The sequence below is a fragment of the Pseudomonas sp. NFACC45 genome (genome assembly GCF_900113505.1).
Lineage (GTDB): Bacteria > Pseudomonadota > Gammaproteobacteria > Pseudomonadales > Pseudomonadaceae > Aquipseudomonas > Aquipseudomonas tehranensis.
The window spans coordinates 1-115343 of record NZ_FOPO01000011.1 but is presented as its reverse complement, the minus strand read 5'-3'; the positions used below and the strand labels follow the sequence as shown (position 1 = coordinate 115343).

The window sequence follows — 115343 nt, the reverse complement described above, 5'->3', positions numbered from 1 at the left end:
TGAGGCCGCCCACAGCCGAGGTCGAAGTATCGCTGCCGGCCCGTACGCCGATCACCGCGCCACCGTCAGCGCCGAGCACGTCGTTGTCCAGCACATTGCCGCTGACCGTGCCGCCCTCCACTACCGAAGCCAAATCGGCGTGGGCGGTGGGTACGTCGTCAACGATGTTGATGACGATGGTGCTGGTGACGGTATTGCCCAGGGAATCGGTGGCTTGATAGGTAAAGCTTTCACTCAGGATATTCGGACCATCGTTGGCCGAAGGTGCTGTGGTGGCTGGCGAAGTCAGGGTGTAGGTGTACGAACCATCGGGGTTGAGCAGCAGTTGGCCGTAGGCCCCCGTGGCGTTGCCCACCAAGGCGAAGGTGACGGCGCCGATCGCACCTGTGACCGAACCGACCAGACTTCCGCTGGCGGTTTCAGTGCTAGCGTTCGGCGCACTGCCGGTGACGGTGCCAGGGGCCAGGTCCTGGCCGTCCTGATTCAGGTCGAGGGCTTTCTCGTAGACGCTGATTTCCTCGTCCGGAGTGGCGACAAGGCAGCTTTCGTAGACGTCGATGGTGATGGTCGTCGTGCTTTCATCGCCATCGGCATCGCGCACGGTATAGGTGAACACATCGGTGGCGCCCGGCGCGCTGACAGTGTTCGGGTTGCTGTGGTAAACGGCGTTGCCGTTGGCGTCCAGGGTCAGGTAGCCGTAGGTGCCGTGGATCTGGGTATTGAGGCCGCCAACCGCCGAGGTTGAGGTGTCGCTGCCAGCACGCACACCGATCACCGCGCCGCTTGCGGCGGGTCCGTCGGCACCGCCCACATCGTTGTTCAGGACGTTACCGCTGACCGTTCCGCCTTCATCCACCGAGGCGGAGTCAGCATGGGCGGTGGGCAAATCATCAACGATGTTCACGTCCAGGTTGCCGTTGGCCGTGGTGCCGTTGTCATCGGTGACCACCACGGCAAATTGCTCGCTCAGGCTGTTGGCGCCGTTGGCGTTTGCGTGGGCTTCGTTGTCCAGCAGGGTGTAGCTGTAACTCACCACCCCCGTGGCGGCATTGAAGCCGGTGATGGTCAGCGTGTTGCCCAAGGCCGTGGTGATCGATTGTGGGAAACCGGCGGCAACACCGCCCGTGACGACATTGATGCCGCCGACGCTCAGGGTCTGCACACCGTCCAGTGCGGTGATGGTGAAGGTGCCGCTTTGGGTCAGCGCCGGAGCATCCGGGCTGGTGCCGTCGCTGAGGTTTTTTTCCTGCAGATTCAGCTCGCCGCCTTCGGTGTCCAGGCCTTCGATGATCACCGGATCGTCGTTGTTGTGAACCTGCAATACCAGGTTGGCGGTGCTGGTATCGCCGTCGGCGTCGGTCAGGGTGTAGGTGAAGGTTTCAGTGCCACTTCCGCCGCCGTTCAGGCCTTTGAAATCGGCGTCGGAGGTGTTCAGCGTGTAGGTGTAGGAGCCGTCAGCGTTGAGAACCAGCGTGCCGTAAGTGCCGGTAAAAGTACCGGGCGTGATCGGGCCGGACGCCACCCGATCCGCGCCTTCGGTGTCGTTGGTCAGCACGCTGCCGGTCAGGGTCAGGTTGGTTTCCGAGGCAGTGCCGGCGTTGCTGTCGTCCACAGCTTGAGGCACATCATCAACGATGTTCACGTCCAGATTGCCGTTGGCGGTGGTGCCGTTGTCATCGGTGACCACCACGGCAAATTGCTCGCTCAGGCTGTTGGCGCCGCTGGCGTTTGCGTGGGCTTCGTTGTCCAGCAAGGTGTAGCTGTAACTCACCACACCCGTGGCGGCGTTAAAGCCGGTGATGGTCAGCGTGTTGCCCAAGGCGGTGGTAATCGATTGCGGGAAACCGGCGGCAACGCCACCGCTGACGACGTTGATACCGCCGACGCTCAGGGTCTGCACACCGTCCAGTGCGGTGATGGTGAAGGTGCCGCTTTGGGTCAGCGCTGAAGCATCCGGGCTGGTGCCGTCGCTGAGGTTTTTTTCCTGCAGATTCAGCTCGCCGCCTTCGGTGTCCAGGCCTTCGATGATCACCGGATCGTCGTTGTTGTGAACCTGCAACACCAGGTTGGCGGTGCTGGTGTCGCCGTCGGCGTCGGTCAGGGTGTAGGTGAAAGTTTCAGTGCCGCTTCCGCCGCCGTGCAACGCTACGAATTGCGGGTCACTGGTGTTGAGAGTGTAGGTGTACGTGCCGTTGGGGTTCAGCACCAGGGTGCCGTAAGTGCCGGTGAACGTGCCGCCAATGATCGGCCCGCTGTCAGGGCCGATGGGGATGCGGTCGGCGCCTTGGTGATCGTTGGGCAAGACGTTGCCGGTGAGCGTGACAAGACTTTCCGATGCGGTACTGGCGTGGCTGTCGTCAATCGCCTGAGGGACATCGTCGGTAATGTTGACGTCCAAGGTCCCCGTAGCTGTGTCGCCATCGCTGTCGACGGCCACGACGGGGAACTGCTCGCTGATGGTATTGGCGCCACCACCGGCGGGATGGGTTTCATTGTCCGTCAGGGTATAGCTGTAGCTGACCACACCGGTCGCGGGGTTGTAACCGGTGATGGTCAACGTGTTGCCCAGCGCCGAGGTGATGGATTGGGGAAAACCTGCCGGTACGCCGCCGGTGATTACGTTGATGCCACCGATGCTCAGGCTGCTCAATCCATCGGGCGCGGAAATGGTAAAGCTGCCGCTTTGCACCAGCGCGCCAGGATTGCTGGCGGAACCGTCAGACAGGTTCGCCTCATTGGCGGTCAATTCACCGCCATCCACGGTCAAGCCATCAAGGGTAACCGGGTTGTCCGGGGTTTCAGGGTCTACCGGTGGCACGATTGCATCGTCGCCGCCGTCATCCGCATCACCGGCCAGACGCAGTTCTGGAAACTCGGGTATCCCGTTGAACCCGGCGGTGGGAAAACCGATCAGCGGGTCAACCTCCCCGCCGACCTCTTCCAGCAACACAAAACTGTGGCCGCCGCCGACGCCGCCCGGATTACCGCCCTCGGCACCTGCTGCCGTGGCTTCGCCGGTCTGGGTCGGGTCGGCGCCGGCGGCGATGGCTTGTTGCAGTTTTTGTACATCGGTCAGTTGCGCATCGCTGGGAGTGGTCGCCTCAGGCGCGTCGCCAGCAGAGGCCTGGTTGGCGAGCAATTGCGGGCTCAGCGTCAGGTCACTTCCACGGCCCAGGGTCAACTCCTTGCCGTTTTGCAACTGCACAGCCACCGCCCCTTCGGCCCCGGTGATCAGGTGCTCGCCGGCATAGAGCCGATCACCTTCAACCAGAGGTCGCCGCAGACCGCCGACGGCTTCTGCGAAAACCTGTCCTACCACCTTGCTGACGGTACCGATGAGCGCTGCCATGTGCATTCCTCCGTTGCCAACCGCAGTCGGCACCTGTCTGGGTGAAGAGTTGGCGCTCCGGTTGGCAGCCAGGAAATCTGGAAAATCTGCCAGCTTTGGTGGACGCAAAAGGCGCTAGCTATTCGCCACAATGACAAAAAACCGTCACTGAAAACCGCCTTGCAAATCGTCCTTTTCAGCACCTCTTCACATCGTTTCAAATTGATGATGGAACTTTATTGACGCCCAAAATCCGTCAGGACCCGCAGATTCAAAGGCTTTCGCTTTGAACAATGTGCCGCTTTTTTCCAAGCACATAAGTTTTTTTTGGCATAAGCGTTATGAGAAATTCTTCTTAGGTTTTGCGCAGGATGTTCTTAGCTGTGTTGTTACAAGCTTGAAACGGTTTTGATCTTAAATACGTCAATATATTGGCGACAGCGAAGTACAACAGACCTCAGGAGATGCACCCCATGCGCGTTCTTTCCCCCCTCTGCAGCGCGGTTTTGCTGGCCATGGCCTGCTCTTCTTCTGCGCAGGCCATGTCGTTGACCGAAGCGATCCAGAGCACCATTGCGACTCACCCGGAATTGGCACAACGGGTCGATAGCCGTCTGTCGGCCAACGAAGACGTCAAGGTCGCCAGAGGGGGGTTCTTCCCATCGGTGGACTTGAATGCCGGCTACGGGCGCGGCTACAGCGACAACACCAATACCCGAGCGCTGGGCAATCACCACACCAACATCCTGACTTACACCCAGTCGGAACTGCGCCTGCGGCAGATGCTGTTTGACGGGTTCAACACCGCCAATGAAGTGGAGCGCACCAAAGGCGTAGTCAACTCCCGGGCCTACTACGCCCAAGGCACCGCCCAGGACCTGGCGCTGCGTACCATCGAGGTTTACCTGGAAGTGCTCAAGCGTCGCGAGCTGGTGACCCTGGCCAAAAACAACCTGCAGGCTCACCTACGGGTCAACGACCAGATCGGCCTGCGCACCGAGCGTGGCGTGGGCAGTACCGCCGACTCCGATCAGTCCAATGCTCGCCGGGCCCTGGCGGAAAACAACTACGACACCGCCCAGGTCGACCTGGCCGACGCCGAGGCCAACTTCTACAGCGTGGTCGGGCGCATGCCCGATGAGCTGGAGACCCCGCCCTCGACCAAAGGCGAAATGCCCGCTGACCTGCGCGAAGCCCAGCAGAGCATGGTGGATAACAACCCCTACCTGAAATCGGCCCAGGCCGACGTGCAGTCCGCCGAAAGCCAGTATGAAGTGGCCAAGTCGCCGTTCTACCCGCGTTTCGACGCCGAGGCGGCGGTGGGCGCCAATAACAACCTCGGTGGCGAAGAAGGTCACGACAACAACTGGCGGGTCGGTGTGGTGATGAACTACAACCTGTTCCGCGGCGGCAGCGACAAGGCGCGGTTGGCGTCCAATGCTCACCAGATCAACCAGGCCATGGACATCCGCAACAACGCCCTGCGTCAACTCAACGAAGACACGCGCCTAGCCTGGAACGCGATGCTCAACGCCCGCAAGCAGACCCCTACCGCCCGGGAATACGCCGAAACCACCTCCCGTGTACGCGCCGCCTATCAGGATCAGTTCGGTCTCGGCCAGCGGACCCTGCTCGATGTGCTCGACAGCGAAAACGAGCTGTACAACGCCAACCGTCGCTACACCGAGGTGCGGTACACCGAGGAATACTCGATGTATCGGGTATTGGCGAACATGGGCCAATTGTTGAGCAAACAGCGGGTGGTGCTGCCGGCCGACGCAGTCGCCCAGACCGAAGTCAAAAATGAAGCGCGGCTGCCCGAACTGAAGTAGGCCCCTTCCAAAAAAATGGGAGCGATCAATGTGACCACGATGGAACCGGTAATCCCCGCCGATCCGCGGCTGAATTTCGATGATCCGTTGCTGGACGGTCTGTTGATCCTCTGCAAACTCCATGGCGCGACAGTCAGCCGCGCCAGCCTTGGCGCCGGGCTTCCAATGGCGCACCAACGTCTGAGCCTGGACCTGCTGCCACGGGCAGCGGCCCGGGCCAGTTTGCAGGCGCGCCTGCTACGCCGCGACCTGGCCGATATTTCGCCACTCAACCTGCCGGTGATGCTGATTCTGGCCGGTGGCCGCTGCGCCGTGTTGCGACGCTGGGGCGAGGACGGCCAGGCGCTGATCCTGCCCAGCGAAGCCGACGGTGGCGAGCAGTGGGTCAGCCGCGACGAACTGAGCGCCGTCTACAGCGGCCAGGCGTTGTTCGCCCGGCCGCGCCATGAACTCGAAGACCTGCGCGCGCCCTTGGTTCCACGGGTCGAAGCGTGGTTTCGCGACACCTTGAAACTGTCGCGCTGGCTGTACAGCGACGCAATCCTGGCGAGTTTCCTGATCAATCTGCTGGGGCTGATGGTGCCGCTGTTCGTCATGCAGACCTACGACCGTGTGGTGCCGAACCAGGCCACGTCGACTTTGTGGGTGCTGGCAGTCGGGCTGTTGATCGGCACCGGTTTCGAACTGGTGTTGCGCGTGGTGCGCGCCCATCTGCTGGACACCGCCGGCAAGAAGACCGACGTGATCCTCTCCGCCACCCTGTTCGAACGCATCACCGGCATGGCGATGAAGGCCAAACCGGTGACCATCGGCGGCTTCGCCCAGAGCATCCATGATTTCCAGGGCCTGCGCGAATTCCTCACCGCCGTCACCCTCACCAGCCTGATCGATTTGCCCTTCGCTGTATTGATGCTGGTGGTGATCGGCTTGCTGGGCGGCTGGCTGGTGGTGATTCCGGTGGTGGCTTTTCCGCTCACCATTATTTTCGCGATGATCATCCAGGCGCGTCTGCGCGACACCGTACAAAAAAGCCTCGCGTTGGGCGCCCAGCGTCAGGCATTGCTGATTGAAACCCTCGGCGGCCTGGAAACCCTCAAGGCCTGCAGTGCCGAAAGCGAGCGCCAGCACCAATGGGAAAGCACCCACGGTGCCCTCACCCGCCTGGACAGCCACGCGCGCAGCCTCTCGGCGCTGGCCACCAACGGCACGCTGTTCCTGCAACAACTGGCCGGCATGGCGACCATCGTCGCCGGGGTCTACAGCATCATCGCCGGCAACCTCAGCGTCGGCGCGCTGGTGGCGACCTACATGCTCGGCAGCCGGGTGCTGGCGCCGCTGGGGCAAATCGCCGGGCTGATCACCCGTTACCAGCAAGCCCAGCTCACCATGCGCAGCACCGATGCGCTGATGGCGCTGCCCCAGGAGCGCGATGCCAAACAACGGCCGCTGGATCGCACCCAACTGCAAGGCGCACTGGACGTCAGCGGCGTGACCTTCCATTACAACGACCAAAACGCCCCGGCGCTGGCGAAGGTGAGTTTCAGCCTCAAGCCCGGCGAACGGGTTGGGATCATCGGTCGCAGTGGCTCGGGCAAAAGCACCCTGGCGCGCCTGGTGATGGGCTTTTATGAGCCCCAGGAAGGCCAGTTGCTGCTCGATGGGCTGGACCTTCGGCAACTGGACGTGGCGGACCTGCGCCAGCAGATCGGCTATGTCGCCCATGACCTGCCGCTGCTGGCCGGCAGCCTGCGGGACAACCTCACCCTTGGTGCCCGCTACATCAGCGATGCTCGCATGCTGGAAGTGGCGGAACTGACCGGCGTCACCGAACTGGCCCGCCAGCATCCCCAGGGCTTCGACCGTCCGGTAGGCGAGCGCGGGCAGTTGCTCTCCGGTGGGCAGCGCCAGGCCGTGCTACTGGCCCGCGCCCTATTGCTCGACCCGCCGATCCTGCTGCTGGACGAACCCACCAGCGCCATGGACAACAGCAGCGAAGACGTGTTGCGGCAAAAGCTTCATACCCATGTGCAGGGCAAGACAGTGCTGCTGGTGACCCACCGCACGTCGATGCTCAGCCTGGTGGATCGGTTGGTGGTGCTGGACAACGGCCGGATTGTGGCCGATGGGCCGAAGGAAGCGGTGATTGAGGCACTGCGTAAGGGGCGGGTGGGGTCTGCTGCGGTTTAACAGCCCACACAACACCTGTGGCGAGGGGATTTATCCCCGCTGGGCTGCGAAGCAGCCCTAACCCTGACACCTCGGTGTATCAGACAGATTGAGTTGACTGTCTTGGGGCCGCTTCGCAGCCCAGCGGGGATAAATCCCCTCGCCACAAAAGCAGCACCTAGCTCTATTTCACTTAACCGACGGGTATCGCACCATGTCTGCTCAAACACCGGATTCCACCGCACGAAGCTACTTCGGCAGTTTCAGCAAAAGCGCTGAAAGCGAGTTCATGCCGGAAACCGCCGGTGCCGCGCTGCAGGATTCACCCCGGCGCTCGCGTGTCACCGTGTGGCTGGCGGCCGGGTTGATCATCACCGCACTGGTGTGGGCCAAACTGGCAGTCTTGCAGGAAGTCACCACCGGCGAAGGCAAGGCCATTCCTTCGAGCAAGATTCAGGTGATCCAGAACCTGGAGGGCGGCATCGTCACTGAGATCTTCGTGCGCGAAGGGCAGATGGTGAACAAGGGCGACACCCTGCTGCGCCTGGACGACACGCGGTTTCTATCGAACAAGGGCGAAAGCGAGGCCGACCGTTATGCGCTGACCGCCCAGGTCGAACGCTTGTCGGCCGAAGCCGAAGGCCGGCCTTTCCAACTGTCCGCTGAAGTCATCAGCAAAGCCCCGCAGGTGGCCGAGGACGAACGCTCGCTGTATGAACAACGGCAGCGGCGCCTGGCCAGCGAACAGCGGACACTGACCGAACAACTGCGCCAGAAAACCCAGGAGCTGGCGGAGTTTCGCTCCAAGCAGGGCCAGTTCAGTTCCAGCCTGGCCTTGCTGCAAGAGGAAATGAACATGTCGGCGCCGCTGGTGCGCACCGGGGCCGTGTCGCCGGTGGAAATCCTGCGGCTCAAACGCAGCGCGGTGGAAATCCGTGGCTCGCTCAACGCCACGACCCTGGCGATTCCTCGGGCCGAATCGGCGATCAACGAGATCAAGAGCAAGATCGACGAATCGGAACAATCCTTCCGCTCCGAAGCGGCCAAGGAACTCAATGAGAAACGCACGGAGTTGTCAAAAATCACCGCTTCGAGCATTGCCATCGACGACCGCGTGACCCGCACCACCGTGGTCTCGCCGGTACATGGGGTGATCAAGCAACTCAAGGTCAACACCATCGGCGGCGTGGTCCAGCCGGGCAGCGACATGGCAGAAATCGTGCCGCTGGAAGACAACCTGCTGATCGAAGCCAAGGTCCGTCCCCAGGACGTGGCCTTTCTGCATCCGGGCCAGAAAGCCATGGTCAAGTTCAGCGCCTACGACTACACGATCTACGGCGGGATGAGCGCCAGGCTCGAACTGATCGGCGCCGACACCATCACCGATGACAAGGGCAACAGCTTCTACCTGATCCAGGTGCGCACCGATAAAAACCACTTGGGCGGCGATGCCAAACCGTTGTTGATCATTCCAGGGATGGTGGCGACGGTGGACATCATTACCGGGGAGAAAAGTGTGCTGGATTACTTGCTCAAGCCGGTGTTGAAAGCGCGGACTGAGGCGATGCGCGAGCGCTGATTCTGGTTGGGATCTTGTGTGACTGTTCTACCGCTATCGCGAGCAGGCTCGCTCCCACATTGGACTTAGGTGATCATAAATTTTGTGTGCGCTGGAGATCACCTGTGGGAGCGAGCCTGCTCGCGAAGGGGCCAGCACAGGTAACCATTATTTCCCAACATGATTGCGCCGAAAAACCTCCTCCCCCATCGCCGCAATCTGCCCCTCGATCAACGCCTCGAACGGCCTCAGCAACGGCTCAAAGCTTGTCGGTGCCTCAAGGGTTTGCAGCGCCTGGACAATCGCCTCCACCGTCGACAACGCCCCTGGCCCTGGCGCCTTGCGCAAGCGGTAACGGGATACGCCGCCCGCAGCCAGCGTCACCCTCGGCAGCGCCGCCAACAGAGGGTTGAGGTGCAGCAACTTGCGCGCCTTGCGCCAAGTGCCATCCGGGACGACCAACAGCAGCGGATCGTCAGACGGCGCATAAGCGTGCATGGGCTGCGCCTCTTCGCCGGGAAACAACAGCCGCGCCTGATAACCCGGTTGATTGAGCAACCCAGGCAAATCCTCGAACACCTCGCCCACGATCAACTCGGCATTATTGAGCCCCAACGCCGCCAGTCGCGCGGTGTTCAGGGCATGGTTCACCTCGCTGGGATGCTGCAACAACAGCACCCGAGTGCGGCTTTCGAGGCTGGGGATCAGTGGGCACAAGCAATGGCTTTGCGGCCTGTGGCAGCGCGGACAATGAATTCTGGACATGACGGCACCTCAGGCCTGGTTGAGCTGCGCTTTGAGCAGGTCGCGAAAAGTCTGGATCAGCGGCTCTCGGCTGCGGCCACGGCGTACGATCATCGAAAACGGTGCCTGATAACCAAAAGTGGCCGGCAGCAGCACGCGCAAATCGCCCTTGTCCACCCAGGCCTGAGCGTAGTGTTCGGGCAGATAGCCGACGTAGGCGCCGGACAATACCAGGATCAACTGCGCCTCCATGCTCTCCACCGTCGCCGCGCTGTGCTTGAAGCCGTGGCGGGCCAGCTCGGCCTGGCTCCAGTAACCGCGTCCGACCATGCGCTGCTGCGTGATGACTTGCTCAGGGATACGCCGCTCGTTGAACAGCGGGTGACGGTTGCTGCAATACAACCAGTGCTGCTCACGGTACAGCGGCATGTAGACCAACCCGCTCATGCGCGTGGAAAACGCGCCGATGGCCAGGTCCAGGCGGTTGTCCTGCACGCCCAGTTGCAGTTCGTACGGGCTCATGACCGACAGGTGCAGGTGGACTGCCGGATGCTCCTGGCTGTAGGCGCCGATGGCTTCAGCGAACGGCAGGGCTTTGTCGCTGACGGTGGAATCGATCACCCCCAGGTTCAGCGTGCCGCGCAACTCGCCCTTCAGCGCGGCGGCGTATTGCTCGAACCCTTCAAGCTCGCCCAACAGACGCAGGGTTTCCTGGTGGAACAACTCGCCCTTGCTGGTCAGGCTGAACCCGCCCCGCCCACGATGACACAACACCAGGCCCAGGGCTGATTCGAGCTGGCTCATGTAGGTGCTGATGGCCGACGTGGAGAGGTTGAGCTCGTGCTGGGCATTGGCGAACCCCTGGTGCCGCACGACGCTGACGAAAATGCGCAGCAGTTTCAGGTCGGGTAGAGCGTTGGCCATTGGGTCTCCCGTTGAATGTGGAACCCTGTAGGAGCTGCCGAAGGCTGCGATCTTGTCCCGGACAATTGAGTCTCGAGCAAAAGACCCCAAGATCAAAAGATCGCAGCCTTCGGCAGCTCCTACCGAGTGTGTAAACCAAGAGTCTATCGCTGCCTTGGTCATTAGTTTAGAAAAATCTGAACTAAGTATTTGCCCTCAGCGATTCTTCACGGCAACGGCTTTTCGCAAAATCGGCCCCTGATAAATAAAACAACGATGAGGCCCTACCCGTGGACAAGATTCTTCACCAACCACTGGGCGGCAACGAAATGCCGCGCTTCGGCGGCATCGCCACCATGATGCGACTCCCCCATTTGCAAACCGCTGCCGGCCTGGACGCTGCTTTCGTCGGCGTGCCGCTGGACATCGGCACCTCCCTACGCGCCGGCACCCGTTTCGGGCCCCGCGAGATCCGCGCTGAATCGGTGATGATCCGTCCCTACAACATGGCCACCGGTGCCGCGCCGTTCGACTCGTTGTCGGTGGCCGATATCGGTGATGTGCCGATCAACACCTTCAATCTGCTGGACGCCGTGCGGATCATCGAAGAGTCGTACCACAAGATTCTGGAACACAACGTCATTCCTCTGACCCTGGGCGGCGATCACACCATCACCCTGCCAATCCTGCGGGCCATCCACAAGAAACACGGCAAGGTCGGCCTGGTGCACATCGATGCCCATGCCGATGTGAACGATCACATGTTCGGTGAGAAAATCGCCCACGGCACCACCTTCCGTCGCGCCGTGGAAGAAGGCTTGCTCGATTGCGACCGCGTGGTGCAAATCGGCCTGCGGGCCCAGGGCTACACCGCCGATGACTTCAACTGGAGCCGCAACCAGGGTTTCCGCGTCGTCCAGGCCGAAGAGTGCTGGCACAAATCCCTCGCACCGTTGATGGCTGAAGTGCGCGAGAAAGTTGGCGGCGGCCCGGTGTACCTGAGTTTCGACATTGATGGCATCGACCCGGCCTGGGCGCCCGGGACCGGCACCCCGGAAATCGGTGGCCTGACCACCATCCAGGCCATCGAAATCGTGCGTGGTTGCCAGGGCCTGGACCTGGTCGGTTGCGATCTGGTAGAAGTCTCGCCGCCTTACGACACCACCGGCAACACCTCGCTGCTGGGCGCCAACCTGCTGTACGAGATGCTCTGCGTACTGCCCGGCGTGGTTCATCGCTGAGGCGCGGTCATGAACGATCAGGATCAAGTGCTCAAGGCCGTTGCCGACCTGGTGTCGGCCTTCGCCCGCAATGACCGTGACGCCTACTTCGGCGCCTTCACACCCGACGCGAGTTTCGTGTTCTACACCCTCGAACAGCCTCTGCTGTCGCGCGATGCCTACCAGGCGTTGTGGGATCGCTGGCGGTCCGAGGATGGCTTCGAGGTGCTGTCGTGTACCTCGAGCAACGCCTTCGTCAGCCTGCAAGGGGACGTGGCGATTTTTATCCATGACGTGGCCACCGAGTTGCGCATGCAAGGGGAGCGACACTTTAGCCAGGAGCGCGAAACCATCCTGTTGCGCAAACAGGACGGACGCACACAAGAACAACAGGGCCTATGGCTGGCCTGCCATGAACATTTGTCCGCGATGCCGGAAGGGCTGCCACCCCCTTAGCCAAACAGGCGACGCCTCACACTCGATGAGCGCGCCTTTATGATCGGAGCAGATCATGCATAACAATAACGACAACAGCCTTACGCAAATCGAAACCAACGGGGTCGAACAGATCCCGGACCATGAACGAACCGCTGGCCCGACGGATCTGTTTCGACTGATCTTCGGCGGCGCCAACACCTTTGCCACCGCCGTGCTCGGCAGTTTCCCGGTGCTGTTCGGCCTCTCGTTCCAGGCCGGGGTCTGGGCGATTGTGCTGGGGGTGGTAGTCGGCTCGATCATCCTCGCCCCCATGGGGCTGTTCGGCCCGCTCAACGGCACCAACAACGCGGTGTCCTCCGGGGCGCATTTCGGCGTACACGGGCGGATCGTTGGCTCGTTCCTGTCGCTGCTGACGGCCATCGCGTTCTTCTCCCTGTCGGTGTGGAGTTCGGGAGATGCGTTGATCGGTGGCGCCAAGCGCTTGATCGGTTTACCGGAAACCGACCTGAGCCTGGGCCTGGCCTACGGCCTGTTCGCCCTGCTGGTATTGACGGTGTGCATCTACGGCTTTCGCTTCATGTTGTGGGTCAACCGCATCGCCGTATGGGCCGCCAGCCTGCTGTTTCTGCTGGGCATCGTGGCCTTCGCGCCGTCCTTCGACAGCCAGTTCGCCGGCACCGTCGGCCTCGGCCAGCCAGGCTTCTGGGCGGCGTTCATCGGCGCGGCACTGGTCGCCATGAGCAACCCGATTTCCTTCGGCGCGTTCCTCGGTGACTGGTCGCGCTACATTCCGCGCAGCACGCCCAAGCGGCGCATCATGCTGGCGGTGATCGCCGCGCAACTGGCGACGCTGATCCCGTTCCTGTTCGGCCTTGCCACGGCCACCATCGTGGCGATCAAGGCGCCGGACTACATCGCGGCCAACAACTACGTGGGCGGCCTGCTGGCGGTCTCGCCGGGCTGGTTCTTCCTGCCGGTGTGCCTGATCGCGGTAATCGGCGGCATGTCCACTGGCACCACGTCGCTGTATGGCACCGGGCTGGACATGTCCAGCGTGTTCCCTCGAGTTCTGTCGCGGGTCAAGGCAACGCTGTTGATCGGCGTGCTGTCGATTGCCTTCATCTTCATCGGGCGCTTCGCCGCCAACCTGGTGCAAAGCGTATCGACCTTCGCCGTGCTGATCATCACCTGCACCACGCCATGGATGGTGATCATGATCATCGGCCTGCTGGTGCGCCGCGGCTTCTACTGCCCGGATGACCTGCAAGTGTTCACCCGTGGCGAAACCGGCGGGCGCTACTGGTTCAGCCACGGCTGGAACTGGCGCGGCCTGGGGGCCTGGATTCCCAGCGCGCTGGTGGGGCTGTGCTTCGTCAACCTGCCCGGGCAGTTCGTCGGACCGCTGGGCGAGCTGGCCGGCGGCATCGACATCGGCCTGCCGGTGACCCTGGGCCTGGCCTCGGTGATTTACCTGGTGCTGCTTGGGTTGTTTCCGGAGCCGGCGGCGGTGTACGGGCCGGACGATCCGCGTAGCAAGGGTTCTTCGGTGCCAATCGATAAACCCTCCCTTAGACAGACCGCCTGATCTGAGCAAACGAGATACCCGTGGCCAGAGGTTGCTCCCACTGACTGTAGGAGCTGTCGAGTGCAACGAGGCTGCGATCTTTCCCCTGACACTTGAATCCCAAGCGAAAGATCAAAAGATCGCAGGCTTCGCCAGCTCCTACAGGGAGCAAGCTCCCTCGCCACAAAAGCGCGTTCACACAGAGGTTGCGGTGCCAGGGACAGTACTTGCCGACCTCACTATAAAAAAGACAATCGGAGACACGCCATCATGGCTTTGGATTTAATCGTCGTTCTCATCTATGCCACCGGCATGATTGCCCTGGGTTGGTACGGCATGCGCCGCGCCAAGACCCGTGACGACTACCTGGTCGCCGGGCGCAACCTCGGCCCGGGCTTTTACCTCGGCACCATGGCCGCCACCGTTCTGGGCGGCGCCTCCACCATCGGTACCGTGCGGCTGGGCTACGTCCATGGGATTTCCGGGTTCTGGCTGTGCGGCGCCATCGGTCTGGGCATCGTCGGCCTGAGCCTGTTCCTCGCCAAACCGTTGCTCAAACTCAAGATCTACACCGTGACCCAAGTGCTGGAGCGCCGCTACAACCCGGCCGCGCGCCACGCCAGTGCGCTGATCATGCTGGTTTATGCGTTGATGATCGGCGCGACCTCGACCATCGCCATCGGCACGGTGATGCAGGTGTTGTTCGGCCTGCCCTTCTGGGTTTCGATCCTGGTGGGCGGCGGCGTGGTGGTGCTGTACTCCACCATCGGCGGCATGTGGTCGCTGACCCTCACCGACATCGTGCAGTTCTTGATCATGACCGTCGGCCTGGTGTTCCTGCTGATGCCGATGTCCATCAGCGATGCGGGCGGCTGGGACGCGATGGTGGCGGCCTTGCCGGCCAGCTACTTCGATTTCACCGCGATTGGCTGGGACACCATCCTCACCTACTTCCTGATCTACTTCTTCGGCATCTTCATTGGCCAGGACATCTGGCAACGGGTATTCACTGCCCGCAGCGAAGGTGTGGCGAAGGTAGCCGGCACCGCCGCCGGCCTGTACTGCGTGCTGTACGGCCTGGCCGGGGCATTGATCGGCATGGCCGCCAAGGTATTGCTGCCGGACCTGGAAAACGTCAACAACGCCTTTGCCAGCGTCGTTCAGACCAGCCTGCCCAACGGCATTCGCGGGCTGGTGATCGCCGCGGCCCTGGCAGCCTTGATGTCCACCGCCGCGGCCGGCCTGCTGGCTGCCTCCACCACCGTGGTCCAGGACCTGCTGCCGCGTCTGCGCCAGGGTCGTGAAAGCGGCAATGGCGACGTTCATGAAAACCGCATCGCGACCCTGCTGCTGGGTGTGGTGGTGTTGGGCATCGCTTTGGTGGTGAGCGATGTGATCAGTGCCCTGACCCTGGCCTACAACCTGTTGGTGGGCGGCATGCTGATTCCGCTGATCGGTGCCATCTACTGGAAACGCGCAACCACAGCCGGCGCGATCACCAGCATGTCACTGGGCTTTCTCACTGCGCTGTTCTTCATGATCAAGGACGGCCTGGATGCCAACACGCCGATCTACTACAGCCTGAGCGTGGCGCTGGTGAGTTTTGTGCTGGTGAGTCTGTTGTCGCCACGGTCGAAGGTGATGGCCAAGGCGGTCTGAAAGCAGTTTTTCTTCGAGGGTGTGGCGTCGGTGGCCACACCTTTTTTTTGCCCTTTTGTATCGCTCAGTTCCGGACGATGAAAACCCTGTGGGAGCGAGCCTGCTCGCGATAGCGGTGTATCAGTCAATATCAATGGTGGCTGATCCGCCGCTATCGCGAGCAGGCTCGCTCCCACAGAGATTTTCCTTCAAAACAAAAAAGATCGCAGTCTCAGGCTGTTTCAACTGAAACAGTCTGAGACTGCGATCTCTCCAATATTCGCGGTGTCTTTACCGCCGACGCGGCTGGCGGCGCTGCTCGTCATCGGTGCGGATAGGGATCGGTTGCATGGGCGGCTCGATCAGGCCGAGCGCGACACCCAAGTCGTGAAGCCAGTTCTGGATTTTCTCTTTCATCGTGGTGCCCCCTTCAGGGTGGTACGAGCGGCAAAATTCTGTGGCCCCTTCGCACTGATAATAGTCCGAAGTCCTACGCAATGCTCGTCACACATTGCAATGATCTGTTACTGAATTGATCCAAATCCACCTCCCGGAGTTCAAGCTGATCGCGTCGTTATCATGGGCGCCCGCGGCCAGGCCTGTTGCTGCAGTTCAATCCAGGCGGTGAGATTGGCCCCCACCATGCCTTTGCGCCACATCAGCCAGGTCGTGGCACTGGCAAACGGCTCGGCCAACGGATGCATCCTCACACGCTCGCGGCCCGGCAGGCTGGCGAGCATCGACTCGGACATCAGCGCCACCCCGGAACCGGCGATCACACAGGCCAGCATCCCCTGATAAGACTCAATTTCCATCGCCCGGCCCATGGTCGCGTGGTCATGGGCAAACCAGGCCTCTAATCGCATCCGGTACGAGCAACCACGCCGGAACGTGAACACCGCGCGGCCCTGCACATCCAGCGCACTGTGTACCGGCGGGTGATCGGCTTCAGTAATCAGCACCAGCCGCTCGTCGCACAACGGCACCCCGTCCAACCCCGCCAACTCCAGCGGGCCGTCGACCAGCGCCGCGTCTAGACGCCCGGTGAGCAAGCCTTCGAGCAGTTCACCGCTGGGCGCCGATTGCACCTGCAAGTTCACCGCCGGGTACGTGCGGTGATAACCGGCCAGCAGGTCCGGTAAATGAATCGCCGCCGTGCTGTACATCGTACCCAACACAAAATCCCCGGCCGGTTGCCCACCCTGCACGGCAGCATGGGCTTCGTCGTGCAGGGCAAAAAGCTTGATCGCATAGTCCAGCAGGACTTTTCCCGCCGGCGATAGCTGCAAACGCTGACGCTCGCGCAGGAAAAGATCCACGCCCAGTTGCTCCTCAAGCTGCTTGAGCCGAGTCGAGAGGTTCGACGGCACCCGGTGCAGCCGCTCGGCAGCGCGGGTAATGGAGCCTTCCTCGGCCACGGCCTGGAAAATCCGCAATTGGCTGAACTCCACGACACTCTCCAAAAATGAACAAGTTACTCACTATTATTCATTTTTAATGAAAGTCAATCAGTCCTAGCCTGACGGTCATTCGCCTCAACGCCGGAGACCCGACATGTCACCTCTGATTCGCCTGCTCGGCAGCTTTATCGCCCTGATGATGGCCATGGGCATTGGCCGCTTCGCCCTAACGCCGCAGTTACCTCATCTAATCGGCGAAGGTCAGATCGACTTGACCGCCGCCGGTCTGATTGCCGCCGCCAACTACCTGGGGTATTTCCTCGGCGCGCTGGACGCCATGTTCGCCCACCGCCCGGAACAGGTGCGGCGGCGTTTGATCGGGGGCCTGTGGTTGTGCGTATTGCTGACCCTGGCCTCGTTCTGGGCCTGGGGCTTCTGGCCCCACTTGGCGCTGCGCTTCGGCACCGGTGTGGCCAGTGCCTGGGTCATGGTGATGATCACCGCCCTGAGCCAACCGCTGGCCGCAGCGGCGGGACGCCCACGCCTCGGCGCCCTGGTGTTTGCCGGGCCGGGGTTGGGGATTTTCCTCACAGGTTTGCTCGCCCTGGGCTCGAACCTGCTGGGCCAGACGTCCGCCATTTTGTGGCTGGTGTATGCCGGCGTAGCATTGGCAATGTTGCTGGTCATCCTGCCGATCTTGCCAAAACCCACCGCCGCCGCGACCGTAGCTGTCCCGGTCACACTGTCGCCCAACCGCAGCATCGTCCGGCTCGGTGTGGTGTACGCCCTGTACGGCTTGGGTTACATCATTCCCGCCACCTTCCTGTCGCAGATGGCTTCGGCGCAGTTTCATGGGCAATGGCAGGCCGATCTGTTCTGGCCCTGCTTCGGCCTGGCCGCCGCCCTCGGCGTGGTGCTGGTGAGCTTGCGGCGGCCCAACCCGGCCATCACTGGCCGCTGGCTGATCGGTACGTTATGGCTGCAAGCCGCTGGCGTATTTGCCTGCCTGCTCGGCAGCGGGCCGGGGCTCGCGTTGGGGGTCATCCTGTGTGGCACGCCATTTCTGGCCTGCATGCAACTGGCCGTGCTGCGCTCCCGCGAACTGGCCCCCCACAGCCTTCAACGCAACGCCGCACTGCTCACAGCATTCTTTGCCGTCGGCCAGCTCAGCGGGCCGTTGCTGGCGGCGCTGAGCAGCCACTTCAGCGGTGGTTTGCATCCGGCGCTGATCGTTGCCGGCAGCGGTTTCGTGCTGGCGGGCGGACTCTTGCTGCGGCCCGCCGGTCGGGACGCAGCGAACCCTTGCGCTCGGACCGCCCTGCGTTGATCAGGCTTGACCGGCCGGGCTCAACGATGGCTGCGGCGCCAACTCACGCCGCGCCAGGGCGAAGTACAACACCCCGCCCAGGAAGCAACCGGTGAACCAGGCAAAATTGGCCATCGCTTGCAGCATCGGCGTGAACGTAATCGCCACGCCCATCAACGTCGCCGGCACCAGCGCCTTGACCGCCGTCCAGTTGATGCCGCCACTGTAGTAATAACGCCCGCTTGGGCCGTCGTTGAACAACGCATCCACATCGATCTGCTGTTTTTTGATCAGGTAGTAATCCACCAGCAGAATCCCGAACAGCGGACCGATGAACGCTGCCAGCACGTCCAGGGTGTAGTGAATCACTTCGGGGTTGTTGAACAAATTCCACGGTGTGATGAAAATCGACGCCAGCGCCGCAATCATGCCGCCGGCACGCCAGCTGATCTTGCTGGGCGCAACGTTGGCGAAGTCGAACGCCGGGGATACAAAATTGGCGACAATATTGATGCCGATGGTGGCCGTCACAAAGGCAAAAGCCCCCAGTAACACCGCCACGTCGTTATCAATACGCGCCACGGTGGCGATCGGGTCGTGGAGCATTTCACCGAACACTGGCAAGGTCCCGGAGACAATCACCACGGTCACCAGGGAGAACGCCAGGAAATTCACCGGCAGCCCCCAGAAGTTGCCACGGCGCACGTCAGACATGCTCCGGCAGTAACGACTGAAATCGCCAAAATTCAGGGTCGGACCGGAGAAGTACGACACCACCAACGCGGTCGCTACGATCACCTGACCAAACGCTTGCCAGCCGGACAACGACTTCTCCGCCAAGGTGAAATTGATGTTGCTCCAGCCGGCTTTCCATACGATCCAGCCGGCCAACAGAAACATCACGGCGTACACCACCGGTCCGGCCCAGTCGATAAAACGGCGAATCGACTCCATACCGGCCCAGAACACCAGCGCCTGAACGAACCACAAGCTGAGGAAACCGAACCAGCCCAAGTAGGACAAACCAGCAAATTGCGGCGTGGCGTAGGCTTCCATCGAAGGAAAAAACCGCAACACCACGATAATCAGCGCACTGGAGGCCAAGTACGTCTGAATTCCATACCAGGCCACCGCGATCAAGCCGCGGATCACCGCAGGAATATTCGCACCGAATACCCCAAACGCCAGGCGACAGATCACCGGATACGGCACCGCCGCTTGCTGGCTCGGCTTGGCGACCAGGTTGGCGATCAACTGCACGATGCAGATGCCGCAGAGCAACGCAATCAACACCTGCCAACTCGCCAGCCCCAACGCGAAGAGGCTGGCCGCGAACACATAACCGCCGACGCTGTGCACATCACTCATCCAAAACGCGAAAATGTTGTACCAGTTCCATTTCTGCGGCAGCGGGCCCAGGTCTTCGTTATAGAGACGAGGGCTGTAGCCGTTGGGCAATTGCTCAGACATTGCGGGGCTCCTTTTGAGTACCGCCGTGCCCCCGCATCGCCCTGCTCACCATACTGCGCACGGGAGCCGGCATGGTTTGTATACGGGTTGCTACGCAGAATGCGTGCCATAGGTTGGAAATGCGAGACAAACTGCGGTGTGTGGCGGGGATGAACGCCGCGCAGGAACAGGCATGCGCCCACGAACAGGGCGCGGGTGCATGCTAAAGGTGCAGGATTTTGTATACAGACGAAAGGCAGACACAGCTCCTGTGGTGAGGGGTAGACCTGTAGGAGCTGTCGAGTGCAACGAGGCTGCGATCTTTCCCCAGACACTTGAGTTTCAAGCGAAAGATCAAAAGATCGCAGCCTTCGGCAACTCCTACAGGTCTACCCTCGCCACAGGAAATCCTTTTGCCACAGATTCCGTAGTTTGCTGAAGATCAGCTCAACTCAATCCGATCAGCATGAATAACAATCTGCCCATTCTTGTACAGCGCGCCAATGGCTTTCTTGAAGTTGCCCTTGCTCACGCCGAACAGGCTGCTGATCAGCACCGGGTCGCTCTTGTCGCTGACCGCCAGCGTGCCGTTATTTTCGCGCAACTTGGCGAGGATCTTGGCGTTCAGGCTCGTCGCGGCTTCCTGCCCCACCGGTTGCAAACTCAGGCTGATCTTGCCGTCCGGGCGGATTTCCTTGATGAAGCCTTTTTCCTGCTTGCCGGCGCGCATGAACTTGAAGATTTCGTTTTTGTGAATCAAGCCCCAGTGCTTGTTATTGATGATGGCCTTGAAGCCCATGTCGGTGGCTTCGGCGACCAGCAAATCGACTTCCTGCCCCGGCGTGTAGTTGGCCGGGGTCTTGTCCAGATAACGGTCCAGGCGCGCCGTGGCGGTGATGCGGCGGGTGTGCTTGTCGAGGTAGACGTGCACCACGCAATATTCGCCGGCGGTCATCTGACGTTTTTCTTCGGAGTACGGCAGCAGCAAATCCTTGGGCAGGCCCCAGTCCAGGAACACGCCGATGCTGTTGACTTCAACCACTTTCAGGCTGGCAAATTCACCGACCTGAACCTTGGGTTTTTCCGTGGTAGCGATCAGTTTGTCGTCGCTGTCCAGATAAATAAAAACATTGAGCCAGTCTTCATCTTCACTGGGAATATCCTTGGGGATATAACGGTTAGGCAGCAGAATTTCGCCGTCTGCCCCGCCATCCAGATATAAACCGAAGTGAGTGTGTTTAACCACTTGCAAACTGTTGTAGCGCCCGACTAAAGCCATTTCCAATACCCTCATTGCGTGGGCGGCATTCTACCCGGTTTTGCGGCGTGTTTCGTGGCCTCTGCCGCGCGCGGCCGGGAAGGCCTTGCGCAGCCATTGATTTTTCTGGGTTTTCGTCGCGCAGGCGGCCATTCGTCAGGAGGACGCCGCCCCGCGAGACCGCTTCGGCCATCCGCCTTGACGTTATTTATCCCCGAAGGTTGTTATTTAAAACAGCGACTTAGGGCAATAATGGCGGCATAAACAGGGCATTATTCCAACGCCGCGCGAGATAATTGAGGGGGATATTTGCCAAGCAATTGTCAAGTATTTCCTGTACGATGCCTGGCCCAATTAATTATTTACAGGTTAATGGCCGTCATGCGCGTAAAAGCCTCCAACAGCAAATCAAAGCCAGCTCCAGCCGTTGAAACCAGCGAGTCGATCAACGACCAAATCGCTGCGTTCCTTAAGTCCGGCGGGGAAATCCAGCAAATTGCCAAAGGGGTCAGCGGCCAGACATTCGGCCCGTCCAAGCAGATCAGCCTGGGCAAGAAGTAATCATCGCGTCACCTGGTCCCAAAGCGCTTTGAGCTTCGAAGCGCTTGGACTGGAACCTCCCCGCTAGCCCTCATCCCTGCAAAAATCGACGAACGGCCCTCGCTGCCGAGCATTCGCCGGTATGCTTGCACCTCTCTAGCTCAAGTGTTTCAGCTTGATGTCCGTTACTGCTCCTCGCTATCCATGGAGTGAAGCATGCGCATCCCCATTGTTGCCCTGACGCTCAGCCTGCTGGCGTGCCCCTTCGCCCATGGGCAGGTGTTCCAGCGCGAACTCGGCGACTTCGACCTCAAACTCGGCACCACGCCCAGCCGCAGTATGGCCGAGGGGCTGGTCACACCTTCGAGCACCGGCTCGTTTCATGGCGGCCTGGACCTTAGCCACGACAGCGGCTGGTACGTGGGCCAATGGTCGCCAAGCGTTGGCCTGAGCCCTTCGAGCAAACTTGAGGTCGATTCCTACATGGGTTTCAAACAGCCCTTCGACCAGACCCTGGGTTACGAAATCGGCCTGATCCACTACAGCTACCCCACCCTCGACACGCTCGACAGCCAGGAGTTCTTCGGCGGCCTGACCATGCTGGGCAGCCGTTTCGGCGCAGCCTTCAGCAACGACCCGGACAAACAGAACAGCACCTTGTTTGCCGACTTGGGCGGCAACGTGCCGTTTGGCATTGGCGTCAGCGCCAAGTACACCACCCACCAGTACAACTCACCCGTCTCGGTGGAGGACGGTTATGTAGGCAGTTTCAGCGATTGGTCGTTGAAAATTTCCCGCCCTTGGAAGGGTATTGACCTGGACCTGATCTACAGCGACTCAAGCTTGAGCGGCAGCCGTTGCTCAGCCTACTCCGGCCACAACAGCGAATGCGACGGCCTGCTGACCCTCAAGATGGCACACCCTTTTTACTAACCCTTTTTACTAAGCGTTACTTATTCGATCGGCTGAACTGCCGCGCACCTGCCATGCTCAAACAAGACAGTTACGCCTTTGCAACCCATGCCTTCGCAAGGACTCGCTCATGTCGCGCTGGTTCACCCGCATCGCCCTGTTCATGGCCCTGCTGCTCACCGTCACCGCCTGCAGCCGCGTGGGCCTGGCCTACCGCAATCTCGACCTGATCATCCCCTGGACGCTCAACGACTATCTGGACATCAATGGCGAGCAAAAGGACTGGTTCAACGACCGTCTCAATGAACACTTGAACTGGCATTGCACCACACAACTGCCCGGCTACCTTGACTGGCTGGACCGCTTGAAGAACATGGTGCAGACCAATCAGGTGACCGACCAGGCCCTGCAGCAGCGTGCCCGGGAAGCCAAGGCCGCCATCGCCGAAACCGCTCGGGAAATCACGCCATCGGCCATCGAGCTTTTGCAGGGGTTGAACGACGATCAGGTCGCGGACATGGACGCCGCGTTCGTCAAAGACCAGCGCAAACGCCAGCAGCAATACCTCAAGCCGACCTTGCAGCAGCAAATCCAGGAACGCAGCGAACGCATGGAGAAACGCCTGAATGACTGGCTCGGCCCGCTCAGCGAAACTCAGCGCCAACGCGTGCAGGACTGGTCTCGCGCCTTGGGCGATCAGAACCAGCAATGGATCGCCAACCGCGCGCACTGGCAAAACCAATTCAGCGAAGCCGTGGCCCAGCGCCACCGCCCCGATTTCCCCCAGCGCATCGAGCAACTGCTGGTCGACCGCGAAAGCCTATGGACCCCCGCCTACCGCCAAGCCTTCGACAAAACCGAAGCCCAGGCCCGCAGCCTGCTGGTGGACATAATGGCCGACAGCACTGCGACGCAGCGCGAACATTTGCTGAGAAAGATCGACCGGGTGAAAAAGGATTTCAGTGATTTAAAGTGCCTGAAGGCGGCACGCACCTAAAACCACCTAAAAGCCAATGTGGAGGGAAAACAGATGTGGGAGCGGGCTTGCTCGCGAAAGCGATATGCCAGTTAACAGTTATGTCGACTGATACGCCGCTTTCGCGAGCAAGCCCGCTCCCACAGATCTGTGTTCGGCTCTAGGCAATCTGCGCCTTCGAAGCCACCTCATCAAAAGTAAACTCATCCAGCGCATCATCCTGCTCATCCAGCACCTGGCGCGGATGATCATTGCCCGGGATGCTGCTGTCGATCAGGCTCAGCAACCGCGAGCCACGAGGCGTCAGCACAAAGTTTTCGCCATTACCGCCCTCTTCCTCCGGCCGAGGCTCAATATAGCCACGCTCCAGCAGCAACTTTTCGTACTCCCCGGCGACCGCTTTCAGATGATCGAGGTTCTCGATCTCCTCGCCTGCAGCCGCTTTCTCAGCCGCATACCGCTCCGCATAAGGCCGAGGGGTAAAGCTGTGGCCGGCACCGTTCTGCACTTCGTGCAACAACAGCTCGATCAAGTCCCAGTTATAAGTCGTCATCTTGGTCCATCCTCCAAAGAGTGAGATGCCTACTTAAAGTGTGACCCAGGCGCTGCGCCGCCGTTCAGCCGGGCTTACCGGTGGGCTATTTCACAAGCCGACCAACGGCCTGTCGAATTCACCCAGGGCCAAACGACCACTGACAGAAGTGCCGAATCAGCGGCTCTGCCACGCAGGAGAATTCACCATGAACGTAGAAAATCATGCCGTCGTCTCGCGGGAAGAATGGCTCGCCGCCCGTCGTCAGCACCTGATCCACGAAAAAGCCTTCACCCGCGAACGCGACAAACTCAGCGCCGAACGCCGCGCCCTGCCCTGGGTAAAAATCGAAAAACCCTACCGCTTCCAAGGCCCCCACGGCGAACTGAGCCTGGCCGACCTGTTCGGCGGCCGCAGCCAACTGATCATCTACCACTTCATGTTCGGCCCCGGTTGGACAGAAGGCTGTGATGGCTGCTCGTTCCTGTCCGACCACATCGACGGCGCCAACCAACACCTGGCCCACCACGACGTCGCCGTGGTCGCCGTCTCCCGCGCCCCGTTCGCCGAATTCCAGCCGTTCAAACGCCGCATGGGTTGGACCTTCGACTGGGTCTCGTCAAACGGCTGCGACTTCAACTACGACTTCGGCGTCAGCTTCAAAGCCGAAGACACCGCCAGCGGAAAAGCCACCTACAACTACGAAAAAACCGACACCACCGAAGGCGAACTCCCAGGCCTGAGCGTCTTCTATCGCAACGAAGCCGGCGACATCTTCCACACCTACTCCACCTACGCCCGCGGCCTGGACATTCTGGTCGGCACCTACAATTACCTCGACCTCACGCCCAAGGGCCGCAATGAAGACGAAATCATGGATTGGGTGCGGCATCATGATAAATACGAGGAAGCGAAGCCTCATAGTTGCTGCCACGACTGATGCGCCAACCCGCCCAGTCGAGCGAGATCTCCGTGGCGAGGGAGCTTGCTCCCGCTCGACTGCGTGGCAGTCGCCTTCTATACCTGCCAACGTAAATAGCGAAGTAATGAAAGATGGGCAACTGAGGACCACCTGTTTTCCAGGCGAGAACCGGACCAGATCACGATTGAAAAAGACAGGCCGATCTCGATTGGTCTGTCTCAAATCCCCACGTCCGGAGACGTTCGAGGTTGATTCAGGCGAAAGCGAGCTTTCTTACCTGCAACAAATCAACATGCTGACGAGCCACCCACAGATCATAAGCATCCTGCATCGCCAGCCAACTCTCCGGCGAACGGCCAAGCGCTACAGACAGCCGCAGCGCCATTTCAGGCGAAACACGGCTAGTGCCCTTTAAGACACGGCTCAGTGTCGAGGGAGCTACACCGAGCTTTTCCGCCAGCTCACGACCACTGATACCGTTCGGCTCCAGATAAATCTCGGCAATGAACTCCCCGGGATGGGGAGGGTTGTGCATGTTCATCAGTGATAATCCTCGTAGTCCAGGACGTAAGCGTTTCCGTCGCGAAACTCGAACGTCAGCCGCCAGTTGCCGTTCACCATGACTGACCAGCGTCCACGCATTTCGCCTTTTAGCGGGTGAAGGCGGAAACCGGGGATATCCATGTCATCAATCGTCATGGCTGTATTCAAGGCCGCTAGCTGCATTCGTAGCCGCTTGGCGTGAGCGGGTTGCACGCCTGCCGTACTACCCGTTTCGAAGAGCTTGCGTAGCCCTTTGTGTTGAAAAGACTTGATCATGGGAAAGCCTAGCATGTTGCGCAACACGCAACAAAAATATGATATCCCTCAAGACGCTCAAGACATGTATTTAACGACTAGCCACATTGAGGGGGGATCGAAGAGGGAAACTATGGCCTCCGGCTTAGTGGCTTTTCGGGGGGAGATGATGTGGATCACATTGCCGCCCCGTTCGGTGGACACGACCATGCCAATCAACGCTTTGATCGAGACGATGGTTCGACGCGGGTGTCTGTTTACCGAAGACTACTGTCGAAGCCGTCCTTCTAAAATCAGACGCATCCCGTAAAAAAGTACGAAAGATCCTGCACAGAGGTGGAAAACTCCTGCGAAACGGACAGATAGGATTACAACAGGTCGTAGTAAAGGAAACGGGGATTTGTTCCGTTATCGCGATGAGGTATGAAGAGACCAAGCCCACATGGCTGCTGATACGGCTAAAACACAATACTCAGGCCGAGCACCGCCCCGTGGCGAGGGAGCTTGCTCCCGCCCGACTGCGCAGCAGTCGCCTGCGTTGCCTGACCCAAAGCCGACAACCGCTAGGCCAAAGGTCCTACATGAAGCACGGAAAGCGGTGTCTTGTAGCTCAAGAGCAGATCGCCCTATAGTCCCTCGTCGCCCAAAAAGGCGGCCGGGTTTGGCGACCCGATCTACAGAGAGACTCATCACTTTCGAGGCTCTGATTATGACCAGATACATGCCCATCACTGGAATCGACTGCACCCCGGCCACCCTGCTCATCGACACCGAAGCCCCCCTCGACGTCCTTTTCGAAACTGCTGATTACCGCATCCGAACCGTGACCCAGTTATTGGAAAACATCGCGTTTCGTTCGGATATCAGCTCCGATACTCTGGTGCTTTCTGACTTTTGCAAAATGCTGACGATAGCGCTGCGCGACGGGTGTGATGTTATGGATGTGATTGGGAGGCGGTTACGGGCGCAGGCTGCGGAATAAAGGAAACTGGGCGACTTGGCGGTCGCCCGTTTCAGACAGTCAGTGTGTGTTCGCAACTATCACCGTAGACCAAGGCCAGCCTTTTTTCATCTTTTCCGTAGTCGTATCAGCTAGTTAGCTGTTAAGTAAGTGCCATTCAAATCTGTCCCCTTTTTCCTCCCCTTTTTCCCTTTTTTGGTCACCCCCCTACCGCCCCATAAAATGCTCCTGCCCCTGTCTCTTTACGGCCTACTCACACTTATTCAGTCGCTCGCGAACAACATTTAGCGCCGGTAGATAGGCAATTGTATTTTCGCTCATCTCTTCAATACAATCAGACCATCTGTAGACCCTGAAGCGGCCATAAAAAACTGACACCAGACGTAGTAACAGCATGTCGTCTACAGACGTACCGCCCTCGTCCAACCCAAAGATGATAAGTGTTTCGCGTGCGGCCTCTATAGACAAAGGACAGCCTTCATTCAGCAAGTACTCCTCCAGCGCTTGCCCTTTAAATACTTCAATTCTTATCCAGGGCTCACTTTCCTGCTTGATACTCCATCGACTATCTATTTCCCACTTGTTGACTTTCAAGTCTAGAAAACTGCACTCATTGATAAATTCATGATCTTGGACATAGGAGACAGGCACATCCCCCCAAGCCTGACTGATCAAGAATGCTCTGTCAGGCAAGATAGATCCCGCATCCAAAACCACAGCGTATCTATTTTTCACTACATATTTCCTGTCTCTTGTAAACGTTTCAGGCCTTTCTCAGCGTTTTTGACCAATTGATCTCTTGCTGACTGGGGCAGTCGTTTGAATGCTGTATTAATCTGGGGGGCCAATGGTTTAGATAGATCCGGTCTGAAGTCTACGATCGAGTCTTTCCCTCCGCCCGACTGTATTTGAAGCTTACCATTAGGTTCAATATCAACCCGTAATAGTCGCTTACGCCCACCTATAACGGCCTCTACTGGCTGACCAATCGTTTCACTCGCTTTAATTATACCTTTTGTACCACCATTACCCGCACTGCCTACCGAGCTTTTACCCAGAATAGCCATACCCAGGGTAATCTTCAGCTCGGTCAACAACGTCGCTCGCTCATTCAGCGACAACTGCCGTCCAGCCTGTTGATCAAGCCAACTGGTTTCCTTAACCCATTGATCGACCCCCGCCAACTCGCTCGGCGTCAACCAGCCTTCCTTGAGGTTCTTCGCAAAGGCCATTTGCTTATCTGAGGTAAACAGCGCTCCCCAGCCATCAACCCCCTGCGATGGAACGGCAACAGCCCCAGGGTTCCCTGTAAGCAACCCAGCCATATCGTAAGAGACGTTACGCCGCAGGAAGTCCAGTAGATCCTTGGCGACGGGAGCCTCCAGCGAAACCGCGCTTTTCTGGATGCCTTCTACGCAAGCTCTACTTTCGCAGGCATTGATGGCCATGGAACGCTGAGCAGATAGTTCTTCATAGCGCCCGACAATTTCGCGGATGTTCGCGGCGCTACAACCTCCTGTCGTCCGACAACCCTGAAGCTCTTTGAGCAGGCGCTCTGCTGATGGGTGGTCGAGGTTGTTGTACTGCGTTGCGTTTGCCGTCACTGCCGCAGCGGCAGATGCATCGCCCCCTGTAAAGGCCGCCGTCAATACGCCTATGAGTTGGGAGGCCGCGAGCAGTTTTGTTACGCCTTGCTGATATTCCAGGCTGTTTCTATCTACGCCGACCGGTAATAATTTGTCGGCAAGAGCGTCCACCAACGCCTCATTCGCCCCAGCAGCAATAGCGCCTGTGCGGAAATCCCCGCCCATGGCCTCCGCCATCAATCCACCCAGCGCCGCATGCATCACAACTTTTGAAAGTTTGCCGTCGTCAAAGACAGTGATATCACCAATTTTATTGGCCGAAACCGCCCCACCAATACTGATGGCCGAACCCAACGCAGAAGCCACCAGGTTGTCCTTCAGACTCCCCCCCATGATTGCTGTCTTAGCGGCAGCGTCAGCGGCCACTTTGATCGCCACGCTCTGTGCGCTGGCGAGATCAAACTTCAGATCCGTAGCACTAAACCCGAACTGCGATGCGATCCCCGCTGATGCACCTGCCAGCACATAGCCTTTCAGGCTCTCGGATGAAAAGACATCCTTGAAGACTGCACCCACGTTACCTTGATTATTAATCGCACTGACCGCTGCGCCGCTGGCCATTGAAGTCAGCACAGCGGAGGCCATTATGTTCCCCAGCCCGGCCCCAACAGTGGAACCAACGGCAGCTCCCCCCGTAAGCGCTGCACCGGATGCGATCCCGCTTGCCGCCATCGCCGTGCCTGAGCCCGCCGTCGCACTCGCTGCTGTTCCCACCGCTGCGCTTGCCGTGCCGGCCGTCAGAACAGTGACGATAATAATCACCGCCAGCATCGCCGCCGGCCCCATGCCCGAGCTGCTGTATTTGAACGACTCGTGGGTTTCCTTGATCAACTGCCAATCCACATCGCCACGCGCCTCGGCTTCCTTGAGCCAGGCCAACTGCGGATCGGCCTTGACCATGGCGTCGATGGTCTGGCTGACGGTGTTCTGGTTGATCTTCTTGATGTCGATATTCAAGCCATTGACGGCGTTGATGACCAGGTCGCCCTGGGCGATCAGTTGGCTTTGGCGCAAGGTTTCGTCGGTGTTACCGCGCCCCTTGGCGGAGTTCCAGGTCATACTGTTGCGGCTTTTCTGATGGCTCTCCTGATGGAGGTCCTTAACGCCTTCAAAGGTGATGGCGCCGCCACTGGTCAAGTTGATGTCCTGAGCACTTTCAAGCTTGGCCACCTGATAGCGTTGGTCACCACCGCTGAGCACGGTCAGATCACCACCGGTGCTGATTTGCGTACCGATATTGGTGACGTGGGTGACTTCATCGCGTTGGGTTTTCTTGCTACCCCAACTGCCTTTTTTCTTCATGTCGTACAGCGAATAGCTGCTGTTCTGCGCCGCAAGCAGTTCGACTTTTCCTGCCGCCACCAGATACGCTTCGTCCCGCGCCGTTATCCGGCTGGACACCAACGCCATGTCACCGCCGGCACTAAGCGATACGTCGCCCCCCGCCTCGACGGTGGCAGCCACTTGAGTGACCTTGTCTTGCTGACGGGTTGTCTTGCGGATTCTGGAATAGCTGTGACTTTCATCGGCAGCGGAAGACAGCAGCAGGTTTCCGGCCGCGGTCATCGACACGTCGCGCTTGGCCGCGATGTCACTGGCGACCACGGCTATGTCGCGTCCGCTCTTGAGCGTCAGGTCCCGCCCAGCTTCGATGCTGGCGCTGTGCTGGGTGATCGTTTCGTTACGGAAGCGAGACTGGCTGCCAGAGTCGCGCTCTTGCACGGCAAGAGCACTGATGTCGCGAGTAGCATCAATGTACGTATCGCCGCCACTTTTCATCACCCCACCGGCATTGACGGCATCACGGCCGGCCGAGATCGTCAGATCGTTGGCGGCTTCGATCCGGGCGGCGCTGTCGACATAATCGCGGTGTAGCGTGGTGCTGGAGTACCGTGAGTCCAGCGTCGTCGCGGTACGCTCGTTAATCACGTCGCCACTGACCGCCACGAGGTTCACATCACGCCCGGCGATAATCCCGCCGGCTTTGTTCACCAAGTTGTTGCCGGCCAGCAGGTCCAGCCGATTCCCCGCTTCCACCAACCCGCTATTAACCAGGTCATTGCCCGCAGTGGCGGAGAGATTGTTACTGGCCCGCAACGTCCCGGAGTTGGTCAGGTCCTTGCCCGCGATCAGCGTTACATCAGTGCCTTGAATCAACGCGCCGTTGGCGGCCAACCGGTTGTTGGCGTTGGCCATGTACAGCACCGGCACCAACACTTTCTCGCCATTCACTTCATGCTCTTCGAGCCAAACGATGTCATGGGTCAGGGCGGCGACCTGCTGTGCGGTGAGGGTTACGCCCACCGCCAGGTTCAGTTGATCCTTGCTGGCGATGGCGTTGTTCATGAGGTACTTGAACATCGCTTCGTCGGAGGTCTGGCCATCGATGAAACGCTGGCCGGTGCGAGCGACGACGGCCTGCTGGACAAGGCGCTGTTCGTAAAGGCCATCACCCAGGCGTTTGGCGGCAGTATCTGGATCGTAACCCAGGTTTTTCAGCAGATAATCCGAACTCATGAACTGGTTGAGGTTGGTAAGTACCGGATTGGTTTCGATCAGGTATTTGTGGGCGTTGGAGGGTGTTTTGGTGTCCGGCAGACCGGTGACACGGTTAACAGGTTGCTTGAGCGACGTCGCCTTGATGTCGATGCTCAGGCCGGCTCCGGTTGCGGCAGAAAGAACCGAGGCGTCAAAAGCACTGGCGTTTTCCATGGCCTGCAACGGCACACGCTTTACCGGAAGGACAGCCCGCTGGCTGTCTGAAACGGCGGCAGGGCCGTTGACCGATAGGGTGCGCGGGCCATCGGCAACAACCGTCGTACGTTGTAACGCATCGACGTTTGCACTGCTCAGACTCCAGCCCTGCGACCCCGTCGGTGCCAAGGAAATCGACTTGGTTGTCGCCCCCTGATCACTAAGGCGAAACAGCCCATTTTGCCCCGTCGGCAATACGAAACCCGGCAGGCTCAATGGATTGACCTGTTGCTTGGAAAGATCAGGCGGTAGTTGGCTGTTGAGATGCACCAGTAACGGTTTCCCGGTGCCACCACCCAGCGTGTTCTGCCGACGATCAACACCCGCGCTGAAGGCATAATCTTCGTGTACGACGCTGTTGCTCAGGTTTTGCGCCGCATTGATGCTGACCTTGCCACCCGCCTGGACGATAGCCGATTGAACAGAGCCTCCATCCCGGGAAACTTCCACGTCGCTGCTCACGTTAAAGCGGGTGAGCTGGGCAGGAAGAGGCAGCAGGTTGTCGGGGTCGTATTCGGACGTTTCATAGCGCTCAGGCTTATGCCATGCGCCATATCTATCCAGTTTGCGCCTGGTTACGCTATCCACCAGGATCATGCGCTCCTCTTCACTACCTTTTTGGTAGTACCTTTCCATCGCGTAGTCGGTGGTTCGAAATTGCCCGACATCATCGATGTAGTGAAAGGTCAACGGCCCGTTGTCGTTGCGCTTGTTGAACTCCCACATCGCCCCAAGGGCAAACCGGTTATGCGTACCGTCGGTAATCCCCGGCGCACTGAAAATCCGTGTGCGCTCGATGGTTCCACTGGCCGCACCGATATTGCTGAAGTTGTTGGCCGCGATGGTGATGTTACGAGCCGCCGTCACTTCGCTGCGGCTGTTGAGGAAGTCCCCACCATTGAAGGTGAAGTTACCGCCTGCGGTCAGTTTGGCCGTTGGCGACTGGTCGACCACTGACCCTTCGTAGATTTCACGCAACCCGTAGTCGACGTAATAGGTGTCGCCGCTGCAATCATTGCAATGCACGGCAATGAATGACGAGATCAGCTTGCGGGCAACTTCGAATTTTTCGCCACGGTTGTTCAGGGTCGTGGCATTGATGGACATGTCCCCGGCGCTTTCCATGACCCCGGAGATGTTCTCCAGCACATTGGCCCGCGCCGCGCCGTTATAGCCTTTAACAATGAGATCACCCAGGCTGTAGAAGTCGCCATAACTGTTGGTCACGCTGCCGACTTCCAGCGCGGTGTCATCCCCGCTAAAAATCAGCCCATGGTCGTTCATCAAAGAAGGCGTTTTTACCCGCAATGACTGCGCGCTGCCCAGGGTGCCGGTGTTGTTCAGGCTCCCCGCCTCAACAGTCAGCCCCCCATTGGATGTCAACCTGCCCGCATTGCTTAGCTGTCCGCCAACCTTGACCGTGGTGGCACCGCCACCGGCAATGCTGGAGGCCGCATTGAGGTTCAACTGCGCAGCGCTCAGGTACAGGTCGCCAAGGCTCGACACCCGACCGTTGCCGCCATAGCTACCGCCCAGTTGCAGATCCAGGCTGGCGTCGCTGGCGATCAGTCCGTTGTTGATCCAGTTTGTCCCGCGGCCTTGCAAATGCCTGGTGGCCAACAGTTGGCCGCTGGCCGTCTGGGTGAAGTTGTTGACGTTGACGTTCAACCGCCCGGCCTGGATCACGCTGGAGTTGGTCCAGGTGTCGGCATTCAGAGCCAACGTACCGCCGGTGGTGATACCGCCGCCGGCACCCATCACGTTGGCGGTGGAGATATCGAACGTGCCAAGGCCTACGTGGTTGAGTTGACCGCCGCCGTTGAGGAAGCTGCCGACGGCCAGTGTGAGGTCGGTGTTGGCGGTTTCCAGGACACCATTACGGTTGTCCAGCAGGCCGCCAATCTGGAAGCTGGTTTTGCCTGTGTTGCCGAGTGAACGAAGCTGTCCGGCCTGGTTATCGAGGCTGATCGCCTTGGTGGTCAGTTGGGTGTCGCTTTCGATGATACCGGCGCGGTTGTTCAAGGCTCCGGTGAGGCTCAAGTTGACAGTGTCACCGGCAATCTGACCGCTGGCGTTGTTCAGGCTTGTGCCAATCACGCCGGCCAGGCCCTTGGCGTAGAGCGCGCCCTCTCGGTTTTCGAAGGCAGCGCTGGTAACGCTGGCGTCGGAGCCTTGCGCCGAGATCCATCCGCCGATGTTGTTCAGGCCGGCCAGGGCGGTGAGTTTCAATGCCTGGCCCTGGATGATACCGCGCTGATTGCTGTTATTGAGGTCATAACCGTTGCGCAATACGCCAACGGTCCGAGCTTCCAACGCGCCCGCGATGCTCGACAATATGCCACCACGGTTGTCGATATTGGCGGCCTTGACGAAGGTCGTTCCGCTTTGAGCGATGACTTTGCCGCTCTGGTTATCAAAGTCGCCGCTGATATCGAGGGTCAGGCCGTTCTCGCCCTGAATCGTGCCTTTGCCGTTGAGGAGGCTGCCCGCCTGGACCTGCACGTCGGCCTTCTGGCTGTAGATCAGTCCGTTGGCGTTGTTGCGCACCGCACCGCTGGCTGTGACCAGCAGAGCATCGTTGGCCGCGACAGTCCCGCCTAGGCTGTTGTCCAGGGTTTGGGTCAGCAAGGTCAGTGTGCTTTGGCCGGCGAGTTGACCTTTCTGGTTGCTGAGATCGGTCACGCCCTTAATCAGCATCGGGCCGGCGCCGGCCAGTTTGCCGTCATTGTTGTTCAAGCTACCGAGCAGGCTCAGCGTCAGTGCAGCATTGCCAACGATCTGCCCAGCGCGGTTATCCAGGGAGTTCATATCGGCATTGATGGACTGTTGCGCGTTGACGGCACCACCGACGTTGGTCAACCCGGTGGCGGTGATATCAAGCCCCGCGCTACTGTCAATGAGGCCGCCTTGGCCATTCTTGAGCTCGCCTTCAAGCTCTAGTGTCTGCCCCGCGCCACTGCTGAGGATGCCTTTGTTGCTGTTGTCCAGGCTCTTTGATTTGACGCTGAGTTTGCCCTGGCTGGCCAATGCACCGGCATTGCTGTTGAGCAGCGCCTCCTTGAGGTCCACGGCAACATCACCGCTGCGACTCGAAAGCGTGCCGTTGTCGCGGTTATCCAGGCTGTCGCCTTCAACGGTCAGGCCTTGCCAACCAGAGATCAGCCCTTTCTGGTTGATCAGAGTCGTGCCGGCGACGCCCAATTGCTGGCTGCTGATCAACTTGCCAGAACTGTTGTTCAAGGCGCGGCCGATGACATTGAACCCCTGGCTGCTGGATATTTCCCCTTTCTGGTTGTTGAGGTCACGCAGACGGTTGAAGGTCAGCGGTCCCTTGGCGGTCAGCAGCCCATTGCTGTTGTCAAAGTCGCCGTTGGCAAGGTCCACGGTGACGGCCTTGTCCCCGAGCAAGCGTCCGGCCTGCTGGGTCAGGCCGGCCAGCGTCAGGTTGATATCGCCCTTGGCCGAGACTTCGCCATCGTTGCTGGAGTCCAGTTGGGTGCCGGTCAGCGTCAGATTGCCCTGGCTGTTGATCAATCCGCCTTCACGGTTGTTCAGCGCCTGGGTGTCGAGGGTGACAGCGTCGACGCCGAGCACCGTGCCGCCCTGGTTGTTGAAATCACCACTGGTGAGCGTGAGGGTCTGGGCCGCACTGATCAGACCCTGAGTGTCGTTGCGCAACAAGCCATCGGAGGTCAGTTCCAGATTGCCTCGGCTGACCAAGCTACCGCCGCTGTTGTTCAAACTGGCCGCCCGTACATCAAGGGCCGCCGCGCCGATCTGACCCTTGAGGTTGTTCATCACGTTGGTGATGCGCAAAGTCAACGCCTGGTTGCTCAGCAGTTTGCCGCCGCTGTTGTCCAGGTTCTGTGCGGTCAGGGTGAATGCTTGGGCGCTGGAAATTTCACCGCCCTGGTTGTTGATGCCGTTGAGTTGCTTGAGCAGCAGAGCGCCCGGTGTGTTGATCAAGCCGCCCTGATTGTTGAGTTGGCCATTGTGCATGTCCAGACTGAGGCGGGTATTGCTGAACAACTTGCCGCCCTGCTGATCAAGGCCAGTGACCGACGCGGTCAAGGCGCCCTGACTGCCGATACGGCCGTCTTCCTGGTTAGTGACCTGGCCCGCGATGAGGTCCAGCGTGGCGGCACTGGTCACACGACCGCCCTGGCTGTTGTCGAACGCGCCGGTGGTGACCGTTACCGCGCCCTTGCCGCTGATGCTGCCACTCTGGCGGTTGTCGAGGCTGGCACTGTTCAGCGTGAGCGCGCCATCGGTGATCAGGTTGCCACCCTGGTTGTTGATGCGCGTGTCGCTGGTGAGTTTCAGATCGGCCGCACTGGAAAGACTGCCTTGGGTGTTGATCAGTTCGCCGGTCTCGACGGTCAAGGTGCCTTCGCTGCTGACCTGGCCCTGGCTGTTGTCGAATGCGTCGGTCAGGTCCAGGTGTATGCCCTGCACACTCAACAGATTGCCGCCGGTGTTATCCAGCGAACGCCCCTCAACGTTCAGGGTGGTGGTGGCGCTAAGCAGGCCTCTGTTGCCGTTGAGCAGTTGATCGATGGTCAGCTTCATAGCTTGGCCGGCGAAGGCCTTGCCACCATCGCGGTTATCGAATTTCTTGCCGATGATCGACAAGTCAGAATTAGTGGTGAGTTCGCCGCCACGGTTATCGACGTCATCAACCGTCAGGGTCATGGCTTGGCTTGCGCCCAGCAGACCGTTCAAGCGGTTATCGAGCGTGTCGGCGGTGACCTGCAAGGTGCCGGTCGTGATCAGTTGGCCTTTGCTGTTGTCCAGAGACGCCACCTGAACAATGGCGTCAGCCTTGCCGGCGATTTCACCGGTGCGGTTATTCAGGGTTTCGGCGACCAGCAGAAGCTCACCGTCAGCGACCACGGTGCCGCTCTGGTTATCCAGAGCTTTGTCGGTTCGCAGTTCCAGTCGATCGAAGCTGCTGATCAGGCCTTCATTGTTGTTGAGGTTTGCGCTGCGACTGTCCAGAGAAGCAGCGGAGATCACCCCCTTGATGTTATCCAGGGCCTGCGTAATGCGCAGGGTCAGGCCTTGGTTGCTCAGCAGTTTGCCACCGTTGTTGTTCAGGTCGCTGGCGGTTACCTTGAACGCCTGCTGGCTGGATATCTCGCCGCTCTGGTTGTTCACGCCGCTGAGGTTTTTCAGCATCAGCAACGGCGCGTTAATCAACCCACCCTGGTTGTTCAGTTGACCGTTGTTCAGGTCCAGGCTCAGGCTGGTTTGGCTGAACAACTCACCGCCCTGTTGATCAAGCCCGGTGACCGAAGCGGTCAAGGCTTTTTGGCTGGCAATGCGTCCGGCGGCATTGTTGACCTGCTTGGCGGTGAGATCCAGGGTGGTACCGCTAATGAACCGACCACCCTGACTGTTATTCATATCGCCAGTGGTGACGGTGGTGGTGTCTTTGCCGGAGATCAGGCCTTTCTGGCTGTTGTCCAGGCTGACGCTGTCGACCATCAATGTGCTGTCGGTGCTGATCGAGCCGCCGCGGTTGAGCAAGGCGCCACGACTGGTTACGGACAACGCACCGGCGCTGCCAAGGGTCGCACCGGTGTTGTCCAGGCTCTGAGCGTTGACGGTCAGCGCCCCTTCACTGTTGATCAACCCCTGGGTATTGAGCAAGGCATCGTCGAGGGTGATGTCCAGCCCTTTCAGGCTGTTAAGGCTGCCACCGCTGTTGTCCAGCGTTGCACCGCTGAGGACCGTCGAACCCTGAGCAACGATGAGGCCTTTGTTCTGGTTGATCAGTTTGGCAACGGCCACTTCCAGATCGGTAGCGGCAAGAATTTTTCCTGCTTCACTGTTGTCCAGACGCTGGCCGTCGATGTCCAACAACAGACTGCTGGACAGCTCGCCGGCGCGGTTGTCAATGTCCTCGACCTTCAACGTCAGCGCTTTAGTGGTGCCGATCAACCCGCCATTGCGGTTATCGAGGGTAGTACCGGTCAGCTTCAGATTGCCCTGGGCGACCAGTTCACCGCCCTGCTGTTGCAGTAGACCGATGGTGGCGGTGAGGTCGTTCTGGCTCGAGATCCGTCCGGCCGCGTTTTGCACTTCATCGGCATTGAGGGTGACCGGCCCTACGGCACTCAACAAGCCACCAGCGTTGTCCAGGCGTGTGCCTTCATAGGCGATGCCGGTCTTGCCACTGATCAGACCTTTATCACGGTTATCCAACTGACCGACCTGAAGTTTCAGGTGCTTGTCCGCCTGGATCACGCCACCACGGTTATCGGTCGAATGGCCGGTTACGGTCAGGGTGTCTTTGCCGCTGATCTTGCCGCCTCGATTGTCGAAGCTAGCGCTACGCACATCCATCGCGCCCTTGGCGACGATTTCACCTTTGTTCTGGTTATCCAGCAAACCGCTGATACGAGTGGTAAGGGTGCCGTCACTGACCACCACCCCAGCGTCACGGTTGTCGAGGCTGGCCGCGCGTAGGTCAACGTTTTTGCCCGAGCCCAGCAGACCATCGCGATTGTCCAGAGCGCCGCTGAGGTCGATGCTCAGGCCTAGGTCGCCGAGGATCTGACCGCTACGGTTATTCAGTGCGGTGCCGTTGAGGCGGGTGATGCCGGCACTGGAGATTTCGCCGTTACTGTTATTCAGTTGGCCGATCGCCCCGGTCAGATTCCCGGTGCTGTTGATTACTCCATTGGTGTTGAACACCTGACTGACCGTCACGCTCAGCGCGCCGCTGCTCAGCACCCGCCCCTTGTTCTGGTTATCCAACGTCCCGGCTTTTACCGTGCCGGTTTGCCCGGCGCTCAAGGTCCCGCCCTGGTTGTTCAGGGTCTTTGTAACATTGGCCGTCAGATTGCGGCTGGCGATCACGCTCTTGCCGTTGTTGCTGAGGTTTTGCGCCGTGAGGCTCACATCCCCCGCCGCATTGCGCGAGTTGTCGGCATTGACCCCGGCCTCAATGATGCCGTTGTTACTCAACTGCCCACCGGCGCCCAGGGTGATGGTGTTACGCGCTGCGAGGGTTTTCTGGTTGGTCAGGTTGCCCTGGGTTTGCGCGTTCAACGTGGTGCCGGCGTAGACCGGACCACGGGCGTCGAGGCTCGCAGCCTTGACCTTGACGGCGCCAGTGGCCGAGGTGTCGACCAGGCTCAGATGGCCGTTGGCGTCGAGCTGGATGTCGCCGCCACTGGCGATTAGCTTGCCGTCCAGCTTCACGCCGACCCCGGCTTCGGTGCCCACCAATTTGATCGCCCCGGCATACATCCCACCCAGCGCCGACGAGTCGATGGCCAGTTGCGGTTTGGCGCTGCCGTCCTCGGCCCGGGCAGTGGCGTTGAGGGTGGTGGCGTTGACGTCATTGCGCCCGGCCACAATCGTCAGATTTTTCGCCTGGATCTCGGCATTGATCTTGGCGCTGCGAGTGATGATTTCGAAGTGGTCGACGTTGTTAGCGTTGAGGCCTGCGCCTTCGATGGCAACGCTGCCTTTATCCACCTGGTAGCGATCCAGCCGACCGTTTTCCACCACCGGTTTGCCGGTGCTCAGGGTCACCTTCGGGCTGTTGATGAAACCGCAACCGTTGCAACTGATGCCATAAGGGTTGGCGACGATGACATGAGCCGACTGCCCCGCCACTTCGGTGTAGCCGCGCAACTGGCTAGGGTTGCCGCCGTTGACTTCGTTGAGGATGGTCTTGGCCGCCGCGCCGTTGAGGTTCGAGTTGCCGAGGATGATCCCGCCCAACTGGGTGGACTGGGTGCGGGCGGTGGCGTTGTTGAGGATTACGCCGTTGCTGCCGACGTTGTAGTCCTTGAACTGATTGTGGGACAGACCGTTGCCGTTGGGTTTGGCGATGTTGACGATGGGCACGCCGTTACCGGCCCGGTCCAGACCAGTACCCGGTGCGCTGACCACGATCCCCTCGGCCTGGGCCCACAGCGGTTGCCAGAACATGACGTTGGCCAACAGGAACGCCAGGCCGCGCTTGGGCATGCCCCAGAAGTGTTCGCGGGTTTGCAAGGCAGCAGAAGGCTGGCGGGCCAGGAAGGCGTGTTGACGGTCGTCCATGATCGAGTCTCGTTGCAGCAGGAATTAGAGGAATACATCCATGCGGAAGTAGATCGGCGCTTCGCGCTCGGTCAGGGCATCCGGGCGTTCCAGGGAATGGGCGAAGGTGACGCTGGCACTCAGGTGCTGGCCGCGGGCGAACAACTCCAGCGAATTGCTCGACATGCGCCCGTGCTGGTCGCCGTTGTAGCGGTCGCCGCGAATTACGCCCTGGTCGTAACCGAGGCTGGTGCCGTATTCAGCGAACACCGGGCGCAGCCATTCCAGCGTCACCGGGCGGCTCCAGCGCAGGTCGTTGCGCCAGTAACCGCCGCTATCGCCAGACAAGGACTGATCCTTGTAACCGCGAATCGACGATTGCCCGCCCAGGCTCATGCGCTGGGGGCTGAACAGCACGTCCTCGCTGCGCTGGCCGGTCATCAGGCTGCTGAAGCTGAAGGACTCACCCCACAATTTGAACGGTTGCAGGTAGCTGACGGTGGCGGTGTATTTGCGATAACGGGCGTCGGCCTGACCGGGACCCGGATCGTGATCGCCCTGGGCATCAAAGGCGCCGATGCCTTGCTGCACACCCAAGTCCAGGTTGACGAAAGCACTGCCGACCCGTCGGCCATGGTTGATGCCGAACTGTCCTTCACTCAGACGATTGCTGCTGACGTCCAGTTTGCTGTCTTCGATGAAGTTGTTGCTGCGCAGGTAGGCCAGGCCGGTGTTGAGGGACGTCTTGCTCAGAGCGTCGCGGTGAACCACCCGCTCGACCCGCAACTGATGGTTCTGGCTGTCGCCGGTCTGCTTGAAGTTGAAACCGTTGGCCGGGATTTGCGAGCGGTACTCGCTCTGGCTGTAGGTGTAGCTGAGGTTCCACCAGCCAAACGGCAGGTTGTAATAGAGCATGGCGTTGCGGGAGGTGTGCTGGTGGTCAGTCATCGCGTCATGACCACCGCGCAACATCAACTGGTCAGCCAAGCCCAGCGGGCTGTCCCACTCGAAACTGCTGCCCCACTGCTGCTCGCCAGTGCTGCGCTGGCCGTCGTTGCTGCGCGACAGTCCGGCACGCCAGGGCTTTTGCGCTTCGTTGGTGACGCGTACTTCACTGCCACCAACGTTCTTGCCAGGAGTCAGCTCCATCTTCGCCTGATTCGATGGCAGGCGATTGAGCTGATCGACCATCTGCTCGATCTCTCGCAGGTTGATCAACTCGCCGGTCTTGCCGGGAAAGGCCATCGTCAGCTCACGGTCCGAGAGTTGGCTGTTCTCGGCACCTTTCAAACCTTCTAGCCGTCCCTCGACAACCAGCACTTGCAGATGACCGCCGGACAGATCCTGTTGCGGCAGATAGGCACGACTGGTGACCAGGCCTTTTTCGATGTAGTGATCGGTGATGACTTTGAGCAGCTCATTGAGCTGCGTCACGCCCAGGCATTGGCCGATGTAGGGCTTGAGCAGCCGCTCGCGCTCACTGGCCGACAGACTGTCGGCACCTTTGAGTTCGATGGTCTTGATGGGGAAACATCGGGCATCGGCAGGCGCTGTCGGCTGGGCCGACTTTGCCTCCTTGCCGGGTAATTCCTTGAGCTCTTCCAGGCGTCGACGCTGTTCTTCGAGCAAACGATTCTGACGTTCGCGGATCAGGTCGGTTTCGCCGGGAGTGGGGGCGGCGTGAGCAAGTGTCAGGGGAGAAAGGCACAGCAAAGCTACGCACAACCTCGCCCAAATCATGGGGGAGGACATGTTAGATCCCTCTAAAGAAACGATATCAAAATAGTGGCGCGATACTAATTAGCCATCAATTTGACGTCAACAAATTGTTTGATCTGTGAGCCATTATCGAAACCACTCGTCTGAAACCAGACGCCTCTCATATGAGAGTACGAAAGGTCTGGTGAGGAGCCGGAAATGTCCTGCGCAACGGACAGACACAGTGCCGGCCGCACCTCGCGATACTCAGCCAATGAACTTTCCCCCCTCGCGTGGCCTCAACCCCTTACCAGCCCCACAAGGAATACGAGGCCATGCCATGAAAGCGCTCTTGAAACTGACCCTAGCCGCCTCCCTCGCCTGCGCCCTCCCCGCCTGGGCCACCTGTACCCCCGAGGAAGCCACCGCCAAGCGGGAACAACTGGCCCAGGAGGTGAGCAAGCTCACCGAACAGAACCCGGCCAAGGCCAAGGAAATCAATGACGAATTGCAGGCCATGGACCTGGAGACCGCCAGTAAAGATGTGCCGGATAAGTGCCAGTTGATTGATGAGCGTCTGGAAGAACTGAAGAAGGCAGAAAAGAAAGCCGGTTGACTGCTCAAAGCGCGCACAACCCGCTTCTTTGGCGAGGGAATTTATCCCCTCGCCAAAGAATTTTGTGCTGAATTTAAGTTGAACGACATACAGAGACGACCATGTTTAAATTTCATTTGCGCAGCAGTTTTGATACCCAACCCCGCTTGGGCTCAGGTCGTATTACGTGAGAACTAGGTCCGTTGGGACGCAAAAGATCACCAGGATAGTTTTCATGCCCCAGACATAAATTGTCATCTAGATCAAATACTTTGACCGCAGCAACTCCCTCGATGCACCATCGACCGAAGTAGCTACCCTTTTCCAATGGGTGTTTTTCAGGATCACCGTACTGATACCACCATGGTTGCTCTTGGCCGCGTCGGTTGAGCTCCGGGTACCAATAATTGACAAACTCTCGCAACCGTATCGCCTGCTGTTCCCTGGGTGCATCGATGGCCTTGAGCAATCGGTTATAAGGTTTGTCATGCAGCAAGGCGCTTCCAATAACACGTGAAGGCTGGCGACTGACAATCACCCGATCCAGCAAAATATCTTTACCTTCCTCACCCACGAGAGCTAATAGTCGGCACCACTGATCGTCGGGGATATCTAATACGAGCGCTAGTCCAACCAGCCAAAAACACCAAATATAATGATTTAGACTGGAAAGCTCGAATATCCAGTCGCGGCATGTCTTTAAATTATATTCAGCGCACACTTCACCAGCCAAACGGTTAGACAACTCCCACATATCCAGAATATCGGGAAACAATTGCTTCAAATCAGAAACAGGCTCACCTTGGGAATATCGTCGGAGCATCAGACGCAAGATATCCCTGGACACATCCCATACAAACTGAGGTCGATATACCGGGTTCCCTGAAGGGGTATTAATCTGTGCACGATCCTTAGCGATATTATCCTCACTGTGTTTTATCCATTTAATCCAAAATTCTTTATCCCCGCTAGAATCCCGAATCATGGCTGAGCTCCTGGAACATTTGTTTTAAAAGCTAGTATTTTGGATGTATCAATCGGCTTTGGCTTACCCAAAGCGTCGAGCACTTGAATCTCAGTAAAACCATTTGCCCCCGTCCTCACCACCCACGTCTCAGTGCGTCCAGCCTCAATGGCACGCCTGATATCAGGTGCATTTTGCTCGCCCACTGCCTTTTCTAACCGCCCGGAGCCTAACGTCCAACTGGTACTCCCCTGTTTACCATCATCTGTGTTTATAAGGCTTGTGTTTCCGCCTTTCTTGGTATCACCCACAAACTTATACTCAATAACCACAAAATCTACATCCGTCCGATTGACTCGGTACAAATCGTCAATCCCCGTCTCACCCGCCCCTTGCATTCTCGCCAGTTTCTGGCCCTCAGGAACTATTTTCCGGACAGTGGTCTCACCGAGCACCTCCCCGATGACTCGTTTCTGATCAGAGGTCAGCTCCTTTAGATCCAAAACAGGCAAGCCATCCGAACCGACCAGCCCTCCACTTCTGTACAGAGCCTTCTCAGCCGCGTCATTGAGAACCTCATCAAGCTTCTTGCCGACTGCCTCAACTGCTGCCTCTGTCAGCTTCCCCCCAACCTTGACACCAGTACCCGCCATCGAAACAGCACTAACCGTTCGGATGAGCAGAAGCGCCTGTTGTGCGGTTGAGACATCCAGCCCATAGATAGCATTGAGCTTGGCCGCCAGTTCCGGTTCTAACGCAACGGCCGCACCCTCTCCAATTGCGTTGCCGCCCTCGCGAAAACTGTCAAGCGCGCTTTGTGGCAGGCCTTTGATCCCTTCCATAAGACCATCAACCACCGCGCCAGGATTGTCTCTGACCGCATCGTAGAGGTTGATCGCGCCGTCCTTGATTGCAATCCCTGAGTCCTTCAGTTCCTTTGTAAGACCTGCGCTCAGCTCTCGACTGACGCCGCTCTGTACAAACCTCTTGTAAAACGCCGGATCCGTCGTATCGGCGAACATCTCCGGGCGGAACAGCTGCTGCCCTGTAGCGGTAAACAGCGCCTGTTTTTCCCCCAGGTCGTTAACGAATGTTTTTCCTGCCCCCGACAGGAACGCCAATGCGGCACTGTCATCGCCATCGCTCAAAACGGAACGCCAAAGGTAATCGGTGTTCTTCAGCGCCTGTTGGCTAAGGCGTTCCATCGCCACTTGCTCAGTAATGCCGTGCGTTTGCGCGAACGTTTTGGCGTTCTCTTCGAGCCATTTCTGCTCCTCGTAGTGGAGCTGCCGGTTATAGGCAGTTGCGTACTGCGCGATTTCGGCGCCCTTCGATAGATCACCACCCACCGCTGCAGCTGCGACAAGGCCTGTAAGCTGCGACGCCATTGATTCCAGCTGTTTGTTGCCACCCACCATGGTGCTAAGCACATTGATGAGCGCTTCGTTCGCGCCTGCGGCTATGGCCCCCGTTTTGAAATCGCTGCCCGTGGCTTCAGCCAGAAGTCCGCCCATCAATGCATGAGCCAGGACCTTCTGAATGCTTCCATCCTGGTATTTCCCTAGCGAGTAGTCGCCCACCATCTTGAAGCCAACAGCCATCCCCACATTGCTGGCCTGACTCGCTAAAGCGTTGCCCAGGTTATCCGTGTAGCTTCCGCCGTTAATGACTGTATTCACGAACGCATCAGAAGCTGATTTCAGCAACACGGCTTGAAGACTTGGCAGGTTAAAACCAAGCGCTGCAGGGTTATATCCTGGAGACACCCCGATCATAGCGGCGGACGTCAGATAGCCTTTCATCGCTTCCGAAGAGGTTATGTCCTTGAACGTCGCTCCAAGGTTTCCTTGGTTGTTGATAACGCTGACCGCTGCGTTGCTGGCCATGGACGTCAGCACGGCGGATGCCATCATGTTTCCCAGCCCTGCTCCAACTGTTGAACCAACAGCTGCTCCGCCAGCCACGGCTGACGCGGATGCGGTGCCCGCCGCTGCCATGGCAGTACCTGACCCCGCCGTGGCGCCGGCCGCGCTACCCACCGCTGCACTCGCGGCTCCAGCTGTTAGAACAGTCACTATAATGACGATCGCCAGCATGGCCCCCTGCCCCAAGCTTGAGCTGCTGTACTTGAATGACTCATGGGTTTCCTTGACCAACCGCCAATCCACATCGCCACGCTGCTCGGCGTCCTTGAGCCAGGACAGTTGAGGGTCGGCCTTGACCATGGCATCGATGGTCTGGCTGACAGTGTTCCGGTCAATGTCTTTGATATCGATGTTCAAGCCATCGACGGCTTTGATGACCACGTCGCCATTAGCAATCAGCTGACTTTGACGCAGCGTCTCGTCGGTGTGCCCTTTGCCTTTCATGGAATTCCACGCAAGGCTGGTGCTGCTCTTTTCGTGGCTCTCTTGAACGAGATCCTTCACACCCTCGAAGATGATTGACCCGCCGCTGTTCAGCACCAGGTCATTACCGCTTCCGAGCTTGGCCACTTGGTAGGTCTGATCTCCATTGCTGACGATCGTGAGATCGCCCCCAGTATTGATTTCGCTTCCAACGTGGGTGACTTTGGTAACTTCGTCTCGTTGAGTACGTGTACCGAAACCAGTTTTGTTCTTCCGACTGTAGAGTGAGTAGTCGCGGTCCTGCGCCGCCAGTAATTCCAAATCCCCACCAGCAACCAGATACGCCTCGTCACCCGCCGTAATCCGACTCGAAATCAACGCCATGTCCTTACCAGCAGAGATACCTACATCTCCCCCGGCAGAGATAGAGCTTTGTACCTGACTGACATGATCTTTCTGATCGGTAATTCTTTTAGTCTTGTAGAACGAGTGCTCTTCGTCCGCCGCCGAACTCACTGTGACGTTTTCGATGGCAGCCATGGCAATGTCACGCTTGGCCTCTAGCTGGCTGGCGACGATGGCTAGGTTCCGACCGGTGTCGATCGATATGTCGCGACCGGCGGTGAGGCGCGACTCAAATTGGGTGATTTGCTCCTTGGTGTCGTTTTTGCCTTTTTCCTCGGTGTTGTGCTCGGTTGCCGAGGTAATGATTACATCCCGTCCAGCGCTGATGGACATGTCTCTGCCGGCTTGCAAGGTGCTGCCGATGTTGGCGACATCTCGCCCTGCCTTGATTGTCAGGTCGTTTGCGGCCTCGATCCGCCCCACGTTGTCGAGGAACTCGCGATGCTGATCCCAGCGGCCGGCCTCTGAGTCATAGGTATGGACACTGCGCTCATTGATGACGTCGCCCTTCAATGCGCTGAGACTGACATCGCGCCCGGAAATAATCCCTCCCGCCTTGTTCACCAGATCATTGCCGGCCAAGAGATCAAGGCGATTACCCGCCTCGATCAAACCACTGTTGACCAGATCAGTGCCGGCAATAGCCGCAAGGTTTTCGCTCGCACGCAAGGTGCCTGAGTTGGTTAGATCCTTGCCTGCGATCAGCGAAACATCCTTGCCTTGGATCAGGGCTCCATTGGCGGCCAGGCGCTGATTGGCGTTCGCCAGATAGAGCACTGGCACCAACACCTTCTCGCCATTGACCTCATGCTCTTCGAGCCAGACGATGTCATGGGTCAGGGCCGCGACCTGCTCGGCGGTCAGCGTAACGCCCAGGCTCAGGTTCAACGCGTCTTTGCTGGCCACGGCGTTGTTCATCAGGTATTTGAACAAGCCTTCGTCTGTCGTCTGACCGTCGATGTACCGCTGACCGGTCCGGGCCAGGACGGCCTGCTGGATCAGTCTTTGTTCATACAGTCCATCACCCAGACGCTTGGCGCTTTCGTCCGGGTTATAACCCAGGTTCGTCAGCAAATAATCCGAGCTCATGAATTGCTTGAGCTCAGTCAGCACCGGGTTGGTTTCAATCAGGTATTTATGTGAACTGGCTGTTGCAGTGCTACTTGGAAGTCCCTGGACACGGTTGAGCATGAACCCGGAGGAACGAGCCGGCATGACGCCTGACACCGCGTCTCCCGATGTAGAGGTATCAAACGTGCTGGCCTGATTGTTTACAGTGGCGACCTGACGGTCGCCAATGCTCAGGTCTATCACGCGAGCATTGGGCTGGGCGTTGTTGCCTAATTGAAGATCACGCGCCACGGCGTTGGGTAGCGCTTGTTGACGTTGGGCGGGGGTAAGGCTGGCGTCGGCCAATGTCCAGCTGTTCGGCCCACTGGCCACGGGAGTGCTGCTGCCCTGCCCGCTCAGACGGAACAGTCCGTTCTGGCCGGTGGGCAAGCTGAAGCCCGGCAAGGCCAATGGGTTGACCTGGGATTGACGTAACTCGGGGGGAAGCAGGCTGACGGGGATAAACACCGCTTGGGACGCTGGGGAGACAGCGGTACTGGATGTCTTGTCACCACCTTTTGTTACTGCGGTGAATGGTGTGATAAGGCTGTTGTTGATAGAGGCTGAGGCGTTGATCGAGACTTGTCCGCCGGCCTGGATAACGGCGGGCGTGCTGCTTAGACCGCCGGTAACTTCGCGGCTGATGAGAGGCGTTGAGTTAAGCCAGGCTGGGGCTTCCAGCAAATGATTCTTGTCGTACAGCGAACTGGCATGGAAGTAGGTGTCGTCGTCGTTCATTCCCGAACGGGCGTACATTAGGTAAGGCTGGCTTCCTAACGAGATCTCTGTTTCAACCTCATAGTTTTTATCGAACCAGAACACCTCAACATAGCCGCCGGTGCCGCTGTCTGATCGGGGCACCAGATGAGCGACGGGAACCATCTGATAGTGTTTGATCTCGCGGGGCTTCCCTCCGTAGATTTCCCCATGCCATTCATATTCAACGGCAGGGAAATCCGGGTTGTTCCGCTGGTTATAGAAAAAGAAATCATCGGTCACTACGCTCGTCATGTTATTTGGAGCGTCATAGGTGCTTTTTACCGAGTACGGCCCGACCTGAGCGGCCTGATTCTGAAAGTCGTCAGCAGTAATCGAAATATTCCCTGTCGCCGAAATCGTGCTGTAAAGATTCGAAATCTTGCTTCCGGCTATCCGAACGTTTCCCCCCGACGTCAAGAATGAGCTTGCGCTGTCCTCGCTGGCGACAGCCTCAAAGTTCTCGGTCAACACGTACGTTCCCGATCCGTAGAAGGTTCTGTACTTGTTATCTTCAGTCCAACAGTCGCGAAGGCACACGACACCCAATGCGCCAGATACCTTGCGCGACGTATAAGCAAAACGGTCCTTAGTATTTTCAAACGTCGTCGCCGAAAGCGAGAAATCCCCTGCCGACTCCATAGTTGAGGACCGATTGGAAACCAATCGCGCCCGGCCCCCAGCGCTGTCAGCTGCAATATCGATACCACCCAGACTGTAGACATCGGCATACAGGTTGTTGAATTCAGTCACCCGCAATGCCATGTTTCCACCGCTGAAGATCAAGCCATGATCGTTCAACAGCGAAGACGCATTGACCGTCAGGTTCTGCCCACTACCCAGCGTCCCATAGTTATTCAAAACACCGGCATTGGCTGTCAGTGCCGCGTTGGAAGTGATCCGACCGTAGTTGTTCAACTGGCCCGAGGAACTTACCGAGGTGGTACCGCCACCTGCGATGCTGCCCACGCTGGTCAGATTCAGTTGCCCAGCGGTTAAGCCTAGCGTGCCCAAACTGCTGGCCCGGCCATTGCCAGAATAGGTCCCGCCCAAGTTCAGGGTCAGACTGCCATCACTGGCAATCAACCCGTCGTTGCGCCAGTTACCGCCACTGCCTACAAGAGCGGTTGTCGCCAGCAATTGCCCGGTCGCGGTTTGGGTGAAGTTGTTGACGTTGACGTTCAGCGTGCCGGCTTGCAAAACGCTGGTGTTGGTCCAGCTATCGGCGCTGAGCGTCAAGGCTCCGCGCGTGACGAAGCTGCCGCCTGCGTTGATGACATTGGTAGTGGCGACGCCGAAGTTGCCGCTGCCGACGTGCAGGATCTTGCCACCTTCATTGAGCAAGTTGCCCACACCCAGGCTCAGGTCGGTGTTGGCACTTTCCAGGACACCATTGCGGTTATCGAACAACCCACCAATCTGAAAATTGGTCTTGCCGCTGGCGCCCAGCGCACGGATCTGTCCCGTCTGGTTATCCAGGCTCGCGGCTTTGATCGCCAAAGTGCTGTCGCTTTCAATGATCCCCTGGCGATTGTTCAAGGCGCCGGTCAGGTTCAGGTCGATCTGGCTGCCGGCGATCTGGCCGTCGTTGTCGCCGCTGTTATCGAAATTGTTGCCGGTAACGTTGACCTTACCCTTGGCGTAGAGGCCGCCGGTGCGGTTGTCGAAGTTGCCGGTGGTGACGGTGGCGTCGCCGGTCTGTGCCGAGATACGGCCGCCGTAGTTGTCCAGACCGCCCAAGGCAATCAGGTTCAGGCGCTGGGCCTGGGTGATGCCGCCCTGGCGGTTATTGTTCAGGTCGTAGCCGTTTTTCAACACGCCAGTCAGGTCGGTCTTCAGCAGCCCTTGCAGGCTGGCGAGCACGCCGCCCCGGTTGTCGAAATGACGCGCTTCAACGGTCACGTCACCGGCCTTGGCTTGAATACGGCCGCTCTGGTTGTCGATATCTTGACCAACGGTCAGGACCAGATTGCCCTGGCTCTGAACAGTGCCCTTGCCGTTGGCAAGGCTGACCGCGTCGATTTGCACGGCGCCGTTTTGGCTGTAGATCAAGCCGTCGGCGCTGTTCTGCACCGCGCCCGGGGTGGTCAGGATGAGCTGGTCATTGGCCGCGACGGTGCCGCGATTGCGGTTGTCCAGGCCGCCGGTGAGCAGAGTCAGCAGGCTTTGGCTGGCAATCTGGCCACCCTGGTTGTTGATCTGCGTGGCGCGCTCAACCCGTAGTGGGCCGACGCTGGCGAGTTTGCCGTTGGTGTTGGTCAGGGCACCGAGCAAATCAAGGGTCACGGCGGCATTGCCGATCAGGTTGCCGCCGCTGTTGTCCAGCGTGGTGCCGGTGAAGCTCAGCGCGTTTTGTGCGTTGACAGTGCCGCCGGCGTTGCCCAGGGTAATAGCGTTTATGACCAAGGTGGCGCCGCTGTCGATCAAACCGCCCTGAGCGTTATTGAGCAAACCACCGGTGACGGTCAGAGTCTGGTCGGCGCCGCTGGACAGAATCCCGTCGCGGTTATCCACACTGTCTGCGCTGACGGTCAGTTTTTTCTTGCTCGCCAACGCACCGTCTGCACTGTTGAACAGCGCACCACTGAGGGTAACGCCGACGTCTTCGTCGCGGCTCGACAGGGTGCCGGCGTTGCGGTTGTCCAGGCTCGCGGCGTTCAGGTCGATGCCTTTGAAACCTGACATCAAGCCGCCCTGGTTGATGACGTCGCGGGCGCCCACGGTCAGCAGGCCATTACTGATGAGTTTGCCAGTGCTGATATTCAGGTCACGGGCGGTCAGGTTCAGGTTCTGACTGCTGGAGATTTCGCCGCCCTGGTTGTTCAGGTCCCGCAGGTTCTTGAGGCTGAGCACGCCGGCGGTGGTAATCAGGCCGGCGCTGTTGTTCAGGTCACCGGTCGCGGCGCCAAAGTCGATGGCGATCGCGCTGCCCAGCAACGAACCTTGGTGGTTATTCAGGTCGCTGGTGCTGATGTTCAAAGCATCGGCGGCGTTGATCAGGCCCCGGTTCTGGTTGATCAGTGGGCCGGTGAGTTTCAGGTCCAGATTGGCGCGGCTGGTCAGTGTGCCGCCGCTGTTGTCCAGGCTGGCGGCCCCGACATCCACGGCAGCGGCAGCGATCAAACCCTTGAGGTTGGTCAGGGCGTTGTCGACGCGCAGGGTCAGGGCCTGGTTGCTCAGTAACTTGCCGTTATCGTTGTTCAGATTTTGCGCGGCCAGGGTGAACGCCTGGGCGCTGGAGATTTCGCCGCCAGCGTTGTTGACCCCCTTGAGGTTTTTCAGCATCAGCAAGGGTGCGTTGATCAAGCCGCTCTGGTTGTTCAGTTGGCCCTGGTTCAGATCAAGGGTCAGTGCGGTGTTGCTGAAGAGTTGGCCGCCCTGCTGATCGAGGCCGGTGGCGCTGGCGGTCAGCGCGCCGCTGCTGGCGATACGACCGCCGTCCTGGTTGGTCAATTGTTTGGTAGTCAGGTCGAGGTTGGCGCCGCTGCTCAGGCGTCCGGCCTGGCTGTTGTCGAACGCGCCGGTTTCAACGAGCACCGCCTGCTTGGCGCTGATGCTGCCTTTGTTGCGGTTATCCAGGCTCGCGCTTTTGAGGGTGAGGCCGGCATCGGTGACGATTTCGCCGCCCTGGTTCAGCAAGGCGTTGTCGAGGGTGAGTGCCAACGCTCCGGCACTGGAAACACTGCCCTGGGTGTTGGTGAAGCTGACGGCGGTGACTTCAAGCGCGCCTTCGGCGCTCAATGTGCCCTTGGCGTTGTTCAGGTCCCCATCGAGGCGAGCGGTAAGGTTCTTCTGAGTCAGCAGCGCGCCGCCGCTGTTATCCAGCGTCTCGCCGGTCAGAGTCAGGCCGGTCTTGCCGGACAGCAGGCCCTTGGTGCGGTTGAGAACGTCCTTCACCGTCAGGGCCAACGCAGCGTTGGCGAGCACTTGCCCGCCGTCGCTGTTGTCCAGCGCGTCGCCGGTGACGGCAACATCGGCGTGGCCAGACAGTTCGCCGCCACGGTTGTCGATCGAATCCACGTTCAGCGTCAGCGTGTCGGTCGCCCCGACCAGCCCTGCTGCGCGGTTATCCAGGGAGGTACCGGTCAGCGTCAATGCGCCGAGGGCGATCATCTGGCCGCTCTGGTTGTTCGCGGTCGTGATGTCGGCGGTGACATCGGTTTTGCCGGCGATCTGCCCGGCACTATTGTCCAGGTTCGTGGCCTCGATGTGCAGGTCACCGTCGGCGATGATCGCGGCGTCCCGATTGATGAGTTGACCGTCCACGGTCATGACCAGCGCGCCACGGCTGCTGATCAGGCCGTCGGTGTTGTCCAGGCTCGCGCTGTGGGTGTCGATGGATTGAGCGGAAACCAACCCCTTGATGTTGTTGAGCGCCTGGTCGATACGCAGGGTCAGCGCTTGGTTGTTGATCAGCTTGCCGTCGCGGTTATCCAGGTTTTGCGCCGCCAGCGTAAACGCCTGGGCACTGGAGATTTCACCGCCACGGTTGTCCACGTCCCTGAGGTTTTTCAGCACCAAAAGCGGCGCGTTGATCACGCCTTTGAGATTGTTCAACTGGCCGTTGTTCAGGTCCAAGGTCAAGGCGGTCTTGCTGAACAGTTCGCCGCCCTGTTGATCAAGGCCGGTGACGCTGGCGGTCAGCGCCTTGTCGCTGGCGATGCGGCTGGCAACGCCGTTGCTGACCTGGGCGGCGGTCAGGTCAAGGGTGTCGCCGCTGACCAGGTAGCCGCCCCGGGTATTGTCGAAGGTACCGGTGGTGACGCGGGTCGCACCCTTGGCGCTCAGCAGGCCTTCGTTGCGGTTATCCAGGTTTTGGCTGGTGACGCTCAGGCCAGCATCGGTGGTGATGGTGCCGCCGCGGTTAACCAATGCGCCCGAGGGCGTGAGCGTCATCGCGCCGACACTGGTGAGGCTGCCGTCGGTGTTGTCGATCGTGCCGGTGTTTGCGCTCAGGGCGCCGTCACTGCTGATAAGGCCCGCAACGTTGGTCAGGGCATTATCCAGGCGAATATCCAAACCCAGGCGGGCGACCAGGCTCGCGTCGCTGTTATCCAGGCTTTGGCCCTCAAGGGTGGTGGCGCCCGCGCTGAACAGAAGGCCTTTGCTTTGGTTGATGATGGCGGCGACTTTCAGGCCGAGATCAGTACCGGCCAGGATCTTACCGCTGTCGCTGTTGTTCAGGTTCTGGCCGGTAATGTTGATACCGACGGTGCTGGAGATTTCCCCGCCTCGGTTATCCAGCGCATCGACATCGACTTTCAGCGCTTTAGTTGCGCCCACCAGCCCGCCGTTGCGGTTATCCAAATTCTGGCCGCTGACGGTGAGCAGGCCTTGGGCAACCAGCTCACCGCCCTGGTTGGTCAGTTGCGCGACGTTGGCGGCGAGATCGGTTTTACTGGAGATTCGCCCGCCGCTGTTATCAACTTCAGTCGTCTGCAGATGCACCGGGCCAACGGCACTGAGCAGACCGCCGCGATTGTCCAACTGCGAGCCATCGACACGCAACGCTGCCTGGCTGCTGAGCAAACCTTGCTGACGATTGTCGAGTCTGGCGACAGTCAGTTGCAGATCCTTCACGGACTGGACCTTGCCGAGGCGATTGTCCAGGCTACCCGCCTGGACATCAGCCATGCCCTTGGCGCCGAGGCTGCCTTGCCGGTTGTCGAACAGGCCGCTGATGCGCGCGGTCAGGCTGCCATCGCTGACCAGGCTACCCTCGAGAGTGTTGTCCAGGCTGGTGGCGGTGACTGTCAGGCTCTTGCCGGAACCCAGCACACCGCTCTGGTTGTTCAGGGCACCAATCAAACCGATGTTCAGCGCTACATCGCCGATGAGCAGGCCATCGCTGTTGTCCAGCGTGGCGCCGGTGACTTGAGTAGCAGCGGCGCTGGAGACTTCGCCGTCGTGGTTATTCAACTGCCCCACATTGGCCTTCAGGTTGCCGTTGCTGCTGACGATGCCTTGAGTGTTGAGCAGCTTGTCGGCCGTGACGTTCAGCGTGTTGTTGCTCAGTACCCGCCCTTTGTTCTGGTTGTCCAGCGTCCCGGCCTTCACCGTGGCGGTCTGCCCTGCGCTCAAGGTCCCGCCCTGGTTGTTCAACGTCTGCGCAACATTGGCCGTCAGGTTGCGGCTGGCAACGATGCTCTTGCCGTTGTTATTCAGCGTCTGCGCGGCGAGGCTCACATCCCCCGCCGCATTACGCGAGTTGTCGGCATTGACCCCGGCCTCAATGATGCCGTTGTTACTCAACTGCCCACCGGCGCTCAGGGTGATGGTGTTGCGCGCCGCGAGGGTTTTCTGGTTGGTCAGGTTGCCTTGGGTCTGGGCATTTAACGTAGTACCGGCATAGACCGGGCCACGGGCATCGAGGCTCGCAGCCTTGACCTTGACGGCGTCAGTGGCCGAGGTGTCGACCAGGCTCAGATGGCCGTTGGCGTCGAGCTGGATATCACCACCACTGGCAATCAATTTGCCGTCCAGCTTGACACCAACCCCGGCCTCGGTGCCCACCAGCTTGATGGCGCCTGCATACATGCCGCCCAGGGCCGAGGAATCAATAGCCAGTTGCGGTTTGGCGCTGCCGTCATCGGCCCGGGCAGTGGCGTTGAGGGTGGTCGCGTTGACGTCGTTGCGCCCGGCAATAATCGTCAGGTTCTTGGCCTGGATCTCGGCGTTGATCTTGGCGCTGCGGGTGATGATTTCGAAATGGTCGACGTTGTTGGCGTTGAGGCCTGCGCCTTCGATGGCAACGCTGCCTTTATCCACCTGGTAGCGATCCAGCCGACCGTTTTCCACCACCGGTTTGCCGGTGCTCAAAGTCACCTTCGGGCTGTTGATGAAACCGCAACCGTTGCAGGTGATGCCGTACGGGTTGGCGACGATGACGTGAGCCGATTGCCCTGCGACTTCGGTGTAACCGCGCAACTGGCTGGGGTTGCCGCCGTTGACTTCGTTGAGGATGGTCTTGGCAGCCGTGCCATTGAGGTTCGGGTTGCCGAGGATGATTCCGCCCAACTGCGTGGACTGGGTGCGGTTGGTGGCGTTGTTGAGGATTACGCCGTTGCTGCCGACGTTGTAATCCTTGAACTGGTTGTGGGACAGCCCGCTGCCGTTGGGTGCGGCGATGTTGACGATGGGCACGCCGTTACCGGCCCGGTCCAGGCCAGTACCCGGTGCGCTGACCACGATCCCCTCGGCCTGGGCCCACAGCGGTTGCCAGAACATGACGTTGGCCAACAGGAACGCCAGGCCGCGCTTGGGCATGCCCCAGAAGTGCTCGCGATTTTTCAGGACAGCAGAAGGCTGGCGGGCCAGGAAGGCGTGTTGGCGGTCGTCCATGATCGAGTCTCGTTGAAGCAGAATTTAGAGGTGTACGCCCACGCGAAAACAAAACGGCCTTTCGCGCTCGTTCAAAAGTTCGTGCATGTACCGACTAAGGCAGCTAGCAATTATTCATATCGCGGGCAAAAAACTGTCAGCACTTGAGTTCGATAAATAAGCCCGGGAATACCCTAGCCTGTCGACTGCTATGGCGAGACTGAATTGAAATCAATCCGAAAGATATCAATATGCCATTATTCGCATGGGAGTCTATTAACGGAAGTTTTGAAGGTCAACGACGTATAGATGAAGTATTTATTACAATTAAAATTCAAATTATTAGCGACGAAAACAATGTAGCGCCTCTATTGAGATTTCTCGCAACGTGAGCGGCTGTCAAAAAAACCAGCAAAGCGGAAATAAAACTTACCCGGCGAGAAGTCAATAAAAATAGGTAGGGCACCCAATACCACGCATAAAAAAACCGGACCCAAAGTCCGGTTTTTTTATGCAGCACTACCGCCGTTTCACTCAGCCGCTGGCGCCTCTGGCTTGCGGCGCTTGAGCGGGGCCATGCCATCCTTGCTGACCAGCGAGAGGGCGTCGGTCTTCGGGCGATTAGCGATTTTGCGTTTGGTCGGGGCCTTGGCGCCGGTTTTCTTTTTGTCGCCCTTGGCGTCGACCTTTTTCTTCTTCACGCCAACGGCCTTGCCCGAGGCCTTGACCTTTTTCGGTCCGCCGTAGGTGCCTTTGACTTCCTTGATGGTGCGGCGCTCGAAGCTCTGCTTGAGGTAGCGCTCGACGCTCGACATCAGGTTCCAGTCGCCGTGGCAGATCAGCGAGATCGCCAGGCCATCGTTACCGGCGCGGCCGGTACGACCGATGCGGTGCACGTATTCATCACCGCTGCGGGGCATGTCGAAGTTGATGACCATGTCCAGGCCGTCAACGTCCAGGCCGCGGGCGGCAACGTCGGTGGCGACGAGGATTTTCACGCCACCTTGCTTGAGGCGGTCGATGGCCAGCTTGCGGTCTTTCTGGTCCTTCTCGCCGTGCAGCACGAACGCCTTGTAATCCTGGGCCACCAGGCGACCGTAGATGCGGTCGGCCATGGCACGGGTGTTGGTGAATACGATGGCTTTTTCGTAGGTCTCGTTGGCCAGAAGCCAGTTCACGATCTGTTCTTTGTGCTGGTTGTGGTCAGCGGTGATGATCTGCTGACGGGTCGTGGCGTTCAACTGGCTGACCGCGTTGAGCTGCAAGTGCTCCGGGTTGTTCAGCACCTTGGCGATCATTTCCCGCAGGCCCGACCCGCCGGTGGTGGCAGAGAACAGCATGGTCTGCTGGCGATTGACGCATTCGTCCACCAGGCGCTGCACGTCTTCGGCAAAACCCATGTCGAGCATGCGGTCGGCTTCGTCCAGCACCAGCACTTCGACTTCCTTGAGGTCAAGGTTGCCGGCGTTCAGTTGCTCGATCATCCGCCCCGGCGTGCCGATCAGAATGTCCGGTACTTTGCGCAGCATGGCGGCCTGGACCTTGAAGTCTTCGCCGCCGGTGATCAGGCCGGACTTGATGAAGGTGAACTGCGAGAAGCGTTCGACCTCTTTCAGGGTCTGCTGGGCCAGCTCACGGGTCGGCAGCAGGATCAGGGTTTTGATGCTGACGCGCACCTTGGCCGGGCCGATCAGACGGTTGAGGATCGGCAGCACGAACGCCGCGGTCTTGCCGCTGCCGGTCTGCGCCGTCACCCGCAGATCACGCCCCTGGAGCGCGAGCGGAATAGCCGCTGCCTGCACCGGCGTTGGCTCGACAAATTTAAGCTCGGCCACGGCTTTGAGCAGGCGTTCGTGCAGGGCGAATTGGGAAAACACGGGTGCTACCTCGAAGAAATGCAAAAAAACAGCTGCATAGGGTAACGGTTTCGAGCGCGAAGGCCGAGTTTCTTTATACGAACGGCGCTAATCAGTGGCTTTTTTGTGAGCCGATTCGTCATCAAGGGTCACTTAACCTGGCTTAAATGCTCTAATCGCACCGTCGCGTCTTTATAGAAGAACCGTTTCGTCCATGGACATCAAACAGCTCTGGGTCAACATTCAAGACTTCTGGGGTGCCCTTGAGCAGCACCCGCTTCTGCAGTCCAGCCTTGCCTTGTTGTTGCTGCTGGTCGTTGCGCTGGTGCTCGGGCGCGTGGCGCGCTACCTGATTTTGCACGGTGCCAAGTTGCTCGGCCGCCAGCCGGCCCTGCACTGGGTCAACGACCTGCGTCATAACAAGGTTTTCCATCGCCTGGCGCAGACGACGCCCTCGCTGGTCATCCAGTTCGGCCTGCACCTGGTGCCGGAACTGAGCAAGACCAGCATGATTTTCCTGGGCAATGTCGCCCTGGCCTTCACCATCCTGTTCATGGTGCTGGCCACCAGTGCCCTGCTCAGCGCCTTGCTGGACGTCTACGCCCGCACCGAGCATGCCCGTACCCGCTCGATCAAAGGCTACGTGCAACTGGCGAAGATGGTGCTGTATGTGTTTGGCGCGATCATCATTGTCGCCACCCTGATCGACCGCTCGCCGCTGTTGCTGCTGTCGGGTTTAGGAGCCATGTCGGCGGTGATTCTGTTGGTCTACAAGGACACCTTGCTGTCGTTCGTCGCCAGCGTGCAGCTGACCAGCAACGACATGCTGCGGGTCGGTGACTGGATCGAGATGCCTCAGGTGGGGGCCGACGGTGACGTGGTGGACATCACGCTGCACACCGTCAAGGTACAGAACTTCGACAAGACCATCGTCTCGATTCCCACCTGGCGCCTGATGTCCGAGTCGTTCAAAAACTGGCGCGGCATGCAGCAATCCGGCGGGCGACGGATCAAGCGCAGCTTGTTCATCGATGCCAGCGGTGTGCGTTTTTTGCAGGATGAGGAAGAACAGCGCCTGACCCAGGTTCATCTGCTGACCGATTACATCAGCCGCAAACAGGCCGAACTCAAGGCCTGGAACGAAGCCCAGGGCAACGTCGCAGCGATGTCGGCCAACCGCCGACGCATGACCAACCTGGGCACCTTCCGCGCTTACGCCTTGGCGTATCTGAAAAGCCACCCGGACATCCAGCCCAACATGACCTGCATGGTCCGCCAGATGCAGACCACGGCCCAGGGCATCCCGCTGGAAATCTACTGCTTCACCCGCACCACTGCGTGGGCCGACTATGAGCGTATCCAGGGGGATATTTTCGATTACCTGCTGGCGGTAATGCCGGAGTTCGGGTTGAGCCTGTATCAGCAGCCCAGCGGCAACGATTTACGAGCAGGCCTGCTGACTTTGAGACAGGATGGCAAAGCAGTCGACTTGTTGGAAAACTGAGGCCAGGGGGCGGTCCTGTTGGCCCTTAATCGAATCAGCCAAAATCCGTCTATGCCTTTAGTAAATTTCACTATCGGCGCAATCAGTTTTCAGCTATTTCAAAAAGTTTCAAAGCTTTAGCATTTCGCCTCCAATTAGATCGGCGAAGGCGCTACACCATGTTATGGACAACTAAACTTACTGATGAATCTGCCTATGATGGAACGAACGCAGACGCTGAGGCACTGGCCCTCTACGCGCGTGCCGAGGCGTTCGCGCAACCTCGTAGTTTTTATACAAGCAGCCCGTACCAACGCCCCTCGCGACCTCAGGATATCAACGACTCGCTTCTCACCGACAGCCTGACAAGCCACCAGCTTTCAAGCAGTCATCATTTATTGGCGCAACGGCTGCTGTTGAATATTTATGAACAAGACCTGGTTTTTTTGCCCAAGCCACCCATGGCGTTCAACCTCAAGGAGTTCAAGAACTTCTATGAGCCACAGCACGTAGCGTCCGGCAAAAAAATCCGTCCGGTGCTGGAGAACTATCTTTACGGTTGGCTCAAGGAAGAGGTCCATGTCAACGGTCCCTGGGAGCTGGAGTCGTTCCTGGCCCATACCGACAAAGTGCTGGACGACGTGGCCCAGTCCGACTCCCGGCTCTTTGCAGTCCTGACCGGCAGTCGTGATCCTCAACGAGCGGCAAAATTCTTCATGACCCAATGTGCAGGCGACTTCCTTAGCGAAGCGTCAGCCATGGCGCGTAATGTGCTGGGTAACTGTGGCATGTACACCAGCGAGTTGTTCAAGATCCTGATCGACGAGTACGGTTATGGCGTAGACAAAAAGAAACACAGCACCATTTTCGAGGACATGCTCAAGGAGATGGGCATGTCACATCACGTCCATCACTACTGGCAGTTCTATACCGCCAGCTCGCTGTCGCTGACCAACTACTTCCATTACGTTTCAGCCAACCATGGCGAGTTGTTCCGCTACATCGGTGCCATGTATTACACCGAAGCGACATTGGCCTTAACGACCAAACATCAGTCGCGCGCGATCCGGACCATCTTCAACAACACCGTGTCCACCGAATACTTCGATGAACATTCCCACATCGACGTTCATCACGGACGCATGGCCCTGAAGCGCCTGATCATCCCGATGATCGAACAGTTCGGCAACAAGATCATTCCGGACCTTATCCGCGGCTTCGAAGAATTCAAATTGCTCCAGGATATCGCCGACGAAGAGCTCTATGCCCACATCAAGTGGCACGACGAACTGGACGAACATCGCGCCCGCGCGGCAGAACTTCATGGCCAACGCAACGTGGACATGCGCATCACCGAGTCGGAAAACGAACTCTCGGTGCTGCACACCCATTCCAACGACGAGTTGTTCTGGGTCGAGTCAGGCGAGCTGGACTTTGTCCTGAGTCCTGAATTGTCAGTCCGGCTGAAGGCTGGCGAGGGCGTCGTGATTCCCAAGGGGATGATTCATGGCACTTGCGTCACCAGCAAAACCTGCACCTACACCGTTACGGCAATCTGAGTAACCCAGCCCATGAAAGCCATCAGCCTGAATCTGACCCACGTCAATTATGTCGCTGTGGACGAGAAAACCTATTTTCTCAAGCGCCATCCTCATTCCACACAGCTGTTGCCCACCAGTTGCCCCCATCGAGGCGGTCCGTTGCACATGGGCGAAGTCACGCAGGACGGGCAAAGCGTGATCTGCCCTTGGCACGACAACGCTTACAAACTTTGCAACCTGGAAAAGAAATCCCTGCCAACGGTGCGTGTGCGGAACGTAATCAGCACCGTGGTCAGCGATAACAACCGGTGCGTGCCGCTGTTCAAACTTTCTCGCCATGACTGAGTAAAGCGTATGACTAATAAATCAACCCTGGGAGCGTTCTACTCGATCGTTACCCTCTTCACCGGCCTGGATATGGCGATCGTCATCGCCATGGTCTGGTTCGGCCTGGAAACCACCGGGTCGACATTCCTGGTGGGTGCAACCTTGTGTGTGGCGACAGTGGTGCCTTATCTGTGCGAACAGTTCATCGGTAAGTTTTTTACCGTCGAACTGAGCATGCGTCGATTGCTCTACATTCGACTCACGGCATTTGGAGCCATTCTGGGATTGTCCCTTACCGACGCCGCGCTGCTGCCAATCGGCTTTTTAAGTATCGCGTTCGTGGTGGGGGTTACCGACTACTTCACCATCAGTACCCTGGAGTCAAAAAACACCAAGCTGGTGCTGGCGGGCCTGACCAACAGCGACACGTCTGCACGCCTGATGCAAACCTCCATCCAGATAGGTGCCTTCGGCGGCGCGCTGCTCGGGGGGGTGATCGTGGATATCTTCTCGGTCAATCAGACCCTGCAGATCATCAGCCTGGCGGCTATCGTGTCGCTGGGAGCAACGTTGCTGGTAGCCGCAACCCCAACATCCGACGATCCGGTACAGGCGCCTGACACCAGTGCGATTCTCGCCCGGCATCTGCCAGCCAATCTTTACATCCTGATCATCGTCCTGAGCATGATCGGCTTCCACATCGGCGCGTTCAACAGCCTGGTGCCCATCGTCTTCCAGAAGCTCAATGAGTGGAACGCCACCTTGTTTGGTGTCGCCAGTGGCTTGGCCGGCCTGGGTGCTTTCAGCGCCGCCGTGTTGCCACGGATCAAGCTCAACAGTTACAGCGCCATGTTGATGGTGGTCCTGGCCGATGTCGCGATCGTCTATTTCCAGAACCTCTACGTGATGATGGCCGCAGCGTTCCTGCTGGGTTTTTGCATCAACAGCCTGAGGATCCAGCTGCGTAAAACGCTGATCGAGTCTGCGCCCAATGCGCGGATTGCCGATGTCATCGCAGCCAAGAGCTCGCTTTACTACCTGCTGGTCAGCGGCTCGGCGCCCATGATCCTGACGTTCTTCACCACTTCAGGCTTTTTGGGAATCGAAGGCGCGCGCCTTCTGATGATCGCGTCGGCCGCACTGTTGGGATGTGCCGTGCTGGTCTGGAATCTCAGCCCCGGGGTCTCACCCGCGGTCACCGCTGAATAGGAGTGGATGATTTGAAAACCGTACTGATTGTTGATCCTTTCTCCACCGGCAAGCTCTACGCGCCAGTGCTCAATGCCCAAGGCGTACGTTGTGTTGCTGTTATTTCCACCGGCGAGTTGCCCCTGCACTTCACCAGTGACTTGGTGAAGGAAAACTTCGAGGCGATTTACTACTGGGACGATAAACCGCTGGAGGCTTTAAAGACCCTGTCCGTGACGGCAGTCATCGCTGGGTGCGAAACAGCGATCTATCTCACGGACTACCTGGCAGAAGCCCTCGGGCTCACGGGTAACAGTCGCGCAACCAGCGACCTTCGTCGCAACAAGTTCGCCATGCAGAAAGCGCTGAAGGAACACGGTTTACGCCACATTCCTTCAGACATCTTGAGTTCACCCACGCACATTGCGGATTTTGTGGCCACACTGGACCCGACCCTCAAATACGTGATCAAGCCTTTGAACTCAGCGGCTACCGAAGGTGTGGTGTTCGCCGAAGGCAAGGAAGCGGTACAGGCTGCACTGGATGGCGCGGCATGGAATAAAAAAAATGACTTGGGTGAGATCAACCTTGGCTTCATCGTCCAGCCGTTCATATCGGGGCCGGAGTACGTGGTCGATATGGTCGCGTTCGAGGGCACGTTCGTCGTTGCTTCCGTGTGCAAGTACACCAAGGTCAATAAAAACGGCAGCCGGTTTGTCTATGAAAGCCTGGACACCCTCGATCCCCGCTCACCCGATGTGCAACCACTGATCGACTACGCGCGCCAGGCAGCCGCCGCATTGAGCATCAGGATTGGCCCCATCCACATGGAAATCATCTGGTCCGATGCAGGCCCAGTGATGATTGAGGCGGGAGGTCGCCTGCACGGAGGGATTGCGCCGCAGCTCTTTCAGCAGGTCTACCAGCCTGATTTGCTTTCGTTGTCCGTTGACTGCTACCTGGGACGCTCGCCGACCCCGGCCGAAGAAGTCAGCCAAATCAGCCGGGGAAGAATCGGTTTCTTCTGCTCCCACGAAAAGCGCACCTTCAACACACCTTCTTCGACGGTGCTGCACAGTGTTGCCCAGGATGTTGCCTATTGCGGCCACAAATATTTCATCAGCCCCGGCGATACCACACCGGTAACGATCGACTTTGCCACCTGCCCCGGCTTGTTCTGGCTCCATCATCCTGAGGTCAACCAACTGGATGCCAGCACCGAAAGCATACGCAATAAACTATGGTGTTAATGTGATGAAGCCCCGTTTAATCATCCAGAAATCCGCCAGTGACCTGGGCATCAACAATGCCTGCGCGGCGGTGATCAGCAACGTTACCGTTTCCGATGACCAAAGTTTCATGGGTGTGCTGCAAAGCAACCTGAATCACGTTGCTTCCCACTTGAACAGCCTCATCTCGAACAGTGTGTATGAAGGGTTTTCCAGACAGCTCAAAAAGCTCGGCTATGAAAATACCGTCAGCGCCAATGAGAAACTGCTCAGGCGATTCATCTCCAAAGGCGCCCAGCCCATCAACAATATTGTCGACGCCTATAACGCCGTTGCGATTCGCCACGGCGTCAGTATCGGCGTACACACCTACCATCACCAGGAAGACATTCATGTATTCCGTTCGGAACAACCCAGGAACTTCCGACCGCTGTTTGCCAAGAAAGACATCACCATACCCACCGGCGATCTCGTCTATAGCTGCGGTGATGTCCCCTTGGCAAGCATTGGCAAGGTAGACGCCGATGCCCATGATTTTCGTCTGACCCAGGATTCGTCGAATCTGCTGGTTGTCGTACTGGGGCACGACGAGACGCCTGGGGCGTTCAATCGGTCAATCATTGAAGAGTTGATAGACATGCTTCGTCAGAAAATGCCGAGCCTGAATCATTACTTCCTTGAGACGGTGGTCGACCGGTAACCCCGCTGAGGCATGAACAAGGATTGAGCAGCCTGCCAGCCACTGCTCAATCCTCCTCAGCGCCAGGCCTTGAGGACCGGGTTAACCACCACTTCATTGACATGCTCAATCTTCAGGAAACTGTCCTTGAGCACCATCAGCGCCTCAAAGTTTTTGTATTTGACTTCGAGCATCATGTCCACATCGCCAAACAGCGAATAGGCGTGAATCACTTCGCGGTAGTGATAGATCTTCGGAAACACCAGATGGCAACTGTTGCCGTCAAGTCGCAGCATCAGAAACGCCGACTGTTGGGCTTCTTCGTCCTGCGCGACGTTGATGGTGAAGCCCAGGATCACACCCTTTTCAATCAGTTTTTGAACACGCGACTCTACCGCCGTACGGGACTTGTGCACTTGCCTGGCAAGCTGCGCCAGGCTAACTCTGGAATCATCCTTCAAGGCCGCAATAATCAGCTCATCAACCTTGTCCACTTCGCAGCTCCCTATGTTTCTGTTGCGTAGGCATTACCGCTCGCGCCGATGCCGCTGACGATCACGCCGCGGAGTTTACGCCAGGCGCCGGTTTTATACCCAACCGACTGATCCACACCGCCGCCAATATCACCGACCCGCCCAGCAGCAACCGCCCCAGTTCCTCGTGCTGGTTCCAGATCAGCAGGTTGACCAGTAGCCCCACCGGTACATGCAGGTTGTTCATCACCGCCAGCGTGCCGCCGTTGACCATGCACGCGCCTTTGTTCCACCAGTACAGCCCCAACGCGGTGGAGACCAGGCCGAGAAATATCAGTACGCCCCATTGCAGCGGTGCTTCTGGCCAGAAATCCGCCTTGCCGAACAGCAGGAAGGCCGGCAACGCCACCGCCAGTGCGCCGAGGTAGAAGTAGCCAAAACGCCGGTAGTGCGGCAGGTCGCTGGGATGGCGGGCGACGAGGTGTTTGTACAGCACCTGCCCGGCCGCGTAGGTGAAGTTGGCCAATTGCAGCAACAAAAAGCCCATGAAGAAGTCCGGGTTGATCCGGTCGTAACGAATCACCGCCGCGCCGGTCACGGCCACCAACGCCGCGATCAGGGCCCAGGGATTGAAGCGACGATTGAGCGCGTCTTCGATCAGGGTCACGTGCAGCGGCGTCAGGATGGTGAAAAGCAGGACCTCGGGCACCGTCAGCACGCGAAAGCTCAAGTACAGGCACACGTAGGTCACGCCGAACTGCAAGGCACCAATCAACAGCATGCCACGCATGAACGACGGCTCCACCTGGCGCCAGCGGGTCAGCGGAATGAACACCAGCCCCGCCAGCACAACCCGCACCAGCACCGCAAAGTAACTGTCGACATGCCCGGCCAGGTATTCACCAATCAGACTGAAGGAAAACGCCTGAATCAGCGTCACAAAAAGTAGATAGCCCATACGCCCCTCGTTTCGGATGGCGGCGAAGATAGCGGTTTTTGGGGATTGCCGCTAACCGCAATAGCCAACCACGGGCAGTAAACCCTGTGGGAGCGGGCTTGCTCGCGAAGGCGGAGTGTCAGCCGACATCTCTTTCAACTGTCAGGCAGCAATCGCGAGCAAGCCCGCTCCCACAGGGTCCTTCAGCGAACGGGAAATGACAGGCAAAAAAAAGCCCGATCTCGCTAAAGCGTTCAATCGGGCGACTGCACTCAGGAGCAACAAGTGCCAAGGGAGGTTCGATGCGCAAAACAGCTTGAAGGGAGCGCCAGGCCACTAGACCACCTGGCGATTACCTGAGGATTAACGGATCAGGCGACCTGGGACAGCTTGGCGTTGGCCTGATTCAAGCCCTTCTCCTGGAAATCACCGCCCAGGTTCATGCCCTCGGCATGGATGAAGGTCACGTCGTGGATGCCGATGAAAGCCATGACCTGACGCAGGTAGGGTTCCTGGTGGTCAGAGCTGGCGCCAGCATGAATGCCGCCGCGGGCGGTCAGCACAAAAGCACGTTTGCCAGTCAACAGGCCTTGAGGGCCGGTGGGGGTGTACTTGAAGGTCACGCCGGCACGCAGTACGTGGTCCAGCCAGGCTTTCAAGGTACTGGGGATGGCGAAGTTGTACATCGGCGCGGCCATCACCAGCACGTCGGCGGCCAGCAATTCATCGGTCAACTGGTTAGAGCGTTCCAGGGAGGCGTTTTCGATGTCGTTGCGCTGCTCGACGGGCTTCATCCAGCCACCCAGCAGATGGGCGTCCAGGTGCGGCACCGGATTGATGGCCAAGTCACGAACACTGATTTCATCGGCCGGGTGCGCGGCTTTCCATTGGCTGATGAAGGTCTGGGTCAATTGACGGGAAACCGAGTCTTGCTGGCGGGCACTGCTTTCGATGATCAGAACGCGGGACATGGGATGTAGCCTCCATCGGAAAATGTTGTCAGTCGATGGAGTGAAGATTAAACATGGTTACATCGATCAAAAAGCGCAAATAATTGCTGCAAAACATCGATAAATTCGTTTATAAGCGGAGCACGGATTGCCTCGCTACTGCGCCACCGGCTTATTTCGGCTGGCAGGTCAGGGTGATGCGCAGCTTGATGATGTTGCGGTTGAACTTGGCGGTGGCATTTTTGAACTTGCCGGCGGCGACTTCGATCTTGCGGGTACGCGGTGCTTCGGGACCGTTGCGAAACACCACGGTGCAGGCCGCATCGGTGCTGCCGTAGTTGTTGACCTGGATGGAACCGATGTCGGCATCGGTGTCATAGGCGGTGTAGTCGATGCTCAGACCGTTGAGGTGTTTTTCCACATCGATCGGGTAGGCAAACGCAGTCAGCGGCAACAGCGCCAGCAGCACACAACAGATTTTTTTCATTAGGCAGTCTCCACCAGGGGACCGCCAGCTTAGGACAAGAGGAGCTCAATATGAAAGCGCCCCGCGTGACCCTGGATCAATGGCGAACCTTGCAAGCGGTGGTCGACCACGGCGGTTTCGCCCAGGCTGCCGAGGTGCTGCACCGCTCCCAGTCGTCGGTGAGTTACACCGTGGCGCGCATGCAGGACCAGCTCGGCGTACCGTTGCTGCGCATCGATGGGCGCAAGGCCGTACTGACCGAAGCCGGCGGCGTACTGCTGCGTCGTTCCCGTCAATTGGTCAAACAAGCCAGCCAGCTGGAAGACCTGGCCCATCACATGGAGCAAGGCTGGGAAGCGGAAGTGCGGCTGGTGGTCGATGCCGCCTATCCCAACGCCCGCCTTGTACGTGCCTTGACCGCGTTCATGCCGCAAAGCCGTGGCTGTCGGGTGCGCCTGCGCGAAGAGGTGCTGTCGGGTGTCGAGGAAGTGCTGCTCGAAGGCGTGGCGGATCTGGCCATCAGCGGCTTCAGCATTCCCGGTTACCTGGGCGCTGAACTGAGCGATGTTGAGTTCGTCGCGGTGGCCCATCCCGAACACGCCCTGCACCGCCTCAACCGCGAGCTGAACTTCCAGGACCTGGAAAGCCAATTGCAGGTGGTGATCCGCGACTCCGGTCGCCAGCAACCCCGCGATGTCGGGTGGCTGGGCGCCGAGCAACGCTGGACCGTCGGCAGCCTGGCCACCGCCGCGACGTTCGTCGGCAGCGGCCTGGGCTTCGCCTGGCTGCCGCGGCACATGATCGAGCGGGAACTCAAGGAAGGCTTGCTCAAGCGTCTACCCTTGGAGCAAGGCGGCAGCCGCAACTCCACGTTCTATCTTTTTTCAAACAAGGAAAAACCCCTGGGCCCGGCCACGCAAATCCTCATCGAGCTGCTGCGCACCTTCGACACTGCGCCGCTGGATGCGCCGTTCGCCGCCCCTGAACAAGCCTGACAAGGACTTTGCCAATGGCCTATTTCGCCCACGAAGATTGCAACCTGCACTACGAGGAATACGGCCACGGCACGCCCTTGGTCCTGGTCCACGGGCTGGGCTCCAGCACCCGCGACTGGGAAAAACAAATCCCGGTATTGTCCGCCCACTACCGTTTGATCGTGGTGGACGTACGCGGCCATGGACGCTCCGACAAACCTCGTGGGCCTTACAGCATCGAAGGTTTCAGCGCCGACCTGATCGCCCTGATCGAACACCTGGACCTGGGCCCGGTGCATCTGGTGGGCTGGTCCATGGGCGGCATGATTTGTTTTCAACTGGCGGTGGACGAACCCGGGCGGATCAAGAGTCTGTGCATCGTCAACAGCGCGCCGCAAGTCAAAGTCCGCACGCCTGATGACTGCTGGCAATGGTTCAAGCGCTGGAGCCTGATGCGCCTTCTGAGCCTTGAAACCATTGGCAAGGCCCTGGGCGCCAAGTTGTTTCCCAAACCGCAACAGACCGAGTTACGCCTGGAAATGGCCCGGCGCTGGGCAAAAAACGACAAACGTGCTTATCTCGCCAGCTTCGATGCCATTGTGGGTTGGGGGGTTCAGGAACGACTGTCGCAGGTGGCCTGTCCAACCCTGGTCATTTGCGCCGACCACGACTACACCCCCGTGGCATTGAAAGAAGCCTATGTAAAACTGCTGCCCGATGCCCGGCTGGTGGTCATTGCCGACTCACGGCACGCGACCCCGCTGGATCAACCCGAACGCTTCAACCAAACCCTGCTCGAATTTTTGACCGCAGTCGACTCAACTACTCAGGATCACTGAACCCATGCTGAAAAAAATCGCCCTCGTCGCCGGCTCCGTCCTGTTTGCCGCTAACCTGATGGCCGCGCAGCCAACCAAGGCGCCCCACGTATTGCTGGACACCACCAACGGTCAGATCGAAATCGAACTGGATCCGGTCAAGGCGCCGATCAGTACCCAGAACTTCCTTGAGTACGTGGACAGCGGCTTCTACAACAACACGATTTTCCACCGTGTGATCCCGGGTTTCATGGCCCAGGGCGGCGGTTTCACCCAGCAGATGCAACAGAAAGACACCAAGGCACCGATCAAGAACGAAGCCAGCAATGGCCTGCATAACGTGCGCGGAACCTTGTCGATGGCGCGTACTTCCAACCCGAACTCGGCCACCAGCCAGTTCTTCATCAACGTGGCCGACAACGCCTTCCTCGACCCGGGCCGTGACGCCGGTTACGCGGTGTTCGCCAAAGTGGTCAAGGGCATGGACGTGGTGGACATCATCGTCAACTCCCAGACCACCACCAAACAAGGCATGCAAAACGTGCCGATCGACCCTGTGATCATCAAGTCGGCCAAGCGCATCGACTAAACAGCACAGGGCAAGCCTGAGCGGCGGCAATCGCGCGCCGCTCACAGGAAAAAAAGGAGAGCCCTGCCCGGGCTATGTACCCCATGGTTTATCGTCGTTTCGAAACACTGATCGATATTTTCCGCGACGCCCCGACCTCGGCCCCCCCGAACCGCGTCCTGCCCTTCTACACCTATTACCTGAAACAAGTCTGGCCCAGCTTCGCCGTGCTGCTGGTGGTGGGCCTGATTGGCGCGCTGATCGAGGTGGCGCTGTTCAGCTACCTGAGCCGCATCATCGACTTGACCCAGGGCACGCCCAACGTCGACTTCTTCAAGATCCACGGTCTGGAGCTGGCCTGGATGGCCGTGGTGGCGCTGGTCTTTCGGCCAATCTTCGTGGCCTTGCATGACCTGCTGGTGCACCAGACCCTGAGTCCAGGCATGACCAGCCTGATCCGCTGGCAAAACCACAGCTACGTGCTCAAGCAGAGCCTGAACTTTTTCCAGAACGACTTCGCCGGACGCATCGCCCAGCGCATCATGCAGACCGGCAATTCCCTTCGCGACTCCGCGGTGCAGGCCGTGGACGCGCTGTGGCACGTGCTGATCTATGCCATCAGCTCATTGGTGCTGTTTGCCGAAGCCGACTGGCGCCTGATGATCCCGCTGCTGATGTGGATCGCCGCTTACATCGGCGCGCTCTGTTACTTCGTGCCGAGGGTCAAGGAGCGCTCCGTCGTGTCGTCCGATGCCCGCTCCAAGCTCATGGGCCGGATCGTCGACGGCTACACCAACATCACCACCTTGAAGCTGTTCGCCCACACCAATTTCGAACAGCAATACGCCCGCGAAGCCATCGAAGAGCAGACCGAGAAAGCCCAATTGGCCGGCCGCGTGGTGACCAGCATGGATGTGGTCATTACCAGCATGAACGGGCTGCTGATCGTCGGCACCACAGCGCTGGCCCTGTGGCTGTGGACCCAGTCGCTGATCAGCGTGGGGGCGATTGCCCTGGCCACCGGGCTGGTGATCCGCATCGTCAACATGTCCGGCTGGATCATGTGGGTGGTCAACGGCATCTTCGAAAACATCGGCATGGTCCAGGACGGTTTGCAGACCATCGCCCAGCCCGTCAGCGTTACCGACCGCGACCAGGCCAAGCCTTTGGCCGTGGCCCGTGGCGAAGTGCGCTTCGAGCATGTGGATTTCCACTATGGCAAGAAAAGCGGAGTGATCGGCGACTTGAACCTGGTGATCAAGCCGGGGGAAAAGATCGGCCTGATCGGCCCATCCGGTGCGGGTAAATCCACCTTGGTGAACCTGCTGCTGCGCCTCTATGACGTGCAGGGCGGGCGCATTCTCATCGACGGCCAGGACATCGCAGAAGTGGGCCAGGAAAGCTTGCGCGAGCGCATCGGCATGATCACCCAGGACACCTCGCTGCTGCATCGTTCGATTCGCGACAACCTGCTTTACGGCAAGCCCGACGCCACCGATGCGCAACTCTGGGAAGCAGTGCACAAGGCCCGGGCCGATGAGTTCATTCCATTGCTGTCGGATGCCGAAGGTCGCAGCGGTTTTGATGCCCATGTGGGTGAACGCGGGGTGAAGCTGTCCGGCGGCCAACGCCAGCGCATCGCCATTGCCCGTGTGCTGCTCAAGGACGCGCCGATCCTGATCATGGACGAAGCGACGTCAGCGCTGGACTCGGAAGTCGAAGCGGCGATCCAGGAAAGCCTCGAGACCCTGATGCAAGGCAAGACCGTGATCGCCATCGCCCACCGCCTCTCCACCATCGCACGGATGGACCGGCTGGTGGTGCTGGAAAACGGCCGCATCGCCGAGACCGGCAGCCACGCCGAACTGCTGGCCCATGGCGGGTTGTATGCGCGGTTGTGGCAGCATCAGACCGGGGGCTTTGTCGGGATCGACTGAATCAACCAGACGCCACCGCCCAGGGAGCTTGGAGCCCTGTGTAGAAGCTGTGAGGAGCCTGTAGGAGCCTGTAGGAGCTGTCGAGTGCAACGAGGCTGCGATCTTTCCCCAGACACTTGAATCTAAAGCGAAAGATCAAGATCAAGATCAAAAGATCGCAGGCTTCGCCAGCTCCTACAGGGGCCGGGTTTAAATCGCCAGATCAGTGCAGCCCCAAGTCTTTCTGAAAAAATCTGTCCAGGATCCATCCTGCGCACACCACAGCGACATACTTTCCACCGTCCAAGGCCGAAACCGCCACAGTCCCTGACTCTGGCGGTTTTTTAATGCCACTGGATTTGTCGCAACGTTCTGCTGTACTCAGCCCAGGTTCTGGAGATGAACCTGTCGTAATTCTGCTGGATGCATAACCGATTATCACGACTGTTTTATCAAGGATGCTTATGTCTTTACTCAAACGTTCAACGACTGAGTTGTTGGGTACGTTCTGGCTGGTATTGGGCGGATGTGGCAGCGCTGTATTGGCCGCTTCCGGGATTGGCGTGCTGGGGGTTGCCCTGGCGTTCGGCCTGACGGTGTTGACCATGGCGTTCGCCATCGGCCATATCTCGGGTTGCCACCTGAACCCGGCCGTGTCGGTGGGCTTGTACGTAGGCGGGAGGTTTCCGGCCAAGGAACTGCCCGCCTACATCATTGCCCAGCTCATGGGTGGGGTGCTGGCCGCCGCGTTGATCTACTTCATCGCCAGCGGCAAGGAAGGCTTCGACCTGGCCGCTTCCGGCCTGGCGGCGAACGGTTATGGCGAACATTCGCCCGGTCAGTATTCCATGGTGGCCGGCTTTGTGACCGAGCTGGTCATGACGGCCATGTTCATCCTGATCATCCTCGGCGCCACCGATAAACGTGCACCGGCCGGACTGGCACCGATCGCCATCGGCCTGGCCCTGACGCTCATTCACCTGATCTCGATTCCGGTCACCAACACCTCCGTCAACCCGGCCCGTAGTACCGGTCCGGCGCTGATCGTCGGCGGCTGGGCCATCGAGCAACTGTGGCTGTTCTGGGTGGCACCGCTGCTGGGCGCTGTCGTCGGCGGTGTGTCTTACCGCTGGCTGGGCAAGGAAAACAGCTGAGGCCCCCCGGCGAAGATCAGCACTGCCGATAAGGCAGTGCTGTCTTCGCTTCTTCGGCGTACGCCAACACGCCCTCCTGCTCCCGGATCAGAAAATCTGCAACCGCCGCCTTCAGACCAGGATGGCGCAAGTAGTGCCAGGAACGGGTGATCACCGGCTCGAAACCGCGAATCAATTTGTGCTCGCCCTGGGCACCGGCATCGAAACGCTGCAGACCGTTGGCAATCGCGTAATCCATGCCCTGATAAAAACAGGTCTCGAAATGCAAACGGTCGAATTCCGCTAGGCAACCCCAGTAACGCCCATAAAAACTGTCACCGCCCACCAGGCTGAACGCCATCGCCACCGGCCGTGAACCTTCCTTGGCCAACACCACGCGAATGGCCTCGGGCATGCGCTCGGCCAGCAGGCTGAAAAAACTCCGGGTCAGGTACGGCGCTTGCCGACGCACCGCGTAAGTGTTGGCGTAACAGGCGTAGACAAAATCCCACTGGGCCTGGTCCAGTTGCTGACCTTCCAGCCATTGGAACTCGATGCCCTGCCCCGCCACTTGTTCACGCTCCTTGCGCATCTGCTTGCGCTTGCGGGAACTGAGCGCGTCGAGAAAGTCCTGGAAGTCCCGATAACCGCGATTGCGCCAGTGGTACTGGCAGCCGATCCGCTGCAACCAACCCGGTTGCCCGGCCAACGCTGCGTCGGTGAAGGCATCGGTGAAGTTGATGTGGGCACTGGAAAGCGATTCGATTTCCAGATAACCCGGCAGGCTGCCAAGCAACTCCAACCCGTCTCCCCCACTCGCCGCCAGCAGCCGCGGACCACTGACCGGGCTGAACGGCACCGCCGTCAGCAATTTGGGGTAATAGTCGATCCTGGCCCGGGCACAGGCGTCGGCCCAGGCGTGGTCGAACACGTATTCGCCGTAGGAATGCCACTTGCGATAACTGGGCAGAGCCGCCAGCAAGCGACCGTCTTCAATATGCAGCAGGTGCTCGGGCTGCCAGCCGGATTGCGGGCCCAGGCTGCCACTGTCTTCAAGGGCCGTGAGGAAGGCATGGCGCAGGAAGGGTTGATTGGCCGGCACCAGTGCGTCCCACTCGTGCGGCGCGATGGCGGACAGGCTGTCCAGAACGTGTAGCGGCATGCAGTTCCCCGAGATCCAGAATGCGGATGGCGCGAGTATCGCCGATTCTGACCGGGCAGATAAAAAAAACCCCGCCAGAGGCGGGGTTCAAAGGAGCTATAACGGATGAAAGGTAAAGCCTTGTATCAAGTCAGCACGACTTAGAACACGTACTGGGCGCGCATGACAAAACCGTCGCCATCGTCGTCGCCGTTTTCGTTGGTCACGTTGTCGGCCTTAGCCTTGACATAAACGGCGGAGATTTTCACCGCTTCGTTGGCGTACCAGTTGACACCCAGGTTGTGCACCTTGGCTTCGGCATCGCCCACGTCACGGGTCGCGGATGCGGTGGTGATGTTATCGTCTTCAACGGTCAGGCTGTCGTAGCGATAGAACACTTCCCAAGCGCCGATGGACTTGTTGGCAGGCTTGATCGCGTCGAACTTGCCGATTTTATAACCGCGGGATTCACCGGTGAGGGTGTAGGCACCCTGGACATAGAAACCGTGGCCTTTGATGTCCTGGAAGGCGCTGTCGTCAGCCTTGGTTTTGCGCGAGACGTATTCACCCTGGATCGAGGCTGGCCCCATGGCGAAAGCGGCTTCCAGACCGAAAGCGGTGTCAGTGTCGTACGAGCCAGCCGGCGAGTTATTGGCGCCGCCCAGTACCGGACGATTGCCGTTGTCACCGGCATCGTTGCCGCCTTCGGTATCGACGCCACGCATGCCCAAACGGGTGCGGTAACGCGCATCGAACACGGTGTCGGACACGTCACGGGAGGCCACGTTCACGCCGAAGTGCAGGACGTTGCCGGAGTCGTGCATTGGGGCAAATACAAAACGACCGTTGACTTGCTTGACGCTGTCGCCGTCGGTGTCGTTGCTGTCCTTGCTGAACACACCGGCCGAGGCATAGAAAGAATCGGCGAAAGTGCTGGAGGCTTGAATGCCCATCCCGTTCTGTTTGTCCATGGTCCAGTCGACCAGATCGTAGGCGGCGTTACGCTCAGTGGCGGTGACCCACTTGGAGCTGGTGGCTTTCTCCAAGCCGAAATCGGGGTCGAAACGACCGAATTTGATCGAGACCGGTTTGAAGCCGTTGTAAGCCATGGAGGCTTCGTCGAAGTAACCGTCCGCTGAACTGCCTGCGTTGTGGGCGAGGTCATAGCTGATGGTGTAGGCCCAATCCGTGTACACCACGCCGGACAGTTCCACGAAGGCACGACGCAGATAAGCGGCGTCGGCTGAGTTGCCATTGTTAGTGTAGAGACCGTCAAACTGGCTGTAGTCAGCCTGCAAACGACCGCCAAGCTTGAAGCTGAACTCTTTGTCAGTGGTAGCGACCTCAAGGCCGCCCTTGGTTTTGACCACGATATCGGCGCCGTCGGTAGTCACGGTGCCGGCGAAAGCCTGGGCGGTTACTGCCATTGCCAGTGCGCTGGCGGCAACACCTGCGAAGTGCTTACGGATCATCGAAGAATTCCCCTGTTGGTAGTCTATGCCGTTAGAAAACACGCGGAACTGAGCCCGCTGGTGTTGGAGGGGATCTTGGCGATGGGTTGTGTCAGCGCAGTTGCTGTCAGATAAAGATTTTATGACAGGGGAACTTTTTACTTCGAAAGGGAATAACCAATGCCACTGAACCCGCCGCAGAACTTGTGGGAGCGAGCCTGCTCGCGATAGCGGTGAATCAGCCGGCATTGATGTCGACTAAGGCAATGCTATCGCGAGCAGGCTCGCTCCCACAGATGCGCAGGGTGTTGGGATTTCAACGGATGTTTTTACGGCGTTCGGCGGCGAGTTTTTCGGCGAGGTGATCCAGGTCGGGAATCGGGGGCTCAGGGAGCTTTTTGAGGGTCGCCTGCATCAGGCGCATCTGGCGGATGAAACGCCGGCATTTGGCGCAGAACATCAGGTGATGACGCATCATCAAGCGTTCACGCAAGCTCAATTGGCCGTCGAGAAAGTCGCTGGAGCGCGCCACTTGTTCCTTGCAGGTCAGCATTCGCCGGTTTCCTCGAAATGTTCCACGGTGGCAAAGACCTTCAGCCGTGCCCGATGCAATAGCACACGTACGTTGGAGAGCGAGATGTCCAGAAGATTACAGATGTCTTCCAGTTCCAGTCCCTGACGTTCGCGCAAGGTCAAGACACTGCTTTGCAGTTGCGACAGGCTGAGCAGCGTGTGCTCGAGGCATTCGCGCAGTTCGCTCATGGTGAGCAGCGCCTCCGGCGTGTCCTGATGCCAGGCGAACGGCGCCAGCAGCCAATGGCCATCCGCGGCGAAACGATCATCCCCAAGCGTGCCGTGGGGCGACGGCAAATCATCGAGCAGCACTTCCCGGCGGTTCTGCTTGTAGCGGCCCTTGGCGGCGTTGGCGGTGATGGTCAGCAGCCAGGTCTTGAGACTGGAACGGCCCTGGAAGCCATTGAGGTTGCGCACCACTGACAGCCAGGCGTCCTGCACCACTTCGTCAGCATGCCGACTGCCCACGATGGCGTAGGCCACGGCGCGCATCGGGCTCTGGTAGGTGCTGACCAGTTCCTTGAAGGCTTGCTGCTCACCGGCCAGGAGGCGTTGGAGCAGTTGTGTTTCGTCGCTGACGGTCATTCAACGCCCCAAATGCCGGTAAGGTTTGATGATGCCTTTGTGGCGAGGGAGCTTGCTCCCGCTCGGTCGGGCCGGCGCTCCAGTGCGCAGCAACCGTAAAATCCTGGGGCCGCTTCGCAGCCCAGCGGGAGCAAGCTCCCTCGCCACAGCAAGCTCCCTCGCCGCAATAAACCCCATTGCCAACAATCAATGCTTGCGCAAAATCACGCTGCCAATCGAATACCCGGCACCGAACGAGCTGAGTACGGCCACTGAACCGCTGGGCAAATCATCCTGATAGGTGTGAAACGCAATCACCGAACCCGCCGAGCTGGTGTTGGCGTAGCGGTCGAGGATCACCGGGGCTTCCTCTTCGGTGGCTTCGCGACCCAGCAGCTTGCGCACGATCAGGTGGTTCATGCTCAGGTTGGCCTGGTGCAGCCAGAAACGCTTCACCTCACCGACACTCAGCTGATTTTCTTCCAGGTGGACGCCGATCAGCTCGGCCACCATCGGACAGACGTCGCGGAAGACTTTGCGACCTTCCTGGACGAACAACTTGTCACGGCTGCCGATACCCTCTTCCCCGGCGCGGTTGAGGAAGCCGAAGTTGTTGCGGATGTTGTTGGAGAATTTGGTGAGCAGCTTGGTGCTGACCACGTCGAACTGATACGGCGAGGTCGCCAGGTCCGCCCGTTCGATGATCACCGCGGTGGCCGCGTCGCCGAAGATGAAGTGGCTGTCGCGGTCGCGGAAATTCAGGTGGCCGGTGCACACCTCAGGGTTAACCATCAGGATTGCCCGGGCCTGGCCCAGTTGTACGCTGTTGGCCGCGGCCTGGATACCGAACGTCGCCGAGGAACAGGCCACGTTGATGTCGTAACCAAACCCTTCGATGCCCAGCGCTTCCTGGACTTCAATGGCGATGGCCGGGTACGGACGCTGCAGGTTGGAACAAGCGACGATCACGCCATCGATGTCGGCGGCGGTGCGCCCGGCGCGTTCCAGGGCCTGTTTCGCGGCACCGACGGCCATTTCGCACAGCACCGACCACTCCTCGTTGGAACGCTCGGGCAGGCGCGGGGTCATGCGTTGCGGGTCGAGAATGCCATCCTTGTCCATGACAAAACGGCTCTTGATGCCGGAGGCTTTTTCGATGAACGCCGCGCTGGATTCGGTCAACGCCTCGACTTCCCCCCGCTCGATGGCTTGGGCATTGTCGGCGTTGAATTGCGCGACGTAGGTATTGAAAGACTGCACCAGCTCTTCATTGGAGATGCTGTTGGCCGGGGTGTACAGGCCGGTGCCGCTGATGACGACGTTATGCATGGTCGTGTCTCTGATCTGTTCAGGCAGAAAGCGTTGGCACCGACGTACCAACACACAAAGGGTCTTTTCCCATCCAGGGGAAGCAGACCTGGCAGTGCTTTATTCCGATCCGCCCGTGGCCGTTGAGGCTCAAAAACCACGGGACCGGCATTTATAGGCGCGAAGTTTGCCATAAACGCTGGCGTTTGGTGCATTGTCCATTAAATACGACACAAAACCCTGTGGGAGCGAGCCTGCTCGCGATAGCGCTGTGTCAGTCAACATCAATGTCGGCTGATACACCGCTATCGCGAGCAGGCTCGCTCCCACAGGTCTTGCGCCGATCTCAGGGTTCCACTTGCGCCCACTGCTTACTCAAGCGCTTATCGGAAATCGGCACCTTGGTGCCCAGTTGCTGGGCGAACAGCGACACCCGGTACTCCTCCAGCCACCAGCGGTACAGCTCCAGTTGCGGATCGCGCTTGCCTTCCTGGGCGTGTTTGCTGGCGCGCGTCTGGTACTGGGCCCAGAGGTTCGACAACTCGCCGCTCCAGACCCGATCCTTCTGCACCTGGCTGCCGAGTTTTTCGAAGCGCTGCTCGATGGCCTTGAGGTAGCGCGGCAACTCCTTGAGCCACTGATGCGGGGTTTCACGCACAAAGCCTGGGTACACCAGATGGCTGAGCTGTTGCTTGATGTCGTTCAAGGCCACGGCCTGGGCCAGGTCGATCTTGCCCTTGAAGCGTTTTTGCAGGCCATGCCAGAGCTTGAGGATGTCCAGGGTCAGCTTCGCCAGGCGTTCGGCGTGGTCGGTCCAGCCGCCGCGTTTGCGCTCGGCCAGGGATGCCAGTGCGGCGCCATCACGGGGCAGGTTCGGCTCGCCTTCCAGCACGCAGCTGTCGAGACTGACCAGCAGGATGTCTTCCACCAGGCTGTCGATGCGCCCCAGTTCGCGGTACAGCAAGCCCAGCTCCGTCAACCCGGGCAGTTTGCCGCGCAGGAACTTGGCCGATTCAGCCAATTGCTGCATCAGCAAGCGCTGCAAGGCGCGACGGTGCTGGAACTCGGCTTCGGCCGGGGTCGGGAAACGGCCTTCCTTGACCACGCCGCCCTCCTCCACCAGCGCCGGGTACACCGTCATCGACAACCCGGCGATCTTCTGTTGGGTTTTCTCAGCCACCGGGGCGAAGATTTTCGCTTCCACCGGTGCCTGGCTTTTCGCCGTCTGCGGCACGGCCAAGGCGGCCTGGCTGGCTTCGGCAAAGCGCGCCGTCAGTTCAGCCAAGTCACGGCCTTCGCCAAGAAACTTGCCCTGGCCGTCGACAATTTCCAGATTCATGCGCAGATGGCTTTCCACCTGCTGCGCCGCTTCCACCCAGGCTTCGTCGCTGACCCGCGCGCCGGTCATGCGCAGCAGCTCGCGGCCCAGGGATTGCGGCAGCGAACCCTCAGCAAAGGTGATGCGTTGCAGCGCGGCCTTGACGAAGTCCGGCACGGGCACGAAGTTTTTGCGCAGGGCCTTGGGCAGGTTGCGCACCAGGGCGATGCATTTGGCTTCGATCATCCCGGGCACCAGCCATTCCAGACGCTCCGGCGGCAGCATGGGCAGCAGCGGTGCCGGCACGCGCAAGGTCACGCCGTCGCGAGGATGGTTGGGCTCGAAGTGGTAGCTCAGCGGCAAGGTCAGCTCACCGACGCGCAACGTGTCCGGGTAATACGCGGCAGTGACTTCACTGGCCTCGCGGGCCAGCACGTCTTCTTCGCGCATGATCAACAGTTGCGGGTCTTTCTGGCTGTTGATCCGGTACCAACTGTCGAAGGTCGCGGTCTGGTGGATCTCGGCGGGCAAGCGCGCATCGTAGAAGGCGAACAGGGTTTCCTCGTCCGCCAGGATGTCTCGACGGCGGGCCTTGGCTTCCAGTTCGTCGAGTTGCTCCAGCAGTTGGGTATTGGCACTCAGGCACTTGGCCCGGGACTGGATCTCGCCGCGCACCAGCGCCTCGCGGATGAACAGTTCCCGCGACACCACCGGGTCCACTGGCCCGTAATGCACCGGCCGGCGGCCCACCACGATCAGCCCGAACAGGGTGATCTGCTCATACGCCACCACTTGCCCGCGTTTCTTTTCCCAATGGGGTTCGAAGTGGTTTTTCTTGATCAGGTGCCCGGCCAGCGGCTCGATCCAGTCCGGTTCGATCTTGGCCACCATACGCGCGTAGAGCTTGGTGGTTTCCACCAGTTCGGCGGTCATCAGCCACTGCGGACGCTTCTTGCCCAGGCCTGACGAGGGGTGAACCCAGAACCGTCGTTGACGGGCACCGAGGTAGTCGCCGTCTTCGGTTTTCTGACCGATCTGGCTCAGCAGGCCGGAAAGCACCGCCTTGTGCAGTTTCGGGAAATCGGCCGGCTCTTTATTGAGGCTCAGTTGCATGTCACGGCAGATCAGGCTCAATTGGCGATGGGAATCGCGCCACTCGCGCAGGCGCAGGTAGTTGAGGAAATTCTTGCGGCACCAGTTGCGCAGCGGGCTGGCGGTCAGGGCCTGGCGCTGTTCTTCGAAACCGCGCCACAGATTGACCAGCCCGGCGAAGTCCGAGTCGGGGTCTTTCCACTGGGCGTGGGCCTGGTCAGCCGCCTGCTGACGCTCGGGTGGACGCTCGCGCGGGTCCTGGATCGACATGGCGCTGGCGACGATCAGCACTTCCTGCAAGCTGCCCAGCTTCGCCGCTTCCAGCAGCATGCGGCCCATGCGCGGGTCCACCGGCAAGCGCGCCAACTGGCGGCCCAGCGGGGTCAGTTGGCTGTTGCGGTCCACCGCCGACAGCTCTTGCAACAGGTTGAAGCCGTCGCTGATGGCCTTGCCGTCCGGCGGTTCGATGAACGGAAAATCGGTGATCTCCCCCAGACGCAGGTGCAGCATCTGCAGGATGACCGCCGCCAGGTTGGTGCGCAGAATCTCCGGGTCGGTGAATTCCGGCCGGCCGAGAAAATCCTCTTCGCTGTACAGCCGCACGCAAATCCCTGGTTCAACCCGCCCGCAGCGGCCCTTGCGCTGGTTGGCGCTGGCTTGGGAAATGGCTTCGATGGGCAGGCGCTGGACCTTGGCACGATAGCTGTAGCGACTGATGCGCGCTGTGCCGCTGTCGATCACGTAGCGGATGCCCGGCACGGTGAGCGACGTTTCAGCAACGTTGGTCGCCAGCACCACGCGCCGGCCTGGGTGGGTCTGGAAGATCCGCTGCTGTTCGGCTGGCGACAGCCGCGCATACAACGGCAGGATTTCGGTGTGCTTGAGCTGGGCCTTGCGCAGCATTTCGGCTGCGTCGCGAATTTCCCGCTCGCCCGGCAGGAACACCAGCACGTCACCGGGGCTGCGGCGTTCGCTGCGCTCAAAGGCGGCGATTTCATCCAGCGTGGCGAGGATCGCCTGGTCGACGGTCAAGTCGTCCTCGACCCGGTTGCCCTCCTCATCCTGCTCCAGGGTCAGCGGGCGATACCAGGTGTCCACCGGGAAGGTGCGGCCCGAGACTTCCACGATCGGCGCGTCATCGAAGTGCTTGGAAAAACGCTCCAGGTCGATGGTCGCCGAGGTGATGATGACCTTGAGGTCCGGGCGGCGCGGTAGCAGGGTCTTGAGGTAGCCGAGCAAGAAATCGATGTTCAGGCTGCGCTCGTGAGCTTCGTCGACGATGATCGTGTCGTAGCGTTCGAGGTAACGGTCATTCTGGGTTTCGGCCAGCAGAATGCCGTCGGTCATCAGTTTGATCAGGGTGTTGGCGTCGCTCTGGTCTTCGAAGCGCACCTGATAACCCACCAGTGCGCCCAGCGGCGTGGCCAGCTCCTCGGCGACCCGGCTTGCGACGCTGCGCGCGGCGATCCGACGCGGCTGGGTATGGCCGATCAAACCGTGCTGGCCGCGACCGATTTCCAGGCAGATTTTCGGCAGTTGCGTGGTTTTGCCCGAACCGGTTTCGCCGGCGATGATCAGCACCTGGTGCTTGAGCAGCGCCTCCTTGATTTCGTCGCGCTTGGCGGCGATCGGCAAGCTGTCGTCGTAACGAATGACCGGCAGGCTGGCCTTGCGCGCCAACACCTGATCGCACGACGCCTGCATGCGCGTCACCCACTGGGCCAGCTTGGCCTCGTCGGGTTTCTTGCGCAGCTCGAGCAACTGACGCCGCAACCGATGGCGGTCAGCGAGCATGGCGTGGTCGAGGTTTTTCAGCAGCTTGTCGATAGCGGGAGCTTGGTCAGTCATCAGGTACGCAAGGGTCGTCGGTTTGTGCAGGGGGCCGATTGTCGCAGATTTGCGCAGGTTGCGCCGACCCATGGCAGCCTGCCCGCTGTTCCCCTGTGGGAGCGAGCCTGCTCGCGATGGCGGTGTGTCAGTCGACATCAATGCTGGCTGATCCACCGCTATCGCGAGCAGGCTCGCTCCCACAGGAGATTTGCGTCGAGAATGCTTTTGTGGCGAGGGAGCTTGCTCCCTCGCCACAGAGGCTTCACTCACCCACGCAGGCTATTCGCTGTCCAAATCTTTACGCCGATACGGGAACACGTCGATCACCTTGCCCGCCCGAATCGCCTCTTGCAGGCTTTTCCAGTAATCGGCGTTGTACAACTCACCGTGCAGTTGATCGAACAGCTTGCGCTGCCCCGCATCGGCGAACAGGAACGGTGGGAACTCTTCGGGAAAAACGTCCAGCGGCCCGATGGAATACCACGGTTCGGAGGCCATTTCGTCTTCCGGGGTCCGCGGCTGGGGGATGTGCCGGAAGTTGGCTTCGGTGAGAAAGCAGATTTCGTCATAGTCGTAGAACACCACGCGACCGTGGCGGGTCACGCCGAAGTTCTTGAGCAGCATGTCGCCGGGGAAGATGTTGGCCGCCGCCAGTTGCTTGATCGCCAGGCCATAGTCTTCCAGCGCCTCGCGCACCTGGTCCTGGTTGGCGTTTTCCAGGTAGAGGTTCAGCGGGGTCATGCGCCGTTCGGTCCAACAGTGACGAATCAATACCGTGTCGCCTTCCACCGACACCGTGGACGGTGCTACGTCCAGCAGTTCCTCCAGGCACGCCGGTTCGAACTTGCTCAGGGGAAAGCGGAAATCGGCGAACTCCTGGGTATCGGCCATACGCCCGACCCGGTCGACGCTTTTCACCAGCCGGTACTTTTCGATCACGGTCGCGCGGTCGACGTTTTTCGACGGTGAGAAACGATCCTTGATGATCTTGAAGACGGTGTTGAAGCCCGGCAGGGTGAATACGCTCATGACCATGCCGCGCACGCCAGGGGCCATGATGAACTGGTCGTCGGTGTTCGCCAGATGGTTGATCAGCGCCCGGTAGAACTCGGATTTGCCGTGTTTGTAGAAACCGATGGAGGTGTACAACTCGGCGATGTGCTTGCCCGGCAGGATGCGCTTGAGAAAGCCGATGAATTCCGCCGGCACCGGCACGTCCACCATGAAGTACGAGCGGGTGAACGAGAAAATGATCGACACCTGCGCCTCGTCGGTGATCAGCGCATCGATCTGGATGCCCCGGCCTTCGCGGTGCAGCAGCGGGATCACCAACGGCCATTGGTCATCCTGCGTATAGATCCTGCCCACCAGGTAGGCACCCTTGTTGCGATAGAGCACCGACGAAAACAATTCCACCGTCAGTTGCGGGTCCTTGCAGACCCAGTCGGGCAGGTTCTCCCGCAATTGGGCTTCAAGGCGCTGCAAATCGCCCGGCAAATCGGCGTAATCCTCGCTGAAACGGTAATCGGCGAAGATCGCCGCCAGCATCCGGTCCAACTGGCCCTCGGGTTTGTAGGTACGGGTCTGGGCGGCTCGGGCGCGGCGCAGGCTGGGCCGGGTGGTATGGATGAACATGGTGCCGTCGCTGATCAGGTCATGGCTGAACAGCCCGCAGAAGATCGAGTTGTACCAGGTCTCGGACAGCTCATCGTCGAAACGCAGGTCGATCAGGCTGATGTAGGCGCTTTTGACCAGCGGCCAGCAACTGACGTCCATCAGCGCCTCGGCTTCGAAAGCCTTGCGCAAGCGGGCGACGGTTTCGAAGACTTTTTCTTCATACAAGTTGATCCGCGCCGCAGAGGCCTCTTGCGCCTCCTGCCAACGGGCCTGCTCGAACCGGGCGCGGGCGCCATCGGTGATCTGCCGGAAATGCTCACGGTAATCGTCAAAGCCTTCGAGGATCGAACGGGCGATATCGGCGGCGGGCCATGGCTGCGGCATAGGGTAAACCTCGGCGGGTCATGCTTGTTATTGGCGACTGAGCTTAGAGGCCAATCGCGCGGCAACGCAACCATTGCCATCGGTCTTTGGCGGGGCGACACTTGCGACCCGATCAAGGAAGGAATGCGCTGTGAACCCCGTTGATATCCTGCGTTTGCTGTCATTGGCCGCTATCTGGGGCGCCAGTTTCCTGTTCATGCGCATTATCGCCCCTGTCATTGGCACAATCCCCACTGCCTTTTTTCGCGTCTCCATCGCTTTTGTCGGCTTGCTGGTGATCCTGGCATTGATGCGTATCGACTGGAATTTTCGCGGCAAGCTGAAAATCGTGATGGTGCTGGGCCTGATCAACTCGGGCATTCCGGCCACGTTTTATTCGCTGGCGGCCCAGGTGCTGCCGGCCGGTTACTCGGCAATCTTCAACGCCACCACACCATTGATGGGGGTGTTGATCGGCGCGCTGTTCTTCAGCGAAAAACTGACCATGACCAAGGTCAGCGGGGTGTTCCTGGGATTGTTCGGTGTCGGCATCCTGACCGGCGCGGGGCCGGTGGCCTTCGACCTGCAATTGCTGATGGGCGCCCTCGCCTGCCTGCTCGCTACCACCTGCTACGGTTTCGCTGGATTCCTCGCCCGCCGCTGGCTCGACCATCAAGGCGGACTGGACAGCCGTCTCGCGGCCCTGGGCAGCATGTTCGGCGCCACGGTGTTGCTGTTGCCGCTATTTGGCTACAGCGTCATCAGTCACCCTCCGCCCAGTTGGGGTGGCTGGAGCGTCTGGCTGTCGCTGCTGGGGTTGGGCCTGGTGTGTACGGCGCTGGCGTACATCCTGTATTTCCGGCTGCTCAGTTCTATTGGCCCGGTCAAATCCATGACCGTGACCTTCCTGATCCCGCCGTTCGGCGTGCTCTGGGGAGCGTTGCTGCTGGATGAGCCGTTGGGGATGGCGCACCTGTACGGCGGCGTGCTGATTGCGGCGGCGTTGTGGCTGGTGTTGAAACCAGCGGCGAGCGCGACCAAGGAGCCGCTCCCAGGCCAGCGCAACTGAACATCCCCCACCCTTGTGGCGAGGGGATTTATCCCCGCTGGGTTGCGAAGCGACCCCATAACTGACACCTCGAGGTGACTGAGCTGTTCTGGGGACTGCTGCGCAGTCCAACGGGGATAAATCCCCTCGCCACAATAACGTTCGCTCACCAGTCGCTGGGGGGCACGATTACTGCTGAGTCTCCTGCTCGGTAAACAGATCACTGAACAACATGCTCGACAGGTAGCGCTCACCCGAATCCGGCAGGATCACCACGATGGTCTTGCCCTGCATTTCGGGCTTTTCCGCCAGGCGCACGGCTACAGCCATCGCCGCGCCACAGGAAATGCCGCAAAGGATGCCCTCCTCCTGCATCAGGCGCAGGGCCATGGCCTTGGACTCCTCATCAGTGACCCGCTCGACCTGATCGACGATCGACAGATCGAGGTTTTTCGGCACGAACCCGGCACCGATCCCCTGGATCTTGTGGGGGCTGGGCTTGATCTCGTCCCCCGCCATCGCCTGGGTGATCACCGGCGAAACCACAGGCTCCACCGCCACCGACAGAATCGGTTTGCCGCAGGTGTTCTTGATGTATCGCGAAACCCCGGTGATGGTCCCGCCGGTGCCGACGCCCGCCACCAGCACATCCACAGCGCCGTCGGTGTCGTTCCAGATTTCCGGCCCGGTGGTTTTTTCATGAATGGCCGGGTTGGCCGGGTTATCGAACTGCTGCGGCATGAAGTATTTGGCGGGGTCGCTGGCGAGGATTTCGGTCGCTTTCTCGATCGCCCCCTTCATGCCCTTGGCCGGATCGGTGAGCACCAGCTCCGCGCCCAGGGCCTTGAGTACCTTGCGCCGCTCGATGCTCATGGAGGCCGGCATGGTCAACATCAGCTTATAGCCGCGGGCGGCGGCCACGAACGCCAGGCCGATCCCGGTGTTGCCGGAAGTGGGCTCGACGATGGTCATGCCGGACTTGAGCTTGCCCGAGCTTTCGGCGTCCCAGATCATGCTCGCGCCGATCCGGCACTTGACCGAGTAACCTGGGTTGCGCCCTTCGATCTTGGCCAGGATGGTCACGCCACGCGGGGCAATGCGATTGATCTGCACCAGTGGCGTATTGCCGATGGAATGGGCGTTGTCAGCGAATATACGGCTCATGACTGGGTCCTTAATGCAGCGGGGATTTAGCGCTTAAAGGTATGCCTGTTGCCCATGGGCGTCCAGTTGCACCGAACGTTCCAGTTGTTACAACAGTCAATGTTTTAACAACGCCGGAGACTGACTGAAATGAAGCGTCGATACAGCTGGCCACTGTGGACTTTCGCCGCCATCGTTGCGGTGCTGGTGGCCCTGCATTTCACCTTGCCTTATCTAGTGCGCGACTACCTGAACGACAAACTGGCCGACATGGGTGACTACCGCGGCCAAGTGACCGATGTGGACCTGGCGCTCTGGCGCGGGGCCTACCGGATCAACGGCCTGGAGATCGTCAAGGTCGACGGCAAGGTCCCGGTGCCGTTCGTCGAAGCACCGTTGATCGACCTGTCGGTCAGTTGGCATTCGCTGTGGTACGACCATGCAGTAGTGGCGGAGGCGGAGTTTATCCGTCCCGAAGTGAATTTCGTCGACGGCGGAGCCGACCGGCAGAACTCCCAGACCGGTCGGGGCACCAACTGGCGCGAGCAACTGAGCAAGTTGCTGCCCATCACTTTCAACGAAGTGCGGATCCGGGAAGGCAAGGTGACGTTCCGCAACTTCAATTCCAAGCCTCCTGTAAACCTGCGGGCCACCGACGTCAATGCCAGCTTCTATAACCTGACCAACGTGGTCGACACCGAAGGCAAGCGCGACGCTCGCTTTGAGGGCAAGGCCCTGGTGGCCGAACATGCGCCGCTGGAGGTGCAGGCGACTTTCGACCCGTTGAGCGACTTCGAGGATTTCGACTTCCGCCTGCGCGCCACGGACATCGAGCTCAAGCGCCTTAACGATTTCGCCGCGGCCTACGGCAAATTCGATTTCAATGCCGGCCATGGCGACCTGGTGGTGGAAGCAGAGGCCGAGAACGCCCAACTCAGCGGCTACATCAAACCGCTGCTGCGCGACGTTGACGTGTTCGACTGGCAACAGGATGTGGAAAACGAGAAAAAGAACATCTTTCGTTCGGTCTGGGAGGCCTTGGTGGGCGCGGGCGAAACGGCCCTGAAAAACCAGCGCAAGAATCAGTTCGCTACCCGGGTTGAACTCAGCGGCAATGTCCATCAGCAGAACATCAGCGCCTTCGAAGCCTTCCTGCAGATCCTGCGCAACGGCTTCGTCCAGGCCTTCAATGCCCGGTATGAGCAGCCGCCGCCTTCAGCCGACTAAGCATGTGACCTGTGGCGAGGGAGCTTGCTCCCGCTCGAGTGCGCAGCGCTCGCAGGCTTTTGGGGCCGCTTCGCAGCCCAGCGGGAGCAAGCTCCCTCGTCACAAGAGCGGCTGACCGTTAGAAAAGCATGAACCCAGAAACGTATCGCCAAATTGGCGATACGTTTCTGGCAAGCCGCCGAGACTGAGTCAACATGTGACGCTCCATTCAGAGACTGAATACAGCGTCTGCGTTCACAGTCGGCGGGGCGTCGCGTTATAGTCGGGCACGACATTTATTTCGCACGCCCCGCCTCGTCCGGGCCGGCGACACCGTTCGAGGATTTGCAGATGAAGTTCGAAGGCACCCGCGCCTACGTGGCCACCGATGACCTGAAGCTGGCCGTCAACGCCGCCATCACCCTGGAACGTCCCTTGCTGGTCAAGGGCGAACCGGGCACCGGCAAGACCATGCTGGCCGAACAACTGGCTGAATCCTTCGGCGCGCGCCTGATCACCTGGCACATCAAGTCCACCACCAAGGCCCATCAAGGCCTCTACGAATACGATGCGGTCAGCCGTCTGCGGGACTCGCAGTTGGGCGTGGACAAGGTGCACGACGTGCGCAACTACCTGAAGAAGGGCAAGCTCTGGGAAGCCTTCGAGTCCGAGGAGCGGGTGATTCTGCTGATCGACGAAATCGACAAGGCCGACATCGAGTTCCCCAACGACTTGCTGCAAGAGCTCGACAAGATGGAGTTCTACGTCTACGAGACCGATGAAACCATCAAGGCCAAACAGCGGCCGATCATCATCATTACCTCCAACAACGAAAAGGAACTGCCGGACGCCTTCCTGCGCCGCTGCTTCTTCCACTACATCGCCTTCCCCGACCGGGTCACCCTGCAGAAAATCGTCGACGTGCATTACCCGGATATCAAGAAAGACCTGGTCAGCGAAGCGCTCGACGTGTTCTTCGACGTGCGCAAGGTGCCGGGCCTGAAGAAAAAACCTTCCACCTCCGAACTGGTGGACTGGCTCAAGCTGCTGATGGCCGACAACATCGGCGAAGCGGTGCTGCGCGAGCGTGATCCGACCAAGGCCATTCCGCCGCTGGCCGGGGCCCTGGTCAAGAACGAACAGGACGTGCAACTGCTCGAGCGCCTGGCGTTCATGAGCCGCCGTGGCACCCGCTGAACCCGCTTCGTTTCAACAAGAGCGAGGGCGATTGCCATGCTGCTTAACCTGTTCAATGAAATGCGCGCCGCCAAGGTGCCGGTGTCGGTGCGTGAACTGCTGGATTTGATCAACGCGCTGAAGCAGCGGGTGATCTTCGCCGACATGGACGAGTTCTATTACCTGTCCCGGGCAATCCTGGTGAAGGACGAACGGCATTTCGATAAATTCGACCGCGCCTTCGCCGCTTACTTCAACGGTCTGGAAAGACTCGATGATCACCTCCAGGCCCTGATTCCCGAAGACTGGCTGCGCAAGGAATTCGAGCGCTCGCTGACCGACGAAGAGCGGGCGCAGATCCAATCCCTGGGCGGCCTGGACAAGCTGATCGAAGAATTCAAGAAACGCCTGGAAGAACAGAAGGAACGCCATGCCGGCGGTAACAAGTGGATCGGCACCGGTGGCACCAGCCCGTTCGGTTCCGGCGGTTTCAATCCCGAAGGCATCCGTGTCGGCGACGCCGGCAAGCGTCAGGGCAAAGCTGTAAAAGTCTGGGACCAGCGCGAATACAAGAACCTGGACGACCAGGTGGAACTGGGCACCCGCAACATCAAGGTCGCCCTGCGCCGCCTGCGCAAGTTCGCCCGCCAGGGGGCCGCCGAAGAGCTGGACATCGATGGCACCATCGACCACACCGCCCGGGACGCCGGCCTTCTGAATATCCAGATGCGCCCGGAGCGACGCAACACCGTCAAGTTGCTGTTGCTGTTCGACATCGGCGGCTCGATGGATGCCCACGTAAAAATCTGCGAAGAACTGTTCTCGGCCTGCAAGACCGAGTTCAAGCACCTGGAGTATTTCTACTTCCACAACTTCGTTTATGAATCAGTGTGGAAAAACAACCTGCGCCGCACCTCGGAACGCACCTCGACCCAGGACTTGCTGCACAAGTATGGCGCCGATTACAAAGTGATCTTCATCGGCGACGCCGCCATGGCCCCGTATGAAATCACCCAGGCCGGCGGCAGCGTCGAGCACTGGAACGAAGAACCGGGCTACGTGTGGATGCAGCGCTTCATGGAGAAGTACAAGAAACTCATCTGGATCAATCCATACCCCAAGGACACCTGGGGCTACACCGCTTCAACCAACATCGTGCGCGAACTGGTGGAGGACCGGATGTTCCCGCTGACCTTGCGCGGGCTGGAAGAAGGGATGCGGTTGCTTTCCAAGTAAGATGCTTGGGATCTTCGTCACACAAGAGATCCCTGTAGGAGCTGGCGAAGCCTGCGATCTTTTGATCTTGATCTTTCGCTCAAGACTCAATTGTCAGTGCAAAGATCGCAGCCTCGTTGCACTCGGCAGCTCCTACAGGACTTCGCTAGATCCCATCGCTCAACAGGTTACAACCCGCGCAAATCCCGCTCTTCAATCGGTCGGCTCTGGCGCAGACGCCTGCCGCCCAGCACCACCCAGTCGATCAGGCGGAACAGGCACTCCAGGCCGAACGACAGCAACATGGCGCCACTGAGGCCCCAGATCATCGCCTCGGGAGTCAGGAGGATCTGGTAGCTGTAGCCGTTCCAGGTTTCCTTGCGAATCTCCGGGTCGGCGGCCAGTGCCACTTGCAGCAAACGGATGTACCACGGCCCCTGCATCGCCTGGAATTGCTTGTCCAACGCCTGCTGACGGACGAGCAAGGTGTTCAGGCTGTCAGCATCACTGCGAAAGATCGGGTCTTCGCTGGCACGGTAGTGAGCCACCAGCGCTTGCATGTCGCCCTTGAAAAACTGGTTGGCGGTGCCCTGAAAACCTCGCAGGCCGGTCTGCGCTTCGATCAGGTGCGCCTCGACCCGCTTGGCGTAATCGCTGATGAAACCCGGCACCTGCACCCCCACCAACAGGCCTACCGCGAACAACACCAGCCGTAGATAACTGAGCAACATAAGCGTGACGTCCTTATTCGGTCTGGCCGTGGCTGACGCATTCGCCGCGCCGCCACAGGCTCCATTGGCCCGGTTCGTAGCGGGTCCAGGTTTCGTTTTCAGTCAACGGTTCGGTGGCAATTACCGTGACCACGTCATTGGGCGTGGTTTCGGCGTGGAAATCCACGATCACGTCCACATCCTTGAGCCGCGCCGGGCCGAACGGCGCGCGACGGGTGATATGGACCAGTTTGGTCGAGCAAAAGCAGAACAGCCAGTCACCATCGCTGAGCATGCAATTGAACACGCCCTTGCTACGGTATTCGGTGCAGGCCTGAATCAACGACGGCAGCAATTGCTCCACCTCTACCGGTTCCGGGAACGACTGGCGCACGCGGTTGAGCAAATCGCAGAACGCCGCTTCGCTGTCGGTATCGCCCACCGGACGATAGAAGCTTGCGCCCGGCTGGAAATCGGCAAGCTGGCCATTGTGGGCGAAGCACCAGTTGCGGCCCCACAACTCACGCACGAACGGGTGGGTGTTGGACAGGCAGACCTTGCCGACATTGGCCTGGCGGATGTGTCCGATCACCACTTCGCTCTTGATGGGATAGCGCTGCACCAGGTTCGCCACTTCCGACTCGCTGCTGGCGGCAGGGTCCTGGAACAGGCGCAGGCCACGACCTTCATAGAAGGCAATGCCCCAGCCATCCCGATGCGGCCCGGTCTTGCCGCCACGCTGCATCAGCCCGGTGAAGCTGAACACGATATCGGTCGGCACGTTGGCGCTCATGCCCAGTAACTCACACATGCTCGGACCCTCGCTTCAATGGGACAAGCCTGTTTACAGCCGCGGCTCGATACGCGAACGCTGAGGATTGCTCGGCACCGGTGGGCGACCGTAACGGTCATCCCCCGCCACACCGAACGGTTGCTCATCCTGCAACTCATCGGCCGCAGCAGCGGCTTTGGCGGCAGCGGCTTTTTCCTTGCGAGCGCTGGCTGCACGCTCGAGGGGGAAGCGGATCAGCACGAGAATCAAATAGAGGCCAAAGGCGATCATGCCGTACATGAACAGATCGGACACCGCACGCCAGGCGTTGTTGCCGACTTTGAACAGCATGTCCAGGGCGACGATAGCCAGGGCCGGGGCAACCTGTTCCTTCACGGGGTCGACGATAGTGGGGCTGAACAGCAATACCGCCATCAGCAGACGCAGCGGTTCGCGCAACCCGCGCCACATCCAGCGGGTCATGCGCATCCATACCAGCAGGCAGCCCAGGGCGGCGAAGGCATAGAGGCCCCAGGCGATCAGATAGTCGTTCTCGGTCATGGTGTCCATGGCAAGGCAGGCAAAGAGGCGCTTATAGTAACGGCTTTTCGCTCGTCAGGCTGCCCCGGCGTCTGCCGAGTGGTCTGTGCCGCAGGATCTGTCGGTTAATTTCTGCCGCCGCAGGTGGCTGACCGAACTAACCACACCGGCCATCAGTCCCTATTTCGTACAACGCTCGAGAGCCTTTCATGCCCCTATCTGCCCACGTTTGCAACGCCCCGATTGCCCGCAGGGACGCCGGTGTTGACCCCTACGCCTGGCTGCAGGAACGCGACACCGACGCCGTGCTCGACTACCTCAAGGCTGAAAACAGCTATCAGGACGCGCAACTGGCTGACCAGGCCGAACTGCGCGAAACGCTGTTTCAGGAAATTAAAGGCCGGATCCTGGAGACCGATCTGTCCCTGCCCTCGCCCTGGGGTCCGTATCTGTATTACACCCGCACCACAGCCGGGGATGAATACCCGCGTCACTACCGCTGCCCGCGCCCGACGGACGACAGCCTGACCGTCGATGAAAGCCGCGAACAATTGCTGCTGGACCCCAACGTGCTGGCCGGCGGCGGTTTCTTTTCCCTGGGTGCCTTCAGCATCAGCCCCGACCACCAGCGCCTGGCCTACAGCCTGGACACCACCGGCGACGAGATTTACACCCTGTTCGTCAAAGAGCTGGCCAATGACAAGGTCAGCGAACTGTCCTTTGAGGATTGCGACGGCAGCATGACCTGGGCCAACGACAGCCTGACGCTGTTTTTTGGTGAACTGGATGACACCCATCGCCCGCACAAACTGTGGCGCTATCGCCTGGACGGAACGGCGGCCGAAGAAGTGTTCCATGAGCCGGACGGGCGTTTCTTCCTGCATTGCTACCGCTCAAGCTCCGAGCGGCAGTTGATCCTGTCTCTGGGTAGCAAAACCACCAGTGAAGTCTGGGTCCTGGACGCCGCACAGCCACATCAGCCTTTCACCTGCCTGGCGCCACGGGTGGAGAACCATGAATACGACGTCGACCATGGCTTGCGCGACGGTCAGTGGACCTGGCTGATCCGCAGCAACCGCGACGGGATCAACTTCGCGTTGTACCAGGCAGCCGACACGGGCCTAGCGCCGACCGAAGCCGACTGGCAGAACCTGATCCCCCACAGTGACACGGTGATGATCGACGGCTTGAGCCTGAACGCCAGCGCCATGACCCTGAGCCTGCGTGAAGGCGGCCTGCCGATCATCGAAGTTCACCCACAAGGTTTACCGGCGTATCGGGTGCAACTGCCGGACGCGGCCTACAGCCTGCATGTGCAGAACAGCCTGGAGTTCGTCAGCCCCCGCATTCGCCTGCGCTACGAGGCGCTGAACCGTCCGGCGCAGATTCGCCAGCTGGACCTGGCCAGCGGCGAACAGGTCGTACTCAAGCAAACTCCGGTGCTCGGTCCGTTCGATGCCGATGACTACGTCAGTCAACGGCTGTGGGCGACGGCGCCGGACGGTACGCAAGTGCCCATCAGTCTGGTGGTCAAACGCGAAGCCCTCGGTCAGCCGGTGCCGCTGTACCTGTATGGCTACGGCGCCTATGGCGAGAGCCTCGACCCGTGGTTTTCCCATTCACGGCTGAGCCTGCTCGATCGCGGTGTGGCGTTTGCCATTGCCCATGTGCGTGGCGGCGGTGAGCTGGGGGAAGCCTGGTATCGCGCCGGCAAGCAGGAGCACAAGCACAACACCTTCAGCGACTTCATTGCCTGCGCCGAGCACTTGATCGCCAACGGCTTCACCCGCGCGGATCAACTGGCAATCAGCGGCGGCAGTGCCGGAGGCTTGTTGATTGGCGCGGTACTCAATCAACGCCCGGATCTGTTCAAGGTGGCGATTGCCGAAGTGCCGTTCGTCGATGTACTCAACACCATGCTCGACCCGGACTTGCCGCTGACCGTCACCGAATACGACGAATGGGGTAATCCCGAGGAGCCCGCCGTCTATGATCGGATCAGGGCCTATGCGCCGTACGAGAACGTCCGCGCCCAGGCGTATCCGGCGCTGCTGGTGATCGCCGGTTACAACGACAGCCGCGTGCAGTATTGGGAAGCAGCCAAATGGGTGGCGAAATTGCGCGCCACCAAGACCGATGACAATCCCTTGCTGCTCAAGACCGAACTGGGCGCTGGCCACGGCGGAATGAGCGGGCGCTACCAGGGGTTACGTGACGTAGCCCTCGAATATGCATTTGTTTTGAAGGTTTTGGGGGTGGTCTGAGGAACTCTGTGGGACGGTCGGGTCTTAGCTCCATGCGCAGGGCCCAGACATGACGCTGTTCCATTGTGGGAGCGGGCTTGCTCGCGAAGGCGGGGTGCCAGTCAACATCAATGCTGACTGATCCGCCACCTTCGCGAGCAAGCCCGCTCCCACAGGGGTTCGCCTACACTCAAACAATCCAAAAAACCGTAGAAAACGACAAGAAAAAGACCGTGACAACATGTCAGAACCGACCTCACTGAACAACGAAATCCGCGACTGGCTGATGGACTGCGGCCTGTTCGACCAGTTGCAGCCTGTCGACTTCGCCGCGGCGTCGGGCTACTTCAGCATCAGCGCCATTGCCCAAGGGGAAGCGATTTTCCGCGAAGGCGATGCCGGCAGCTTCATGTGCATCATCCATTCAGGGCAAGTGGCCGTGCAGAAAACCGGCCCCGACGGCCAGCCCGTCACCATCGCCACGCTGCGCAGCGGCCGGGCATTCGGGGAAATGGCAGTGCTTGACGGTGAACGGCGCTCGGCCAGTTGCATCGCCGCCAGTGATTGCCAATTGCTGAACCTGGGCAAGGATTCCCTGGAAAAAATGCTCAACGATGCACCGAAGATCGCCGCCAAAATCATTCGAGCCCTCGCCGTCTCCCTGTCCAAGCGCCTGCGCATGGCCGATGGGCAGTTGCTGGCGCAACAGGTCTGACCTTAGTGCCACAGCACCTGTGGGAGCGAGCCTGCTCGCGATAGCGGTGTATCAATCAGCATTGATGTTGACTGAGACACCGCTATCGCGAGCAGGCTCGCTCCCACAGGGTTGCATCATTCAACCTTTCCAGGATCTACCCACCCGGCGACTTGGCCTTTGGCGGTTTCGGCTCCATGCCCGGTATCGGCTGGTCCTTGGGCGGCTTGGGCATTTCGATGGGCGGCAGCAACGGCGGTCCGCTTCCAGGGCCGGGCGTGGGCACGCCGCTGGGCGTGACCGGCGGGTATGGCATCGGTGTAGGCGTGCCGGGCGAACCGGGAATGCTCGGTGGGCTTACCGGAATCGTGGGCTGCTGGGCCTGCACCCAACTTATCGAGAGCGCTGCCAGGGCAATGGCCGTTAGAATGGTGCGCTTCATCAATGGCTCCGTGGCGATTGTCTGTCTTCAGGCTAGTCCTTACCGCGCTGCTTTGCCCCTCCTTTGCATGAGACATCCATGAAACGTTTCGTTCTGTTGGACACCGCCCCCATCCCTGACAACGGCGGCGCCCTGTGCCTGTTCGAGTACGGCGACGACTTCGTTATCAAGATCCAGGGCGGCGACGGTGGCCAGTTGATGAATACGCGCATGCACGGCTCCGAAGACGCCCTGGCAGAGATTCCATGTCGCAAGGTTGCCGGCCGTCCCGGCTCGCGTGTACTGATCGGTGGCCTCGGCATGGGTTTCACCCTGGCCTCGGCCCTCAAGCACCTGGGCAAAAGCGCCGAAGTGGTGGTAGCCGAACTGGTGCCCGGCGTGGTGGAGTGGAACCATGGCCCTTTGGGCGAAAAAGCCGGTCGCCCCCTGTCGGACCCGCGTACCGTGATCCGCATGGAAGATGTGGCCAAGGTACTGCAAGCCGAACCCCAGGGCTTTGATGCCATCATGCTGGACGTCGACAACGGCCCCGAAGGCCTGACGCAGAAAGCCAACAGCTGGCTGTATTCAGCCGGCGGCCTGGCCGCCTGCGCCAAGGCCCTGCGGCCCAAGGGCATACTGGCAGTATGGTCGGCCAGCGCCGACCGGCAGTTTTGCGACAAACTGAAAAAGGCCGGCTTCAAGGCCGAAGAGGTGCAAGTCTTCGCCCACGGCAACAAAGGCACCCGCCACACCATCTGGATTGCCGAGAAGCTCAAGGGCTGAGCTAAACTCTGTTCAACCGTCATCAGTCTTTTTTACAAAGGTGAACCCATGAGTTCGTCAACGCCACCGTCCAACACCGCCAAGCTGGATCGCATCCTCGCCGATGCCCAGCGTGACCGGGAAATGGGTTACCGCGACAAAGCCCTGAAAATGTACCCCCACGTCTGTGGCCGTTGCGCCCGTGAGTTTTCCGGCAAGCGCCTGAGTGAACTGACCGTTCACCACCGCGACCACAACCATGACAACAACCCGCAGGACGGTTCCAACTGGGAACTGCTGTGCTTGTACTGCCACGACAACGAACACTCGCGTTACACCGACCAGCAATATTTCGGCGACGGCTCCCTGAGCACCCCGAAAATCGCCAAGGCGACCCACAACCCGTTTGCCGCACTGGCGGGGTTGATGAAGAAAGACGAGTAACCGGTACAACAAAAGAAACCTGCAGTCTGCAAAACCGCTTTCGCGAGCAAGCCCGCTCCCACATGGGATCTTCAGCGGCCACAGATTCTGTGATCACTAGAGGTTCAATGTGGGAGCGGGCTTGCTCGCGAAAGCGGTCGACCATTCACCATCAATCTACAAACTGACCACCTTTCCCCATTCCCCGTATAATCGCGCCTTTTCCCCAAAGGCACCCCGCCCGTGGCCAACAAACGCTACAGCTGCATCGGTTTGTTCAACCCCAAATCTCCGGAAAACGTCGGTTCGGTCATGCGTGCCGCCGGCTGCTACGGCGTGGCGTCGGTGTTCTACACCGGCAAACGCTATGAGCGCGCCGCGGACTTCGTCACGGACACCAAAAAAGTCCACTACGACATCCCATTGATCGGCATCGACGACCTGAAAAAAATCCTGCCCTTGGGTTGTGTGCCGGTGGCCGTGGAACTGGTGGACGGCGCCCGCCCCTTGCCTGAGTACACTCATCCGGACCGGGCGCTGTATATCTTCGGCCCGGAAGATGGCTCGCTGGATAAAGACATCCGTGACTGGTGCGAAGACGTGGTGTACATCCCCACCAGCGGTTGCATGAACCTGGCGGCCACGGTCAACGTCGTGCTGTACGACCGCATGGCCAAAGGCAACAACACCCGTTCGGGGCCGCAATTCCGCTGATCGGTGCGCAATTGGATTGAACAAGGGAATCGCTCGGGCAGTCAGTTTTATACCAACCCCCACACCGGAGACAGATCATGAGCGATAACAACCCGTTCGAGCCGATTGAGACCACCCCTTTCCAATCTCATCCGCCGCACAACGTGCATGGCTGGGAACGCATTGGCTCACTGGCCGGAGGCGTACTGATGATGGGCAAGGGCCTGCGTCGTGGCGGCGTGATCGGTCTGGCTCAACTGGCCATTGGCGGCATGGCCCTGGCGCGCGGTATCACCGGGCACTGCTCGGCCAAGACGTTGCTGGAAAAGAATCGTCAGAACCTGCACCACGCCCGTGCCCGCATTGAGCAGGCCGGAGAAGAGTTGAGCCGCATGAAGGCCAGTGCCGAGGCCGCGACCAGCACGGCTACAGTGACGGGGAATGATTCGCTGGTTTCGCCCAAGGTTGGGCTCTGATTTTTGCGGTGGGGCTGATGGCCTCATCGCGAGCAGGCTCGCTCCCACATTGGATCTTCAGTGGACATATCATTTGTGTACGACTCGATCAGTGTGGGAGCGAGCCTGCTCGCGATAGCGGTATTACTGCAGTAACCGGTTATCCAGCACAGTAGAACTCTCCCCCAGAACGCTCTCGCTGAGCTGGACAAATTCCTCGGTATCAACCGTCTCCAGGCGCATTGCAGCGTGCAGCACATCATCGAGCGAGCGTTTGTTGCGGGTTTTCAAACGAATCTCGCGGTCCAGCTCCTGCAACAGCAACACCGCCTTGGCCTGCGTCGCGGTTCCGATCTGCTCACCGCGCAAGGTGGTGACGCCTTTGCTGTCACGGGCGAGGCGGTCATTGAGGGCCTGATAGCGCTCATCACTCATTCCGCCGGCCCGGCGCAGCAATTCGATGGCGTAGTACTCGGCCAGCCCTTCGCTGATCCAGTCACTGCGCTCACGATCGTTGACGCGCGCCAGCATCTGCACAAGCTCCCGCAACATAGGGCTATTGCCGCGCTCGCTGACCAGCGGCGGACGACTGTGCAGATAAATCGATTCATGCCCAGCCTGAGCACCACGCCACATCGGATCTGACGCGCCGATGATCAGCAGCTTGCTGGGATGACGCGGCACCAGCGCCTGCACCTGCGGCCAGACGAACGTCAGTAGCGTCAGCACATCCATCCGGCGCATGCCCTGGCCTTGGGGCGAGGCCACCGTCACCTCGGTCTCTCCCAGGCGTGTGCGACGGCTGCCGAGTTTGCCGGCGAGCATCCAGCCAGTGGGACGATCGAACAGCCGCGCGGGATTGTCGATGCGAAAGCGTTGTTTGCCGATGCGCGGCCAGGCCGTTTCGATGCTTTTCCAGCCGGCGGGCAGATCAAATTGCAAACGTGACACCAGCTCAGTGCCATCCTGCTGATCCAACTTGGCCGGCGGCACAAGATCGTCGCCGCGCAGCAGCCCCCATCCCGGGGTCATACGGGTTTCAAACGTACCGTTCTTGCGAGTATTACTGATGCGCACGCGATAGCTCAGGCTCGCCTTATCGGCACTGGGACGCCAAATGCCGCGTGTATCCTTGCCCGGGATGAGCTGCCATTGACCGTCGGCCTTGAAGTGGCTGTAGCGGCTGCCATCGCCGAGGTCGAAGTCCAGGCTGCGCACTGCCGAACCCCGCGCCAGGGTCAGGCGCACTTCCGCCTGATCGCTCTGCGGCAACAGATGCACGTGATAATCCAGATCGACTTTCTGCGCCGCCCACAGCGGCCCACACACCGCCCATAACCCGGCTGTGAGCATCCTTTTCAATCCTGCAGCCATGGGTTCTCCCTGATGGTGCGATGCCCGGCATTCAGCCGGCGCGAAAAATCAGATGATCTTCCCAATCATCCTCGGGCACGCTGCCTTCGGCGAGCATGCGCCCCGACTGGGAAATGCGTTCGTGGTGCACAGCATCGCGATCGCCGCAGACCAGGTGATGCCATAACGGCAGATCCTTGCCCTCGCTGACCAGGCGATAACCGCAGGTCGGCGGCAACCATTTGAACTCATCGGCCTTGCCCGGCGTGAGCTGGATGCAATCGGGAACAAAGTCACGCCGCCGGGCATAGTCGGTGCACTGGCAGGTTTTCAGGTCCAGCAGTTTGCAGGCGATGCGCGTGTAATAGACGCTGTTGTCGTCTTCGTCTTCGAGTTTTTGCAGACAGCACAGACCACAGCCGTCACACAGCGATTCCCATTCCTGCGAATCAAGCTGATCGAGGGTTTTACGTATCCAGAACGGTTCGACTTTGGCGGCCATGGCTCAAGCAATCAGCATCAGGTGGTGAAAAGGCCGTCAGTCTAGTGCCGGGGCTGCTTCAGGCCAAGCATGGGCGACTGTCGGTAGGGCGTTGCGTCATACACTTTGCCAAACCGGTAATGGTGATCACTGAAAATCCATTGTGGGAGCGGGCTTGCTCGCGAACGGGTCGTTACATCCAACAGTCATGTTGACTGACACTCCGCTTTCGCGAGCAAGCCCGCTCCCACAATCAGGTCAGGGGTTGCTTCAGTAGCCCCGATCGAAATCCACTTCCCCGCGCAAGGTTTCGCCGGCCTGGTAGGCCCGCAGGTTTTCCAGGAACAACTGCACCATCATCGCCGGCGACGTCGGTGCCGAGCTATGGCCGGTCAACAGCAGGCCCCAGGCCGTCCAGAAAGGATGCCGCTGTGGCAACGGCTCCTGGCGGCAAACGTCAATGACCGCGCCGGCCAGATGCCCTTCCTTCAAGGCTTGCACCAGATCCGCATCGACCACGGCCACGCCGCGCCCGACATTGATGAACAGGCCAGTGGGCTTGAACTGCTTGAACAGCGCCGCGTCGTAAATATCGTGGGTGTCCGGCGTGTTGGGCAGCAGGTTGATCACGTAATCCACCTCGCCCACCATGCGCGGCAGATCCTTCAACGCCCCGACCTCGATGAACGGCGCCAACTCCCGAGCTTCGCTGGCAATGCCATACAGCTGCACGCCAAATGGCACCAGAAACTGCGCCACGCGCTGGCCGATATCGCCAGTGCCGACGATCAATGCCTTGCGCCCGGCCAGACTCTGGCCCTGACGGTTGTCCCACTTGCGCTCGACCTGGCTGACCAGCCTCGCCAGCACCTCGCGCTCATGACCGAGCATATAGGTCAGGACGTACTCGGCCATCACCTGACCGAAAATGCCCACCGCACGGGTCAGGCGATAATCACGCGTCAAACCCTCGGCCAGCAGCGGCGTGATGCCCGCCCAGGTCGATTGCAGCCACTGGGGCTGATGGCCTTGACGCAACAGGGTGGCCAGCAGATCGGGCTGGCCCAGCCAGACCGGGCAGTCGTTGGCCAGTCGCGACAGTTCGGCGGAGTCGCCACTGGTCAGGACTTGGATATCGGGTGCAGCCTGTCGCAGAAGCTGGGCGTACACCGCGTGATCGTGTTCGGCAATCAGAACGCGCATGGATCAAACCTTTCAAAAACTATGCAGACGACCGCCGACAGAGTGTCGCTCCATCCTTGCGGCCATCGCCAATAAACCATTCCAGTGTTTTCAAGAGGCCCGGGAAAGGTGCCTCGGGGAACCGTCAGACCGGGTCGTTGCGTCGCAGCAACTCTTCCGGAAGATGCTCGATGTACTCGTCTTCAGCCGGTGGCATCTGCAAGTGATAACCCTGGGTATCGAGGTTTTCCAGCACCAGGTTGATGTCTTCCCGGGACAGCTTGCGCTCGGGGCTCAGCACCAGGTCAAAGGCATGGATCGCCTTGCCAAAGGCAGCCATCAGGGGCTCAGGCACGCGCTCCAGGGCATCGCTTTTGAGCACATACAGGTACATCTCGTTTTTCTTCGAGCTTCGGTAGATCGAGCAGATACGTTTCAAGGCTGTTCTCCGGCGGTGGCCAGGCTATCGAGCAGTGCCTGGCCCATCAATTCTCGGCGCCAGCCACGCAGCGAATCGGGCAATTGGTAAGGACCCTCGGGAAAGCCGCTCTTGATCAGCGCTTCGAGGGTTTTCTTGCGCAGCATCAGTTCAGGGGCGATTCCCAGGCGCTCGGCCTCAACCTGCCCCAGTGCCCGCAGACGCTTGACCAGCGCCGAGGCCTCAATGGGCAAGGGTTCGGCCACGGCTGGCGGCCACTGTTCGGGCGGCAGGCTGGCGGCGCGTTTAATCAGCTCCAGTAGGAACTCGCCGTCCTGGCGCACGGTACGCGGGTGCATGTCTTCGATTTTCGCCAGCGCACCGAGGTTATCCGGCTGAGTGCGGGCCAGGGGCCACAGCGAATGCTCGCGAATGACCCGGTTACGCGGCAGGTCACGAGCCCGCGCTTCCCGCTCGCGCCAGGCGCATAGCTCGCGCAGCACGGCGAGTTGGGCACGGGAAAGTTTCCAGGCCAGCTTGGCCTCGCGATATACCTCATAGGGGTCGACTTCACGACGCAGGTTGGCCACCAGCTCGGCGCCATCCTCTAGGACCCAGGCGTATTTCTCGTCAGAAAGCTTCGGCCGCAGCTGTACGAAAACTTCCGCCAAATGCACTGCATCTTCAGCGGCGTAGCTGATCTGCGTTTCCGACAGTGGTCTTTGCAACCAATCAGAGCGGGTTTCACCCTTAGGTAAGTCGATGCCCAACACGTCCTGTACCAGCCGGGAATAACCCATGGAAAAACCCAGGTTCAGGTAGGCGGCGGCCAATTGAGTGTCAAACAGCGGCGCGGGCAGACTGCCGGTCAAGCGCAGCAGCACTTCAAGGTCTTCGCTGCAGGCGTGCAACACCTTGAGCACTGCCGGGTTTTCCAGCAACGCGGCCAGGGGTTTCCAGTTGTCGATGGTCAAGGGGTCGATCAGATAGGCACGCTCGCCGTCGCCGATCTGCAACAAACCGGCAATGGGATAAAACGTGTCGACCCGCATGAATTCAGTGTCGAGGGCGACGAATGGCAACTGCTGCCATTCGTCGCAAAACTGACCGAGGCTATCGTTGTCGCGAATCCAGTGAATATCGATGGCCACACGGCTCTCCCTTGAAGAATGGCGCGCAGTATATATCGCCGTCAGCGATTGCGAGCATCCATAGAGCGGGAGCCTGAGAGAAATCGCCTGCGCAAAGGCAAGAATAGTCCTACATCGGGAGTTAACCGGCCTTGCACAACGCATAAACCCGCGTCAGCGCAAACCCGGGCAGAAAATCCTGGTACCACAGCAGGGTGAAACCGGCCTGGCGGAACTCGGCTTCAACTTCAGCCTTGTCCGCCAAGCCGCGGTGCGACGCAGGTCCGATGTTGAGGCGACCTTCAACTTGCACCGACACAATCACCGTGTCACGGCTGACCCGATGAAATTCGCGCAACAACGCCAGCCGATGCTCACTGGCCCTGACGTGCCGAAACAGTTGCAGACACAAAATACAGTCCACCGCGTTGGCCGACAGGCCGAGGGTGAATGCCGAACTGGGAAAGGTTGTGACCCGCTCCAGCAATGCGCCGCCATGATGGGTGCGGGCGTGATCAAGCATGTCTGGCGAGGGGTCCGCTGCCAGGATCACCCGGTTGGCATGTTCGGCCAGCACCGGCCAGAACCGGCCGGCGCCACAGGTCACATCCAGCACCAGTCCCGGTTCACCGGCGGCTTTCAAGGCATTGCGGACCAATTGCTCGTCACGCCAGAACGCCAGGCGCAATCGTCTGGGCGCCGCTTGACGACAGATGCGCGCGTGTTCCCGGTCGTGATGCCTGGCGAACTCGAGCTCTACGGGAGATGGGGGTTGCCCGGACATACCAACCGCTCTTGGCAAAGAGGAATAGGAACAGGCTAACCACCGATACGTGAAAAAAAAGTCGAGGCGCTCACTGCCGAGCCAGCACGCCGTCAATGACCGCACCACGGCAACCGGCAAACAGGTCCAGGTCGCGGTTGTAGACCTTGCTGTTGACTTCCAGCAGCCCGAGCATCGAATGGAACAGATTGTCCTGGCTCAAGGGCTTGTCCCGGCTCAGTTGCAGGCAATGGGTGTCGACGGAAAAGGACTTCTGATAGCTGTCGGAAAACCAGGCCAGCATCGCCACGTGTTTCTGTTGTTCCGGGGCGAGCATGTAGGGCGTGCCATGGAGAAACAAGTTGTACTCGCCCAGGGACTCGCCATGGTCGGACAGGTACAGCATCGCTGTGTCGACCTTGTCCTGATTGGCCCGCAGCAGGTCGATCAGGGTCGATAACACATGGTCGGTGTACACCAGCGTGTTGTCGTAACCGTTGACGATGCTCTGGCGGCTGCAATTGTTCAGCGCATTGCTTTGGCACACCGGGGTGAAATGTTCGTATTGCTTGGGATAGCGCTTGAAGTACTCCGGCCCGTGACTGCCCATTTGGTGGAGCACCAGCACGGTGTCCTTGTCGAGGGTGTCGATGAAATGTTGCAGGCCCTGGAGCAGAATTTCGTCGCGACACTCACTGTTGGCGCACAGGGCCGGGTCCTTGAGATTGCTGACGTCCTGCACAGTGACCCGGTCGCAAGTGCCTTTGCAGCCCGACTGGTTGTCACGCCAGATCACCTCCAGCCCGGCACGCTTGAGCACATCCAGCAGGCCTTCTTCGTTCCTGGCCTTGCTGGCGTCGTAGTTCTTGCGGCCCATGTTGGAAAACATACACGGCACCGATACTGCGGTTTCCGTACCGCAGGAATGCACATCAGTGAAGGCGATCAGGCCGGCTTCTTGATTGAGTTGCGGCGTGGTATCGCGGTTATAGCCCAGAATGCCGAAGTTCTCGGCACGGGCGCTCTCCCCCACCACCAGTACGGTCAGGGACTTGCGGGCATGGGTTTGCCAGACCGGATTGCGACTCGCGTCCTCACCCAAGGTGATGAAGGGTTGTTTGGCCGCCGCGACCTGCTCGCCCAAGTACCCGATCGACGCACCGATGTAGTTGCTCGGCACCACCATCAGGTGCAATTCGTGATGATTGCGAAACAATGAAGACAACCCCTGGTAATTGGCCAGGGCGACCACGCCGATCACCGCCGCCGACACCCCACTCACCACCAACTTGCTTAACAGCTCTTTAGGCCAGCGGCGATAGCTGATCGGCGTTTTAAATAACAACCAGGATGGCAACATGCCTAACAAACCGAGGTAGGCAAACAACTTTAACGACAATAAATCACGCACTTCCGTGGCATTGGTTTCAGCGAAGTTACGAAACATGCCGGCATCGATCAGCACGCCATACTGAGCCATGAAGTACGCCACACCGGCGCTGATCAGAAAAAGCACGATCAGCACAGGTTTGAGCAGCCCACGGAACGCCACCAGTGTCAGTGCCAGGTTGAAGGCGAACAACACCAGCACCGCAAACGCCACGTCAATCAGCAGCCCCCCGCCGTCACCTGCCGTAATGCTATGCAGGTGCTGCCAGAGCACGGCGTTAAAGCCCACTAATAAAAAGACACTGGCGACCAGCGTCACCCATTCGGGACGCACAGGTTTAATAGTCAGCATGAGGTCTAAAGTTTCCTGGAAGTTGCGCTATGGAAAGAAAATACCGCAGGAAAGTTAGAAAAAACTGTGCTACGGCCATACAAACTCTAGGCAGGCCACTATCAATTTTTCGTGAAAAAGTTGCTATTAAATAATTTTTCAAATAGCAAGCCACACGTCTGACCGACGTGCAGCTTGTCGCTTAGTTCAGGCCTGATGGATATACCAACGCCAGTCCTGCTCGCCTACCTCGCCCATGAACTGGCGGTATTCGGCGCGTTTGACCGCCAGGTACACCCTGAGGAACTCATCCCCAAATGCTTGCCTGGCCCAGGTCGAGGCTTCAAGCGTGCGTAAGGTGGTGAGCCAGTCGGTGGGCAGCAATTCGCTCGCCTGGGCATAACCGTTGCCCTCTACCGGCGCACCGGGATCGCACTGTTCACGAATGCCGCGATGGATGCCGGCCAATATTGCGGCGGCGGCCAGATAGGGGTTGGCGTCGGCACCACAAATACGATGTTCGATATGCCGCGAAAACGCCGGGCCGCCCGGCACCCTCAGGCTCACGGTGCGATTGTCCACGCCCCAGGTGGCCGCCAGCGGCGCGTAGCTGTTGCTCTGGAATCGCCGGTAGGAATTGGCATTCGGGCAGAACATCAGCAGTGAGTCGAGCAACGTGTCGAGCATCCCGCCCACCGCATGACGCAGCAGCGGCGTACCATCGGCGGCTTCGCTGGCAAACAGGTTATGGCCCTCGCGATCCGCCAGGCTCACGTGCATATGCATGCCCGAACCCGCCAGTTCCGCGAACGGCTTGGCCATGAAACACGCCTGCATGCCGTGTTTATGCGCCACGCCTTTGACCAGACGCTTGTAGCGCACCGCTTCATCCATGGCTTGCAAGGCATCGGTACGGTGCTGGAGGGTGATTTCCACCTGGCCCGGCGCGTATTCGGAAATGGCCGTTCGGGCCGGGATGCCCTGGGACTTGCAGGCGGCATAGAGGTCCGCCAGGAATGGCTCGATCTGTTCCAGTTCGCGCAAGCCATAGACCTGCGTGGCACGTGGCCGGCCACCATCAGCGTCCCGCGCCGGTTGCGGCCGGCCCAGGCTGTCGCGCTGCGCGTCCAAAAGATAGAACTCCAGCTCCGCCGCCATCACCGGGTAATAGCCATCGGCCTGCAACGCGTCGATCACTTGGCTGAGCAAGTAACGCGGATCGGCGATGGTCGCGGGCATGCCTTCCTGAGGATGCATGCTGACCTGCACGGCGGCAGTGGGGATCAGCCGCCAGGGCATTCGCTGCAAGCTGTCGCTGATGGGATAGGCCCGGCAATCGATGTCGCCAACCTCCCATACCAGCCCGGAGTTTTCCACGTCATCGCCATTGATGGTCAACCCGAGAATGGTACTGGGCAAGGGCCGTCCACTTTCGTAAAGCGCCAGCAACTCATCGCGGTGCAGCAGTTTGCCCCGAGGCACACCATTGCTGTCGAGGATAAACAGCTCGAACAGCTCGATATCCGGGTGTTGCTCCAGAAACGCCTGGGCTTGATGCAGGGGGGCAAAAGAGAGGTGGGCAGAACTCATGAGAATGCTCGTATTTTCATGTCGGACGGGCGACAAAGCACCGTCAGCCTGTGCTCGCGATCAACGAACACTGTTCAAGGATCAACAGGAAATACAAGTATCTGGAGGACGGGCATGGCGGCAATGCCAGAGCGCCCAAAATGCCAGTTCAGAAGGCAGCGCACAAAGCGTGGGAGAGACACCGGACATAAACCTGCCGACCGGCTCCATTGCGGCGTATGACGGGTATTGGAGTGCTGCGGGCCAACCGTCCATAAAAGACATCACAGGAAACACACCCTTGCAGCGTCCCACGTCACCAAAGCCGGTTAAACCTCGATTTGATGGAGCTTGGATCGCCACAGGCTAAACAATCGGCCAGAGCACCCTATGCTGATCGATCTGTCGTGTTCATTACCTTATCTGTCCCACTCCCGACCGTGAAAGCGCTTGCCTGGCATTCTCCTGGGACGATCGTTCCGTTAGGATCAAGGGTCTGGTTTGCGCAAGATCCGCGCAAGGAGCACAGAGAGAGACAGAACGGATGCTGAACAGTAACTCCCTCAGAAAACTCGATATGCAAGACCTCATGGTATTTAACGCCGTGTACGAGCAAAGCAGCGTCACCGGTGTATCCGAGGCGCTGTGCGTCAGCCAGTCAACGGTCAGCTACTGCCTCAAGAAACTGCGGACCTGTTTCGACGACGAGTTGTTCATCAACACCCGCACCGGCATGCGCCCCACTTATAAAGCCGAGGGCATGTACAACCACGTGCGCACCATCCTGCTGAGCATCAACCTGTGCCATGCCGGTGCGGCCACGGTTGAGCCCGCCCGGCAAACCATCAAGCGCCTGAAGGCTTGTCGGGATTCACCTTGAAACGCCGTGCAGCCAGGCCGCTGATAGCACCTGGCTACGCGAGCGGATCGTCAAAGCCCGAAGTACCTGCCTCTCAAGCGCCGACGACAGCCTTGGCATAGGGGCCTCGGTCGATGTCGAGGATTTCCACACACAGTTGCACGGAAACGTCAGTCGGCCAGTCGCCCACCTCCTGGACCACCTCCAACAGTTTTTCGGCCAACTGCTTCTTGACCTCTGGCGAACGGCCGCTCAACAAGGCCAGCTTCACGTGCACGAAACCTCGCTTTTCGAAAAGGGTGCCCACCAGGAAATTCTCGATTTTCACAGCCCGGCTTTTGATGTCCGACTCGGCAGCGAACTGACCGGAGGCCACCAGCGTATTATTCAGACGCAACAGTACGACACCCTCGTCAAACTTGGGCAGGTTGGCGGTGTACTCCATGTGCAGGTGAGGCATGTGTTCGACTCCTGTTCGAAAATATGACGATGTGGTTTCAGCCGTCGCAACCATACCTCGACTTTACTTGGCTGACGCAGGTTTTTGTTTCGTCGATCGAGATTTGCGCCGCGCCAATACGCGCGCTCATGAACGCTTCCAACCGCGTCAGCGTTTCGAAAAGCACCCTCATATTGTGCATTCGGTGCTGAGCAAAAACCTTGAAGCACACGATAAAGACGTCCGACTTAATTCACCGTCAGAGACTTCAGTCCCAGCGCCATGACTCGCTCGTCGCTCCCCAACCCCAGCGCCTTGGGACTGACCGCGTCGGGTAGATGAAACTGCACACGCACCTGCCCATCTGCGGCAATCGCTTCGCGGATGGTCGGGCTCAATGACAGCTCCAGGGTGTTCTCCTGCATGCGGGTCAGTTGCGTCGACAGGGCCGCAACGCCATTGATCGAGACCTCGATTCTCTGGCTGGGGTGCAGGGGCTGTACGAACGCCACAGCTTCGATCAGCAGGGCGCGGGCCTCAGGTGGTACACGCAATACAAGCTCTGCCTGAACACCTTCCGACCAGGTGCCCCAATCTTCGAAGCGACCCCAGCCGCTGACTAACATCGCGTTTATTCGGTTGAACACCTGGCGCTCACCTGGCTTGACTCGCACGTCCAGCGTCTCCTGCGCTACCGGTGGGCATTGAGCACAGGTCTTCCATCCCGGCGCCAGCACCACCAGACCATCAAGGCGGGTCAACAGATCAGTCTGACGATTAACGGTTTTGATCGCTTCGAGCGCGGTGCGACTGTCGAGAATGTAGAGGGAATCCGCTTCATACTGACCGGTGGCGAGCATTTGATCAGCGTGCCGTTGAGCTTGTTCGATCTCCCGAGTACCCATCCTCCCCAAGTACACGCTATCGGTTGCCAGACCATGGTTCTGCGCGTATTGGCTGATCAACAGCCAGTTGTCCGGCTGATTCTGCGGCAACAACGACCGGACCTTGGAGTAGTGATTTGCCGCGCTGGCCCAGAACGGGTCGGCCAAGGGCGTCGGCCAGCTCGCGGCGGTCGGCGCCATCCGACTCTTGCGCAGGCCTGCCCACCCGCTGCGGGTATCCAGAACCTGCACCACCAGGGCGACAGCCAGCAGACACACCGCTGCTCGTGGCTTATTGCCTCGTACCACCAAAAAGATGAGCGTAAACACAAGAATGTAGAACACCGGCCAGAACATCCTACCGGCCGCGCGAAAGACGTTCGCCAATTGCTCGATGGTTTTCGGCAACCAGTAATGCACATCCAGCATGCCAATACCGAGCGTGTTGGTCAGTGAAAAAAGCGTCAGCCCGATGAGCGCCGACAGCAATAGAGGTCTGCGACGCACGGCCCCCGCCAGACCGGTGTTGCCTTGCAGCAGTGCCACGCCGCCGCAGATGGCCAGCATCAGCACCCCCAACCCCAGGTAATTGAACCCCTCGTAGTCCCCCGGTCCCTGGGGCATGTCGCGCAATACGTATGACCAGCCGCTGGGGTTCACTACCGACAAGAGATTCAGACGATACAAGCCAAAACCACCCGCCACGGTCCCGCCGCCCACACTGAAATAACCCGCTTGCCAGCAGCAGAATGCGACCAGCAGAAACAGACCGGCCAGCTCAATCAAGGCATTGCGCCGGGGTAATCGACCCTTGATGGCTTTGCTGGCCAGATCAGCCAGCCAGATCAATGCCACCATCGCCAACAGATAGGCATGCACCAGCGCCGTCGCGGCCAATAGCACGCCCCAGGCCAGGAATCGCTTTTGCAGACCGGGCCGCAACGCCAGGTACAGCGCCGTCAGGATCAGGAAATGCCCGGACAAGGAAAGATGCCCTCCCATGCGCAGAAACATCGGGGGCGAAAACACGAATAACCCGGCCCCCAACAACCTGATCCAGATCGAAGGCGTCAGCAGACCCACGAGCTTCCAAGCGAACCAGGCCTGCAGGACAAAACACGCCAGCAGCCACAGCCCGAAATACTGGAACGTCTCGGGAAGCCAAGCATTGAAGGGCTTGAATATGAACGCAAGCAGCGGGTTGGAATCGGAAAAAATGATCCCGTTGGCCAACTCCAAGCCATAGGAAGGGTTCATGCCTAGCGGAAAGGTCCAGGGCGAATCACGGAAAAACGCCCATCCCAGATAATGAGTCGCCGCATCGCCCTCCCCCAGCCAGGCGATATTCGTCGGGTTCAACACCCGGGGGCCGATGACCATCAGAAACGCCAACACGCCCAGCAATACGGGCAACAAGGAAACCAGATAACGCTCGCCACGAACGGTCATCGATACGTCCAGAAATTATGCAAGATGAAGGTAAACACGGGGATGATCAGCGCCACGGCAGCAATGCCCGCCAAGTAATTCAGGCCCGCGCTCTGCGCCACCCAGGCCACCAGCATCGCCAGCCAGAATCCGCCGATCGAAACCACCACGAAACGGCCGAGCGTCCGGCCATGCAATCGGCTGGAGAAACTCCAGAGCGTGTTGATCAAGTAAGACACCACGGTTGCCACCACAAACGCAAAACCGTTGGCCAACGGCGGGCTGGCCAGGATCAGATGCACAAACAACACGGCAGCCAACACATGCACAGCGGTCACGAACAAGCCCGTCATGGCGAACCGCAGCCCACGTCGCAGCAACGGCGACCGCGTCCAGATCATGGTTTTTGGGCCAGACAGAACACCGTCAGGCCGGCCACGCGATTGGCGCCCATAAACGGACGCTCCAGGCTGCACAGCGACTTCAACACGCCATTGACCAGTGGATGATGCCGAGTGAGCGAGCTGGCCGGCGCGCCGGACGTGTTGCGTTGCAACAGGCGCACAGCGGCGGCGATCGGAAACACCAGGCCGAAATAGTAAGCGCTTTTGTGCACCTGCAACCCCACCTGTGCCACGACCCCCTCCAGTTGCCCGAGGGTGTAACGGCGTTTGTGTTCCAGAAACACATCATGGCCGCTCCAGAGAAACTGGAACGCCGGCACGGTGATCAGGAAGCGGCTGCCAGAGGGAACCTTGTCGGCATAAGCCTTGAGCAGGCCCACGTCATCGTCCACGTGCTCCAACACATCCATCAACAACACCAGATCCGCGTCCAGCGCATCGATGGCGCGCCGATAGTGAACGGGCTTGCCGGCGGTGCTGGCATCGGAGTCGGCCGGGTAACTGATGTCCACGCACCAGGCCCGGGCCGTCTCGGTATGGGACAACAAGTGATGGGAAAAAAAGCCCGATCCGGCCCCCACATCCAGCAAGGTTTTGACCGATGTGCCTTTGAGCACGTGGAGCATGGCGCGCGCCTTGGAACGATAGTACCAATGCTGCCCGATATCGGGCCCCAGGATGTCGGTTTCCTTGAGATCCATTGTCAGTCCTTGGCGTCATAGATGCGCCGCACCAGAAAAACCGGTCGGCGTTTGGATTCGATATAGGTCCGGCCCAGGTATTCACCCAGTACGCCGATGCCGATCAGTTGCAACCCGCCCAAGAACGTGACTGCCACCATCAGGGAGGCATAGCCTGGCAGATCGACCCCGGAAATCAGCGTCCGTAACACGATGAACACCGCAAACGAAAAGGACACCAGCGAGACGCTAAGCCCCAGGTAGGTCCAGATACGCAACGGTTCGGTGCTGAAACTGGTGATGCCCTCCAAGGCAAAGTTCCACAGACGCCAGCCGTTGAATTTACTTTCACCGGCCGCACGCTCGGGCCTGACGTAATCCACGACGGTGGTTCGAAATCCTACCCAGGCAAACAAGCCCTTCATGAAGCGACGGGACTCCGGCAAGCTCTGCAGCGCATCGACCACACAACGATCCATCAGCCGAAAATCACCGACATTTTCCGGTAGCTGGTGGTCGGCGATTTTATTGTGCAGCCGATAGAACCCGTTGGCGGAAACCTGTTTGGCCCAAGAGTCGGAGTCACGGTTTATGCGATGCCCCAATACCACCTCGGCACCGTCGCGCCAGTGGGCGATCATTTGCAGGATCACCTCGGGCGGGTCCTGCAGATCGACGTCGATCGGTACCACTGCCTGGCCACGAGCCGCTTGCAGACCGGCACTCAGCGCCGCTTCCTTGCCGAAATTGCGGCTCAGGTCGACGATCCGGATGCGCGGGTCGGTTCGCTGTCTTTCCAGCAACAACACCAGTGTTTCATCGACACTGCCGTCATTGACGAACACCAGTTCCAGGCTCACCAGCGACTCGTTCGCAAAAACCCGATCAACTCTGGCGATAAACAAATCAATGGACTGGACTTCGTTGAAAACCGGAATGACGAGCGAAAGCGCTAGACATCCTTGCTGATCCGCTCCTGAATATTCAGTCACTTGATGGCTCTTTTTCTTATAGGTGTTTTCAGTCCCATCGGGCTCCCAGCCCCCGGGTTCCCCGAACCGGACGTCAATGACAAACGTCTGAATCGAAATGTATTAAGCAGGACCGGACAAGGCAACGCAAGAACGAAACCGGAACTTTATCCAGCCCCGCGCCCCCAACATGACCTGTTTCCTGAAAAGGGTCGCCAGAGCAAACCCAACTCCACATCGGCAATATTTGATAACGAATGGAAACGAATTTCCCATAGCCAAAACTATCAGCTTGGCTAGGCTTTGGAGCGACATGTGCAAAGCATGTCTTGAATGAATTAATCGCAGGGAGCGAACCGATGTATTTTGAGATCTACAGGCAGACCCGAGGCACCCAGAGCACTGGAAAAGGCCAATGGCGGTGGCGCTTGAGAGCCGGCAACCACGAAACGATCGCCAGCGGCGAATCCTATGTGAACAAGGCTGACTGCCTTCACGTTATCGGGCTGATCAAGAGCGCCCAGGGCGAGACACCCGTGAAAGAAATCTGAAGCAGCCACGCACTGTACCGACCAGTAAGCTGTCCCGCGTAACGAGCAGCTTGCTGCGACCTGAATCCGGGTCTCGCTTTTTACTGCGCCAAGGCCTATCAGACAGGTATCGTGTGCAGACAAAAGCGAGAGGCCGGTCTAAATGACTCCATCAAACCGTGATCGCGACTGGCTGGTGCGGGCTCCTGAATCAAGAAAAATGGAGCGCATCGAAGCCTATTTCAGTGGCCATGGCTACACCACCCACCGGCATGACACCTACGCCATCGGTGTCACGCTCTGCGGTGTTCAGAGCTTCAATTACCGCCATAGCAAACGCCATAGCCAGCCCGGCGGAACCATCGTCCTGCACCCGGATGAAGTTCACGATGGCGAAGCAGGCACGAGCGAGGGCTTTCGCTACCGGATGTTCTACGTAGAACCCTCCGTGATCCAGCAAGTGCTGGGCGGCAAACCCTTGCCCTTCATCGAAGGAGGGTTGTCGAACGATCCTCTCCTTAATGTTGCTACCCGCAGGCTATTGCGCAGCCTGGATCACCCGCTTGATCCGCTGGAAGAGGAGGACGGCCTCTACGATGTGGCCCAGGCCCTCGACCGCGCAGCGGGTTACCGGCGCGGACGGAGGTTGATTGACTACTCGGCGGCAGAGCGCGCCCGACTGTTCATTCACGATGCCCTTGACCAGCCCATCAGTCTGGATGATCTGGTCCAGGCAAGTGGCCGGGATCGATGGAGCCTGTCCCGGGACTTTCGAGCGCTGTACGGCACCAGCCCCTACCGGTATATCAACCAGCGCCGCCTGAATAAAGCCCGTCACCTGGTTATCCACGGCATGCCATTGAGTGAAGCCGCCCTGGCGTGCGGCTTTTTCGATCAGAGCCACATGACCCGGTTGCATACCCAGGCGTTCGGCATTTCACCTGCACGCTGGTTGAAGATGCTGCGCTGACGTCGGGCGCCAGGCCCCACAAAACCTGCACAATCATCCAATACCCGCTCAAGCTCAGGCAGTAAGGTCGCGCTCACCCCCTTCACAAGACGAGCATCCTCTATGAGCACTCATTACTCCCCCATCAATTTCGCTCAGAAATACGCACTCTTCCAGGAACAATGGGCCCCGAAAGTCGTGGCCGAAATGAACGACTACCAGTTCAAGATCGTCCGGCTCGAAGGTGACTTCGTCTGGCATACCCACGCCGATACCGATGAAACCTTCATCGTGCTGGAAGGCGAGCTTCGAATTGATTTTCGCGACGGCGCGGTGACGATTGGCCCAGGCGAGATGTACGTGGTGAAAAAAGGTGTCGAGCACAAGCCCAGCGCCGCACTGGAAGTGAAATTGCTGTTGATCGAGCCTCGCGGCGTCATCAACACAGGCGATGAAACCAATGAGCGAACAGCAGTCAATGATGTCTGGATCTGACGTCGCCTCGTGACGTAACCGATGCCAGGGGGTCAATCGTACTCAGCCTCCTGATGATCACCCAACAGGCGCCGCTGGCGAGGTGTCGCGGCGGCCAGCACAGCGGGGTTGAACTGCCAGTCCAGATAAGGCGAGAACTTCTGCGCAATCATCCGCCGGCCATAGTGAACCTGCAGCATATATCGTGAACGATCGACGCTGCGGTTCTCGCTGCCGGCATGCCACAACTCGCTGCGCAGCATCAGCACATCGCCAGCCCGACACAACACCGGTTGCGCGACGCGTCCTTGCCACTGCGTTTCGCCCGCCACGGGCGCCCGCCCCGCCCGATGACTGCCGGGAATGACCCAGGTGGGACTCAGGTCGGCATCAATGTCGTCAAGGTAAAATTGTGCCGTGCAAATCTGCATCGGCAACTCGAAAGCGGGATCGGCCAGGAACGCTGGTGGCAATGCCATTGCCAGGTAATCCAGATGCAACGGGGCCCCGATAAACCCGGGATGGCAACGCCAGGCAGTCTGCCCAATGATGTGGCAGTCATCCCCCAGGGCCGCCTCGGCCAGCTCGATCACCCCGTCCATATCAAGAAACGGCAACCAGAACGGATCGCGATTGAACACGCATTTGTAGTGATCGATCACACCGCTGTAGTCCCAGTGCAGGGGTTTAAGCTGATCGATTGCGCGGCGCAGGTCGTGGATTTGCACGGTGTTCAACACCGCAGGCATCAGGACAAAACCGTCCTGATGCAGCGCTCGCAAGCGCTCGTCAGTGAGAGCCGCCAACGGTGGGAGGGAGGCCACGATCGCGCCTGCCTCAGGTGCGGAAACGGCCGATCAATTCCGCCAATGTCCTCGAGAGGCCGGAAAGCTGCTGGCTGGCATGCATGCTCTGGGCAGAGTTCTGCGCCGCTTCGTTAGACAGATCGCGGATATCGGAGATGTTACGGGCGATTTCCTCGGTGACGCTGCTCTGCTCTTCACAAGCGTTGGCGATTTGCGCGGCCATGTCGTTGATCCGCTGTATGGAACCGCCGGTGCCGCTGAGCACCTGGTCCACACTCGCCGCCCGCTCGACGCTATCACGGGCCTTGGTGCTACCGACGTGCATCGCTTGTACGGCCTTGGCGACGCCCGACTGCAAGCGCTCGATGCGGACCTGGATATCCTTGGTCGAATCCTGGGTCCGCGCCGCCAACGCCCTGACTTCATCAGCCACGACGGCAAAACCGCGGCCTTGTTCACCGGCGCGCGCAGCCTCAATGGCGGCGTTCAGCGCAAGCAGGTTGGTTTGTTCAGCGATGCCACGAATCACCTCGAGGACCGCTCCGATGCTGGAAGTTTCCTGGGCCAAGGCTTCGATGGTTCCCGACGCACTTTCCACTTCCTGCGCCAGTTGGCGGATCGATTCGATGGTGCTGCTGACAACGTCGGCACCATCGCGGGACTGACTGGTGGCCTGTTGTGCGGCGTCCGAGGCATTCAGCGCGTTGTGAGCGACTTCATGCACGGCGGCGCTCATCTGGGTTGCGGCGGTGCTGACCTGATCAAGCGCCGCATGCTCGCTGCTGATCAGTTGGTCGTTGGTCGCGGCCATGCTGGCCATGGCGCGTGCCGCAGCATCAACCTCTCCGGTCACCCGGCCCACCTCGGCGATCAACGGCTGCAGTTTGTCGAGGAAGCGGTTGAATGCGCTGCCGAGCTGGCCCAGTTCGTCAGCCGAACGGACCTCAAGACGCGCCTTCAAATCGCCGCCCCCCTCTGCAATCTGCTCGACGCGGCTGAGCAAGCGACGCATGGGACGCAGCACGACCATTGGCAAAACAACAACGACCAGAATGCAGCCAAGCAGACCAATCAACAGAATGCCGCCCTGATGCACCCCCACTTCTTCGCCATTTTCTATCGCCGCGTCTCCCTCGCGATGGGACGCCTGGTCTTCCAGCTCGCCAAGTTTGTCGATGGAATCACGCATGATCTCGAACAGGCGTTCGCTGTCACCAAAACTCAGTTTGCTGGCCGCCTCCATATCACCTACGGACAACTCCATTACCCGCCGCGAAACCTGCTTCCACTTGGCAAAACCGTCATTGAACTGACTGACCAACGCCAGCGCTTCGGCCCCCGGCTGCATCGCGGCATATTGCTGCACGCGATCATAAGCCTGCTTCACATTCTCCTCATGACTGGCGCTCAGCGCCGTCAGATGCTCGTCCGCATGACCATCGAGCAGACTGCGCTCGGCAACGAAGGCCTGATAGAGATCGCGATCGGCATTGAGCAACAGACTGATGGCCGGCAAGTAACGCTTGGTCAGCTGTGTGCTGGACTGCGTCACCTGATCAATGCCCCGCATGCCCGACCATCCCATCAACACCAACAACAGGGCCAGAAACGCGATCGGCAGGGTTATTTTCCAGCGAAAACCCAGGTCGGCAAAGAACCGCATCATGGGGGGCACTCCTTCTATGGGGGTTAGCTTACCTATCGGCACGCATGCCTTGAGCTATAGACCATTAGTCTGATTGACACAAAGCTTTCGACGTTGGGAAGGCTGTGGTTATGCAGGTTGCGGAGTGGGTTGGGTGGAATAAAATTCGAGCCGATGAGTAGTGTTTTTCCATCGCCCACCACCTTGAAGCCAGCATGGCAGTACTCCATTCATGGACGTTGCTCAAACCGGTCTTGGCCTTTGTGGCGAGGAGATGCATCTTCAGGAGCGCCAAGCCCTGGCTATTGCCCATGCACGTCAAACCAGGCCTTCGTGGTCTCGGCACTCATCGCCTGTATGGGCGCGGGGCAACTGTCATCCAGACACTGATCGTTGGGTATGAAGGTGAATATCTGGCCATCAGTCGCCTCCAGGCGCAGGTGCACGATCGGCCAGAAGCGTCCTGTCGTCTTGAAATAGTCATCCTGAATATAACGAGCACCGTCACGCCCATCGCCGGCGTTATACGACGTCCCATGGAACAACGCATCGACCGGTAAACGCTCGGGGATACGCTGCGGCCAGGGTGTCAGGACGAACTCATTCCAGTGGTACTGCGGATGCGCAAACGTGTTGCGCAGGTCCAACAGCACCTGAACCATGTGCGCCGAAGGGGCAAAACTGCAGGAGTTATAAGGCGTCGTGGAATACCAGTGTAGCCAGCCCGCCACGCTGTCTACGCCCAGTGCCGTACATTCCATACGGCCAGTGCAGGCCTCGGGCAGACCGCCGGTGAAACCATCGAAGGGGTACAGACAGCGTACTGTCAACGGATTGGCCGACGGCGCGTCCAACGCCTTGAACAGCAAACCCTGAGGCCAGGCCGGCAGCGTCATCGCGGCGTCGGCACGGACGTAACTGACGGAAACACCGTTGATATCGTTCGAGCGGGGGCTGGGATTCCATGACTGAAAAGCAGGCGTCGATTCAGTCCCTCGCAACACCACGCCATTGCAATAAAACGGCGCCCTGCCGTCCGGGCAGGTCATCGCCGTATCGAAATACCGGGCATTGAGCCGAGTCGCCACTTCATAGCCAACATACAACTGATCCTGCAAATTGAAACCGAACACTGCCCCCTCGGCCCCAGCCAGGTCCAGGCGCAGAATCGGCAGCCATTGGCCGGTGGCCGCGTGATAGTCGCGCTGGTTGCGCTGGGCCACGCGCAGCCCGCCGGTCTGGGTCGTGTCGTAGAACAACCCTTGCACGGGCACCTGC

85 protein-coding genes and 3 pseudogenes (1 of these 88 running past the window's edge) are annotated in these 115343 nt (G+C 59.4%); 39 read left to right on the top strand and 49 right to left on the bottom strand.

Annotation, left to right across the window (positions count from 1 at the left end; genetic code table 11):
• Nucleotides 1-3349, bottom strand: the 5' portion of a protein-coding gene (locus BM132_RS20440) for a retention module-containing protein (protein WP_092458320.1). Its footprint begins 3749 nt before the window's first position; 3349 of the gene's 7098 nt are visible here — the first part of the coding sequence; the start codon lies at nucleotides 3347-3349; its stop codon lies off the left edge, out of view.
• Between the two features lie 452 nt (nucleotides 3350-3801).
• Here BM132_RS20440 and BM132_RS20435 point away from each other — a divergent pair, with 452 nt between their 5' ends.
• From BM132_RS20435 to BM132_RS20425, 3 genes are all read left to right on the top strand, one after another.
• On the top strand, nucleotides 3802-5160 hold the full coding sequence (locus tag BM132_RS20435; RefSeq protein WP_047227895.1) for a TolC family outer membrane protein: 1359 nt from the start codon (nucleotides 3802-3804) through the stop codon (nucleotides 5158-5160).
• 30 nt (nucleotides 5161-5190) lie between these two features.
• Nucleotides 5191-7347, top strand: coding sequence for a type I secretion system permease/ATPase (locus BM132_RS20430; protein ID WP_092458560.1), 2157 nt, complete (start codon nucleotides 5191-5193; stop codon nucleotides 7345-7347).
• A 193-nt stretch (nucleotides 7348-7540) separates the two neighbouring features.
• Nucleotides 7541-8905, top strand: coding sequence for an HlyD family type I secretion periplasmic adaptor subunit (locus BM132_RS20425; RefSeq protein WP_092458317.1), 1365 nt, complete (start codon nucleotides 7541-7543; stop codon nucleotides 8903-8905).
• Between the two features lie 147 nt (nucleotides 8906-9052).
• Here the strand turns inward: BM132_RS20425 and BM132_RS20420 are convergent, their stop codons facing one another.
• Both BM132_RS20420 and BM132_RS20415 read right to left on the bottom strand, forming a co-directional pair.
• Nucleotides 9053-9649, bottom strand: a complete 597-nt coding sequence (locus BM132_RS20420; RefSeq protein ID WP_092458314.1) for a tRNA-uridine aminocarboxypropyltransferase — start codon at nucleotides 9647-9649, stop codon at nucleotides 9053-9055.
• Between the two features lie 9 nt (nucleotides 9650-9658).
• Nucleotides 9659-10552, bottom strand: a complete 894-nt coding sequence (locus tag BM132_RS20415; protein WP_003184133.1) for a LysR family transcriptional regulator — start codon at nucleotides 10550-10552, stop codon at nucleotides 9659-9661.
• Between the two features lie 269 nt (nucleotides 10553-10821).
• Between BM132_RS20415 and speB the strand changes: the two genes are divergently transcribed.
• From speB to BM132_RS20395, 4 genes are all read left to right on the top strand, one after another.
• Nucleotides 10822-11772 (top strand): agmatinase, encoded by a 951-nt coding sequence (gene speB / locus BM132_RS20410; protein ID WP_003198979.1) that lies wholly within the window; start codon nucleotides 10822-10824, stop codon nucleotides 11770-11772.
• A gap of 9 nt (nucleotides 11773-11781) precedes the next feature.
• Nucleotides 11782-12207 carry a YybH family protein gene (locus tag BM132_RS20405; protein ID WP_092458311.1) on the top strand — a complete coding sequence of 142 codons (426 nt, stop codon included), beginning with the start codon at nucleotides 11782-11784 and terminating at the stop codon, nucleotides 12205-12207.
• Nucleotides 12208-12259: 52 nt separating this feature from the next.
• Entirely contained in the window at nucleotides 12260-13774 is a 1515-nt protein-coding gene (locus tag BM132_RS20400) for a purine-cytosine permease family protein (RefSeq protein ID WP_177218200.1), read from the top strand.
• Nucleotides 13775-14023: 249 nt separating this feature from the next.
• Entirely contained in the window at nucleotides 14024-15412 is a 1389-nt protein-coding gene (locus BM132_RS20395; protein WP_092397451.1) for a sodium:solute symporter family protein, read from the top strand.
• 270 nt (nucleotides 15413-15682) lie between these two features.
• On the opposite strand, the gene BM132_RS28735 is transcribed toward BM132_RS20395, so the two are convergent.
• Nucleotides 15683-15808 carry a PA1414 family protein gene (locus BM132_RS28735; RefSeq protein ID WP_256244290.1) on the bottom strand — a complete coding sequence of 42 codons (126 nt, stop codon included), beginning with the start codon at nucleotides 15806-15808 and terminating at the stop codon, nucleotides 15683-15685.
• 140 nt (nucleotides 15809-15948) lie between these two features.
• Nucleotides 15949-16842, bottom strand: a complete 894-nt coding sequence (locus tag BM132_RS20390; protein ID WP_092458305.1) for a putrescine utilization regulator PtrR — start codon at nucleotides 16840-16842, stop codon at nucleotides 15949-15951.
• 103 nt (nucleotides 16843-16945) lie between these two features.
• Here BM132_RS20390 and BM132_RS20385 point away from each other — a divergent pair, with 103 nt between their 5' ends.
• Nucleotides 16946-18118 (top strand): MFS transporter, encoded by a 1173-nt coding sequence (locus BM132_RS20385; protein WP_092458302.1) that lies wholly within the window; start codon nucleotides 16946-16948, stop codon nucleotides 18116-18118.
• Here BM132_RS20385 and BM132_RS20380 read toward each other — a convergent pair whose 3' ends face one another.
• Together BM132_RS20380 and BM132_RS20375 are read right to left on the bottom strand one after the other, a co-directional pair.
• The gene (locus BM132_RS20380) at nucleotides 18119-19567 is read right to left on the bottom strand and encodes an NCS1 family nucleobase:cation symporter-1 (RefSeq protein WP_092397445.1); all 1449 of its coding nucleotides are present in this window, start codon (nucleotides 19565-19567) and stop codon (nucleotides 18119-18121) included.
• Between the two features lie 421 nt (nucleotides 19568-19988).
• Nucleotides 19989-20825, bottom strand: coding sequence for a CvfB family protein (locus BM132_RS20375; protein WP_092397443.1), 837 nt, complete (start codon nucleotides 20823-20825; stop codon nucleotides 19989-19991).
• A 351-nt stretch (nucleotides 20826-21176) separates the two neighbouring features.
• Here BM132_RS20375 and BM132_RS20370 point away from each other — a divergent pair, with 351 nt between their 5' ends.
• From BM132_RS20370 to BM132_RS20360, 3 genes are all read left to right on the top strand, one after another.
• On the top strand, nucleotides 21177-21365 hold the full coding sequence (locus BM132_RS20370) for a hypothetical protein (RefSeq protein WP_025212437.1): 189 nt from the start codon (nucleotides 21177-21179) through the stop codon (nucleotides 21363-21365).
• A gap of 195 nt (nucleotides 21366-21560) precedes the next feature.
• Entirely contained in the window at nucleotides 21561-22277 is a 717-nt protein-coding gene (locus BM132_RS20365; protein WP_092397441.1) for a TorF family putative porin, read from the top strand.
• Nucleotides 22278-22386: 109 nt separating this feature from the next.
• Entirely contained in the window at nucleotides 22387-23253 is an 867-nt protein-coding gene (locus BM132_RS20360; protein WP_092458299.1) for a DUF6279 family lipoprotein, read from the top strand.
• 139 nt (nucleotides 23254-23392) lie between these two features.
• Here BM132_RS20360 and BM132_RS20355 read toward each other — a convergent pair whose 3' ends face one another.
• Nucleotides 23393-23785: a transcriptional regulator gene (locus tag BM132_RS20355; protein ID WP_092397437.1), complete on the bottom strand. Its 393-nt coding sequence runs from the start codon at nucleotides 23783-23785 to the stop codon at nucleotides 23393-23395.
• Between the two features lie 187 nt (nucleotides 23786-23972).
• On the opposite strand from BM132_RS20355, the gene BM132_RS20350 reads away from it, so the two are divergent.
• On the top strand, nucleotides 23973-24704 hold the full coding sequence (locus BM132_RS20350) for a DUF899 domain-containing protein (protein WP_092458297.1): 732 nt from the start codon (nucleotides 23973-23975) through the stop codon (nucleotides 24702-24704).
• Nucleotides 24705-24939: 235 nt separating this feature from the next.
• Here the strand turns inward: BM132_RS20350 and BM132_RS20345 are convergent, their stop codons facing one another.
• Both BM132_RS20345 and BM132_RS20340 read right to left on the bottom strand, forming a co-directional pair.
• A complete protein-coding gene (locus tag BM132_RS20345) occupies nucleotides 24940-25293 on the bottom strand; it encodes a HigA family addiction module antitoxin (protein ID WP_092397435.1) in 354 nt (117 codons plus the stop codon).
• A complete protein-coding gene (locus BM132_RS20340) occupies nucleotides 25227-25505 on the bottom strand; it encodes a type II toxin-antitoxin system RelE/ParE family toxin (protein ID WP_092397757.1) in 279 nt (92 codons plus the stop codon). Before BM132_RS20340 ends, BM132_RS20345 begins: the two co-directional genes overlap by 67 nt.
• 688 nt (nucleotides 25506-26193) lie before the next feature.
• Here BM132_RS20340 and BM132_RS20330 point away from each other — a divergent pair.
• On the top strand, nucleotides 26194-26466 hold the full coding sequence (locus BM132_RS20330) for a hypothetical protein (RefSeq protein ID WP_092458558.1): 273 nt from the start codon (nucleotides 26194-26196) through the stop codon (nucleotides 26464-26466).
• Between the two features lie 228 nt (nucleotides 26467-26694).
• On the opposite strand, the gene BM132_RS20325 is transcribed toward BM132_RS20330, so the two are convergent.
• The 3 genes from BM132_RS20325 to BM132_RS20315 are packed head-to-tail and all read right to left on the bottom strand — an operon-like array spanning nucleotide 26695 to nucleotide 40637.
• Complete coding sequence (locus BM132_RS20325; protein WP_092458291.1) at nucleotides 26695-27180, bottom strand: hypothetical protein; 486 nt, start codon at nucleotides 27178-27180, stop codon at nucleotides 26695-26697.
• Nucleotides 27180-38906, bottom strand: coding sequence for a two-partner secretion domain-containing protein (locus BM132_RS20320; RefSeq protein ID WP_092458288.1), 11727 nt, complete (start codon nucleotides 38904-38906; stop codon nucleotides 27180-27182). Before BM132_RS20320 ends, BM132_RS20325 begins: the two co-directional genes overlap by 1 nt.
• 24 nt (nucleotides 38907-38930) lie before the next feature.
• Nucleotides 38931-40637, bottom strand: a complete 1707-nt coding sequence (locus BM132_RS20315; protein ID WP_092458285.1) for a ShlB/FhaC/HecB family hemolysin secretion/activation protein — start codon at nucleotides 40635-40637, stop codon at nucleotides 38931-38933.
• Between the two features lie 286 nt (nucleotides 40638-40923).
• On the opposite strand from BM132_RS20315, the gene BM132_RS20310 reads away from it, so the two are divergent.
• On the top strand, nucleotides 40924-41199 hold the full coding sequence (locus BM132_RS20310) for a hypothetical protein (protein ID WP_092458282.1): 276 nt from the start codon (nucleotides 40924-40926) through the stop codon (nucleotides 41197-41199).
• A 112-nt stretch (nucleotides 41200-41311) separates the two neighbouring features.
• Here BM132_RS20310 and BM132_RS20305 read toward each other — a convergent pair whose 3' ends face one another.
• From BM132_RS20305 to BM132_RS20295, 3 genes are all read right to left on the bottom strand, one after another.
• Nucleotides 41312-42163, bottom strand: a complete 852-nt coding sequence (locus tag BM132_RS20305) for a PoNe immunity protein domain-containing protein (RefSeq protein ID WP_092458279.1) — start codon at nucleotides 42161-42163, stop codon at nucleotides 41312-41314.
• Complete coding sequence (locus BM132_RS20300; protein WP_092458276.1) at nucleotides 42160-54102, bottom strand: two-partner secretion domain-containing protein; 11943 nt, start codon at nucleotides 54100-54102, stop codon at nucleotides 42160-42162. Before BM132_RS20300 ends, BM132_RS20305 begins: the two co-directional genes overlap by 4 nt.
• 509 nt (nucleotides 54103-54611) lie before the next feature.
• Nucleotides 54612-55958 carry a DEAD/DEAH box helicase gene (locus BM132_RS20295; protein ID WP_092397423.1) on the bottom strand — a complete coding sequence of 449 codons (1347 nt, stop codon included), beginning with the start codon at nucleotides 55956-55958 and terminating at the stop codon, nucleotides 54612-54614.
• A gap of 193 nt (nucleotides 55959-56151) precedes the next feature.
• Between BM132_RS20295 and BM132_RS20290 the strand changes: the two genes are divergently transcribed.
• The 6 genes from BM132_RS20290 to BM132_RS20265 all read left to right on the top strand — a co-directional run bounded on the left by BM132_RS20290 (nucleotide 56152) and on the right by BM132_RS20265 (nucleotide 62405).
• Nucleotides 56152-57441 (top strand): mechanosensitive ion channel family protein, encoded by a 1290-nt coding sequence (locus tag BM132_RS20290; protein WP_092458273.1) that lies wholly within the window; start codon nucleotides 56152-56154, stop codon nucleotides 57439-57441.
• Between the two features lie 425 nt (nucleotides 57442-57866).
• Complete coding sequence (locus tag BM132_RS20285) at nucleotides 57867-58979, top strand: iron-containing redox enzyme family protein (protein ID WP_256244289.1); 1113 nt, start codon at nucleotides 57867-57869, stop codon at nucleotides 58977-58979.
• Nucleotides 58980-58991: 12 nt separating this feature from the next.
• Nucleotides 58992-59306: a Rieske 2Fe-2S domain-containing protein gene (locus tag BM132_RS20280; RefSeq protein ID WP_092458270.1), complete on the top strand. Its 315-nt coding sequence runs from the start codon at nucleotides 58992-58994 to the stop codon at nucleotides 59304-59306.
• Between the two features lie 9 nt (nucleotides 59307-59315).
• Nucleotides 59316-60497 (top strand): MFS transporter, encoded by a 1182-nt coding sequence (locus BM132_RS20275; protein ID WP_092458267.1) that lies wholly within the window; start codon nucleotides 59316-59318, stop codon nucleotides 60495-60497.
• Between the two features lie 11 nt (nucleotides 60498-60508).
• Nucleotides 60509-61726 (top strand): ATP-grasp domain-containing protein, encoded by a 1218-nt coding sequence (locus tag BM132_RS20270; RefSeq protein WP_092458264.1) that lies wholly within the window; start codon nucleotides 60509-60511, stop codon nucleotides 61724-61726.
• A gap of 4 nt (nucleotides 61727-61730) precedes the next feature.
• Nucleotides 61731-62405 carry a phenylalanine--tRNA ligase beta subunit-related protein gene (locus BM132_RS20265; protein WP_092458261.1) on the top strand — a complete coding sequence of 225 codons (675 nt, stop codon included), beginning with the start codon at nucleotides 61731-61733 and terminating at the stop codon, nucleotides 62403-62405.
• Nucleotides 62406-62461: 56 nt separating this feature from the next.
• On the opposite strand, the gene BM132_RS20260 is transcribed toward BM132_RS20265, so the two are convergent.
• The 4 genes from BM132_RS20260 to BM132_RS20245 form a co-directional block, all read right to left on the bottom strand.
• Nucleotides 62462-62878 (bottom strand): Lrp/AsnC family transcriptional regulator, encoded by a 417-nt coding sequence (locus BM132_RS20260; RefSeq protein WP_092458258.1) that lies wholly within the window; start codon nucleotides 62876-62878, stop codon nucleotides 62462-62464.
• 61 nt (nucleotides 62879-62939) lie between these two features.
• Nucleotides 62940-63815: a carboxylate/amino acid/amine transporter gene (locus BM132_RS20255; RefSeq protein WP_092458255.1), complete on the bottom strand. Its 876-nt coding sequence runs from the start codon at nucleotides 63813-63815 to the stop codon at nucleotides 62940-62942.
• Between the two features lie 350 nt (nucleotides 63816-64165).
• The gene (locus tag BM132_RS20250; RefSeq protein ID WP_092458252.1) at nucleotides 64166-64765 is read right to left on the bottom strand and encodes an FMN-dependent NADH-azoreductase; all 600 of its coding nucleotides are present in this window, start codon (nucleotides 64763-64765) and stop codon (nucleotides 64166-64168) included.
• A gap of 151 nt (nucleotides 64766-64916) precedes the next feature.
• Nucleotides 64917-65231, bottom strand: a complete 315-nt coding sequence (locus tag BM132_RS20245; protein WP_092458249.1) for a 3-phosphoglycerate kinase — start codon at nucleotides 65229-65231, stop codon at nucleotides 64917-64919.
• 50 nt (nucleotides 65232-65281) lie between these two features.
• On the opposite strand from BM132_RS20245, the gene BM132_RS20240 reads away from it, so the two are divergent.
• The 5 genes from BM132_RS20240 (at nucleotide 65282) to aqpZ (ending at nucleotide 70640) form a co-directional block, all read left to right on the top strand.
• A complete protein-coding gene (locus tag BM132_RS20240; protein WP_076385912.1) occupies nucleotides 65282-66205 on the top strand; it encodes a PA3225 family LysR-type transcriptional regulator in 924 nt (307 codons plus the stop codon).
• A gap of 14 nt (nucleotides 66206-66219) precedes the next feature.
• On the top strand, nucleotides 66220-67023 hold the full coding sequence (locus BM132_RS20235) for an alpha/beta fold hydrolase (RefSeq protein ID WP_092458246.1): 804 nt from the start codon (nucleotides 66220-66222) through the stop codon (nucleotides 67021-67023).
• Between the two features lie 4 nt (nucleotides 67024-67027).
• Nucleotides 67028-67591, top strand: a complete 564-nt coding sequence (locus BM132_RS20230) for a peptidylprolyl isomerase (RefSeq protein WP_092458243.1) — start codon at nucleotides 67028-67030, stop codon at nucleotides 67589-67591.
• An 83-nt stretch (nucleotides 67592-67674) separates the two neighbouring features.
• Nucleotides 67675-69507 carry an ABC transporter ATP-binding protein gene (locus BM132_RS20225; RefSeq protein WP_092458554.1) on the top strand — a complete coding sequence of 611 codons (1833 nt, stop codon included), beginning with the start codon at nucleotides 67675-67677 and terminating at the stop codon, nucleotides 69505-69507.
• Between the two features lie 443 nt (nucleotides 69508-69950).
• Nucleotides 69951-70640: an aquaporin Z gene (gene aqpZ, locus BM132_RS20220; protein ID WP_092397409.1), complete on the top strand. Its 690-nt coding sequence runs from the start codon at nucleotides 69951-69953 to the stop codon at nucleotides 70638-70640.
• A 16-nt stretch (nucleotides 70641-70656) separates the two neighbouring features.
• Here the strand turns inward: aqpZ and BM132_RS20215 are convergent, their stop codons facing one another.
• From BM132_RS20215 to aceK, 7 genes are all read right to left on the bottom strand, one after another.
• Complete coding sequence (locus BM132_RS20215) at nucleotides 70657-71781, bottom strand: GNAT family N-acetyltransferase (RefSeq protein WP_092458240.1); 1125 nt, start codon at nucleotides 71779-71781, stop codon at nucleotides 70657-70659.
• Nucleotides 71782-71921: 140 nt separating this feature from the next.
• Nucleotides 71922-73232, bottom strand: coding sequence for an OprO/OprP family phosphate-selective porin (locus BM132_RS20210; protein WP_092458237.1), 1311 nt, complete (start codon nucleotides 73230-73232; stop codon nucleotides 71922-71924).
• A gap of 295 nt (nucleotides 73233-73527) precedes the next feature.
• Nucleotides 73528-73764, bottom strand: a complete 237-nt coding sequence (locus BM132_RS20205) for an anti-sigma factor family protein (RefSeq protein ID WP_092458233.1) — start codon at nucleotides 73762-73764, stop codon at nucleotides 73528-73530.
• Complete coding sequence (locus BM132_RS20200; protein WP_092458230.1) at nucleotides 73758-74369, bottom strand: RNA polymerase sigma factor; 612 nt, start codon at nucleotides 74367-74369, stop codon at nucleotides 73758-73760. The genes BM132_RS20205 and BM132_RS20200 overlap by 7 nt, the downstream gene beginning before the upstream one ends.
• 186 nt (nucleotides 74370-74555) lie before the next feature.
• Entirely contained in the window at nucleotides 74556-75677 is a 1122-nt protein-coding gene (locus BM132_RS20195; RefSeq protein ID WP_092397399.1) for a beta-ketoacyl-ACP synthase III, read from the bottom strand.
• A 325-nt stretch (nucleotides 75678-76002) separates the two neighbouring features.
• Nucleotides 76003-79914: an ATP-dependent RNA helicase HrpA gene (gene hrpA / locus BM132_RS20190; protein ID WP_092458552.1), complete on the bottom strand. Its 3912-nt coding sequence runs from the start codon at nucleotides 79912-79914 to the stop codon at nucleotides 76003-76005.
• 261 nt (nucleotides 79915-80175) lie between these two features.
• On the bottom strand, nucleotides 80176-81897 hold the full coding sequence (gene aceK / locus BM132_RS20185) for a bifunctional isocitrate dehydrogenase kinase/phosphatase (protein WP_092397397.1): 1722 nt from the start codon (nucleotides 81895-81897) through the stop codon (nucleotides 80176-80178).
• 130 nt (nucleotides 81898-82027) lie between these two features.
• Here aceK and BM132_RS20180 point away from each other — a divergent pair, with 130 nt between their 5' ends.
• Nucleotides 82028-82945 (top strand): DMT family transporter, encoded by a 918-nt coding sequence (locus BM132_RS20180; RefSeq protein ID WP_092458227.1) that lies wholly within the window; start codon nucleotides 82028-82030, stop codon nucleotides 82943-82945.
• Nucleotides 82946-83113: 168 nt separating this feature from the next.
• Here the strand turns inward: BM132_RS20180 and cysK are convergent, their stop codons facing one another.
• The gene (cysK, locus tag BM132_RS20175; protein WP_092397393.1) at nucleotides 83114-84088 is read right to left on the bottom strand and encodes a cysteine synthase A; all 975 of its coding nucleotides are present in this window, start codon (nucleotides 84086-84088) and stop codon (nucleotides 83114-83116) included.
• 129 nt (nucleotides 84089-84217) lie between these two features.
• Between cysK and BM132_RS20170 the strand changes: the two genes are divergently transcribed.
• The 3 genes from BM132_RS20170 (at nucleotide 84218) to BM132_RS20160 (ending at nucleotide 87685) form a co-directional block, all read left to right on the top strand.
• Nucleotides 84218-85294, top strand: coding sequence for a DUF748 domain-containing protein (locus BM132_RS20170; protein ID WP_092458224.1), 1077 nt, complete (start codon nucleotides 84218-84220; stop codon nucleotides 85292-85294).
• A 330-nt stretch (nucleotides 85295-85624) separates the two neighbouring features.
• Nucleotides 85625-86470 (top strand): AAA family ATPase, encoded by an 846-nt coding sequence (locus tag BM132_RS20165; RefSeq protein ID WP_025212404.1) that lies wholly within the window; start codon nucleotides 85625-85627, stop codon nucleotides 86468-86470.
• Between the two features lie 36 nt (nucleotides 86471-86506).
• A complete protein-coding gene (locus BM132_RS20160) occupies nucleotides 86507-87685 on the top strand; it encodes a vWA domain-containing protein (RefSeq protein ID WP_092458222.1) in 1179 nt (392 codons plus the stop codon).
• A 167-nt stretch (nucleotides 87686-87852) separates the two neighbouring features.
• Here BM132_RS20160 and BM132_RS20155 read toward each other — a convergent pair whose 3' ends face one another.
• The 3 genes from BM132_RS20155 to BM132_RS20145 are packed head-to-tail and all read right to left on the bottom strand — an operon-like array spanning nucleotide 87853 to nucleotide 89716.
• Entirely contained in the window at nucleotides 87853-88395 is a 543-nt protein-coding gene (locus tag BM132_RS20155) for a DUF2937 family protein (RefSeq protein WP_092397387.1), read from the bottom strand.
• 13 nt (nucleotides 88396-88408) lie between these two features.
• Nucleotides 88409-89185, bottom strand: coding sequence for a class II glutamine amidotransferase (locus BM132_RS20150; protein ID WP_092458219.1), 777 nt, complete (start codon nucleotides 89183-89185; stop codon nucleotides 88409-88411).
• A 33-nt stretch (nucleotides 89186-89218) separates the two neighbouring features.
• Nucleotides 89219-89716 carry an MFS transporter gene (locus BM132_RS20145; RefSeq protein ID WP_092458216.1) on the bottom strand — a complete coding sequence of 166 codons (498 nt, stop codon included), beginning with the start codon at nucleotides 89714-89716 and terminating at the stop codon, nucleotides 89219-89221.
• 179 nt (nucleotides 89717-89895) lie between these two features.
• Here BM132_RS20145 and BM132_RS20140 point away from each other — a divergent pair, with 179 nt between their 5' ends.
• A complete protein-coding gene (locus tag BM132_RS20140) occupies nucleotides 89896-91950 on the top strand; it encodes a S9 family peptidase (protein WP_092458213.1) in 2055 nt (684 codons plus the stop codon).
• A 220-nt stretch (nucleotides 91951-92170) separates the two neighbouring features.
• Nucleotides 92171-92644: a cyclic nucleotide-binding domain-containing protein gene (locus BM132_RS20135; RefSeq protein ID WP_092458210.1), complete on the top strand. Its 474-nt coding sequence runs from the start codon at nucleotides 92171-92173 to the stop codon at nucleotides 92642-92644.
• A 136-nt stretch (nucleotides 92645-92780) separates the two neighbouring features.
• On the opposite strand, the gene BM132_RS20130 is transcribed toward BM132_RS20135, so the two are convergent.
• Nucleotides 92781-93065 (bottom strand): hypothetical protein, encoded by a 285-nt coding sequence (locus tag BM132_RS20130; protein ID WP_092458208.1) that lies wholly within the window; start codon nucleotides 93063-93065, stop codon nucleotides 92781-92783.
• A 78-nt stretch (nucleotides 93066-93143) separates the two neighbouring features.
• Between BM132_RS20130 and BM132_RS20125 the strand changes: the two genes are divergently transcribed.
• From BM132_RS20125 to BM132_RS20110, 4 genes are all read left to right on the top strand, one after another.
• A complete protein-coding gene (locus BM132_RS20125) occupies nucleotides 93144-93830 on the top strand; it encodes a spermidine synthase (protein WP_092458205.1) in 687 nt (228 codons plus the stop codon).
• A gap of 48 nt (nucleotides 93831-93878) precedes the next feature.
• A complete protein-coding gene (locus BM132_RS20120) occupies nucleotides 93879-94253 on the top strand; it encodes a YajD family HNH nuclease (RefSeq protein WP_003184246.1) in 375 nt (124 codons plus the stop codon).
• Nucleotides 94254-94475: 222 nt separating this feature from the next.
• Nucleotides 94476-94946 (top strand): RNA methyltransferase, encoded by a 471-nt coding sequence (locus BM132_RS20115; RefSeq protein ID WP_092397371.1) that lies wholly within the window; start codon nucleotides 94476-94478, stop codon nucleotides 94944-94946.
• 77 nt (nucleotides 94947-95023) lie between these two features.
• Nucleotides 95024-95401: a YgaP family membrane protein gene (locus BM132_RS20110; protein WP_092458202.1), complete on the top strand. Its 378-nt coding sequence runs from the start codon at nucleotides 95024-95026 to the stop codon at nucleotides 95399-95401.
• A gap of 123 nt (nucleotides 95402-95524) precedes the next feature.
• Here the strand turns inward: BM132_RS20110 and BM132_RS20105 are convergent, their stop codons facing one another.
• The 8 genes from BM132_RS20105 to BM132_RS20070 form a co-directional block, all read right to left on the bottom strand.
• Nucleotides 95525-96754, bottom strand: coding sequence for a hypothetical protein (locus BM132_RS20105; protein WP_092458199.1), 1230 nt, complete (start codon nucleotides 96752-96754; stop codon nucleotides 95525-95527).
• A gap of 31 nt (nucleotides 96755-96785) precedes the next feature.
• Nucleotides 96786-97235, bottom strand: coding sequence for a YcgN family cysteine cluster protein (locus BM132_RS20100; protein WP_092458196.1), 450 nt, complete (start codon nucleotides 97233-97235; stop codon nucleotides 96786-96788).
• A gap of 249 nt (nucleotides 97236-97484) precedes the next feature.
• Nucleotides 97485-98417, bottom strand: coding sequence for a D-2-hydroxyacid dehydrogenase (locus BM132_RS20095; protein WP_092397363.1), 933 nt, complete (start codon nucleotides 98415-98417; stop codon nucleotides 97485-97487).
• A gap of 124 nt (nucleotides 98418-98541) precedes the next feature.
• A complete protein-coding gene (locus BM132_RS20090; RefSeq protein WP_047227944.1) occupies nucleotides 98542-98835 on the bottom strand; it encodes a YcgL domain-containing protein in 294 nt (97 codons plus the stop codon).
• Nucleotides 98832-99965, bottom strand: a complete 1134-nt coding sequence (rnd, locus tag BM132_RS20085; protein ID WP_092458193.1) for a ribonuclease D — start codon at nucleotides 99963-99965, stop codon at nucleotides 98832-98834. Before rnd ends, BM132_RS20090 begins: the two co-directional genes overlap by 4 nt.
• Before the next feature lie 121 nt (nucleotides 99966-100086).
• On the bottom strand, nucleotides 100087-100728 hold the full coding sequence (locus tag BM132_RS20080; RefSeq protein ID WP_092458190.1) for a class I SAM-dependent methyltransferase: 642 nt from the start codon (nucleotides 100726-100728) through the stop codon (nucleotides 100087-100089).
• 70 nt (nucleotides 100729-100798) lie between these two features.
• A complete protein-coding gene (locus tag BM132_RS20075) occupies nucleotides 100799-102448 on the bottom strand; it encodes a phosphoethanolamine transferase (RefSeq protein ID WP_092458187.1) in 1650 nt (549 codons plus the stop codon).
• Between the two features lie 186 nt (nucleotides 102449-102634).
• Nucleotides 102635-104017, bottom strand: coding sequence for a glutamine synthetase family protein (locus tag BM132_RS20070; RefSeq protein WP_092458184.1), 1383 nt, complete (start codon nucleotides 104015-104017; stop codon nucleotides 102635-102637).
• A 523-nt stretch (nucleotides 104018-104540) separates the two neighbouring features.
• Between BM132_RS20070 and BM132_RS20065 the strand changes: the two are divergent.
• Nucleotides 104541-104843 (top strand): annotated as a pseudogene (locus BM132_RS20065) (LysR family transcriptional regulator); the annotation flags it as partial.
• A gap of 106 nt (nucleotides 104844-104949) precedes the next feature.
• Here BM132_RS20065 and BM132_RS20060 read toward each other — a convergent pair.
• From BM132_RS20060 to BM132_RS20040, 5 genes are all read right to left on the bottom strand, one after another.
• Entirely contained in the window at nucleotides 104950-105315 is a 366-nt protein-coding gene (locus BM132_RS20060) for a 5-carboxymethyl-2-hydroxymuconate Delta-isomerase (protein ID WP_092458180.1), read from the bottom strand.
• Between the two features lie 227 nt (nucleotides 105316-105542).
• Nucleotides 105543-107627 carry a DUF6311 domain-containing protein gene (locus tag BM132_RS20055; RefSeq protein WP_092458177.1) on the bottom strand — a complete coding sequence of 695 codons (2085 nt, stop codon included), beginning with the start codon at nucleotides 107625-107627 and terminating at the stop codon, nucleotides 105543-105545.
• Nucleotides 107624-108007: a GtrA family protein gene (locus BM132_RS20050; protein ID WP_076385942.1), complete on the bottom strand. Its 384-nt coding sequence runs from the start codon at nucleotides 108005-108007 to the stop codon at nucleotides 107624-107626. The genes BM132_RS20055 and BM132_RS20050 overlap by 4 nt, the downstream gene beginning before the upstream one ends.
• Nucleotides 108004-108711 carry a class I SAM-dependent methyltransferase gene (locus tag BM132_RS20045; protein ID WP_092458174.1) on the bottom strand — a complete coding sequence of 236 codons (708 nt, stop codon included), beginning with the start codon at nucleotides 108709-108711 and terminating at the stop codon, nucleotides 108004-108006. The genes BM132_RS20050 and BM132_RS20045 overlap by 4 nt, the downstream gene beginning before the upstream one ends.
• Before the next feature lie 2 nt (nucleotides 108712-108713).
• The gene (locus BM132_RS20040) at nucleotides 108714-109682 is read right to left on the bottom strand and encodes a glycosyltransferase family 2 protein (RefSeq protein ID WP_092458171.1); all 969 of its coding nucleotides are present in this window, start codon (nucleotides 109680-109682) and stop codon (nucleotides 108714-108716) included.
• A 338-nt stretch (nucleotides 109683-110020) separates the two neighbouring features.
• On the opposite strand from BM132_RS20040, the gene BM132_RS20035 reads away from it, so the two are divergent.
• From BM132_RS20035 to BM132_RS20025, 3 genes are all read left to right on the top strand, one after another.
• Nucleotides 110021-110212, top strand: a complete 192-nt coding sequence (locus tag BM132_RS20035) for a YegP family protein (protein ID WP_047227955.1) — start codon at nucleotides 110021-110023, stop codon at nucleotides 110210-110212.
• A 142-nt stretch (nucleotides 110213-110354) separates the two neighbouring features.
• Nucleotides 110355-111161: a helix-turn-helix domain-containing protein gene (locus BM132_RS20030; protein WP_092458168.1), complete on the top strand. Its 807-nt coding sequence runs from the start codon at nucleotides 110355-110357 to the stop codon at nucleotides 111159-111161.
• 102 nt (nucleotides 111162-111263) lie between these two features.
• Nucleotides 111264-111635, top strand: coding sequence for a cupin domain-containing protein (locus BM132_RS20025; protein ID WP_092397349.1), 372 nt, complete (start codon nucleotides 111264-111266; stop codon nucleotides 111633-111635).
• Between the two features lie 32 nt (nucleotides 111636-111667).
• Here BM132_RS20025 and BM132_RS20020 read toward each other — a convergent pair whose 3' ends face one another.
• The 4 genes and pseudogenes from BM132_RS20020 to BM132_RS28525 form a co-directional block, all read right to left on the bottom strand.
• Nucleotides 111668-112438: a phytanoyl-CoA dioxygenase family protein gene (locus BM132_RS20020; protein ID WP_092458165.1), complete on the bottom strand. Its 771-nt coding sequence runs from the start codon at nucleotides 112436-112438 to the stop codon at nucleotides 111668-111670.
• Between the two features lie 13 nt (nucleotides 112439-112451).
• Nucleotides 112452-113231, bottom strand: a complete 780-nt coding sequence (locus BM132_RS28985) for a methyl-accepting chemotaxis protein (RefSeq protein WP_371264147.1) — start codon at nucleotides 113229-113231, stop codon at nucleotides 112452-112454.
• A 78-nt stretch (nucleotides 113232-113309) separates the two neighbouring features.
• Nucleotides 113310-114083, bottom strand: a pseudogene (locus BM132_RS28980) (MCP four helix bundle domain-containing protein); the annotation flags it as partial.
• 284 nt (nucleotides 114084-114367) lie between these two features.
• Nucleotides 114368-115343 (bottom strand): annotated as a pseudogene (locus BM132_RS28525) (hypothetical protein); the annotation flags it as partial.

Bases quoted from the DNA above. Each gene is read 5' to 3' on its own strand.
- BM132_RS20435 (WP_047227895.1), top strand. From the start codon at position 3,802: ATGCGCGTTCTTTCCCCCCTCTGCAGCGCGGTTTTGCTGGCCATGGCC.
- BM132_RS20425 (WP_092458317.1), top strand. From the start codon at position 7,541: ATGTCTGCTCAAACACCGGATTCCACCGCACGAAGCTACTTCGGCAGT.
- BM132_RS20420 (WP_092458314.1), bottom strand. From the start codon at position 9,649: ATGTCCAGAATTCATTGTCCGCGCTGCCACAGGCCGCAAAGCCATTGC.
- BM132_RS20415 (WP_003184133.1), bottom strand. From the start codon at position 10,552: ATGGCCAACGCTCTACCCGACCTGAAACTGCTGCGCATTTTCGTCAGC.
- BM132_RS20405 (WP_092458311.1), top strand. From the start codon at position 11,782: ATGAACGATCAGGATCAAGTGCTCAAGGCCGTTGCCGACCTGGTGTCG.
- BM132_RS20395 (WP_092397451.1), top strand. From the start codon at position 14,024: ATGGCTTTGGATTTAATCGTCGTTCTCATCTATGCCACCGGCATGATT.
- BM132_RS28735 (WP_256244290.1), bottom strand. From the start codon at position 15,808: ATGAAAGAGAAAATCCAGAACTGGCTTCACGACTTGGGTGTCGCGCTC.
- BM132_RS20385 (WP_092458302.1), top strand. From the start codon at position 16,946: ATGTCACCTCTGATTCGCCTGCTCGGCAGCTTTATCGCCCTGATGATG.
- BM132_RS20380 (WP_092397445.1), bottom strand. From the start codon at position 19,567: ATGTCTGAGCAATTGCCCAACGGCTACAGCCCTCGTCTCTATAACGAA.
- BM132_RS20375 (WP_092397443.1), bottom strand. From the start codon at position 20,825: ATGGCTTTAGTCGGGCGCTACAACAGTTTGCAAGTGGTTAAACACACT.
- BM132_RS20370 (WP_025212437.1), top strand. From the start codon at position 21,177: ATGGCCGTCATGCGCGTAAAAGCCTCCAACAGCAAATCAAAGCCAGCT.
- BM132_RS20365 (WP_092397441.1), top strand. From the start codon at position 21,561: ATGCGCATCCCCATTGTTGCCCTGACGCTCAGCCTGCTGGCGTGCCCC.
- BM132_RS20360 (WP_092458299.1), top strand. From the start codon at position 22,387: ATGTCGCGCTGGTTCACCCGCATCGCCCTGTTCATGGCCCTGCTGCTC.
- BM132_RS20355 (WP_092397437.1), bottom strand. From the start codon at position 23,785: ATGACGACTTATAACTGGGACTTGATCGAGCTGTTGTTGCACGAAGTG.
- BM132_RS20350 (WP_092458297.1), top strand. From the start codon at position 23,973: ATGAACGTAGAAAATCATGCCGTCGTCTCGCGGGAAGAATGGCTCGCC.
- BM132_RS20340 (WP_092397757.1), bottom strand. From the start codon at position 25,505: ATGATCAAGTCTTTTCAACACAAAGGGCTACGCAAGCTCTTCGAAACG.
- BM132_RS20330 (WP_092458558.1), top strand. From the start codon at position 26,194: ATGACCAGATACATGCCCATCACTGGAATCGACTGCACCCCGGCCACC.
- BM132_RS20320 (WP_092458288.1), bottom strand. From the start codon at position 38,906: ATGGACGACCGTCAACACGCCTTCCTGGCCCGCCAGCCTTCTGCTGCC.
- BM132_RS20315 (WP_092458285.1), bottom strand. From the start codon at position 40,637: ATGTCCTCCCCCATGATTTGGGCGAGGTTGTGCGTAGCTTTGCTGTGC.
- BM132_RS20310 (WP_092458282.1), top strand. From the start codon at position 40,924: ATGAAAGCGCTCTTGAAACTGACCCTAGCCGCCTCCCTCGCCTGCGCC.
- BM132_RS20305 (WP_092458279.1), bottom strand. From the start codon at position 42,163: ATGATTCGGGATTCTAGCGGGGATAAAGAATTTTGGATTAAATGGATA.
- BM132_RS20300 (WP_092458276.1), bottom strand. From the start codon at position 54,102: ATGGACGACCGCCAACACGCCTTCCTGGCCCGCCAGCCTTCTGCTGTC.
- BM132_RS20290 (WP_092458273.1), top strand. From the start codon at position 56,152: ATGGACATCAAACAGCTCTGGGTCAACATTCAAGACTTCTGGGGTGCC.
- BM132_RS20280 (WP_092458270.1), top strand. From the start codon at position 58,992: ATGAAAGCCATCAGCCTGAATCTGACCCACGTCAATTATGTCGCTGTG.
- BM132_RS20275 (WP_092458267.1), top strand. From the start codon at position 59,316: ATGACTAATAAATCAACCCTGGGAGCGTTCTACTCGATCGTTACCCTC.
- BM132_RS20265 (WP_092458261.1), top strand. From the start codon at position 61,731: ATGAAGCCCCGTTTAATCATCCAGAAATCCGCCAGTGACCTGGGCATC.
- BM132_RS20255 (WP_092458255.1), bottom strand. From the start codon at position 63,815: ATGGGCTATCTACTTTTTGTGACGCTGATTCAGGCGTTTTCCTTCAGT.
- BM132_RS20250 (WP_092458252.1), bottom strand. From the start codon at position 64,765: ATGTCCCGCGTTCTGATCATCGAAAGCAGTGCCCGCCAGCAAGACTCG.
- BM132_RS20245 (WP_092458249.1), bottom strand. From the start codon at position 65,231: ATGAAAAAAATCTGTTGTGTGCTGCTGGCGCTGTTGCCGCTGACTGCG.
- BM132_RS20240 (WP_076385912.1), top strand. From the start codon at position 65,282: ATGAAAGCGCCCCGCGTGACCCTGGATCAATGGCGAACCTTGCAAGCG.
- BM132_RS20235 (WP_092458246.1), top strand. From the start codon at position 66,220: ATGGCCTATTTCGCCCACGAAGATTGCAACCTGCACTACGAGGAATAC.
- BM132_RS20230 (WP_092458243.1), top strand. From the start codon at position 67,028: ATGCTGAAAAAAATCGCCCTCGTCGCCGGCTCCGTCCTGTTTGCCGCT.
- BM132_RS20225 (WP_092458554.1), top strand. From the start codon at position 67,675: ATGGTTTATCGTCGTTTCGAAACACTGATCGATATTTTCCGCGACGCC.
- aqpZ (WP_092397409.1), top strand. From the start codon at position 69,951: ATGTCTTTACTCAAACGTTCAACGACTGAGTTGTTGGGTACGTTCTGG.
- BM132_RS20215 (WP_092458240.1), bottom strand. From the start codon at position 71,781: ATGCCGCTACACGTTCTGGACAGCCTGTCCGCCATCGCGCCGCACGAG.
- BM132_RS20210 (WP_092458237.1), bottom strand. From the start codon at position 73,232: ATGATCCGTAAGCACTTCGCAGGTGTTGCCGCCAGCGCACTGGCAATG.
- BM132_RS20205 (WP_092458233.1), bottom strand. From the start codon at position 73,764: ATGCTGACCTGCAAGGAACAAGTGGCGCGCTCCAGCGACTTTCTCGAC.
- BM132_RS20200 (WP_092458230.1), bottom strand. From the start codon at position 74,369: ATGACCGTCAGCGACGAAACACAACTGCTCCAACGCCTCCTGGCCGGT.
- BM132_RS20195 (WP_092397399.1), bottom strand. From the start codon at position 75,677: ATGCATAACGTCGTCATCAGCGGCACCGGCCTGTACACCCCGGCCAAC.
- hrpA (WP_092458552.1), bottom strand. From the start codon at position 79,914: ATGACTGACCAAGCTCCCGCTATCGACAAGCTGCTGAAAAACCTCGAC.
- aceK (WP_092397397.1), bottom strand. From the start codon at position 81,897: ATGCCGCAGCCATGGCCCGCCGCCGATATCGCCCGTTCGATCCTCGAA.
- cysK (WP_092397393.1), bottom strand. From the start codon at position 84,088: ATGAGCCGTATATTCGCTGACAACGCCCATTCCATCGGCAATACGCCA.
- BM132_RS20170 (WP_092458224.1), top strand. From the start codon at position 84,218: ATGAAGCGTCGATACAGCTGGCCACTGTGGACTTTCGCCGCCATCGTT.
- BM132_RS20165 (WP_025212404.1), top strand. From the start codon at position 85,625: ATGAAGTTCGAAGGCACCCGCGCCTACGTGGCCACCGATGACCTGAAG.
- BM132_RS20160 (WP_092458222.1), top strand. From the start codon at position 86,507: ATGCTGCTTAACCTGTTCAATGAAATGCGCGCCGCCAAGGTGCCGGTG.
- BM132_RS20155 (WP_092397387.1), bottom strand. From the start codon at position 88,395: ATGTTGCTCAGTTATCTACGGCTGGTGTTGTTCGCGGTAGGCCTGTTG.
- BM132_RS20150 (WP_092458219.1), bottom strand. From the start codon at position 89,185: ATGTGTGAGTTACTGGGCATGAGCGCCAACGTGCCGACCGATATCGTG.
- BM132_RS20145 (WP_092458216.1), bottom strand. From the start codon at position 89,716: ATGGACACCATGACCGAGAACGACTATCTGATCGCCTGGGGCCTCTAT.
- BM132_RS20140 (WP_092458213.1), top strand. From the start codon at position 89,896: ATGCCCCTATCTGCCCACGTTTGCAACGCCCCGATTGCCCGCAGGGAC.
- BM132_RS20135 (WP_092458210.1), top strand. From the start codon at position 92,171: ATGTCAGAACCGACCTCACTGAACAACGAAATCCGCGACTGGCTGATG.
- BM132_RS20130 (WP_092458208.1), bottom strand. From the start codon at position 93,065: ATGAAGCGCACCATTCTAACGGCCATTGCCCTGGCAGCGCTCTCGATA.
- BM132_RS20125 (WP_092458205.1), top strand. From the start codon at position 93,144: ATGAAACGTTTCGTTCTGTTGGACACCGCCCCCATCCCTGACAACGGC.
- BM132_RS20120 (WP_003184246.1), top strand. From the start codon at position 93,879: ATGAGTTCGTCAACGCCACCGTCCAACACCGCCAAGCTGGATCGCATC.
- BM132_RS20110 (WP_092458202.1), top strand. From the start codon at position 95,024: ATGAGCGATAACAACCCGTTCGAGCCGATTGAGACCACCCCTTTCCAA.
- BM132_RS20105 (WP_092458199.1), bottom strand. From the start codon at position 96,754: ATGGCTGCAGGATTGAAAAGGATGCTCACAGCCGGGTTATGGGCGGTG.
- BM132_RS20100 (WP_092458196.1), bottom strand. From the start codon at position 97,235: ATGGCCGCCAAAGTCGAACCGTTCTGGATACGTAAAACCCTCGATCAG.
- BM132_RS20095 (WP_092397363.1), bottom strand. From the start codon at position 98,417: ATGCGCGTTCTGATTGCCGAACACGATCACGCGGTGTACGCCCAGCTT.
- BM132_RS20080 (WP_092458190.1), bottom strand. From the start codon at position 100,728: ATGTCCGGGCAACCCCCATCTCCCGTAGAGCTCGAGTTCGCCAGGCAT.
- BM132_RS20075 (WP_092458187.1), bottom strand. From the start codon at position 102,448: ATGCTGACTATTAAACCTGTGCGTCCCGAATGGGTGACGCTGGTCGCC.
- BM132_RS20070 (WP_092458184.1), bottom strand. From the start codon at position 104,017: ATGAGTTCTGCCCACCTCTCTTTTGCCCCCCTGCATCAAGCCCAGGCG.
- BM132_RS20060 (WP_092458180.1), bottom strand. From the start codon at position 105,315: ATGCCTCACCTGCACATGGAGTACACCGCCAACCTGCCCAAGTTTGAC.
- BM132_RS20055 (WP_092458177.1), bottom strand. From the start codon at position 107,627: ATGACCGTTCGTGGCGAGCGTTATCTGGTTTCCTTGTTGCCCGTATTG.
- BM132_RS20050 (WP_076385942.1), bottom strand. From the start codon at position 108,007: ATGATCTGGACGCGGTCGCCGTTGCTGCGACGTGGGCTGCGGTTCGCC.
- BM132_RS20045 (WP_092458174.1), bottom strand. From the start codon at position 108,711: ATGGATCTCAAGGAAACCGACATCCTGGGGCCCGATATCGGGCAGCAT.
- BM132_RS20035 (WP_047227955.1), top strand. From the start codon at position 110,021: ATGTATTTTGAGATCTACAGGCAGACCCGAGGCACCCAGAGCACTGGA.
- BM132_RS20030 (WP_092458168.1), top strand. From the start codon at position 110,355: ATGACTCCATCAAACCGTGATCGCGACTGGCTGGTGCGGGCTCCTGAA.
- BM132_RS20025 (WP_092397349.1), top strand. From the start codon at position 111,264: ATGAGCACTCATTACTCCCCCATCAATTTCGCTCAGAAATACGCACTC.
- BM132_RS28985 (WP_371264147.1), bottom strand. From the start codon at position 113,231: ATGGCCGCGACCAACGACCAACTGATCAGCAGCGAGCATGCGGCGCTT.